Raw genomic sequence first — 114,920 nt, forward strand, 5'->3', positions numbered from 1 at the left:
GGTATAAATCGAAATAATTTCCGGACGGAACAGCCACATAAAACTCATGGTCATAAAGGCCAGCAGGGTTGCGGTAATCAGCCCCAAATACTGCACGCGGCGCATGGCAGCCCAGTTTTTTTCACCATAATAGGTGCCAATGCGGATGGTCAGTGCAATGGCTAGAGACATCGGAATCATAAACAGCTGTGAGGTCACCGACATGGCAATCTGGTGTGCTGCTACCAGCGTTTCTCCTAAGGGGCTAATCACGATGGCTGCGGTACTGAAAATACTGACTTCAAAGAAAATTGCCAAACCAATCGGCAGGCCGAGCATTAAAATCCGTTTCATCCAGTAACGGTCGATGGGTTCCCAGCGGGTGAAAATCTGGGTGCTTTGGTAGGCGCTGCTTTTGGAAATGTACAGCGCCAGGGTAATAAACATCAGCCACTGTAAAATGGCCGTGGCAAAGCCGCAGCCGGCACTGCCCAGTTCAGGCAGCGGCCCTAAACCATACATAAAGATCAGGTTCAACGGCACCAGTACTACCAGCGCCAGCAGACTGATGACCGTTACCGGACGCGGATAACCCAGCGCCTCGGAATAGCCACGTAGCGCAGCATACATGGTCACCGCCGGCATACCAAACCCAATGGCATGCAGAAACAGTCCAGCTTTCGGTTGCAGGCTTTCTGGTACTCCAAGCAGCGGCAATAACAGCGGTGCCAGCTGTAAAATCAGGCAGGCAATCCAGCCCAAAATAAACGCCACCCATAACGATTGCCGGGCAATGGTGGCAATTTTTTCCGGTGTACGCGCACCATTGGCCTCAGCCACCAGCGGTGTAGTGGCAATCATGATGCCACTAAACAGCAGCATCACCGGAAGCCACAGCCCCACACCGACTGCAATTGCGGCTAAATCGGTCGGTGAAAACTGACCGGCCATAATGGTATCAATTAGCCCCAGACCGGCCTGGGCAAATTGCGTCACCAGAATCGGAATCATTAAACGGAACAGTTGTTTTAATTCAAAACGTGTGCTGCCAAGCGTAGCCACAGTTATTACCCATATTCATCATGTGCTTAGAACAGAGCGATTAGCGTTGTAAAGTGAGAAGCACACCTATAAAAATCACCACGCCACCCAGAAGACGTTGCCAGTTGATGGGTGCTTTTTCTGTGCCCAGGACACCAAAATGATCGACCAGCATCGACATGGCAATCTGGCCAAACAGGATTAAACCGGTCAGGGTGAGATAGCCGAGTTTCGGTGCTGCATAAATACTTAAGCTGATGGCATAAACCCCTAACACGCCGCCCAGCCACATATACCAGGGCAAATGGACGATCTCGTGCAGATTGGGTTTGGGAACCTGTTGAAAAAACACCAAAATAGCCAGCACTATTGTACCAACCAAAAACGAGAAAAGGGCAGCCTGCAAAGGAGAATATAAATATTCGCGTAGCTGGGTATTGATGGCGGTTTGCAGGGTCATGGCAATCCCGATCCCCATGGCCAGCGGCATTAAAAGCAGTAATTGCGAAGATATTTTCATCATTCTAACACGCTAATTCTTCTGTAATTTTTTCTAGTGTAGCGGTATTCGCTGTGAGATTTTATCGGTGTCCTGATGCAGTCATGTTAAAATATGCATCTTCCTTTGCTGTTTTTGAGCTTGTTCCTTGGCTGAATTGAATCCTGCGTCTGTTCCCTTGTCCCTCTATATTCACATGCCGTGGTGTGTGCGCAAGTGTCCGTATTGCGACTTTAACTCGCATGCCGTCCCGGATGGCAAACTGTCACTGGATTTAGAACAGCAATATTTACAGGCCTTGGTCGCCGATTTTAATACGCAGCTGGAATTTGCCCAGGGCCGTGAAATTCACAGTGTGTTTATTGGCGGTGGGACGCCATCGTTAATTTCTGCTCAAGGTTATACTTGGTTATTTGATCAGCTCAAAGCCTTGCTGCCATTTGAACACAATTGTGAAATCACTTTAGAAGCTAATCCAGGCACGGTTGAACATGACCCTTTTGCGGGTTACTTAGCGGCAGGTATTAATCGTTTGTCGATTGGCGTACAAAGTTTTAACACTGAGCATTTGCAAAAATTAGGTCGTATTCATAGTAATCACGATGCAATTTCTGCCATTCAACATGCTGCAGAAGCAGGTTTCCAGCGTATTAATGTCGACTTAATGCATGGTCTACCGGAACAAAGCTTAGAGCAGGCTTTGCTTGATTTAAAACTGGCAGTCGAAAGTGGTGCAACGCATGTGTCGTGGTATCAATTGACCATCGAACCCAATACGGTATTTTTCCGAACCCAACCTTTGCTGCCAAATGATGAAGTACTCGAAGCGATTCAAGAACAAGGTGAAGCCTATCTAAAAGCCCAAGGCTTTATCAATTATGAAGTGTCGGCATGGCGTAAAGAACAGCCTTCGGCACATAACTTAAATTATTGGCAGTTTGGTGATTATTTAGCGATTGGGGCAGGAGCGCATGGCAAAGTAACGCGACCTGATGGCGTATATCGTTATCAAAAAACCCGTCAGCCGAAAGACTATTTAGCCAAAGTACCTGCCGAGCATTTGCAGTTTAAACGCATCGAAGCTGAAGACATGCCGTTTGAATTTATGATGAATGCACTACGTTTAAATAAAGGTGTGGATGCTCATCTTTATACAGCACGTACAGGTTTGGCATTAGATACGGTTTTGCCTGTGGTAAATTCCTTACGCCAACGTCATTTGATGGTGGCAGATGAAACTCGCTTGTCGTGTACGCCGCAAGGGCATATGTTCTTGAACTCAATATTAGAAGAGTTTTTATAAGACGATAAAGCCCAATATATATTGGGCTTTATCTGTTTTTAAGTAGTGCTTAAGGCAAATTGACACCTGTTAATGAGCCAATCATGCTATTTGGATCATTGCTAAAAATATAGCCATCGCCTGTGTACAGCCAACCAATTTTACCTTGTTCATTTAAACGACGTAGTAAATTTGGACTGCCATTGTTTAAACGCAAAGCATTTTCTGCAAAGACTTTATATTCTGTAGTAGTCGATTTACTGCTGTCTTTTTCAAATAAAAGCGCTTCTGTTTCGGTTGGTTTGACATAAAAAGTGCTAGAAACTAAACGATAACCCGCTTTCAATTGATTTTGAATGATTGTATTGATTTCTGCAGTATTTGGTTCTGTTACTGAGTTCATTGGCTTTTTGACATATACATAGCTATAGGTACCGTTATGTGTGCTGCTATTGGCACAGGTTGCTATATCAACGCTATTGGTATTCGCTAAGGTGGTTTGTGCACCAACAAAAACATTCGAATCCCATAAAATCAATTTACAGCCTTTTGCCCCGAGTTCATTAAAGCCAGCAATCATATCTTGGACTGTGGCAGCAGGATAAAAGTGTTTGTAATCTAAAGTATAGCTGTCTGATGCAGAGGTTTTTTTCACAAAATAATGGGTGAAATTCAGTGATGAACCTGCACGATGTGATGAAAATGGTAGATAGCCATTGGCCGCTTGCGCTTTCGCTTCATCAAACCAACGTGCATAGCGAATATCAAGGCTATTTAAATTCAAATTTTTACTGGTATAGGCATAGCGCTGCTGTTGCTTGCTATTGGTTAAATATAAGTTTTCAGGGCTGCCTGAAGACGTCGTTTTAATATTACGGTGCAGCAATGCATAACCTTGCTGACCTAAGGTGTTGAGTTGCGCTAAATATTCTGTTGCTTGACTTACGGGATCTAAAGACGCAGCTAATTGATAACTGCCCGTTGCCAATACTGTTTTTGGAGCGAGCGTACTAAAAGCCGGTGAACTTTTAGTTAAACAACTTGCATTTTTAATAGGGTCTGCAATTGCATTGATTTGTTTTTCAATTTCTGTGTGATCTTGAGAGGTAATGATGCAGACTGCATTGCTGTTTTTATAAGTTAATGCCACTTTTAGCGCAGGCGCGTTGGCATTCGAAAGTGCAGACCTATAATCTGCTAAATGATAAATCACAGCACCTACTTGTTGCTTAGGTTGAATATTACTCACCATAGCAAACTGATCTGTTAAGGTTCGATTATCAATTAGAGAGCTAGCACAATTTCCAGCTTCTGTTGCTTTAACACTTTCTGTGGTGATATCTAAAGCTGTTGCTGCTGTTTTAGAAACCACGGCTTTACTGTATGGACAACCTGTCGGCATACCAAATAACCAAGAACCTTGAAATTGATCTGCAACATCTGCGACTGGTGTTGGTGTTGGTGTTGGTGTTGGTGTTGGTGTTGGTGTCGGTGTCGGTGTCGGCGTGTTGGATGAGCTATCAGAACCACCACAGCCAGCCAGTACCAAGCTGCCCATACTGATCGCTAGAATATGCAGTGAAAGCATTTTATATTTCATGATTATTACCTGTTATTTTTAGAGTTTTCACCGCAGAGCTTAGCGATTTTTCAATATAGAGATGAGCTGAGAATGTAAGCGATTTTATAAGTGTAAAGGGGAGTTAAGATAGGTTGTGATTTCAATCACGTTTTTAAATGGTGCTTAAAGATCAAAATGAGCGTGATTTTTAGGCCAAGTCACTTTTGTATTCAAATTTAATAGTTGTTAAAAGAAATATTTTTCTTTAATTCAAGCACATTTTTGGTGCTTGAAATTAGTACACAATGCACATTTTAGAAAAAACAGTAGGATTACAAAATCACAAAATAAAAAAGAGCGCCGAGGCGCTCTTTTTTACTTGCTTTGATCATTAGTAATCGAAGCTAAAATGTTCTGGTGCTAATGCAGTCATGGTTTTAGATGGATTGACCATCGCTTCGGCATGACCTTGGGTACGTGGCAATAAGCGTTCAAAGTAGAAATCTGCCACTTTGATTTTCGCTTTGTAGAATTCTGGGGTTTCTGCGCCATCATTCGATGCCAGTTTGGCCGATGCAACGGCCGCCTGCTGTGCCCAGAAGTAAGCCATCATCACATAACCCGAGAACATCAGGAAGTCGACAGAGGCACTTGAGACGATGTCGCGGTCTTTACGTGCCGCCAGCATGATGCGTACCGTCAGGGCATTCCACTGCGCGCATAGCTTGGTTAAGTCCCAGGCAAAACGGCGCATGTATTTATTACGGGCGTGCTGACCACAGAATTTCAGAATTTCTGCGGTATAGTCACGAATCACTTTACCTTTTGAGGTCAGCAGTACTTTACGGCCAATCAGGTCAAGCGCCTGTACACCGGTGGTGCCTTCATATAGGGTCGAGATACGCGAGTCACGTACAATCTGTTCCATGCCCCATTCTTTGATATAACCATGACCGCCATAAACCTGCATGCCGTGGTTGGCTGCTTCATAGCCCATTTCAGTCAGGAAGCCTTTTAGAATTGGAGTATAGAAACCCAGGTGATCATCATGCTGTTCAAAGGCAGCAGTATCGCCACGCTCCAGTGCATCGGTCATTTTGTCGGCAATTTGTGCGGCATGATAAATCATGGCACGACCACCTTCAGCAATAGCTTTTTGCGTCAGCAGCATACGGCGCACATCGGCATGGTGAATAATGGCATCGGCCACTTTTTCCGGATCTTTTTTACCGGACAGGGCACGCATTGACATCCGTTCTTTGGCATACGGTAAAGCACCCTGGAAGGCCAGTTCCGCATGACAGATCCCCTGAATCGCGGTACCAATACGGGCAGTATTCATAAAGGTGAACATGGCATGCAGGCCTTTGTTTGGTTCGCCAATTAAATAACCCACCGCATTGTCAAAGTTCAGCACCGCGGTTGCCGACGCGCGAATCCCCATTTTGTGTTCAATTGAACCACAGGTCACTGGGTTACGCTCACCCACGCCACCGTCTGCAGATGGCAGGAATTTCGGTACGATAAACAGGGAAATGCCTTTGGTGCCGGCTGGAGCATCCGGTAAACGTGCCAGCACAATATGGACAATATTTTCGGTCAGGTCATGTTCACCGGCAGAAATAAAGATTTTGGTGCCTGAAATGGCATAAGTGCCGTCGGCTTGCGGTTCTGCTTTGGTTTTCACCTGACCTAAGTCAGTACCACATTGTGGCTCGGTCAAACACATGGTTCCTGACCAGGTGCCTGCCACCAGATGCGGCAGATAGGTATCTTTTTGTTCGTCTGTACCGTACTGGATAATGGTGTTGATACAGCCCACACTTAAACCCGGATACATCTGGAATGACCAGTTGGCTGTGCCCATCATTTCAGATTTAATCAGGTTTAACGACATAGGCAGGTTTTGACCGCCGTACTGTTCCGGATAAGACAGACCTTGCCAGCCGCTTTGCACAAACTGGTCATAAGCCTCTTTAAAGCCTTTTGGCGTTTTCACTTCGCCATTTTCAAAATGACAGCCTTCTTGGTCGCCGGTCTGGTTCAAAGGAGAGAGGACATTTTCACAAAAATCAGCCGCCCCTTCGAGAATCATGTCGACTGTTTCTGGATCTGCTGCTTCACCGTTAGACAAAGTTTGATAATGTGCTGGATAGTCAAACACTTCATTCATTAAGAAACGAATGTCGTGTAAAGGCGCTTTATATGCTGGCATAACATTAATCCTGATTTAAAAATAGTTTTGGATTATCTGATCGGATAGTTTGATTATTCACATTGCGCATCAAAATACATTGATGTTGAATTCAGTTAAAAATGTCAGAAAAGCGAATCAATAGAATCTTATAGACGTGGGATCAGTTCTAATTTAGGAGAAAATCCTGCCCTTGTCACCACTGTTTTTTGTATTCTATTTATTTAAATTATAACAAAATAAAACATAAGTGAGCATGATCTAGGACCAAAGCCTAATAGTAGTAAAGGCGTTTAAATCTGGGCAAATCGGTTGCCATATTTGTGTCATTAAATCCAATCATAATACGGGTTAATTGTGCAGCCCAAAGGCTAGGCATAAAAAAAGAACCGTGCAAGATCGGTTCTTTTTCTGGGCAAAATCGCAGATTTTAAAGAAAATCTTTTAAATCGGGTTTGACCCCATTCCAGATTGAAAACGATTCAATTGCCTGTCCGACCAGCATGCCAAAGCCTTCCGAGGTTGGAATCTGACGGGCCTTGGCCTGTTCCAGAAAACTGGAGGGCTTGCCATAGGCCATTTCATAGGCATGTTGAAATTGCAGCGCGTCCGGCAGAATTAAAGCATCGCCACTCAAGCTGGCCGATGTCGCATTAATGACAATGTCAAACTCGCCCGCTAGTGCATCCAGACCAATGGCGGACAGTTCGGCCTGTGGTACGGCTTGCTGCAAATCAGCCACCAGCTGTTCGGCGCGCGCCAGAGTACGGTTGGCAATCACCACTTTTTTGACGCCGGCCTGAACCAGCGGATAAATCACGCCACGGGTGGCGCCGCCGGCACCAATAATCAGAATTTCGGTATTGTCCAAATTCCAGTTCAGCGCACGAATGGCATCGACCAGCCCTTGACCATCGGTATTGTCACCATACAGCTGACCATCTTGCATCCACAAGGTATTTACAGCTTTGGCGGTTTTGGCCCGTTCGCTGAGTACATCACACAAGGCAAAGGCCTGTTCTTTAAACGGCACGGTGACATTCATGCCTACCCCACCTTCGGCAAAGAATTCACGAATATTGGCTTCAAAACCATCCAATGGTGCCAGGCGTTTGCGATAGACCAGATCAACCCCGGTTTTTTCGGCAAAGGCATGATGCAGTTCTGGAGAGCGGGACTGTTCAATCGGGTTGCCCACAACGGCAAATTGTTTGCGCATTTTCACATGATCCATGTGCTGAAATGCCCATCAATATACGCCAAATCGGGCAGGGGCTAAAGCCTGCAAATGATGAACAATTGGAATAAATACAATAAGCAAAACGACACAATCGGGTGTCGGGCAGGGAAGGGAGGACAAGGTAAAAGAAGAGAAAATTGAATAGAGAAAAATAAAAAGATCAATAAAGCAGTCTGATCTGTAAACCTGTGACGGCTTAAGGATTACAGATATCCAAGATGGTATCTAAAACCAGCAAGACCGAAGTAAAAACCAGAGCAATCAGGGCAAAAACACTGGCCACAATCGACAGGCTGTCACTTAAAGGATGTTCGAAAATAAAGGTAATACTGAGAGAGCAGACTAAAATACTGAGAATCAGCCAGAACAGCAGGCCTTTGTGTTGAGCAATGAAATTTTGCAGCATGGGAGCGTTCCTTAAATCGATACTGGCTCAATTCCATCTTTTGCCAGACACATTAAACCAAGACTATAGAGTCTACTCGCTTTAAATGAAAGTCTTATGAAGAGTTGGCGAAAAAGTGTATGCAAATATATTTAAATGTATGCACCTTGCAAGCGTGTGTTGCAAGAAAAAAGCTACCACTATTTGCGGTAGCTTTTTAGACATTTATTGTAGTTCGCGTAGCCAGTCATGCGGCTTTAAATAATAGTCGGTGAGTTTTTTCTCTGCGGAATCGGCATCCCATTCCGGGCGATAACTCCAGCCGGCCAGATTGGGCAAGCTGACCAAAATGGATTCAATCCGGCCGCCAGTTTGCAGGCCGAACAGCGTACCACGGTCATAGACCAGGTTATATTCCACATAGCGACCACGACGATAGAGCTGGAATTCACGCTGCGCTTCGGTATAAGGTTTATCCTGATTGCGTTTAAAAATCGGCAAAATCGCTTCCAGATAGCCATTGCCCACCGCCTGAATATATTCAAAACAGGTGTCAAAATCCCACTGGTTTAAATCATCAAAAAACAGGCCGCCCACTCCACGCTGTTCATCGCGATGTTTCAGATAGAAATAGTCATCACACCACTGTTTGTGTTCGGCATAGACCTGCTCGCCAAAGGGCGCACATAAGTCATGTGCAATCTGGTGCCAGGACAGGACATCTTCATCATTCGGATAAAACGGGGTCAGGTCAAAACCGCCGCCAAACCACCAGATCGGGTCCTGACCTTCCGGTTCGGCCACAAATAAACGCACATTGGCATGTGAGGTTGGAACATTTGGATTTTTCGGGTGAATCACCAGAGATACGCCCATCGCCTGCGCTTTGGCACCGGCAATGCCAGGATGGCGTTCGGTTGCCGAGGCAGGTAGTTTGGAAATATTGATATGCGAGAACATCACCCCGCCTTTTTCAATCACGCTGCCATTTTGTAAGACCCGGGAACGGCCACCGCCCCCTTCAGGGCGCTGCCAGTCATCAATCACAAATTCAGCCGTACCGCCGCCGGCCTGTTCCTGTTGTTCTAACGCGGCACAGATGCGCGCCTGTAAATCGAGAAGAAATTCACGTACGCGTTGAATATCAGCGGAGGTAGGATGCTGCATGATGACACTCATGAATAAAAAACAATAAGCACATCAAAGCACAGATTGGTAAAAAAATTAAGAGGGGAAGGGCTGCTGTGCGCTGCGCATGGCTGATCTAAGTGAAGAGGCAACAGCATGAGCTTCCCGATTCCCGACCAAAAGGCTAGGTTGAATTCCTGTTTTAAGCTCCGCACAATAGTGAATACGGGCCTTGTGCCCACCTCATAGGGGCAATTGCAGTGGAGCAATGTAGATGTTGAAACCGGCCAGTTCTCTCGTACAAAAATACAATGTTCCGGGACCCCGCTATACCAGTTATCCGACCGTACCGTATTGGGAAGAGGCCAGTTTTTCTCGCGAGGCCTGGCAGCAAAGTCTGCAACGCGCGTTTGCTGAATCCAATGCCAGCGAAGGCATCAGCCTGTATATCCATCTGCCCTTCTGCGAAAGTTTATGTACCTTTTGCGGTTGCCATAAGCGCGTGACCAAACGCCATGAAGTGGAGCAACCCTACATTCAGGCGGTGCTGAAAGAGTGGGATTTATATTGCCAGTTGCTGCCAGACCGGCCGATGATTAAAGAAATCCATTTGGGTGGCGGCACGCCGACTTTCTTTTCTGTAGCCCATTTACAGCAGCTGATTCAGGGCATTCTGGGCAAAGCCACAGTGGCGCCCGAGCATGAATTCAGTTTTGAAGGCCATCCGAACAATACCACTCGTGAACATTTGCAAGCGCTGTATGATCTGGGCTTTCGCCGGGTCAGCTATGGCGTGCAGGACTATAATGAAAAGGTCCAGAAAGCCATCCACCGGATTCAGCCTTATGAACATGTGCAGCGTGTGACCGAATGGGCGCGTGATATTGGCTACACGTCAATTTCGCATGATCTGGTTTTTGGTCTGCCTTTTCAGAATCTGGACGATGTTTTACATACCATTCAGCAGACCACCCGGTTAAATCCGGACCGTCTGGCTTTTTATAGCTATGCGCATGTGCCGTGGATTAAAGGCAATGGCCAGCGCGGTTTTAAAGATGATGATGTGCCAAAAGATGAACTGAAACGTACCCTGTATGAAGAGGGCAAGAAAAAACTGCTGGCGCATGGTTATCATGAAATTGGCATGGATCATTTTGCCCTGAAAAGTGATGCCATGTATCAGGCTTTTCAGCAGGGCAGTCTGCACCGTAACTTTATGGGCTATACCGCTTCCAAAACCCAGCTGATGATTGGCCTGGGATTGTCCTCGATCAGTGATAGCTGGTACAGCTTTGCGCAAAATGAAAAGACCCTGGAAGATTATTATGCGCGACTGGAACAGAACGAAATTCCGGTATTTCGCGGGCATGTACTGACCGCCGAAGACCTGATGATTCGCCGGCATATCCTGAATTTGATGTGCAGTTTCCAGACTTCATGGGCTGACCCAGAGATGCAGTTCCCGGAATTGCCTGAGGTGCTCAAGCAGCTGGAAGAAATGCAGGAAGATGGCTTGTTAACGCTGTTTGAGGATCATTTACAGGTTACGGAGCAGGGCAAACCGTTTGTACGTAATATCTGTATGGCGTTTGATTTGCGTTTAAAGCGTAAAGTGCCGAGTACCCGTATTTTCTCAATGACGATTTAATTTTTATCTCATTCAATTCAGCATTCAATCACATGATCCGGCGACAGAGAGGTCGCCATTTCACTGTATGGCAGGGATGCCATATCAGTGAAATAAAGGGGTTTGGTTACTTTGCCCCGTCAAAGTAACAAAGAAAAAGCCTTCATGCAGAGTGAAATGTTATTGATACAGACCGTCTGCCAATTTGAAATAGTTTAAAAACAAGTTATTTAGTCGAGATAAGCAGAAAGGCGACATTCCTGTCGCCGGTCATTTGATTAAAAGGTTTTTTGACTTTAAAAGAGGGAAAGCTGTTTTTGGAAACCTTAAAATGACTTAGAAGTCATCTTTTTGGTACATATGCGCCATACGCTCATGTTTGGTCTTTAAATACTGCTCATTAAATGGGTTTAAACCCACCGTTAACGGCACGCGATCCACCACATTAATCCCTTGTTCACGGAGTGCTTCAATCTTTAGTGGGTTATTGGTAATTAACCGCACCGCTTTGACTTGCAGATGATCCAGCATAATGCTGCACATATCATATTGACGGGCATCAGCAGGCAGATTCAGCATTAAATTGGCATCTACCGTGTCATGTCCCTGATCTTGCAGGGCATAGGCACGAATCTTGTTGGTCAGGCCAATGCCGCGTCCTTCCTGACGTAAATATAAAATCACCCCTTGTCCGGCTTCATTAATCAGGCGTTGGGTGGCCTGTAATTGCGGCCCGCAGTCACATTTTAATGAAGCAAAGGCATCCCCGGTTAAACACTCGGAATGGACACGAACCAGTACCGGTTCGGTCGGGGCCTGTTCCAGACCTTTAGACAGTGCAACATGCTCTTCGCCAGTTTTCGGATCTTGAAATACAGTAATTTTAAATTCACCAAAAGCGGTTGGTAGTCTTGACGTTGCGACAAATTCTATAGGCACAGTTTTACCCGTTAAATTGTTCATGAATGCGTTAAAGTATAGCCTAATGCTCAGACATTAGTAGAATAGGATTGCTGAATTTCTGCAGAAGATTTTCTTTTTTGTAGAAAGCGAACGATAATAGTTGATAAATAGCGAGGTTATTCAGGATAATCTACGCCACCTAAACACTGCCCGACTGAAATCATTGCTCAAAACTACATCGCTAGAAATGTGGCTGATTGAAGATGGTACAATTCGACTATATGATCGAGTAACTCCCCCTTGACCTAGCTTAGGTTTTGCCAGGCTTTAGAAGGCTTTGCCACATATGTTGTATACAGAAATACCGACTCAACGCCCTGTAACACCGTTGCTGGATAGCATAGATCATCCACAACAATTACGTTTACTCGCGCAAAGCCAGTTAGCACAAGTGGCGGATGAGTTACGTCAATTCATTTTGTATGCAGCAGGGCAAAGTGGCGGGCATTTCGGTGCCAATTTAGGGGTCATCGAACTGACTGTGGCTTTGCATTATGCGTTTAATACGCCACATGACCGCCTGATCTGGGATGTCGGTCATCAGGCTTATCCACATAAAGCCTTAACCGGACGCCGTGAACAGCTGACCACCATTCGTGCCAAAGATGGTCTGGCCGCGTTTCCGGCCCGTGAAGAATCTGAATTTGATACCTTTGGTGTGGGCCATTCATCCACCGCGATTTCTGCCGGTTTGGGCATGGCGCTGGCCAGCCGTTATCAGCAGCAACAGCGCGAAGTGGTGGCAATTATTGGTGATGGTGCCATGACTGCCGGCATGGCCTTTGAAGCCATGAATGATGCGGTGGCGCATCAGGCCGATTTAATGGTCATTTTAAATGACAATGATATGTCGATTTCCTGCAGCACCGGCGGTTTTGCCAAACATCTGGCGGCGCTGTGGCAGCGCGGCGAAAGCGTGCATATAGATGCTTCTGGCGAGGCCTATATCCAGCCACATCCCGAGTGGGGCTACACCTCACGTTTGCATTGTGCTGCGACCGATGCCGCCGACAATTTATTTAAAGCGATTGGTTTTGATTATTTTGGTCCTTTTGATGGCCATGATGTTGATCAGCTGGTCAATGTATTCCAGGCACTGAAAAAGCGTAAAGGCCCGCGTTTAATCCACATCTATACCAAAAAAGGTAAAGGCTTTGCCCCGGCAGAAGCGGACCAGATTAAATATCACGCAATTAGTAAAATCAACAGCAGCGCGTCTGCAGCAGCGGCACCTAAATATTCCGATGTTTTTGGCCAATGGCTATCTGATGAAGCTGCACAAGATTCACGCCTGCTGGCGATTACTCCGGCCATGTGCGAAGGTTCGGGCATGGTGCAGTTTGCCAAGCAATATCCGGAGCGTTTCTTTGACGTAGCCATTGCTGAACAGCATGCCGTGACCTTGGCGGCCGGAATGGCCTGTGAAGGTTTAAAACCGGTGGTCGCGATTTATTCGACTTTCCTGCAACGTGGTTATGATCAGCTGATTCATGATGTGGCGCTGCAAAATCTGGATGTCACCTTCGGCATCGACCGGGCTGGTCTGGTCGGTGAAGATGGTCCGACCCATGCTGGTGCCTACGATTACGCCTATATGCGCACCGTACCGAATATGGTGATTATGGCGCCAAAAGATGAAAATGAATGCCGCCAGATGCTGCACACGGCTTATCATTATCCGGGGCCGGCAGCGGTGCGTTATCCACGTGGTAATGGCGTTGGAGTCGAAATTCAGCAGCAATTGAACCTGATGGAGATCGGTCAGGCAGAAATTGTGGCGCGTTTTAATGAACAGTCGGATGAGCAGATTGCCATTTTGGCCTTTGGTAGCCGGGTTTATCCGGCCATTGAAGCAGCACAGGCATTTGCAGCCCGGCATGACATTGCCGTGCAAGTGGTGAACATGCGTTTTGTGAAACCGCTGGATGAAGCCATGATTGAACGCCTGGCTGAAAACACCCAGCTGTTTGTAACCGTAGAAGAACATGCAGTGATGGGCGGCGCGGGCAGTGCCGTCAGTGAATATCTGGCCAAGGCTCAGCTGGTCAAGCCTATTATTCACTTAGGCCTGGATGACAGCTTTATGCAACAGGCCACACATAGCCAGATGTTGCAGCAGGCCGGTCTTGATGCCGCCGGTATCGAGCAGGCCATGACCCAGGCCTGGAACAAGCTGACCGAGAGCGTTTCATCCTGAAGCAATAAATTTTAGAAACATTTATTCCCCAAAAGCCCCAATATTTGCTAAAATGTTGGGGCTTTTATGCATTATTCTTTATCAGTATCTTCAAATTTGTAGTGGGTGTTCAATGGAACCTATGGTGGTGATGGCTGCGCGTGCGGCTCAAACAGTTGGTCAAGAGCTTTTAAAAGCGCATCAGAATCGTCATAAACTCGATCTACAAGTCGAAGAAAAAGGAATTGATGGTCCAGTAACGCGTGTTGACCGTTACCTGGAACAGTTGACCATCGATACCCTACGTAAAAGCTATAAAAATCACAGTTTCTTGGGTGAAGAGTTCGGTCTGCAAGAAGGTAAAGGTCATGATGCCGATTGGTGCTGGGTGATCGATCCTTTAGACGGTACGCTTAACTTCATCAACGGTTTTCCGCATTTCTGTATCTCTATTGCTGTTCAGCACAAAGGCGTGACTCAGCACGGCGTGATCTATGATCCAGTCAAAGACGAATTGTTCTCTGCCAGCCGTGGTCGTGGTGCCATGCTTAATCAGCGCCGTATCCGCGTGAATGTTAAAGACAGCCTGGAGAATACGTTCCTGGCTGTGGGTCATGCTTACCGCGCCAAACGTAATGGTGAAGTGGTGTCGTATGCCAAAAACCATTTCGAATCATTATTGAACGTGACTGAAGCTGGTGCGCAATATCGCCGTGCAGGTTCTGCTGCGCTGGATCTGGCTTATGTGGCAGCTGGCCGTTTAGATGGCTATTTCGAGCTGGGCCTAAAACCGTGGGATATCGCAGCGGGCGAGTTAATCGTCAAAGAAGCTGGTGGTACTGTAGTGGATGCACGTGGTGGCAGCGATTCTATGGACAATGGTCAGGTACTTGCGTGTTCTATGAAAATGCTGAAGCCTTTAATGAAGGCAGTAGTACCTGCCTGGGGCGACGCGGCAAAATAATAGACGCATTGAGTGAAATGACAAGGCTTGCTCCCAAGCCTTAAAAAACAGCCCGCCCAGTCGGGCTGTTTTTTTGCCTGTTATTTGTGCTTGATTTAATTCAAGTTTAACGACTGGTACAGAAATTAACGCAAAAGTTGATTAAATTAGATGACTTTTAAAATAATCCTGCTATAATCCGCCCACGCACTTAATTTCCGTTCATTACCTGAACATTTCTCTTCTAATCATTGTGTATGCGCGTGCGGTCCAAAGAGAGGACGATATCTCGCGCCCCAATCGCTAAAGCGATTCCTTCAGGTTAAGCCGTAATCATGCGTGCGTTATATCAACATCGTCGTTACTCGGATCGCCGCTGAATTCTTAAATTTTCAGCGTTCAATGCTGTGCCGCTTTTTGCCGATGTCCATTTGACTTTATTATTATGGAGCACCCAATTCTCGGGTGAAATACTCTATGAGCAAAACTTTTGCTGATTTTCCTCTACACGAAACTTTACAACAAGCGTTAGACGCTCTTGGCTTTACTGCGCCTACGCCTGTACAGGAACAGTCAATTCCTGCGGCATTAGAAGGTAAAGATCTTCTTGTATCAAGCCAAACCGGTTCGGGTAAAACTGCAGCGTTCCTTCTCCCAACGCTGAACGCACTTGCAAACCAGGACACATTCGTTCCGTTTAAAGAACGTATGAAAGCCATTACTCAGCCATCTATTCTGGTACTTTGCCCAACACGTGAACTTGCTCAACAGGTGAGCCAGGACGCGATTGCATTTGTACGTCACATGAAAGGTGTTCGTATTGCTGCGATCATGGGTGGTATGCCTTTTGGTAAACAAATTCAACAGTTAAAAGGTGCACAAGTGGTTGTAGCGACGCCAGGTCGTCTACTTGACCTTGTGAACCGTCGTCAAATCAAACTCGACAAAGTTAATGCGTTGATCGTTGACGAAGCTGACCGTATGCTGGACCTGGGTTTCTCTGAAGACCTGGAAGCAATCAGTGATTTGGCTGCAAACCGCGAACAGACCTTAATGTTCTCTGCGACATTTGCACCACGTATCATCACGCTTGCTGAACGTATGATGAATGAGCCAGAACGTATTGCGATCGAAACTGGTCACTCTACCAATACGGACATTACTCAGACTTTACACTGGACTGATGGCTTCGAGCACAAGAAAAAACTGTTGACGCACTGGTTGAGCGAACAGGATCTTGATCAGGCCGTTGTATTCGCTTCTACCCAAGAAGATACCGATATGCTGGCTGAAGAACTGGCTGAAGCAGGTCACTCAGTTGTTGCGCTGCATGGTGCAATGCCACAAACCGTTCGTAACCGCCGTTTACGCAGCATTCGTGAAGGTCGTGCCAAGATTTTAGTTGCAACTGACGTTGCAGCGCGTGGTCTGGACGTACCGACTATTTCTCACGTGATTAACTTCGGTCTGCCAATGAAGAACGAAGACTATGTACACCGTATTGGCCGTACTGGTCGTGCCGGTCGTACTGGTAAAGCGATTACTTTGGCGACTTACCGTGAACGCGGTAAAATTCGTGCGCTTGAAGATTACTTAGATGCACGTTTAGAAGTATCTGAAATTGAAGGTTTAGAGCCATCTCCACCTCCAGCACGTCCACGTCGTGACGGCGGTCGTGGTGGTAAACGTGACGGTGGTCGCGGTGGCCGTGGTGGTTTCGGCGGTGGCCGTCGTTTTGAAGGCGAAAGCAACTTCAAACGTCGTGAAGGCGGTGATGACCGTCCACGTCGCAGCTTCGACGACAAACCACGTGGCGAGCGTCCATTTGGTGAAGACCGTCCACGTCGTGAATTCAACAGCGATCGTCCGCGTCGTGAAGGTGGTTTTGGCGACCGTCCACAGCGTTCTTTCGATGACCGTCCACGTCGCGAATTCAACAGCGACCGTCCACGTCGTGAAGGTGGCTTTGGTGACCGTCCACAACGTTCTTTCGATGATCGTCCACGCCGTGAATTCAACAGTGACCGTCCGCGTCGCGAAGGTGGTTTCAACGAGCGTCCACGTTTTGACAGCAATGATGACAACCGTGGCAACCGCGTAGACTACAAACCACGTCGTGAAGGTGCTTTCGGTGACCGTCCTAAGCGTGATTTTGGCGACCGTCCAGCGCGTTCATTCGGTGAAGATCGTCCACGTCGCGAATTCAACAGCGACCGTCCACGCCGTGAAGGTGGTGACCGCCGTCGTAAATTCAACGACTAAGTTGAACTGAGCGAATTCAGAAAACCGGTGCTTGCACCGGTTTTTTTATGCGAGAAAATTTGAATTTTGATGAGGAAAATGTATACTGGTTCAAGTTTATTTAAGAATATATTAAGCGATGTCTCATTATCATTCGCACAAACTGCCCGGTGTGTCATCTATGAAAGAGGTGCTTATGCCATATATTTTTTTGGTTTTGCTGCTCTGTAACCTCATCTTTTTTATTTACAGAACTTTTGCCTAAGCTGCATCTCTTTGTTTCTACGCTCAAATTAGACCATAATAAAATTGTACAACTTGTACACAGTTTAAAAGAATTTCATAGATAACAATTTGTTCTCCAATCCTTTATAGTATGCATGCTGAAAAAATGCAGGAAAATCCTCAGCTATGAATAATCAGACACCTCTACAGGCGCCAGCACTGATTGAAGTCAATCACCTGAGCTTTAAACGAGGGGAGCGGGTCATTTACGACAATGTCAGCTTAAAAATTCGACGTGGGCAGATTACTGCAATTATGGGACCGTCAGGCACGGGTAAAACCACCTTGCTGCGTTTAATTGGCGGGCAGCTCACTCCGGATCAGGGTGAAGTGCTGCTCGATGGTAAGAATATTGGGAAAATGTCACGTCAGGAGCTGTTTGCAGCACGGGCGCGAATGGGCATGCTGTTTCAAAGCGGTGCCTTGTTTACCGATATGACGGTTTATGAAAACGTGGCCTTCCCGATTCGTGCACATACCCGTTTACCCGAACATCTTATTGCCGAACTGGTGGCTTTAAAGCTGGAATCGGTGGGTTTGCGTGGTGCCGAGCAGCTCATGCCGTCTGAACTGTCTGGCGGGATGAACCGTCGTGTGGCTTTGGCGCGTGCCATTGCGCTGGACCCGGAACTGATTATGTACGATGAACCTTTTGCCGGTCAGGACCCGATTGTGATGGGCGTATTGACCCGTTTAATCCGTTCATTGCGTGAAGCACTGGATTTAACCACCATTATTGTGTCGCATGATGTGGCCGAAACCCTGTCGATTGCCGATTATATTTATGTGGTGGCGGAAGGGAAAGTGCAGGGTGAAGGCACCCCAGAACAATTAAAACAGCATGCCTCGCCTTTTGTACGTCAGTTCTTAACCGGTTCAGTTGAAGGCCCGGTCGACTATCAGTTTAGCCATCAACCCTATTTAAGTCATGAGGTGCATTCAGCATGAATGCGATTGCTGCATTAGGACGCCGTGTGATTGAGCGGGTACGTGGTATAGGCGTTGCCACATTAATGCTGCTCCAGATTTTATTTTCCATGCCAACCTGGATTGGCGTGAAACTGTTTATTTACCAGATGTACCGCGTCGGGGTGATGTCACTGCTGATTATTGTGGTGTCGGGCTTATTTATTGGTGCGGTGCTGGGCCTGCAAATGTACAGCATTTTGGTGACCTTTGGCAGTGAAGCCATGCTGGGCACCGCTGTGGCCCTAACCTTGCTGCGTGAACTGGCCCCGGTGGTTGCGGCCCTGTTATTTGCTGGCCGTGCCGGTTCTGCCTTGACTGCTGAAATTGGCCTGATGAAAGCCACCGAACAGTTGTCCAGTATGGAAATGATCGGGGTCGATCCTTTAAAGCGGGTCATCTCGCCGCGTTTATGGGCCGGTATTTTCAGCTTGCCGATGCTATCCGTGATTTTTGCGGCAGTCGGGATTATGGGTGGTAAATTCGTTGGGGTAGATTTTTTAGGCGCCGATGAAGGCTCTTACTGGAGCGGTATGGAAAGCACCGTACAGTTCTATAAAGATATCTTTAACGGCACCATTATTAAAAGTTTTGTTTTTGCATTAATTTGTACCTGGATTGCGGTCTACCAAGGCTATGCCTGCGAGCCTACGTCTGAAGGTATCGCGACATCTACCACGCGTACCGTGGTGTATTCATCGCTTTGTGTTTTAGGTTTTGATTTCGTATTGACTGCGGTCATGTTCGGAGGTGTTTAATGAAATCACGTACTAGTGAGCTGGCCGTCGGTGTTTTTGTCATTCTGTTTGGTATTGCTTTATTCTTCCTGGCGATGCGGGTCAGTGGTCTGGTGGGCACCACCATTCAGGACAGTTATTCCATGACCGCAACGTTTGACAATATTAACGGGATCAAGCCGCGTGCCAAAGTGGCCTTAAGCGGGGTTAAAGTCGGGCAGGTCGAATCCATTACTTTAGACCCGGTGACGCGTCTGGCCACTGTGACCATGATTCTGGATGGTGAGCTGACCACCTTTAATCAGGAACAGTTACAACAGGTGCAACAATATGCCCTGGAAGAGTTGCGTTACAGCAGCGAATACAGCGAAGCCGATCCTGCGCAACAAAAAGCAATGGAAAAGCAACTGTTGGATAACATGACCTCCATCACCAATATCGATGAAGATGCTTACATAATGGTAGCAACCAATGGTCTTTTGGGTGAGAAGTACCTGAAGATTGTACCGGGTGGTGGTCTGAATTATTTAAAACGTGGTGATCAAATCAGTAATACCCAAAGCACCATGGAAATTGAAGACCTTGTGACCAAGTTTGTGACCGGTGGCGCAGGCAACAAGTCATCATCCGATAACCCGGCAGATGAGACATCCGCTGAAACAACAGATGCAGAAGTGTCATTTGTTGAGTAATTGAGAGGAGAAATTTTAGTGAAGACATTGTTCAAACAAACCTTGACCGCAAGTGTTTTGGCCACGCTGGTGGCAGGTAGTGCATTTGCTGCACCAACCGAAACTCCTCCCGCATTTATCAAGAAAGTGGCGGATGGTCTGATTTCGCGTTTAAAAGCCGATCATGCCAAACTGCAAAATAATCCGGCCTTGGTGAAAACCATTGTGCGCCAGAACCTTGATCCGTATATCGATTCACAAGCCTTTACCCGGATTGTGATGGGAACCTATGCGACTAATCAGTACAGTTCGGCTGCACAGCGTGCCCAGTTTGAAAAGAATTTCCGTGAAACCCTGATTGAAAACTATGGTTCAGCCTTTGCGAAATTCAGCAACCAGACTTATACCTTACGTCCGTATAAAGCCAGCAACAGCAAGAACCCGGTAGTGACCATCGACTTTAACAACAAAGGCGAGAAAATTCCGGTATCGTTCCAGCTGGTCGATAAAGGCAATCAGTGGAAAATCCGTAACATCAACGTATCCGGGATTGATTTAGGTCTGCAGTTCCGTAACCAGTTTGCAGCCAACGTCAAACGTAATGGCGGCAATATTGATAAAGCGATTGCGACCTTTAAACCAGATGCAGAAGCTGCGGTTGATAAAAAATAATAGGACGTGCTGTGATTGAATATGTAAATCAGGAACTGCGAGTTTCCGGGAAAATTGACTTTAACAATGCCGAGCAGTATTACCAGCAGGGCTTGCAGCTGATTCAACAGCAGCCCGCCCCGGTGGTGGTGAATCTGGCCGAACTTGAGCAGGGCAGTACCCTGGCTTTGGCTGTGCTGGTGCGCTGGTTAAGACAGACCCCGGATGCGCAAGGGCTGGTCTTTAAAGCCGTCCCGGAAAAAATGATGAAGATTATTCAATCCTGTCATTTGCAGGATGATTTACAGCTCAGCGCTTAAACAAAAAGCACCTCAACCGAGGTGCTTTTTTATGGCGTTAAGTTTCTCTCTTTACCTAAGGGAGGTGAGGAGGGATGAAGGATTAGTGAAACCAGCCCTCTCTCTAACTCTCTCCCTTAGGGAGAGACATGTCGCATTAAATCCATTTCTTCCATCTGAAGTAAATCAGCGGCCCGATAAAGAAGCCAATCAGGATAATACTGACAATAATAAAACTGGTGGTGCCTTTGGCAAAAGGCAGTACATCGGTGTTCATGCCATAGACACTGGCCACCAGCATCGGTGGTGCCAGCATACTTGGTAAAATCGAGAAGCGACGGATGGTGTCATTCTGTTCGGTGTTAATGAAGCCCGAAGTAGTATCGAGCAGGAAGCGCACTTTCTGGAACAGGAAGGCGTCGTGTTCGACCAGCGAGCGTACATCTTCACTCAGTTCACGGATATCGGCATCATAAATATGACTGCCCAAAGCACGTGGACGGGCTAAAAAGGTCAGTACTCGGCGTAAATCAATTAGACAGAGCTGGGCTTTTCCAAGCATATCTTCCAGTTGTGCCAGCCGGGTAATCATGTCATCGAGGTCTAAAATCATTTCCCGGTGGCGGTTATTCAGCACTTCGGTGGAGTATTTTTCCAGGTCCTTGTGGATATCTTCCAAGATATCCGCAAGCTCATCCAGCTTGGCTTCTAACAGACCGAGCAGCACCCAGGTCGGGTCTTTATAATCAATTTCATAATCATTGCGCCGTGCACGAGCACGAAAGGCACGAAAGGCCACCAGTTTTTCACCGCGCAGGGTTAGCAGGCGGTCCCGGTTTAAAATAAAGGCAACGGTTTGTACCGTGGCGAGAATACTGGAATTTTCTTCCGATTCATCATCGACCTGATAGTTTTTATTTTTCGTTAAAAAATAGGTGCTGATGTGTAAAACCCCATCATCATCACGGTAAAATCGGGCAGATGAGGAAATGTCTTCCAGGGACTTTAAGGTGGGTAAATCCTGCCGGTAGGCGTCCATGACCCACTGTTGTTCTTCTTGTGAAGGGGCGATCAGGTCAATCCAGACCAGTTCTGGATGCAGGTCGAAGCCGCCGTTGATGGTGGCATCTTCCAGACTACCGCGCTCTGTGGCGTAAAAGGCTTCAAGCATTAGTCTTTTCTCCCTTGCGCAGTATGGGTTTTATTGATGGGTGTATTTTAGACAAGGATTTGATTAAAAACACTGTTTGAAGTGCTAATTTATTTAAAAAACCAGCTCAAGGGTATATTTGCGGCATCATAGCCGCTGAACATGGTGAAAAAATGACACATTCAATTGCAGTCTTCTGTGGCTCGGCTTTAGGTTCCGATGCGGTTTTTGTGGACACGGCGCAGCTGGTCGGGCAAACGATTGCAAAACAGGGCAAAACCCTGGTCTATGGTGGTGGTCGCTCCGGGTTAATGGGCGTAGTCGCAGACAGTGCCTTGCAGGCCGGTGGTGCCGTAATTGGCGTGATTCCGGAACCGCTAGTCGATCGCGAGCTGGCCCATCCCGGTTTAACCGAGCTGCATGTGGTGAAGAATATGCATGAGCGTAAAACCAAAATGTCAGAACTGTCCGATGCCTTTATTGCCATGCCAGGTGGTGCCGGCACACTGGAAGAAATTTTTGAGCAGTGGACCTGGGCCCAGCTGGGAATTCATTTAAAACCGAATGCCTTTTTAAATGTTGAAGGTTTTTATGATGATCTGCTGCGCTTTATTCGCATGACTACTGACAAGGGCTTTACCCATGCACGTTTTACCGAGGCGTTAATTGTGTCTGATTCTATGGATGAGATTTTAAGCCAGTTTGAACGCTTTCAGGCACCTGAACCGAAATGGGGTATGGCCGACCGTCAGGCCTTGGTGAAATAAATATGAACACCATTACCGTAGCTGCGGCCATTATTCTGAACGAGCAGCAGCAATTGCTGCTGGTACGCAAACAGCACACCCAATGTTTTATGCAGGTTGGCGGCAAGCTGGAAAGCGCTGAGCCACCGGAGCAGACCATCTGCCGGGAAATTGCGGAGGAAATTGGCTGTCAGGCCCGGATTAAACAGTTTGTTGGCCGTTTTGAAACCGCTACAGCCAATGAGCCGGATCATCGTCTGGTCAGTTATGTTTATTATGTGCAGCTCGATCAGGACCCGCAGGTTCAGGCGGAAATTGCGGAAATGAAATGGATTGAACTGGAGGATAAGACGACACGTCTGGCACCGTTAACCACAGAAGTGGTGATTCCCTGGGTGAAACAGCATCTGTTACAGTCGGCTTAAGGCTGGCTGTTTTTCAGATGATTTAACCATCGGCACTGGCAATACACACCGCATAGACCTTGTGACAGCCAAGTTGCTCCAGCTGCTGTTTTAGCGCACGAATTGAGCTGCCGGTGGTGACCACATCATCGACAATTAACACCCGGCGATAGGGCCGGCCGGCATCGGGTCGCAGCTGGAATTGCTGGTCCAGATTTTCCAGTCGTTCCAAGCGGCTTAAGCCTTTTTGACTGTGTTGATGGCGCCGTACAACCGGTTGCCAGATTGGTAGCTGTAAATGGCGTGCCAGCACCTGAGCCAGCAGCAGGGTATGATGATAGCCACGCTCTGCCAGTCGCTCGGTTGCCACCGGCATCGGGACAATGGCCTGTACCCGTGGATAGGCCAATTCACACAGGCTGCCCGCCAGTAAAGGCTGATAATGCAATTGCTGCTCATATTTGAATTGCTGAATCATCCGGTCGACTGGATAACGATAATGACAGGCCACCTGAATCTCGGTTTCCTGCCGGTAGAAGTTTGCTTTTAACCATGGCAGTTGCTGCAAGCAATCTGCACAGACCCGGTACTGCTGCTGGGCCGCACTGCCACAGAGCTGGCAGGGCAGTAATTTTTGTAATAGCGTACGGCTATGCGCCAGCAGCTTAAACATAGGCATAACGTGGTGCTTCCGGCAGCCAGCGTTTGAGCAGGGCCTCGGCCTGCTCGGGATAATCTTTCAGCATCTGCTGGGCCACATAATGCGCCTGATTCAGCAGATGATCATCGCGTTCCAGCTTGGCCACCCGAAAGCCCATATCGCCGGTTTGTTTGGTGCCCAGTAACTCTCCCGGGCCGCGCAGTTCCAGATCTTTTTCGGCAATCACAAAGCCATCATTACTTTCTCTTAAAATCCGCAGCCGTTCCTGGCCGTTTTGCGACAGCGGATGCTTATACAGCAGGGCACAGAAACTAGCTTTGGCACCCCGACCGACTCGGCCACGCAGCTGATGCAATTGTGACAGACCTAAACGCTCGGCATTTTCAATCACCATAATTGAAGCATTCGGGACATCGACGCCGACTTCAATCACGGTAGTGGCAATCAGCAATTGTAGCTGGTTGTCTTTAAACTGCTGCATCACCGCCTGTTTATCATCGGCCTTCATTTTGCCATGCACCAGACCAATATTCAGTTCCGGAAAGCGCTCCTTGATTTCAGCAAAAGTCGCTTCGGCAGCTTGCGCATCCAACGTTTCTGACTGTTCGACCAGGGTGCAGACCCAATAGGCCTGTTTGCCTTCGGCACAGTTACTGGCAATACGCTGTAATACCTGCTCGCGCCGGTCCAGTGGAATGGTCACAGTCTGAATCGGGGTACGGCCCGGCGGCAGCTCATCAATAATGGAAGTATCCAGATCGCCATAGGCGGACATCGCCAGCGTACGTGGAATTGGGGTGGCGGTCATCACCAGCTGATGCGGAGTCATGTGATTCAGGCCTTTGTTTCTTAAGGCCAGCCGCTGATCGACCCCAAAACGGTGCTGTTCATCAATAATCACCAGTCCCAGCTTGGCAAATTCGACATTGTCCTGAAACAGCGCATGGGTGCCGACCACCAGCTGGGCGCTGCCATCCTGAATAATCTGTTCGGCGCTGGCGCGGGCCTTGCCTTTCTGTTTGCCAGAGAGCCAGGATACGGTCAGTCCCAAAGGTTCAAACCAGCGTTTAAAGTTTAAATAATGTTGTTCAGCCAGAATCTCAGTCGGTGCCATCAGCGCCACCTGCCAGCCTTCTTCCAGTGCATGACAGGCCGCCACCGCCGCCACCAACGTTTTACCGGCGCCGACATCACCTTGTACCAGCCGCAGCATCGGCTTGTTTTGTTTTAGGTCCTGGATAATTTCCTTCGACACCCGTTTTTGTGCGCCGGTCATGCTAAACGGTAAGCCGGCCAGTAACTGCTTGGCCAGATATTGGCTGGGTGCAAAAGCTGGCGCTTCAATCTGCTGAATATAAGCGCGGCGGGTCAATAAACTGACCTGATGTGCCACCAGTTCCTCAAAAATCAGCCGCTGCTGGGCCGGATGCGAACCCTGACCGAGCTGCAGCATATTGGCACTGGTTGGCGGCTCATGGATATATTCTAGCGCCTGTTTCAGTGCATAGCCGTTGGTAAATTTTTCCGGCAACAGTTCCGGCAGATCATCACTGTGCTGTTTCAGCGCCTGTTTGACATAGTCGCGCAGTTTGGGCTGGGTCAGGCCTTCGGTGCTCGGATAAATCGCCGTGAGCTGGGTTTTCGGCAGCGGGGTATGCTCGCTGATTAGCTGGATGTCTGGATGATACATTTCCAGACCACGCGCGCCGACCCGGACTTCACCAAACACGCGCAGGCGGTTGCCGACTTTGGCACGGTCGGTTAGGCCTTTATAAATATGATAAAAACGTAAGGTGACTTTGGCGCTGTCATCATCCAGCAGAATTGCCATCGACTTGCGTTTGCCGGGTGGGAAATCGACCCCTTTGACAATGCCTTCCAGTAAATAGCTGCGGCCGACGTTCAATTGGTTCATCGGAATGATCGTGCTACGATCTTCATAATCACGCGGCAGATGAAACAGTAGGTCATCTGTGGTGAAAATATTCAGTTTTTCCAGTAACGCGGCAGCAGCAGCGCCAACGCCTTGTAATTGATGGACTGCGGCCATGTCCCCTCAACAATGGTAATGAGCAAGTGGGTTATGCATATTTTATTTATCGGTTATGGTAAAACATCTGCACGTGTGGCTAAACAACTATTTCAAGCTGGCCACCAAATTACCACAATTAGCCGCAGCCGGAAAAGTGATGACCATGCAACGCATCTGATTCAGGATGTGCAGCAGCTGGATTTAAGCCAGCTGGCGCCCATTGACTGGGTCTATGTGCTGCTCAGTCCGGGCCAGAGCACGCCGGAGGCCTATCAGCAGACCTATCTGGATTCGGTGCAACCAATTGTAACGGCGCTGGCAGCGCATCCGGTGCGTCGTATGGTGGTGGTGTCATCGACCCGGGTGTATGGACAAAATGCCGGGGAATGGATTGAGGATACCACACTGCTTCAGCCGCCAGATGCACAGGCAGACATTCTGCTCAAGATGGAGCAGGCCTATTTAAGCGCTTATCCGGAGCGTTGCACCATTATCCGGCCCAGCGGTATTTATGGCAGCTCAATCGCAAGGATGGTCAAGCTGGCGCACACGCTCACTGAATATCCAAACCGGCACTGGTCTAACCGGATTCATATTGATGATCTGGCGCGTTTTCTGGCACAGATGATTCACGTGGAACATCTGCAGGAGAGTTATATTGTCAGTAATGGTCAGCCGCAACTGCTGCATGAGGTGGTGCAATGGTTTCAGCAGCAGCTGCATCTGCCGTTCTTAACCCTGACCAGTCCGCACGAAACCGGCAAGCGGATTTTACCGAAACGGATGCAGGACAGTGGTTTTAAGTTACAGCATGACGACTGTTTTCAGGATTATCTGGCCCTGTTACAGCAAGCGGATGTGAACTAAGAGTTTTTCATTTTATTGAGGATGGCTGATATTTCCCGCACCTTTGCACGAAGGCAAAGATACGGGTTATGGACGGTTTTTTATTTCTTTTTACGTTTTAAGCGACGTTTGGCTTGCTGCGCAGCTAGGGCATCCAGCGCATCTTTCAGTTCTTCATCGCTAAAGGTGGTGATGTGTTGCAGCATTTGCAGGGTGACATCATCCAGCACCAGATTGGCATACTGCGCCACATTGCTAAAGTTCTCATCAAAGACAATAGCATTGTCGCTGTTGGTGCTGATATAGCCTTGCTGGGTCAGCACTTTAATAAAGCTCTGGAACAGGGCCTTATCGAAGAACTCTGGTGAGTTGAACTCATACAGCACCGATAAACGCTGACCAACCAGATGACTCAGTTCTTCAACCTGACGGGCGGAAATATTGCCAGAACCACGCTGGGTAATCAGCGCCAGGGTCATGTAGTAGCGTTCCAGACTTTGCATTACCGGCGCAGCCAATACTACCAACTGGTTATGATCTTCACTGTTCGGTGCCGGAGAAAGCAGATTCCCTTCAGCATTTTCACTAATCAGCTTGGCCTGAATTAGCCCATCAGCATAGGCACAGATTTGCTGTTTCAGTTCTGCTTCATTCCATTTCAGGAACAGCTCGGCTTTCAGGAACGGATACAGCGTGCGAATTACATTAATTAAATCGCCACGCTTGATTGAACCATTGTGCTCAACCAGTGCCGCTACCAGAGATGGCAGGACAAAGGCATGCAGAATATTGTTGCGGAAATAGGTCAGCAACACCGCCTGATTGTCTTCAATGGCAATAATATCGCCCAGAACGTGCTGCACACGTTTAATCAGTTTCAGCTTCAGACCGTAGGCAATAATTTCCTTGCCTGAAAGTGGGGTGATGTGGGTGCGCTCATCGTAAGGCAGGGCAGTGAGCAGGTCACGATAGGTATCCAGCTGCTTGATACAGATCGCTTCATCCAGGGTGTGTTTTGGCGTGGCCAGCAAAATCAGCGATAACAGTGATACCGGATTAATCACCACAGCGCGGTTAATGTTTTCCAGAATCGCATAGGCCGAGCTGTTTACCGCATCGGAGACTTCTTGCGGAATCGGATCGTCATTTTTTTCGATACTGATCTGTTCGGCGTCATGCTGTTTTAGCATGTCATCTAAAAAGACTGGCTCGCCAAAATTCACATGCACTTTGCCAAAAATACGCTCGATTTTTCTCAAGGTTTTCAGAATACCGACAATGGATTCGGCTTCTTTCGGTTTACCCTGCATTTCACCGACATAGGTCGAACCTTCCATCAGGCGTTCATAGCCAATATAGGTCGGTACAAAAGCAATCGGTTTGGCGCGGCCACGTAAATGTCCATGTACGGTCATGGCCAGCATGCCGGTTTTTGGCGGCAACAAGCGGCCGGTACGCGAACGGCCACCTTCAATAAAGTATTCCAGCGGCGTGTTACGCGACAGAATGCTGTACAGATATTCCTTAAATACGGTGGTGTACAGGCCATTGCCACGGAAAGTCCGGCGAATAAAGAAGGCCCCGCCACCGCGTAATAACTGACCGACAAAGGGCATGTTCAGGTTATCGCCAGCCGCAATATACGGCACCATCATGCCGCGTTTATAAATCACATAAGACAGCAATAAATAGTCGATATGACTGCGATGGCACGGGGTATAAATAATTTCGTAGTCTTTGGCCAGTTCACGCACGGTGCTGAAATTATGCACCTCGACGCCATCATAGAGCTGGGTCCATAAACGGGTTAGCGCCGTTTCAGCAAAGCGGATGGCGGCATAGGAATAGTCCGACACGATTTCATTTAAATAGCCAATGGCACGGCGCTCGGCTTCAATCATGCTGATTTTACTGCGGATGCTTTCGCGGCGAATGGCTTCTTGTACATCCGGCGCTTTAATCAGGCTATGCATGACGTTACGGCGGTCCGATAAATCGGGACCTAATACCACTTCGCGCTGGCTGTCTAAATAATTATTTAAGGTATTAATAATACAGGTCGCTGGCGACAGGTTCGGGGCCTGAATCTTGGCGGTCTGCACCATCGCTCTTAAAGACTGTGCCTCATGAAACTCCAGATAGGACTGGCGACCATGCAGGCCAATATTGACCAGCTGCTTGACGGTACCTGGCGTAGCCCAGGTATCGGTCAGGAGCAGTTTGAGCCAGGAATCTTCTTTATCTGGTGCGCGGCCCCAGAGAACGGTGACCGGAATCAGCTCAATATCCAGTTCAGGGTGCTGTTCCAGCAGTTCAATCAGGCGTAGTAAACGCGGCGGAAAGGCGTGCGGCGGCGGATTCAGCAGATTGTTTTCATCATAGTGCTGTAAAAACAGAATCGAAGCTTTTTCCTTATGCTGGCCAATCTGCATCGGGTCTAATGCGGGCGGCAGCTTTAAGCGGCGTGTTTCACCATCAAGGACCAGGGCATTGCTGCGGGAATGGTTCTGCAACACATAGCAGACAATTTTTTGGGTCGGCTGTTCTGAATGGTCTGTCGCTGCTGCTTCGGCAGGAACCTCGCCCAGTACATGCGGGGTTACCACCAGATCAAGCAGTTTGCTTGAAAGCTGACGATAAATTTGACCAAAACCACTCTTGGACATACCAACTCCTAAATCAATGACCAGTACCGCAGATTATCTGAGGGAAAAAATAATAAATCTAATTGTAGCGAAAAATAGCCTGACATTTTCTGACAAATTCTATCTTTAGTGCTCAATTTTATCGTTAAAAATCGTATTTTTAGTGCGGTGCATTATACGGGAGCCGTGACAGGGCAGTCAGTTAAACTTTAGTGTTTTAGTCGACAAATATGGCAAAATAGGCAAGATTGAGCTGTTTCTATTTTGCTTGTTTTGATTTTTAAATATCCCGACATAGGTTTCCCCGCATGAATGCACTGACTCAGGAACTGGTTGAACTGCTTAGCCTGGAAAAACTTGAAGAAAATATCTACCGAGGCATCAGCCGCAATCTGGTCGGTAAGCGCGTGTTCGGTGGACAGGTGCTGGGCCAGGCGCTGCGTGCGGCCTCGTATACCACCGACCGTCCGGCGCATTCCTTACATGCCTACTTCCTGTTTGGTGGCGATGTCAACGCACCGATTATTTATGAAGTGGACCGGATTCGTGAAGGCAAGAGCTTTGTTAGTCGTCAGGTGCGAGCCATCCAGCATGGCCGGACCATCTTTATGTGTATGGTATCTTTTGCTGCGCCAGAAGAAGGGCTGAATTACCAGATTTCCGAGCCTGAATATCCGGCACCGGAACAGTTAAAAAATGAAGCAGAACTGGTACAGAGCATTGTCGAGTTTATTCCGGAAAACGTTCGCGCCAGCTTTACCCGTGACCGGCATGTAGAAATCCGTCCGGTGAATCCAAGTAATCCGTTTCAGCCGCAGCCGGAAGCGCCGTCTTATGCGCACTATATCCGTACGCATAGTCCGATTGCAGCGGAGCAGGATGAAATTGCCCTGCATCAGGCCATTGCTGCCTTTTACTCAGACTTTACCCTGATGACCACCGCGCTACGTCCGCATGGCTTGAGTTATCTGTCGCCAAGTCTGCAATGTGCCAGTATTGACCATGCCATGTATTTCCATAAGCCATTCCGGGTCGATGACTGGATGCTGTATGACATGGAAGCTACCATCAGCAACAGTTCGCGTGGCCTGAACTTTGGCCGTATGTGGCAAAACGGCGAGCTGGTCTGTAGCACCACGCAGGAAGGTTTAATTCGCTTACGCGAAATTGAAACCCAGTAAGCTCACCTCAATAAAAAAGCCGAATCAACTGATTCGGCTTTTTTTATCCCACCTTCAATGGCAATGCGGCAGATCACTTGGCGCATGTTTATGGCAGCCTTGTGCCTTGCTGTTGCCCGAAGAATGGGCAAAAACCTGCGTAGTGCTACAAATTAGTGCAAGAATAAGGGCGAGTTTTTTCATGAGGTTACTCTTTTAGTCTTAAAAACAAGGTAATGCACTGATAAAGCACATCTTATGCCAGTTTTTCTGGCACCGGGCTTTTTTCCTGAGCTGGATTTGCTTTTGACAAAATAATGCTCGATTCAGCGCAGCTCGCATGGCATAGTGCCAAGCAAGATGACATCACAATATATGCACCCATGAGCTTAAATACACAAATTCTGGTGGCCGCAATTTTAGGGGTTCTATTCGGGTTTTTGTTGAACCTGTTGCCGGGCAGCGCATTTTATGACGGCAGCTTATATGGCCTGAGTATTGCCAGCAGTATTTTTATCGGCCTGCTGAAAATGCTGCTGATTCCCCTGATTTTCAGTTCGATTGTAGTCGGGGTATCCAACCTGCAGGCTTCTGGCCAGCTGAGCCGGGTCTGGAAAATTACCTTGCTGTGCTGTGTGACCACCACCACATTGGCACTCATTTTAGGTCTGGCCTGTGCGCATCTGTTTGAAGTCGGCAAAGGTGTAGATGTGCGTTTATTCCAGGACGCGATGAGCCAGCATCAGACGCCAGATACCTTAACGCCGTCGTCTTTCTTCACCAATTTTATTCAAAACACCCTGATTAATCCGTTTAAGGCCTTTGCCGAGGGCAATGTGCTGGCGGTGGTGGTGTTTGCCTTATTTGTCGGGGTGGCGCTGGTCAAAGGCGGTGAGCAGTTCCGGACTGTGCGCCGGCTTAGTCATCAGTTTTTTGACATCATGATGCTGATGATCGGCTGGGTGATGAAACTGGCACCGCTGGGGATTTTTGCGCTATTGGCCAAGCTGATTGCCACCGAAGATGTGACCGTGCTCAGCCGTCTGGCTGAGTTTGCCGTAGTGGTAACCGGCACCACGATTTTTCATGGTCTGGTGGTACTGCCGCTACTGCTATGGCTATTTGGAAAAATGAATCCGGTGACCTTCTTTAAAGGAACCCGCGCTGCTTTAATTACTGCATTTGCCACCAGTTCCAGTTCGGCCACCATGCCACTTTCGATGAAATGCGCCCAGGAAAATCTGAAGGTGCGTCCGCAAACAGCTGGCTTTGTAATTCCGCTCGGTACACAGCTGAATATGGATGGCACGGCCTTATATGAAGCCGCTGCGGCGCTGTTTATTGCCAATTTAATGGGACTGGATTTGACCTTGGGCCAGCAGTTGGTGGTCTGTGCCACCGCCATGATTGCCTCCTTGGGCGCGCCGGGAATTCCAAGTGCCGGCATGGTCACCATGATTATGGTGCTGCAATCGGTCGGTCTGCCGGCAGAAGCAATTGCCATTTTACTGCCGATTGACCGTTTGCTGGATACCGTACGTACCGTAGTCAATGTCCAGGGTGATATGATGATTAGTGTGGTGGTTGACCGTTATACCCGCGACGATGAGATCGCAACTCAATCCTGAGTATCTTCCCAGCACGGATTCCAGACCACTTCCCAAAGATGGCCATCGGGGTCCTGAAAATAACCGGCATAACCGCCATAAAAGGTGGCTTGTGCCGGTTTGACAATGGTGGCACCGGCACGCTCGGCCTGCTGCATCACCTGATCTACGTCCAGCGGACTATGCACATTATGCCCCAGACTGATTTGGGTCGGGCAAAAACGGCTCAGGGGCAGGCCTGAATCTTGCGCCAAGGCAGCCTGCGGCCACAGTGCCAGTGTCAGGCCTGAATCCAGCGTGATAAACGCCACTGCGCCCTGTTCAAATTCCTGCCCGACGATACCTTCACTCTGCCAGCCCAAACCTTGCTGATAAAAGCGCAAAGCTGCGTCTAAATCCTGCACAGCCAGCGTGATCACACTCAAAGATGCGCGCATTGTTCCTGCCTTTTCATTCAAGTCTGATTTTTATCTTAGCGGAAATCTGGCTCGACACAGTGCTGCCTGTGTCGGGCAATTGTATCTCTGCAATTCTGCACCAGGTGGATGCTTTACGCGACTTTAAGCTGGGCGCGCTGTGCCGCCGGGGAGGCTTGCAGATAGGCCAGCGCATCTTCAGTTTTGGCTTCATGCAGCGGGTCATACCACGGCATTAAATAACCCAGCTGCTGTGATACCAGCCAGAATGGTGAGGGCAATAAGCCGTTATTGGCCTGTGCAGTGCGGTACCATTCCCGCCAGATCCACGGTTTATACAGGGCTGGCCGGATTGATGCATAACGTGGGTCCTGACGCATAATATGCGCCGCGCCATCAACCCAAAGACCAATTACCCCGGCAATCACCAGCAGGCTCAGATAATAACGGGCCAGATAACTGCCACCCAAATGCCGGTACAGGTCAAAGGCTACGGTGCGATGCTCGATTTCTTCTGCGCCGTGCCATTTGACCAGATCCAGCATGGCTGGGTCGGCACCCTGACGCTGCCATTCGCGGTTATACAGCGCATATTTACCCAGCACGCAGGTCATGTGTTCTACCGTGGCAACAATGCCTAAACGGAACAGATCCCAGTGCCGTTCGCTCCATTGCGGTAATTGCAGACCTAAAGGCCGATCGGCCAGTAACTGGTTAAACAGTCCGTTCATCAGGCTGATGTTGCGCTGAATATCAATCTGGCGTTCAGTTAAATAATCCTTGTTGGCCGAGTTATGCGCCTGGGCGTGCATGGCTTCCTGGCGGATAAAGGCCTGCACATCCTGTTTCAGTTTTTCATCCTGAATCTGCGGCAAGACCTTGTTGTACAGCCGGCAAAACCAGAACTCGCCGGCCGGCAGAATCATGTTAATTTCATTAATAAAATAACTGGCGAAAGGCTGCTGCGGAATCCAGTCAATGGGGGTGTCCTGCCATTCAAAGCGGACTTTACGCGGTTGAATAAAGTAGCCAATGGATGAGCCACGGGCAGCACGGCGAAAACGTGCGAGGAGTTTTTTCATGCTGTATTGCACCTCTAAAATGTGATGCGGTTCAAATTATGCTCAGCATGAGTATGAAAAAAATATCCCCCATTGAAACTAGCAATAGGGGACATTCCAATATCAATAGATGTAAATTATTGTCGGACAGGATTAAGCCGATGCAAAGCTTATGGCTCTTTGGCGGCCGTTTCAGTCAGCTGTTCAACAGCTTCTGTATCCGGCAGCTCTTCTGCTTCCAGTTCATCTGCCGTGGCTTCCGGAATGCTGGCCAGATCAAACTGCTGCGATTGTTCCAGGGTAAAGTTCAGACGACCGGCCATTACACTGGCCAGTTCTTCCAGACCCTGACGATTGAGCGAGGAGAACAGTTGAATCGAGAAATCCAGCTTCATCTTTTTCAGCTGCTGTTTCACTTCCAGCAGAACTTTATTGGCCGGGCCACGATTCAGCTTGTCGGATTTGGTCAGCAGAACATGTACAAACAGATGACGGGAATAAGCCCATTCCAGCATCATCACATCAAAATGCTGCAGTGGATGGCGAATATCCATTAGCAAGACCAGACCCTGTAAGCTCTTGCGATGAATCAGGTAGTTTTCTAGTTCTTTTTGCCAGACAATTTTCATCGATTCGGGTACCGCAGCATAACCATAACCCGGTAAATCGACCAGACGCTGCTCCGGATTGCCCAGACTAAAGAAGTTGATCATCTGGGTACGGCCCGGTTTTTTCGAGGCACGTGCCAGCTGTTTCTGGTTGGTCAGGGCGTTAATCGCACTGGATTTGCCGGCATTGGAACGTCCGGCAAAGGCCACCTCATAGCCGCTATCTTCTACACAGAGATTCAGCTTTGGTGCACTCATCAGGAATTCGGCTTTACGTAGCCAGTTCAGGGCACGAACGGCGTATTCGGTAATCGCAGGATCAGCCTTTTTCTCATAGCTAATCTTTTGCTTCGGCGCATTAGCGGCCTTAGTGTTTTTCGATTTTCCTCTGCTATGGTGCATAACTTAACTTCATCACTGCTTTTACAAAGCGGTATTATAGATCAACTCGCGCAGACACGCGAACTTTGCTGTAGCCGTGTGCAAAAGTTATCTAACTCAGAGATTGATCAGCTGAATTGGCGATTGTGTGCTCCACTGTGCCGGTGCAGGAGTATCTAACACGTCGGACAGGGTGTACTGGTCCAGACTCTGATAAAACTGTTCCAGCGCCTGATCTAAAATGCCTTTTAAGCCACAGCGGCTGCGCAGCACGCACGGCGGGGTATTACATTCCACAATCTGGGTTTCACGTTGCAAAATACGCACGATCTGGCCCAGCTTCAGTGCCCGTGCATCCGGATTTAAACACAGGCCGCCCCCTTTACCGCGGGTGGTAATCAGCCATTCCTGTTTGCCCATGAAATGCACAATTTTAACCAGATGGTTTTGGGAAACATGCAAATCCTGCGCAATTTCCGCAATCGTATACGGCAGATCTCGCGGTGGGGAGATATACAGCAGAATACGTAATGCATAGTCGGTGAATTTATTTAATTGCATGATCGCACAAATATTTTTTTCAAAGTTGAAATACAAGAAGGCTAGTCTACCATAAGCAGACTAGCCCTCCTATGTTTTACACGTGTGGGGTTTTAGTGACGTACACCACCCGTACCAAACGCTTCACTGTGAATCTGTTCGGCTTTAATACCACGTGCCAGTAAGGCTTTTTGCTGCTCGGCCATGAATGGCATTGGGCCACACAGGTAGTAATCAGCATTTTCCGGTAATAAGGCAGCATCCATGGTGCTCAGGTCCAGACGACCGGCCACATCATAATCCTGACCTAACACATCTTCGGTATTCGGGAATTCATAGGCTGTAAAGGTATGAATACGTGGATACTTCGCCTTGATGTCCTGAATATGCTGTTTCATGGCATGTACCTGTTTGCTGCGGCAGGCATGAATGAAGGTCACCGGTTGTGGCACATCTAAAGTGACCAGCTGGTTCAGCATCGCAATCATTGGGGTTAAGCCAACACCACCACTAATGAACACATTACGTTTGTTGCTGTCGATCAGGTAGAAGTTTCCGGTTGGCGCTGAAATTTCAAGTTCTGCACCTTCTGGCAGCTGATGCAGCGCATTAGATACCCAGCCTGCAATCTTGTCGGCGCCATTACCTGGTTCGCGTTTCACTGAAATACGTAAGTAGTCTTGCTGCGGGCTGGTTGACAGCGTGTATTGACGTGGTTGTTTCAGGTCCAGTTCAGGGACAAAAACACGTACTGAAATGTATTGGCCGGCTTCATATTTTGGTAAGGCACCACCATCGACCGGTTCAAAGTAGAACGAGGTAATTTCGTCGCTTTCTACCACTTTCTTGGCGATTTTGAAATTACGCCAGCCTAACCAGCTGCCTTGAGTTTGCTGATGCTGCTCGTAAATGGCACGTTCGGTATTAATAAACACTTCTGCAAGCTGGCCATACGCGGCGGCCCAGGCATCAATCAGTGGATCATCCATGGAAATATTCAGCACTTCGCTGATGGAGTGCAGCAGGTTTTCACCGACAATATTATAGTCCGGAGCTTGAATATTCAGACTGACATGCTTGTGTGCGACCAGTTCAATTACTGGCGCCAGTACTGATGGATCTTCAATATTTTCTGCATAGGCCAGTACCGCACCTGCCAGTGCCTGCGCCTGCGCACCACTGCGTTGATGACCCAGGTTAAAGGTTTCTTTAAGGTCCGGATTATTCCCCAACATGCGGTTATAGAAATAGCTGGTCAGGGCCACACCATTTTCACGTAGAACAGGAACAGTTGCTTTTACAAGGTCAATTTGCTGTGGAGTCATGGCTGATCTCTCATGGCTGGTTATTTATAAGATGTATTTAAAATACATTTTATAAAACGCCAGTGCAAGCACTGTTTTTAAAAAACCATAAAAAAATTATGGGATATAAAAATATCCCATAATGAAAGCTGTTCCTATCGGTTTTTTGATTATTTTCGGCCAAACAGGGAGCCTAATAATCCGCGGACAATTTTCTGTCCGGTGCTGCCGCCTAAGGTTCGGGCTGCACTCTTGGCAAAGGTGCCGACAATATCCTGAGTCAGCTTTTCACGCTGTCGTGCAGTGCGTTCAGCTTCTTTTTGCTGTTCGCGGGCCAGACGTTCCTGTTCCCGCGCCTGCTGTTTGGCCAAAGCAGCCTGTTCTTTGGCTTGCTGCTTGGCTAAAGCTTCCTGTTCTTTGGCGCGTTGCTGTTCTAGCGCGGCCTGTTCAGCCTGTTGCTGGCGTTCCGCTACTTTCTGTTGCAGCATTTCATAGGCACTGTCCCGGTCCAGACTCTGCTCATATACATCGGCGACAATACTCTGGCTCATCAGTGCCTTGCGCTGTTCAGGGCTAATCGGGCTAAACGAGGAGTAGGGCGGCATCACCCAGCCGCGCTCTACAATCTGCGGCGTGCCTTGTTCATCCAGACAGCTAATTAGGGCTTCACCGACGGCCAGTTCGGTAATGGCCTGTTCTACCTGAAACTCCGGATTGGCACGGAAGGTCTCGGCAGCGGTTTTGACCGCTTTCTGATCTTTCGGGGTAAAGGCGCGCAAGGCGTGTTGCACCCGGTTGCCGAGCTGTCCCAGTACACTTTCAGGCAAATCCAGCGGATTCTGGGTGACAAAATAAATTCCGACGCCTTTGGAGCGAATCAGGCGGACTACCTGCTCAATTTTCTCCTGCAGGGCCGGGCTGGCATTGTCAAACAGTAAATGCGCTTCATCAAAGAAGAACACCAGCTTGGGTTTGTCCATATCACCAACTTCCGGCAACTGTTCAAACAGCTCTGATAGCATCCACAATAAAAAGGTCGCATACAGTTTCGGGGTGTGCATCAACTTGTCTGCAGCCAGCAGGTTGATGTTGCCGTGTCCCTGGGCATCGGTCTGCATGAAATCCAGAATATTCAGGCTGGGCTCGCCAAAAAACAGATCACCGCCCTGATCGGCCAGTGCCAGTAAATTGCGCTGAATCGCGCCCAGACTGGCTGGAGATAAATTGCCATAGTCGGCCTTTAACTCTGCCGCATGTTCGCTGACATAGCTGAGCATGGCTTTCAGGTCTTTAAAGTCAATCAGCAGGAGGCCCTGATCATCGGCAATCCGAAACACTGCCGACAGTACACCTTCCTGGGTGTCATTTAAATTCAGCATCCGGGCTAGCAGTAGCGGTCCGATTTCGGAGATGGTGGTGCGAATTGGATGGCCCTGTTCACCAAATAAATCCCAGAACACCACCGGCGAGGCAGCAAAGGGAATACTGTCAATACCCAGGCTTTTAATCCGTTCATCAAATTTGGGATTGCTGGAACCAGCCTGCGCCAGACTGGAAACATCGCCTTTGGCATCGGCCAGAAAGACTGGGACACCAATGCGGGAAAAACTTTCTGCCAGTACCTTTAATGTTACGGTCTTGCCGGTACCTGTTGCCCCAGCAATCAGGCCATGACGGTTGGCAAGCTGAGAATGCAGCACGATATCCTGTGTGGTATCGGCGGTTTTTTTAGCAATAACGATTGGTGTATTCATTGACTTGAAAACCTCTATATAAATTTTTGTCTTTTGGAATACTTAAATTTCCCTTATGCATGGATTTGTGATTTAAGTCTCTTTTTTTGGTTTATTGTGTTACACTTTAAGGTATTTTGACTTTATTGTTGAAATTGTATACATTTTTTTGTAATATTCACCATTCATTTTATTTTTAATAACATTATGAAAAATAAAATTTTAATTTAATAGCTTTTATTAAATAGTTTGAAAACGGTTAGAGGGTATAAATGAAACTTAACAAACAATTATTAGCAATGTTAGTGGGAACATCTGTATTTTTAACGGCATGTGGTGGTGATTCAGATAGCTCAATATCTACAAAGCCTACTGATCCAGTTCCACCAGAACAGCCAGACGAAACGCTTACTACTATTCAAGATGTTGCAACTGTAGTAAGTGAAAAGGCAAATATTGCAGTTTTTGGTGCAGTGAATCCTAAATATTTTACAGAGACAGCATTAACATCAGGTCGGACTGTTTTATTGTTAGATGATAATGTGACAAAAGCAGCTGGATTTGCTTCACAGGTTGATTTAACTGCTTCATCGGCACAGAATCAAGCGAAAGAGAGATCCGTTGTATTAAATCAAAATTTAGATGAATTTAGTAAATTCTATTTAGCTGCATTTACTGATGCTCTTATCCAGCAAAATGCAAAAGTCAATATTTTAACTAATCGTGTATCTACGAATGCTCAAGGTGAAGTGGTTAATGTAATCTTGGATATTGATTTTTCTAATGCCAATGAACTGACTAAAGTTCGTGATCTGTTGTTATCTGTATTAAATTCAAATTCATCTGTTACTACTCCTGTAGCCGTACAAGCAAGTGATAAAAAATTACGTCTCAATTTATCTTTTTGGCTTGCAAACCAATCAGGTTATATTTGGGGAAATACTTACGTAGCGAGTAATAGTGATCAAGTTAACCAAGTATATGGTGATTTGAATATTGCTAGTGCTTTAAGTAGCAATGCGGTTATTGAAGTGGCTACAGCAAAAGAAACTTTTACTCAAACAACACAATCTGCAAATGCGGTTGACATTTTATGGAATATTGATTCTTCAGGTTCAATGTCTGAAGAACAGCGTAACTTGGCTAATGGTGCTGCACAGTTCTTTAAATCATTGAATCAAGCAGGTGTAGATTATCGTTTAGCAGTGAATACGCAGGATGCGTATGCATGTAAGTCGCTTAGAACTTTAAAAGATAAAACGACTAATTTTATTGATAGAAATACACCAGATGCAGAGCAAGAGTGGGCTACCTTGGCTCAACCTGGAACTTATGATTCAGCTACTGAAACAGGTTTTTACTGCGTTCGTGAAGCAGATTTGACTGGTTTTGATCGTCCAAATGTGAAAAATTTAGTAGTGTTTGTTTCAGATGAGCCTGAAAATGAAACATATTGGCAGTACAGTCCAGTATATAGTAACTATACACGACGAGATTTTAATGATTATAAAAATTATTTCTTGTCTACAAACACTACCTACTTTTCGATTGTAGGTACATCTGATCATATCCGTCCAACTTTTGCAGATCCTACAACTTCTTGGAATACACTAGGATTTGAATGTAATGGTCAAGGTGGATCTGCTGAAGGAGGAGGGCACTTTAAAGAGATTGCACGTTTGACTGGTGGGGCTTCTGCTTCAATTTGTGCTGATGCTACAAGCTGGAATGTGGTATTTGATGACATTATCCGTGTAGCAACTGGTCTTGCAAGTCAGTTTAGTTTAAAACAGGTACCAGTACCTTCAACTGTTAAGGTGACAGTAAATGGTCAGAATATTGAGCGTGATACAACACATCGACAAGGCTTTGATCTAGTTTATAGTAATTCTGGAGTAAGCTTAGTATTTTATGGAACAGCTTTACCAAAAGCAGGTGAGACAGTTTCTGTAAGCTATGATTACTTTAAGTAAAGCGAAACGATAATGTAAAAAATTGGGCAATTTGCCCAATTTTTTTATGTCTATATTTAAGCTAAGACTTTTAAAGCCTGTTTAATATCCTGAATCAGATCTTCCGGATGTTCTAGGCCAATACAGAACCGCACCAACAGGCCATCTTTCAAATGTAAATGTTCCAGCACACGCATTTCTTTTAAGTTATATAACATGACCAGGCTGACCGGTCCCCCCCAGCTAAAGCCTAGCTTGAACAGGGTTAATGCATCACAGAATGCTCGAATATCGTTTAAATTGTATTGCGCATCAAAAATCACACTAACCAGTCCGGCGCTGTGACCCTCCTTGCAGATGTCTTTCCAGTATGCATGACCGGCACTGTCCGGATCAGCCGGATGCAGGACCTGAACCAGCTCTTTTTGCTGTTTTAGCCAGTTCAGCAAGGTCAGTGCTGATTGTGACTGTTGCTGGTAACGCAGCTGCATGGAGGCCAGACTGCGCTGGATTTGCGCCGTATCATCTCCGCTGACACAAATCCCCTGAATGGCATGCATCCGGAATAATTGATGATGGAGCTTCTGGTCACGCGTCACCACCGAGCCCATTAAAATATCGCCACCCCCGCTTGGATATTTGGTTAGCGCATGCACGGTCAGATCTACGCTTAAGTGGTCCTCGCCAAAATCAAAGGCATTAAAGGCCAGTCCTGCGCCCCAGGTATTGTCCAGCGCAGTCAAAATATTATGGGCTTGGGCTTTTTTTACCAGACCAATTAAGTCCGGAAACTCCAGTGTCACCGAACCAGCCGCTTCGAGCCATAACAGTTTGGCTTTATCGCTTGGGCTAAAGCTTTCTACCTCCAACGGGTTATAGACCTTGACGGCAATGCCATAACGCTGCTGCAGATTACGCAGATGCTCCATATTCGGACCATAAATATTGTCCGGAACCCAGACCTCATCACCCTGGCTTAACAAGCAGGAATTGACCAGATTAATCGCAGAGAGGCCGCTCGGCGCCAGCAGGTGATACAGACCGCCTTCGATCTGCGCGATGTGATCACCTAACGTAAAGGTCGTCGGCGTGCCATGCGTGCCATAACTATAGTCATAGGCATCGGTCCAGTGGCGATTAAACAGTGCATCGGTGTTGTTAAAAATAATCGTCGATGCACGATAGAGGGGAGGTTGAACCGTAGAAATCAGTTGAGGGGCTTTTCGTGGTGCATGAATCAGTTCGGTTTGCGGATTTTTTTTCACGACTTCGCTCAAATCAGGACAATCAATTGAATTTAGCTTAAGAGAAAAGGATCAGTTGTGCCATATCTGGCTGTATTTATTTGACTTTGAACACTCGGCGCTAAAGTTGGCTTCATTTTTGCAAAACCTAAAAGCATAGCTACAACAACAGGTTTCAGCGCATGGCGTCGCATTTAAAAGTACATTATTTTCAGCATATTGCTGGTGAAGGATTTGGAAGTTGTTATACGCATTTAAAACGGTTAAATGCAGAGATCAGTGCCACAGAATTTTTTGCCTTGCCGGTTGATTCAGCACTGGATATTGAAGCGCTGCCGCAGATCGAGGAGGTCGATTTGTTAATTGTCATGGGCGGCACCATGAGCGTTAATGATGAAGCCAATTTCCCCTGGTTAAAAATGGAAAAACGCTGGCTCAGGCGTTATTTGGCCATGGGAAAACCGGCCATTGGTCTGTGTCTGGGTGGGCAACTGATCGCCAATGCGCTGGGCGCGGCCGTCAGTCGCAATCCTGTACAGGAGCTGGGCTGGCACGAGGTACGCAAGGTTAGTCATGTGCCACCAGACTATTTTCAGTTGCCGGAGCAGTTTAATGTCATGCAGTGGCACAGTGAAAGCTTCGAGATTCCCAAAGGGGCTGTGCATCTGGCCGAAAATGATGCCTGTCGCAATCAGATGTATCAGATTGGCAAAAATGTACTGGGCTTTCAGTTTCACCCGGAAACCACGCCAGAAAGCCTGCAATTATTCCTGGAAGATGAAGAAGAGCTGGCCCTGTTTCAGGGACCTTATGTGCAATCGGTAGAGCAGCTGCAGCGCGCCAATAAAAATAAATTTATTCAAGGAAATCAGATATTAAATCAGGCGATAGATTATGTGTTACAGCAAACTGCAGCGCAGCGGCGGGCTGTATAATTATTAAACAATTGATTTGTCGAAATATTTGAAAAATGATGTAAAAAGCCACAAAAGGATTTGCTTATGCATTAAACAATCGTTATAATGGGCGACCCTTTGATATTAAGGGGGTTAACCGCGAAGAAAGTGGTTAACTATCGTTACAGTCGTGGCATCGATCACGACCTTAGTGATATTTCACTGCTCTTGACACTTGCCTTTATTAGTGGGGTGAGATGCGTCAAGAGTGATTCTTTATATATTTTGGCTTGGAGTTAACTGGTATGTCTAACCAGAGAATTCGTATCCGTCTTAAGTCTTTTGATCACCGTTTAATTGATCAATCTGCTCAAGAGATCGTAGAAACCGCTAAGCGTACTGGCGCACAAGTGTGTGGTCCAATCCCGATGCCTACTCGCATCGAACGCTTCAACGTTCTTACATCACCGCACGTTTACAAAGATGCGCGTGACCAATATGAGATCCGCACTTACAAACGTTTGATCGATATCGTTCAACCTACAGACAAAACTGTAGATGCATTGATGAAATTAGATCTTGCAGCTGGTGTTGATGTTCAGATCGCATTGGGTTAAGGCTTTCGGTTAATTAACGCTCTAAGTTAATTAAGCCGCTTTTTTAGAGGTTTATGCACATGGCTATTGGTTTAGTCGGTCGCAAGTGCGGTATGACCCGTATCTTTACAGATGCTGGTGTTTCTGTACCTGTTACAGTGATTGAGGTTGATCCTAACCGCATCACACAAATCAAAACGCTTGAAACTGATGGTTATCAAGCGATTCAAATCACTACTGGTGAACGTCGCGAATCTCGCGTAACTAACGCTCAGAAAGGTCACTTTGCGAAAGCGGGTGTTGCTGCTGGTCGTCTGGTTCAAGAATTCCGCGTTACAGAAGCTGAGCTTGAAGGTCGTGAAGTTGGTGGTACGCTTACTGTAGATTTGTTCACAGTTGGTCAAATCGTTGACGTAACTGGCACATCTAAAGGTAAAGGTTTCCAAGGTGGTGTTAAGCGTTGGAACTTCCGTACTCAAGACGCTACTCACGGTAACTCTGTTTCTCACCGTGTTCTAGGTTCTACAGGTCAAAACCAGACTCCTGGTCGCGTATTCAAAGGCAAAAAAATGGCTGGCCATTTAGGTGCTGAACGCGTAACTACACAGGGTCTTGAAATCGTTGCAATCGACACAGAGCGTTCAGTTCTAGTTGTTAAAGGCGCGGTTCCTGGTGCTACTGGTGGCGACGTAACTGTTCGTCCTACTATCAAGGCCTGAGGGGAAATAACGTGAATTTAAAAACTGTTTCCGGCTCTGCTGTTGAATTGTCTGAAGTAGCTTTCGGCCGTGAATTTAACGAAGCGCTTGTACACCAAGTTGTTACAGCTTACTTAGCTGGTGGTCGTCAAGGTTCTAAAGCTCAGAAGTCACGTGCAGACGTTTCTGGCGGTGGTAAAAAGCCATTCCGTCAAAAAGGTACTGGCCGCGCTCGTGCTGGTTCTATTCGTAGCCCGATCTGGGTTGGCGGTGGTAAAACTTTTGCTGCTCGTCCACAAGACTGGTCTCAAAAAGTGAACCGTAAGATGTACCGCGGTGCAATGCAATGTATCTTAGCTGAACTTGTTCGCCAAGATCGTCTTGTATTAGTTGAAGAGTTTGCTGTTGAAGCGCCTAAAACTAAAGCATTGCTTGCAAAACTGAACGACTTGAATGCAACTCGCGCATTGATCGTTACTGAAGCTGTAGATGAGAATCTATACCTTGCAGCTCGCAACCTTCCACACGTTGATGTGGTTGATGCTACTGCAATCGATCCTGTTAGCTTGATCGCGTTCGATAAAGTTGTAATGTCTGTTGCTGCTGCTAAGAAAATTGAGGTAGAACTCGGATGAACAACGAACGTTTATATCAAGTCCTACAAGGACCTGTATTCTCAGAAAAAGCACAAGTTTTAGGTGAAACTGCTGGTGTTCAAGTGTTCAAGGTTGCATTAAATGCAAACAAGCTTGAAATCAAAAAAGCAGTGGAACAATTATTTGGTGTAGAAGTTGTTAAAGTTAACACGACTATCACTAAAGGTAAGACTAAACGCTTTGGTAAAACTATCGGACGTCGTTCTGATGTTAAAAAAGCATACGTCACCCTGAAAGCTGGCCAAGATGTTGAAATGGCTGACTTGGGCGATACCGCTGAAACCGCAGCGGAATAAGGACGAAAATTATGCCTATTCAAAAATGTAAGCCAACGTCTCCAGGACGTCGCTTTGTAGAGAAAGTGGTTCATGATCACCTTCACAAAGGCGCGCCATATGCTCCGTTGGTAGAAGCTAAAAAACGTACTGGTGGTCGTAACAACAACGGTCACATTACGACTCGTCACGTTGGTGGTGGCCATAAACAGCACTACCGTATCGTTGACTTCAAACGTAACAAAGACGGCGTTCCTGCTGTAGTTGAGCGTATTGAATACGATCCTAACCGTACTGCACACATCGCACTGCTGAAGTATGCTGACGGTGAGCGTCGTTATATTATTGCGCCTAAAGGCTTACGTGCTGGTGATAAAGTACAGTCTGGTAACGATGCTCCAATTCGTCCAGGTAACTGCTTGCCACTTCGCAACATGCCTATCGGTTCTACACTTCATAACATCGAACTTAAAATCGGTAAAGGCGCGCAGTTAGCTCGTTCAGCTGGTACTTCAGTTCAGTTGTTGGGTCGTGACGGTTCTTACGCTATCGTTCGTTTACGTTCTGGTGAAATGCGTAAAGTACACGTTGAATGTCGTGCTGTATTGGGTGAAGTTTCTAACTCAGAAAGCAACTTGCGTTCACTTGGTAAAGCAGGTGCTTCACGCTGGCGTGGCGTTCGTCCTACCGTACGTGGTATGGCGATGAACCCGGTTGACCACCCACACGGTGGTGGTGAAGGGCGTAACAAAGGTATTCAACCTGTAAGCCCATGGGGTCAAAAAGCTAAAGGGTACAAGACACGTACCAACAAGCGTACGACTAAGATGATTATTCGCGACCGTCGCGTTAAGTAACAAGTAAAGGAATCTGACTAATGCCTCGTTCATTGAAAAAAGGCCCATTCGTCGATGCGCACTTGTTCGCTAAGGTTGAAGCGGCTGTTGCGAGCAACTCTCGTAAGCCGATCAAAACTTGGTCGCGTCGTTCGATGATTCTTCCGGATTTTGTTGGTCTAACAATTTCTGTACACAATGGTCGTAACCACGTTCCAGTAATCGTTACTGAACACATGGTTGGCCATAAACTAGGTGAATTCGCGCCAACTCGTACCTATCGTGGTCACGGTGTTGACAAGAAGTCTAAACGTTAATAGGTGCTATGATGGAAGTAACTGCTAAATTACGCGGTGCCGCTATCTCGGCACAAAAGGCACGTTTGGTTGCAGACCTTATTCGCGGCAAATCTGTTGCGCATGCGCTTAACATCCTGAACTTCAGCAACAAAAAAGCTGCTGTACTGGTTAAAAAAGCGTTGGAATCTGCAATTGCAAATGCTGAACACAATAACAGTTTAGATGTAGACGACCTTAAAGTTTCTACGATCTACGTTGATGAAGGCATGAGCCTGAAACGTATTATGCCACGTGCTAAAGGCCGTGCAGATCGTATTACTAAGCGTACTTGTCACATCACCGTTAAGGTAGGGGTTTGATATGGGTCAGAAGGTTCATCCAATCGGTATCCGCCTAGGTGTTGTGAAACGTCATAACGCTAACTGGTATGCGAATCCGAAACAATACGCTGAATACTTGCTTAAAGACCTTCAAGTTCGTGAGTTTTTAACTAAAAAACTTAAGAACGCAATGGTAAGCAATATTCTTATCGAACGTCCGACAGGCGCTGCTAAAGTAACTATTAGCACTGCTCGTCCTGGTATCGTTATCGGTAAAAAAGGCGAAGACATTGAGAAATTACAGCGCGAACTTACCAACATTATGGGTGTTCCAGCGCAAGTAAGCATCAACGAAATCGATCGTCCAGACTTAGACGCACGTCTGGTTGCTGAAGCAATCGCTTCTCAATTAGAAAAGCGTGTAATGTTCCGTCGTGCTATGAAGCGTGCGGTTCAAAACACCATGCGTGCTGGTGCTAAAGGTATCAAAGTTGAAGTTTCTGGCCGTTTAGGCGGTGCTGAGATCGCTCGTACAGAATGGTATCGTGAAGGTCGTGTACCTCTACATACACTTCGTGCGGACATCGACTACGCGACTATGCGTGCTGAAACGACTTACGGTACGATTGGTGTTAAAGTTTGGATCTTCCGTGGTGAGATCTTGGGTGGCATGAAACAAGTCATGAACCCAGCTCCAGCTGAAGAACGTCCAGCTAAACGCGGTCGCGGTCGTGGTGAAGGTCAAGAGCGTCGTGGTCGTCGCAATGATCGTTCTGCTGAAAAAGGAGAATAATCCATGTTGCAACCTAAACGTACTAAGTTCCGTAAGGTTCAAAAAGGCCGTAACACTGGTCTAGCGCACCGTGGTAGCACTGTATCTTTCGGTTCTATCGCACTTAAAGCGACTGAACGTGGTCGTATGACTGCGCGTCAGATCGAAGCTGCGCGTCGTACAATCAGCCGTCGTGTTAAACGTGGTGGTAAGATCTTTATCCGTGTATTCCCGGACAAACCAATTACTGAAAAACCATTAGAAGTTCGTATGGGTAACGGTAAAGGTAACGTGGAATACTGGGTTTGCGAAATCAAACCAGGTAAGATCCTGTACGAAATGGAAGGTGTGAACGATGAATTAGCAACTGAAGCATTCAAGCTTGCTGCTGCTAAACTTCCGTTTAAAACCACTATCGTGACTCGGACGGTAATGTAATGAAAACTAAAGATCTACGTGAAAAGTCGGTAGAAGAGTTGAAAGCTTTGCTTGATGAGCAACAGCTTAACCAATTCCGTCTTCGTATGGCGAAAGCAACTGGTCAATTGGGCAAATCGCACGAAGTGCAAGTCGCTCGTAAAACTATTGCTCGTATTAAGACACTCCTTACCGAAAAACAGGGGAACGGACAATGAGTGATAAAACAGTCCGCACGTTAACCGGCAAAGTCGTAAGCGACAAAATGGACAAGTCTATTGTTGTGCTTATTGAACGTCGTGTTCAACACCCGTTGTATGGCAAATCAATCCGCCGTTCAACAAAATTACATGCTCATGATGAGAACAATACCGCTAAAATCGGTGATGTTGTAACTATCAAAGAAAGCCGCCCAATTTCTAAAACTAAGTCTTGGACTCTAGTTGAAGTTGTTGAAGCAGCTGCTGAGTAATTAACGTTCTTGTTGCATCATCGGTCAATTTCGAGTACTCTTTGAGCCTTTCGAAATTGTGACCGGTGATGCTCGGTTTTGGAGTAGGGCAATGATTCAAACCGAAACGATGCTCGACGTAGCAGACAACAGTGGTGCTCGCCGCGTACAATGTATTAAAGTACTTGGTGGTTCACATCGTCGTTATGCTTCTGTTGGCGACATTATTAAAGTTACTGTAAAAGAAGCAATTCCACGCGCACGTGTTAAAAAAGGTGACGTGATGAATGCTGTAGTTGTACGTACAAAATTCGGTATCCGTCGTCCAGATGGTTCTGTGATTCGTTTCGACGATAACGCAGCCGTTATTTTGAACAACAACAAAGCGCCGATTGCTACTCGTATTTTCGGACCAGTGACTCGTGAACTTCGTACTGAACAGTTCATGAAAATTATTTCATTGGCTCCTGAAGTTCTATAAGAGGCAATCATGGCTAAGATTAAAAAAGGCGATCAAGTAATCGTGATCGCAGGTAAAGAAAAAGGCAAACAGGGTACTGTTTTGTCAGTTTCTAATGACCGCGTTAAGGTTGAAGGCCTTAACCTGGTTAAGAAGCATCAAAAGCCGAACCGTGTTACTGGCGCTGAAGGCGGCATCGTAACTCAGGAAGCTTCGCTTCATATTTCAAACGTGGCAATTTTTAATGCTACAACCCAAAAGGCTGACCGTGTTGGTTACCAAACGATTGACGGCGTGAAAACTCGCGTTTACAAATCAAATGGTGAATCAGTGGCGGTAGCGAAGTAATAGGTTGAAATAGGCAATGGCCAGACTTAAAACACGTTACAACGACGAACTTAAAGCTCAATTACAAGAACAATTGGGCATTAAGAATGTGATGGAGATCCCTCGCATCACTAAAATCACTATCAACATGGGTGTTGGTGCAGCTGCTGCTGACAAGAAACTCCTTGATGGTGCTCTTTCTGATATGCAAGCTATCGCTGGTCAAAAACCAGTTCTTACGTTAGCTCGTAAATCTATCGCAGGTTTTAAAATCCGTGATGGTTGGCCGATTGGTTGTAAAGTTACTTTACGCGGCGAACGCATGTACGAATTCTTAGACCGTTTGATCTCTATCGCGATCCCTCGTATCCGTGACTTCCGTGGTTTCTCTGCGAAATCATTTGATGGTCGTGGTAACTACTCTATGGGTCTTAAAGAACAAATCGTTTTCCCTGAAATCGATTTCGATAAGATTGATCGTATTCGTGGTATGGATATTACCATCACTACGACTGCTCGCACCGATGACGAAGGCCGTGCGCTTATGCGTGCATTCGGCTTCCCGTTCAAATAAGAGGTCGATATGGCTAAGAAAAGTATGATTAATCGCGAATTGAAACGCGAAGCTACTGTTGCTAAATACGCTGCAAAACGTGCTGAATTAAAAGCTGTTATTGCAAACGTAAATGCAAGCGACGAAGAGCGTTTCGAAGCGATGATGAAGTTACAAGCATTACCACGTAATGCGTCTCCAGTGCGTCTTCGTAACCGTTGTGGTTTAACTGGTCGTCCTCATGGTTACTTCCGTAAGTTCGGTTTAAGCCGTAACAAATTACGTGACACAGTAATGCAAGGTGATGTACCTGGCGTTGTTAAGGCAAGCTGGTAAGGAGCGACTAGAATGAGTATGCAAGATACCGTTGCCGACATGTTAACTCGTGTTCGTAACGCACAAATGGCGAAGAAACAAACTGTTTCTATGCCTAACTCTAAGTTGAAAGTTGCGATTGCAAACGTACTTCAACAAGAAGGTTACATTGCCAATGTAGAAGTTGCTGACGTTGAAGGCAAAGCAACTCTTACTTTGACATTAAAGTATTTCGAAGGCAAACCAGTTATCGAAACTGTGAAACGCGTAAGCCGTCCTGGTCTACGTCAGTATCGCGGTAAAGATGCACTTCCAAGCGTTAAGCAAGGTTTAGGTATTGCAATTGTTTCTACAAGCAAAGGCATCATGACTGATCGCGCTGCACGTGCTGCGGGCGTTGGTGGTGAAGTTATTGCTTTTGTTTCTTAATAGGTGATTCCTCATGTCTCGTGTGGCTAAAGCCCCAGTAACTGTACCTAACGGTGTAACAGTTACTCAGAACGGCCGGCAGGTCGAAGTGAAAGGCAGCAAAGGTACATTGTCTTTCAACCTGCATGCGCTGGTCGAGCTAAAACAGGAAGATGGTACTCTTCAAGTTGCTCCAGTAAAAGAGTCGAAAGACGCTTGGATGCAAGCTGGTACTGCTCGCGCTGTATTAAACAACCTTGTAAAAGGTGTGAACGAAGGTTTCGAACGTAAGTTACAACTGATCGGTGTTGGTTATAAAGCTGCGGTTAAAGGTACTGTTGTTAACCTTAACCTTGGTTTCTCTCATCCAATCGATTACAGCCTTCCTGAAGGTGTAACTGCAGAAACTCCTACTGCAACTGAAATCATCCTGAAATCTGCTAACAAGCAATTATTAGGTCAGGTAGCAGCTGAGATCCGTGGTTACCGTCCACCAGAGCCATATAAAGGTAAAGGTGTTCGTTATTCTGACGAAGTTGTACTTCGTAAAGAAGCTAAGAAGAAATAAGGCGCGAGGTTCTTATGAACGAAAAGAAACAATCCCGTTTGCGTCGTGCGAAAAGCACACGCTTGCACATCCGTGCATTGGGTGCGACTCGTTTGTGTGTAAACCGCACTCCGCGTCACATCTATGCTCAAGTTATCTCAGCAGATGGTGGCAAAGTTTTAGCGCAAGCTTCTACTTTAGATGCTACTTTACGTGCTGGTACAACTGGTAACGTTGAAGCTGCCAAGAAAGTTGGTGCTTTAATCGCAGAACGTGCGAAAGCAGCTGGTGTAACTAAAGTTGCATTTGACCGTTCTGGTTTTAAATATCATGGTCGTATCAAAGCCTTGGCTGATGCTGCTCGTGAAAACGGCTTGGAGTTCTAATCATGGCTAAAGTTGAACAAAACGAAGGTCTTGTTGAAAAGCTGGTAGCCGTTGATCGTGTTGCCAAAGTTGTTAAGGGTGGTCGTATCTTCTCTTTCACAGCATTAACTGTTGTGGGTGACGGTAATGGTCGCGTAGGTTTTGGTCGTGGTAAAGCGCGTGAAGTTCCAGCTGCTATTTCTAAAGCACTTGAAGCTGCTCGTCGCAACATGATTACTGTTGACCTTGTTGACGGTACTGTTCAGCATCCTATTCATGCTCGTCACGGTGCAAGCCGCGTTTACATGCAACCTGCTTCTGAAGGTACTGGTGTAATTGCTGGTGGTGCTATGCGTGCAGTTCTAGAGGCTGTTGGCGTGCGTAACGTATTAACAAAATGTTATGGCTCTACAAATGCTGCGAACGTAGTAAACGCGACTTTCAACGGTCTGCGTGATATGACTTCTCCTGAGAAAGTCGCTGCGAAACGTGGTCTGACTGTAGAACAAATTCAAGGGTAATCAATCATGAAAACGATTAAAGTTACCCAGACTAAATCTGCATCGCACCGCTTAAAAAATCACAAGCTTTGCCTGAAAGGTTTAGGTCTGCGTCGTATTGGTCATACTGTAGAAGTGCAAGATACGCCTTCTAACCGTGGTATGATCAACCAAGTCTACTATATGGTTAGTGTAGAGGAATAAGCCATGACTCTGCGTTTAAATGAACTTGCACCTGCAGAAGGTGCTAAACGTGAAAACCGTCGTCTGGGCCGTGGTATCGGTTCTGGCGTAGGTAAGACTGGTGGCCGTGGTGTCAAAGGTCAAAAATCACGTAAGAGCGGTGGCGTACGTCCAGGTTTCGAAGGTGGTCAAACTGCGTTATATCGTCGTTTACCTAAATTCGGTTTCACTAGCCAAATCGCTTTAAAAACTGCTGAAGTACGTTTATCTGAGCTTGCTAAAGTTGAAGGCGACATCGTTAGCCTAGAAACTTTAAAAGCGGCGAACGTTGTGCGTAAAGACATGATCCGTGCGCGTATCGTACTTTCTGGTGAAATTACTCGTGCTTTCACTGTTCAAGGTGTTGCATTGACTAAAGGCGCTAAAGCTGCTGTTGAAGCTGCTGGCGGTAAAGTCGAGGAGTAATCTCCAGTGTCTATGTCTCCTAGTTCTTCAGGTCATGTACATATGATGAAAGGCCAACCATTTCACGTGAAATATCGTGAAATTATTCGCCGAATGATGTTTCTCATTGGTGCGTTATTGGTATTTCGACTAGGAGCGCATATTCCAGTACCAGGCATTAATAATGCCGCACTTGAAAATCTTTTTAATGCAAACTCAGGTACTATCCTGGGTTTGTTTAACATGTTTTCGGGTGGTGCATTAGAGCGAATGTCGATTCTTGCTCTCGGGATCATGCCCTACATCTCTGCGTCGATTATCGTGCAGCTGATGTCAACCGTGGTTCCTTCGCTGGAAGCTTTAAAGAAAGAAGGCGAGCAGGGCAAGCGTAAGATTAATCAATATACGCGCCAAGGTACCTTGTTCCTTGCCTTAGTACAGGCAATCGGGATGTGTGCAGGTCTGATCAGTCAAGGGATTACCTTAACGTCAGGTCTTGCGTTTTACGTTCCGGCAGTCACCTCGCTGGTGGCGGGTACAATGTTCCTGATGTGGTTGGGTGAACAGATTACCGAACGTGGGGTGGGCAATGGTATTTCCATGATCATCTTCGCCGGTATCGTTGCCGGATTGCCAAATCTGATTTTGCAATCGCTATCTTCAGTCGATAATGGTCAAACCAGCCTGATTGGTCTGGTGATTTTTGGTCTGTTGTCACTGGCGGTACTGGCAGCCATTGTGTTTATCGAGAAAGCGCAACGTCGTATTCCGGTAAACTATGCTCAAAAACAGCAAGGTCGTCGTGTATTTACTGCACAGCAAACCCATTTGCCATTAAAAATTAATATGGCAGGTGTGATTCCGGCAATTTTTGCCAGCTCTCTGCTGTTGTTCCCGGCCAGTCTGGGTCAATGGGTAGGAAGTGCGGATCCTGATGCAGGGATTATCAAGCGTAGCTTGCAAGATCTGGCACTCGTATTGTCGCCTGGACAGCCATTGTATTTGGTGCTCTTTGGTGCGTTAATTATCTTTTTCTGTTATTTCTATACCGCGCTAGTTTTTAGTCCGAAAGAAGTGTCAGAGAACTTGAAACGCAGCGGAGCTTATGTGCCTGGTATTCGCCCAGGTGAGCAAACTGCTCGTTACTTAGATCATATTCTCAATCGTTTGACCTTTATTGGTTCGATTTATATCACAGTGGTCTGCTTGATGCCGATGGTATTGCAGAGCTCGTTTGGTATTCCATTCTATTTGGGTGGTACCTCATTATTGATCGTTGTGGTAGTCGTGATGGACTTTATGGCTCAGCTTCAAGCACATCTCACCTCGCACCAGTACGATAATCAAACGTTAATGAGAAAAACGACTGCTCATCCTAAGGGATAAGCGCACTTAGAGGTTTCATCATGAAAGTACAAGCTTCTGTAAAGAAAATTTGTGGTAGCTGTAAAGTTATCCGTCGTAATGGGGTTATCCGCGTAATTTGCAGCGCAGAACCTCGTCATAAGCAGCGTCAAGGTTAATCTGATCAAGACCTGTTGATTTCAGTAGGCTAATTAGGTTATTATCCGCCCCTCAAGATTTTTGTGGGGCGGTTGATTATCTTAACTGCCTTTTTGGAGAAAATTGAATGGCTCGTATTGCCGGTGTAAACATTCCGGATAACAAGCATGCTGTTATCTCTCTAACGTACATCTTTGGTATTGGTCGCCACACTGCTAAGAACATCTTAGCTGCTGCTGGTATCGCTACTACCACTAAGATCCGTGAATTAGATGACGCTCAGCTTGATGCGATTCGTGCAGAAGTTGCTAAGGTTCCGACCGAAGGTGACTTACGTCGCGAAATTTCCATGAACATTAAACGTTTAATGGATTTAGGCTGCTACCGCGGTCTTCGTCATCGTCGCAGCTTGCCTGTCCGTGGTCAACGCACCAAAACTAACGCACGTACCCGTAAAGGTCCGCGCAAACCAATTAAGAAATAAGATTTCTGGAAGCTAAAAGATGGCTAAAGATACTCGCACACGCAAGAAGGTCACCCGTACCGTCTCTGAAGGTGTTGCACACATTCACGCTTCTTTTAATAACACCATTGTGACTATTACCGATCGTCAAGGTAATGCACTGGCTTGGGCCACTTCAGGTGGACAAGGCTTCCGTGGATCACGTAAATCAACTCCGTTTGCTGCTCAGGTAGCTGCTGAAGTTGCTGGTAAAGCTGCTTTAGATTACGGTTTGAAAAACTTGGACGTCCTTGTAAAAGGTCCTGGTCCAGGTCGTGAGTCTGCGGTTCGTGCATTAGGTGCAGTGGGTTATAAAATTAACAGCATTACCGATGTGACTCCAATTCCTCACAACGGTTGCCGTCCACCTAAAAAACGTCGCGTGTAAGGAGAAACATTCATGGCTCGTTATATTGGTCCAAAATGCAAACTCTCTCGCCGCGAAGGGACAGACCTGCAACTAAAATCTGGCGTTAAACCATTTGACGTCAAAACTAAAAAACACGCTAAAGCTCCTGGTCAACATGGCCAAGCGCGCGGCAAACAATCTGAGTATTCACTACAATTACGTGAAAAACAAAAAGTACGTCGTATGTACGGTGTTTTAGAGCGTCAATTTAGTAATTACTATAAAGAAGCAGCTCGTGTTAAAGGCGCAACAGGTGAAAACTTGTTGAAATTGCTTGAAAGCCGTCTTGATAACGTCGTTTATCGCATGGGTTTTGGTTCTACACGTGCAGAAGCTCGTCAGCTTGTATCTCACCGTAGCATTACTTTGAATGGCCGTCGTGTTAACATCGCGTCTATCCAAGTTAAAGCTGGTGACGTGATCGCAGTTCACGAAGGTGCTAAACAACAATTACGTATCAAAAACGCAATTGAATTAGCTGCTCAACGTGGTATCCCTTCTTGGATGGAAGTTGATCATGCTAAATTAGAAGGTACGTTCAAAGCTGCACCAGATCGTTCTGATTTACCTGCTGAAATCAACGAAAGCTTGATTGTAGAATTGTATTCTAAATAATCCTTGAGGTAGCAATAATGACGCGTACTGCAAATGAGTTTCTAACTCCGCAAGCGATCAAGGTCGAAGCGGTTAGCGGGACCTCGGCAAAAGTTATTCTGGAACCATTAGAGCGTGGCTTTGGTCATACTCTTGGTAATGCTTTACGTCGCATCCTTCTTTCTTCTTTACCTGGCGCAGCTGTGGTTGAAGTTGAAATTGAGGGTGTTGAGCACGAGTACAGTACCTTAGAAGGCTTGCAGCAGGACATCGTCGAGCTCTTGCTGAACCTGAAAGGATTGTCTATTAAGCTATTCGATCAAAATGAAGCTTATTTGACATTGGAAAAACAAGGTCCAGGTGACGTTACTGCAGCTGACCTTCGTTTACCGCATAATGTTGAAGTGGTTAACCCTGAACACTTGATCGGCACTCTAAGTGCATCAGGCGCGTTAAAAATGCGTTTGAAAGTGGCTCAAGGCCGTGGTTATGAAACATCTGACTCACGTTTCCCAGAAGGTGAAACTCGCCCAGTGGGTCGTTTACAGTTAGATGCTTCTTATAGCCCGATCAAACGTGTGTCATACATCGTAGAAAATGCGCGTGTAGAACAACGTACTGACCTTGACAAGCTGATCATTGATCTTGAAACCAACGGTACTGTTGATCCTGAAGAAGCAATCCGCAAAGCGGCAACAATCTTGCAACAACAAATTGCAATCTTTGTTGACCTTCAGAAAGATCAGGCACCTGTGGCTCAAGAACCTCGTGAAGAAGTTGACCCAATTTTGCTTCGTCCAGTAGATGATCTAGAGCTTACTGTTCGTTCTGCTAACTGTTTGAAAGCAGAAAATATTTACTACATTGGTGATCTTGTACAGCGCACCGAGGTTGAGTTACTTAAAACACCTAACCTGGGTAAAAAATCGCTTACTGAGATCAAAGATGTTCTGGCATCGAAAGGCTTGCAGCTCGGCATGCGTTTAGAGAACTGGCCACCAGCTAGTCTCCGCATGGACGACCGCTTCGCTTATCGTAGCCGTTAATTAAGTAGGACTATTCACCATGCGTCATCGTAATAGTGGTGTGAAATTAGGCCGTACCAGCAGCCACCGTAAGGCGTTGTTCCAAAACTTAACCAATGCTTTAGTTGAGCACGAGTTAATTAAAACAACTTTGCCTAAAGCGAAAGAACTTCGCCGCGTTGCTGAGCCTTTAATCACTTTAGCTAAAAACGATACAGTTGCAAACCGTCGTTTGGCGTTTGCTCGTACTCGTAATGCAGCAACTGTTGGTAAATTATTTACCGTTCTTGGCCCTCGTTACAAAGAACGTAACGGCGGTTATCTACGTGTTCTTAAAGCGGGCTTCCGTGCAGGTGATGCTGCACCGATGGCTTACGTTGAACTTGTAGATCGCGAAGTTAAATAATTTCGCAAGAGCAGTTCAGTTGTTCTAAAAAAGGTCGGTTTTTTAAACCGGCCTTTTTTTTATGGCCAGTTGTCAGACAATTTTTCTGTTGTGTCCCGAATTGATATAAATTTTATCGCTTTTTATCAAACTTGACATTGAGTATTGTCAAATTTGTGCTTTAATAAAAACAGAACGTTGAACAGGTATAAAAACAAAATGGACAAGCATGTTGATATTCTGATTGTGGGTGCGGGCATCTCTGGTATTGGTCTGGCCGCGCATCTTTCCAAACACTGCCCGCAGCGCACCTTTGAAATTATCGAGCGTCGTGAGAGCTTTGGGGGCACTTGGGATTTATTTAAATATCCGGGTATTCGTTCCGATTCGGATATGTCGACCTTTGGCTTTAATTTTAAGCCCTGGACGCAAGACAGCATTCTGGCTGATGGCGCTTCAATTAAGAACTATCTGTCAGAAGTGATTGCAGAGTATCAACTGAAATCCAAAATTCATTTCCAGCATCGGGTGCTGTCTGCCAATTATGATAGCCAGACCCAGAAATGGTCTGTCGTGATTGAAAATGCACAGGGCAAAAAACAGACCTGGATCGCCAATTTTGTTCTGGGGTGTACCGGTTATTACAATTATGATCAGGGCTTCCAGCCGGATTTCCCGAATCAGTCGGCATTTAAAGGTACTTTTATTCATCCACAGCATTGGCCGGAAAACTTCGATTATTCTGGTAAAAAAGTGGTGATTATTGGCAGTGGTGCCACTGCCATTACCTTGGTGCCTGCAATGGTCAAAGGCGGTGCAGCGCATGTCACCATGCTGCAGCGCTCACCGACCTATATTGCTTCCATTCCATCGGTAGATTTTATCTATAACAACATGCGCAAGGTGTTGCCGGAGGAGCTGGCTTATAAGCTGACGCGGGCACGAAATATTGGTATGCAACGCGGTGTGTATGCGCTGGCACAGAAACAGCCGAAGCTGCTGCGTAAATTTTTATTAAAGTCAATTGAGATGCAGCTGAAAGGCAAAGTGGATATGAAACACTTTAGCCCGAGCTATAATCCATGGGATCAGCGTCTGTGTGTGGTGCCAGATGGAGATTTGTTTAAAGTGCTGCGTGAAGGGCAGGCCAGTGTTGAAACCGACCAGATTGAAGCCTTTACCGAACAGGGCATCCAGTTAAAATCTGGCAAACATCTCGACGCAGATGTGATTGTGTCGGCTACCGGTCTGCAAATTCAGATTTTAGGCGGGGTTAAAGCCACCATTGATCATCAGCCTTTGGATACCTCGAAACATATGCTGTATCAGGGTGTGATGGTCAGCGATGTGCCGAATATGGCCATGATTATTGGCTATATCAATGCCTCCTGGACTTTAAAAGTTGATATTGCTGCAGATTATATCTGCCGTCTGATTAATCATATGGATCAGCAAGGCTATACCGAAGTGATTGCGGAAGGTGATCCTTCAGAGTTGATGGAAGACACTGTGATGGGTAGTTTAACTTCGGGTTATATTGCCCGTGCCGCGAATGTGATGCCAAAGCAGGGTAAACATGCGCCTTGGCGGGTGAGCAATAATTACCTGAAAGACCGTAAGGATTTAAAACAGGCTTCATTTGCTGATCCGGTGCTGAAGTTCCGTAAAGCAGTCAGTGAGTCTGCACGTAAACCTAAACTGGTGTCTTAAGCACACATCATCATGATCGTGCAATGAACAAAGGAAGCTCAATTGAGCTTCCTTGTTGTTTATATCGGGTTCTACGCTTGTAATGCGTTATAGGGAGCGGGAAATCAGCTCTTTCATAATTTCATTGGTACCGGCATAAATCCGGTTGGCGCGATTGTCTAAATACGCACGGGCAATCGGATATTCCAGCATATAGCCATAGCCGCCATGCAATTGCAGACATTCATCCACCACTTTGGAAAATAGCTCCGAGATTTTGTATTTGGCCGCCGCTGCTGCATCAACACTTAGCTGATCTTCGAGCTGCAGTTCCATACACCGGTCCAGATAGGCACGGCAAAAATCAATTTCAGTGCGCATTTCCGCCAGTTTAAAGCGGGTATTCTGAAAGGCGCCAATCGGTTTACCAAAGACTTTACGTTCTTTGGTGTATTGTAGGGTATGCGCAAAGGCTGCTTCGGCACCGGCCTGACAGATAATCGCCACAATCATGCGTTCCCAGGCCAGCTCTTTCATCAGCATGATAAAGCCCATACCTTCCATCCCGAGCAGGTTTTCTTTGGGCACTCGCACATTGTCAAAAAACAGCTCGCAGGTGTCCTGACCTTTCATGCCAATTTTATTCAGCGGTTTGCCTTTGCTAAAACCGGCACGATCTGCCTCGACCATAATCAGTGACAGGTTGGCCGAACCTTTGTCGCTATTGCCGGTTTTACACACCACAATCGCCATATCGCATAAATAGCCATTGGTAATAAAGATTTTTGAGCCGTTAATGACGTATTCATCGCCCTCTAAAACTGCCGTGGTGCGTACTGCCTGTAAATCTGAGCCTGTGCCCGGTTCGGTCATGGCAATGGCGGTGACCACTTCACCTGTCGCCATTTTCGGCAACCAGTGCTGTTTTTGCTGTTCGTTGCCAAAATTATGAATATAGTTGGCGACAATATCGGAATGCAGCGAGAAGCCGGTGGCCGAGTCGCCGGCATAGGCCTGTTCTTCAATCAGGATCATGCTGTAGAGGCGATCTACCCCGGAGCCACCATACTGCTCTGGCATGGTGGTACACAGCAGCCCCAGTTCACCGGCCTTGTTCCATAAATCGCGGTCTACATGCTGTTGCTGTTCATATTTTTCCGTATTCGGCAAAACTTCCTTTTCATAAAACTTGCGCACTGTATCACGGAATGCCTCATGCTCACTCTGAAATAATTTTCGTGGCAACATGTTGTTGAGTGGGCGAATTGCAGCAGATTGCATGGTTAGAGTTCCTTCACTTATTTTTATGCCTTGAAACTAAAGCAAACAGAGCCGGCAGTACAATGTGCAGAAACATCATTTCTGGCTTTTTGCTGGCGGTTTTGGTCAGTCCGATAAATTCATCGAAACTTTTTCTGGGCTGGGTTAAACTAATTGCGATATCAATATGATGTGGACCAAACCATGAGTGAAGACATTAGCTTAGAAGAGCGTAAAGTGATTTATCGTGCCCGTCGCGGTTTAAAGGAAATTGATGTCTACTTTGATCCTTATGTGAAAAACTATTATTTAACCGCTGATCCGGAAGAAAAAGCCACGTTTGCGGCGCTGGTTGAACAGGAAGATCCGGATTTACTGGACTGGTTTATGGAAGTGTCTGAACCGCCACGCCCGGAAATGCGCGAGCTGATCCGTAAATTAAAACACTATGTCCACGGCTAAGCGCGACTTTCAGCTGAAACCGAGCCGTCTGGCGCTGCTGTTTCAGCTGAGCCTGCTGATTCTATTTTCTGTTTTAAGTTTTCAATTATTACATCCGCTGCTTTGGCTGCTAGGTCTGCTCCTGGCGGCTGTCAGTTATTACGGGTTTCAGCGACGCTCCCAATTAACCGCCTTGGCGCATTTAGATGGGGCAGAGTGGAGTCTGCAGTTTAATTCTGGCTCCAAGATTCAACGCGGTCTGCTCGAGCATATTCTGGATCATCAGCTGTATCTGGTGCTGTATTTTCATCATGCACCGGTCAAATCTGCAGTCATCTGGCGTGACCAAGTTTCGTTTGCAGAGTGGAAAGCCTTAAAAACATTGGCAAAAACCATCTAATTGTCAGACAGTTGTATATTTTAATATAAAAATAAGATATTGATTTTAAATAAATTTATAAAGTCTACCATTTTATTTGTCCTACACAGTCACGGTAAATTGGCAAAAAATACCGATTGTTGGACAAAAGTCTCTTGTGTTTGAAAATTATCCAGATATATTAAAGACACCAACAGCAAACAGGGAAATCGCCAGGGTGATCGCCACGTGAATGTTTCTGGTCATCGCAATTGTGTTCAATTGTGGTTGGATAATGAGGAAGCTTGTTGAAGGAACGAATTGCACCAATAAAATGCCCGTAATCGGGTTCCAGTTAATAAGTAGCATGTGCTGAACCGTCGCAATGCTACTTTTTTTTGCCTAAAATTTGGCTTTCCTGCAAATTCAGTCAATTTTCTTGCCTGCTTTTCATGTCAAAGTACAGCTCTCAGATTAGAGTAAATGCTCTTTTATTCAGATAATGCATCTGATATGTTTGTTGCCATGGACATAAACACAATTATAGAGGACAGGAAAATGTCGCAAGTCCAAAAAATCTGCCAGGGTGTGGCGGTTATTGCATTCACAACAACACTTCTTTCCGGCTGTTCACAAGTGGTGAAAACCGGTGCCAATGTGGCTTTAGGTTTTACAGAAAAACATATTGTTCCTCCCATTCTGGCTATGGATGATGCCGAAATGGTCTGTAGCAGCGGCAATTCCTTGACCCCTGCAATTATGGCCACCAAAGATATGGGGGCAGACCCGACCCGGGTTGCGGTGCTGATGTATTCAGCCGCCGGTATCTGTGCGGAAAACCGTGCCCTAGATGCCGAGCTGCGTTATTTGCGTGCGTCAAAAGCCGGACAGGTCAGTGAAGCGCAAGATGCCCGGATTGAACAGAAACGCTGGGCGGCTATTGCGGCACAGCGCCAATATACCGGTTATCAGTTATTCCAGAATCGCTGGGAAAAGAAATACAGAAAACCACTGGGTGAAGGCTGCCCGAAAATGAACAGCGATATTGATCAGACCGTGTATTTGCTTGGCATGATCAGTGGTTTACAGGCCATGACCAATGATATTAACTCTGGCGGTGCGGTGCATGTGCCTAAAGATATTGCTGCCGTGGTCGAGCGTGGCATGACCTGTCTGAACAATGAAAAATTCTGGGGTGCACCACAAGCCACCCGTGCCGTGATCTGGACCTTGTTGCCAGGTGCGGGAGATGGCAAACCGGAGCCGTATCAGACCCTGAAACAGTCGATGCAAATTGGTGAGCAGAAAGGTGTGCGCCTGTCGCATGCCCTGTATGCAGTGGCCGCGCAGGCCAGCGGCGATGATGCCAAGATTCGTGATGCGCTAAAATCATTTGCGGCTGCACGCACCGAAGAAAAACCAATTAACCCGCAATTCAAGCTAATTGACAGCATGGCTGCCACCATGGTGCAGGGGATTTCAGACCGTTACTGGACTGAAAATACCGGGGTACGTACTGCCGATGATGGCATGAGCCGTTTCTGGGATGAGCAGGACAATGCGTCTGAACTGGATGATTTATTTGGTGAAGATACAAGCGCTGATCCAGATACGGAACTCAACAATCTGTAAATAGTCGCTACGAGGAGGACGCTTTATACTTAAAAGATTCAACAGGGACAACGACATGACACTTCATTTTTTCAGTAAGAAAATTATTTTTATTGCCGTGTTTATGTCGCTGGCGGCCTGTTTGCAGGTGTTTGCGGATCATTTTATTTATTGGCGTCCTGCTCTGTTACAAGAATTCTGGCGCTTGTGGACAGCGCATTGGGTGCATGTGGGCTGGGTGCATTATCTGCTGAATATTCTGGCCTTTGCCTGTTTGCCTTTTATTTTTCCGCGGGTCAAAACCTGGCATTTTGTCAGCCTGTTATTACTATTACCTCCGGCCATCAGTTTCAGTTTCTATGTCCTGTTTCCACATATTGAAGCCTATGCCGGCCTGTCTGGGGTGCTGCATGGAGCCTATATGGCGGTGGCGGTGGTGCATCTGCTTGATGCTCAAGAACGCCGGTTTGCTGCGCTGGTATTGCTGCTGATTCTGGCCAAACTGCTGTGGGAAAATACCTTTGGCAGTAAGGAAACGGCCGAGCTGATTGGCAGCCCGGTACTGGTCGAGGCACATTTGCTGGGCGTGATCTGGGGTGCGGGATTGGCGATGGTCTACCTGATCTATACCTACAGCTTGAAAAAGTGATCCGGTTGACCATTTCTACCAAAAAGAAAACGAATATTGTCATTTTAAATGAATTTACTTTGATGCACATTCGAAAAGAATGAAAACAAGATTTGAATAGCAGCAGGATGGCTGCTTGCTACAGGATGCGCGAAATACGGCCCTGTTGCCGTTTCCGAAAATAAAAAAACAGGAAGAAATATGTCAAATCAAGGACAACGCAGATCCGGACTGGATCTGCTCAGATATATATGGACAGAATGGATTTCTGCCTTTGTGATTCTGGTGCTGCTGCTGCTGACGCTTATCATTGGAACCGGTGAGATGATTCACGGCCAGCTGTTGCGTATGGGCGAACGTCTATACGGTGATCCTGCCACCGGTATGCAGTATTCATTCTTGCGCGCTGAACCAAGTGCCCCTGACTGTGACCGCAACCCGGATATTGACGGCCAGGTGCAGGCACAAATGAAAGCCAATGCGGCCGATGAATTTGCTGATATTTTTGGAACCCCGTCTGAATCGGATGTGCGTGCCTCAATTATGGCCGCGCAGCAGGTCTGTGAAGAAAAATATGTGTTTTATGATCAGGCTGTGCAGCATATGCAGGCGCATCCAAGTTTACGCACCTATCGCAGTGTAGAAACCACCTTCTTTGGCATCTTTAAATTTGGTACTGAAAACCGTGCCTTGCTGCTGGTGTTGATGGTGGTGTTTGCCGCGATTAGTGCCACTTTAAAAACCCATCATATTGGTTTACGTGGGCCTGCCACACGAATTGATTATCGGATATATACCACCTGCATGACCGTGGCCAATGCCTTTCTGGCGTTCTCGGCCTATAGCCAGTATCGTTCGGTGCTAAATTCCGGGGTGCCGATGACCGGTGAAATGCAGATCATTTACTGGTTGTGGATGATCCTGTTCAGTGCGCTGACCCTCATCAGTTTATGGCAGTTTATTCGCCCGCCTGCACCAACGCGAGAAGGGGGCAGTCTAGGTCTGGCTTTCCTGAGTGTACCACTGTATGCCTATATGGCCATTATTACCGGTATTGCCTTTACCTTCTTCATGGATTATCCAATGGGGCAGGGGATTTACCTGGGCCAGCTGGTGGAATTCTCCAGCATCTTCCTGAATCTGGCGCTGTTTATCTGGGCCGGTATGCTGCTGAAACAGACCCGTGTGGTGGATAAATTCCTGAACATCATGCGGCCATGGAATCTGGCACCCGAAACCCTGACCTGGTTAATCTTGATTGGTGCGGCATTACCGACAGCCTATACCGGTGCCTCGGGGATTTTTGTGATCGCGGCCGGTGCCATCATTTATAAAGAAGTCTGGAATGCTGGCGGGCGCCGTCAGTTTGCCCTGGCAGCAACGGCTTTATCTGGTTCGATGGGGGTAGTCTTACGTCCATGTCTGCTGATTGTGGTTGTTGCCTCTTTAAACAAGGAAGTCACCACCGATGTGCTGTACCACTATGGCGTGTATGTATTCCTGCTGACTACAACAATTTTCCTGGTGGTATCGCTGTTCTTTGCTGAAAGTAAGTTCCGGATTGCTTCACCAGCTGTGGCTGCACCACGATCTTTACGTGCCATGGGTGCGGTGGTGCCGTATGTGATTATTTTCGTGCTGATCTGGATGTTCTACAAATATGCGCTGGACACCAACCTGAACGAATTTACCGCACCGGTGATGATGCCCGTGATTCTGCTGTTAATTGTCCTGTTTGATAAATTGCGGCATGAACCGGCGCCAATTCCACCAGTAGGTCATTGGGATGAAAGCCTGACAGCAAAATATACCGATTCATCGCAACCGGCGCTGGCGACCGCCAGTGCAGTCAGTGGTGTGGAATACCGCGATGGCGTACATACTGCAACTGAGGATACTGGCATGTCGGCGGATCATAGCGTGGCGGTGTCCGAGCCGGAGCGTGAGGTTGGCTTCTGGAAGTCGATGCACATTTCCATTAGTGAAACCGTGGGGCATATTGGTGCACTGGTGATTTTGATGGCCTTATCGGTCAGTGTCGGCGGCTTCCTGGAACGGATTGAAATCATGGAAGCTTTCCCGACCGATATCAGTAGTACCTTTATTGTGATTAGCCTGATTGTGCTGGTGATGGTACTGGTCGGCATGATTATGGACCCGTTTGGTGCGGTCATCCTGATTTCTGCCACGGTGGCACCGGTAGCCTACCAGTATGGGATTGAACCGGTACATTTCTGGATGATTACCCTGATTGGCTTTGAAATGGGCTATATCACCCCGCCGGTCGCGCTGAACCACTTGCTGGCGAGGCAGTCGATTGGCGATGAAGAAGTGGCGGCGGCAGATGCCGAAGTGCGCCACAAATCCTTCTACTATCGTTTTGAGCGCTGGATTCTGCCGATTCTGGTGATTCTGCCAGCGATGCTGATCATTGCCTATGTACCATACTTCTTTAAACTGTTTGGCTGGTATCAGTAAGCCAGCCGTTCAACCGTGATGATGACCATACCCTGATCTTTTGCGAAAGGTCAGGGTATTTTTATGGCGCCTGTGTAGGACTGGCTTTTTTAAACAGCGGGCTGCACAGTAAAATCGCAATTAAAATCAGGCCAAAGCCGAGCAGGCTAGACAGATCTGGCAATTCCTGCCAGAACAAAAAGCCCCAGATGCCGGCAAAAATAATCGCAATATAATTTACCGGCCCAATCTGACCGGCAGGTGCCAGACTATAGGCCCGCGACATAAAAATCTGGCTGATATTGGCCAGCACCCCGGCACTGATCAGCAGGCCCAGTTCACTCGATTGATAGCTTCGCCATAGCCAGAACATTGGAATGACTGAAATCAGGGTGCCAATCAGGCAGAAATAAAACACAATCCGTTCTGGTGGTTCGGTTTGCGTCAGGGCGCGCACAGTGACAAAGGCCATTGCGGCCAGAAAACTGGCGCCAAGACCAATGATCGACAGATGATTGAACAGGCCGGCATCTGGTTTGGCCACACAGAGTACGCCCATTAGACCAAACAGGGCGGCGATCAGCATGGCTGCACTGACTTTTTCTTTCAGGAATAACCAGGCAATGAGCGGAATAAAGATCGGGGAAGAATAGGTAAACACCATCGCATTGGACAGTTTAAGCTGGGCAATGGCATAGAAAAAGCCATACATCGCCAGCAGACCGACCACACTACGCCAGGTATGCATCCACAGACGCCGGGTTTTAAAAAAGCCGAGGCCTTTATTGAACAGCAGCGGCAGAAAAATAAACAGGCCAATAAAATTACGGAAGAACACAATAGTGGCATTGTCGACCGTATGCGAGGCGTAGCGGATACACACGCCCATGAGCGAAAACAGAAAAGCAGAGAGGGTGAGTAAGCCAATGGCTTTGATCAGATCATGCTGAGGCGTGGAGGCAGTCATCATCAACCCGGGCGAGGAATAAGGATGTATTCTAGCCGATTTAACGCAGACTGCCGGTCATAATTATTGCTGTTTGAGCTGGGCTTCGAGCAGCTGAATCTGTTCTTCTTTCAGGCGAATCAGTTCATCAGCATCGGTGTGCTGGGCATTGAGCAGTGCGGCCTGATCATCCAGCTGTGCCTGCAGGTCTTCTAGTTTGGCCATTTCTTCTTTGGCCAGGGTCGCGTTGGTAGCAACCGGCTGTTTCAGAATATCTTCACTCACCAGTTGCTGTGGTACTTCTTCCAGCTGCACCGCTGGTTCTGCTTTGGCTTTAGCCGCAGGTGCGGCCGGCTGACTTAGCAGCTCGGCTTCAGGTGTTACCTCTGCACTCTGGTTTTGGCTCATCCATTGATAAGACAGCACCACAAGTACGATTACGATCAGGCCCCCAATAATGGCCCATAATAGTTTTGAGCTATTTCTCTGATCAAGCGTCATGAATAAATGAACCTTAATTTTTTTACTTAGGATGACGTGGTTTAAATTGAATCACACCCACTTCATCAGGCGCTGCCGGTGGCTGAGGTTCATCGACATGGGTTGGGCGATTTTCGCTATAGCCACAGTCGATACATTCAATCCATTCATCATCACCTGAGGTCAGCATGACCACCCGATCCATAGCCTGGCATTTTGGACATTTTGCGCCTGCAATGAAACGACGTTTGATGGTCATCATACTGATCCTGTGTTCAAATTAAGGCCCTAGTTTAAGCGTTTTTAATTGGCTTCGTCCAACCTTGATGACGCAATAATGCATCTATTTTTGGCTCGCGTCCGCGGAAATTGATAAACGCGTCAAGTGCTGAATCTTTTCCGCCAACTGCTAGAATAAACTGCCTGAACTGCTTTCCGGTGTCGGTGTTAAATACCCCTTCATTTTCGAAGCGATCGAAGGCATCGCTGGCCAAAACTTCGGCCCATTTATAGGAATAATAACCGGCCGCATAGCCCCCCGCGAAGATGTGACTGAAGCTATGCTGGAAGCGGTTGTAATCGGTGGTTGGCACCACCGCATATTTATACCGGATTTCATTCAGCACATCCTGAATCTGGCTGGCGGTCAAGGCCGGAGTCATGCAGTGAATATTCAGGTCAAACAGGGCAAATTCCAGCTGGCGTAAGGTCTGCATGCCGGACTGGAAGAAGCGCGCATTCAGCAGCGCCTGCAGTAAATCATCCGGCAGGGTGGCCTGTGTGTCGATATGCTGACTGAGTACATCCAGGCTTTCTTTGTCCCAAGCCCAGAATTCCATAAACTGGCTTGGCAGTTCCACCGCATCCCAGGCTACGCCGTGAGTGCCGGCCACCGCAATGTTGTCGACTTCCGTCAGCATATGATGCAGGCCATGCCCAAATTCATGGAATAAGGTCAGTACTTCATCATGGGTCAGTAAGGCCGGCTGATCCCCCACGGGCGGGGTGAAGTTACAGACCATATAGCAAATTGGCTGTTGCAGGCCCTGGCTTTGCTGCATGCGCGAACGGAAACCGCTCATCCAGGCGCCGCCGCGTTTGCCCTGACGGGCATACAGGTCAAAATAGAAACCGCCAATTACCTGACCCTGATCTTGCAGTTCAAAATAACGGGCGTCTGGATGCCAGACTGGTGCTTCACGCTCGATAATATCCACATCGTATAGACGTTTAACGATGCTAAATAAGCCATCAACCACTTTTGGCGCCGGGAAATACGGTTTCAGTGCTTCCTGAGACAGATTGAACTGGGCCAGTTTCAGCTTTTCTGAATAGAAACTGGTATCCCACGGTTGCAGCTGCTGAATGCCATCTGCTGCGGCAATGGCTTTCAGTTCGGCAATTTCCTGTTCAGCCGGCTGACGGGCATGTTCGGCCAGCTCAACCAGGAACTGCTCAACTGCTTCGACACTTGGTGCCATTTTGCTGGCTAATGACAGTTCGGCATAGTTGTTAAAGCCGAGCAGCTGGGCCATTTCCTGACGCAGGCTTAAAATTTCTTCCATCACCGCGGTATTGTCAAAGGCCTGATCGGCCGACTGGTCAGAAGCACGGGTGGTATAAGCCTTATATAACTCTTCACGCAGGCTGCGATCTTCAGCATAGGTCATAATGGCCAGATAGGACGGGAAATCCAGCGTCGCAACCGGCTGCTCCAGCTCACGTTGCTGGCCATACTGCTTGAGTAATTCCACACTGCTGGCAGGCAGGCCGGCTAGTTGTGCTTCTGTGAGCGGTTTAAAGTAAGCCTGTGTTGCATCCAGTACATGGTTGGAAAAGTCAGAGGACAGCTGCGACAGGCGCGCTGAAATTTCCGCATAGCGTTTTTTCGCTTCACCTTCTAAGGCCACACCTGACAATTTAAAGTCACGCAGTGCCAGTTTAATTGCGCTTTGTTGCGCTGCGGGTAAGTCATTAAACGTCACTGCATCATGAACCTGCTGATAGGTCTGATACAGCACCGTGTGCTGACCGAGCTGGGTATAGTATTCGCTCAGGCCAGGTAACAGTGCCTGATAGACTTCACGGGTTTCGGCATTGTTCATCACCGCATTCAGGTGCGAGAGTACGCCCCAGCTTTCGCTCATCTGGTTTTCCAGATGATCGACCTGCGCCAGAACCTGCAACTGTGCATCGCTACTGGCCGGAATGTCTTGGAGTTGCTGTAAAAAGGTCTGCCCTTGGGTGATGGTCTGTTCAACCTGTTGTTTTAATTGGGGCAGCGTAATCTGGTCAAACTGGGGTACTGGCAGGGTTGCCTGTTCTAATGTCATGTCGGTCTGCCGATTTATTTCCTGTGTTATTTGTAGAAGTAAGGCTTCTAGAAGGATAAATCAAGCCTTGGGTGCTATTTATTCTGTGTTGCTTTGACAATTTGGATGGATTCGATCTTTTTGATGTAAGTCCCAAATTGCCCTTGGATGACGGACAGCTTTATCTGTAAAACCTGATTTTTATAGTGTTCATATTCATTTGAACTGAGTCGAAAAATACCAGATCCATCATACGCTGTATCCAAAAAATAGCTGACGCCATGTTTATATGTCTGCTCTTTCACTGCACTTGTCTCAACGGTCACGACACTAGGTGTACCAAAAACAAGGGTATGCAGTAGAGGGGGATAAAACACCAGATTCAAATAACAAATCAAAATTGCAAAAAGAGGCAGTAGCAGTAAGAAATAGAATTTCGGTTTTTTCTTTGCATTTTTCCATGTGCGGGGAATGACCCATTCACCCTGTCGATGGAGCATATAAAAGTAGATCAAAATCACCAAATACATAACGATTGCTAAAATGAAAGCACATATTTTGACGTGATCCGTTGGGGTGAAATCTAAGCTAAAGATGGCAAAAAGCGCTGAGATCGTCAGCAAGAAAAATGCGAACAAGACATAGTTGTGATAATAATATTTCGAGATCTTTTGCGGATTCATTGTTTTTAAGTAGCTTATTTTTATATGGATATATTAAAACAAAAAGAGCGCCGTAGCGCTCTTTTTATTTAGCAAAAATCATTCACCCTTTGCTTTGGCATTGGACTTTTTCTTTTTCACTTTGGCTTTTTTCTTGACCTTGTCTTTGCTTTCGGCCTTGGCGGTGACTTTTTTCGCCGGCTTTTTGCCATAAGAACTCGGTTTGGATTTGGTCTTTTTCTTCTTCAATGGCTGTTCGCCATCTTCACTCACGGCAAGTTTGACTGGACGATCATGAAAGATTTCTTCGGTGGCTTCAGCACGCGGCGCAGCTTTGGCCACGCGTGGGGCACGGCTGCGGATAGCACGACCGGCATGGGTCAATTGCTTGACCAGCTCGAAATCAATCTTGCGTTCTTCCAGGTTGACTCCGGCCACTTTAACTTTCACTTCATCGCCCAGGCTAAAGGTCTGACCGCGTGACTGACCGACCAGTGACTGGCTGGCCTGATCAAACATAAAGAAGTCATCGCCCAGCTGGCTGACGTGAATCATGCCATCGACATACAGGTCTTTCAGCGTGACAAACAGACCAAATTCGGTCACGGCAGAAATTACCCCGACAAATTCTTCGCCTAAATGCTGCTGCATATAATGACATTTCAGCCACATGGTCACAGAGCGGGAGGCTTCATCGGCACGGCGTTCGGTTTGCGAGAAATGCTCACCGGCATCATCCAGCTCGGCACCCGAAATCGGATATGGTTTCTGGGCCAGATGCGCTTTAATGGCACGGTGCAAGAGCAGATCCGGATAACGGCGAATTGGCGAGGTGAAGTGAGTATAGGCTTCATAGGCCAGACCATAGTGGCCGGCATTGGCCGCGCCGTAATAGGCCTGCATCATCGAGCGTAACAGCACCGCATGAATACTTGGCGCATCAATGCGGTCTTTGGTGGCATCAATCACGGCCTGATAATCGGCCTGGGTTGGCTGTTCCGGGAAATTCAGTCCCAGCAGTTTTACAAATTCACGAACTTTCTGAATCCGTGAAAACTCCGGTGGTTCATGCACACGGTACAGCATCGGAATATCATTTTTGAGCGCAAATTCTGCCGCCGCCACGTTGGCCAGCAACATGCACTCTTCAATCAGTTTATGCGCATCATTACGGGTTCGTGGCAGGATTTCCTGAATTCCGCCGAGTTCGTCGAAGGTCATATAGGTTTCGACGGTTTCAAATTCCATAGCATGACGCTGGGCACGTAAACCTTTGAGTACCTGATACAGCTGAAACAGGGTATTCAGCGATTTGCGTACATCCCGGTCTTCCGGAATGGCAGCGCTGTCGCCGTCAAAATATTGCGCCACCTGGGTATAGGTCAGACGGGCTTTGGAATGCATTACCGCAGGATAGAATTCGAATTTGGTCACCCGGCCGGCACGGGACAGGTTCAGGTCACAGACCATACACAGACGATCTACCTGCGGATTCAGCGAACATAAGCCATTCGATAAGGCTTCTGGCAACATCGGCAAGACAAAATGCGGGAAATAGACCGAAGTGCCGCGTTCCTGGGCTTCATCATCCAGCGGTTTGCCCTTGCGGACATAGTGGCTAACATCGGCAATCGCGACCACTACGCGGTAGCCGCCCCCTGGACGTTTTTCTGCATACACTGCATCATCAAAGTCGCGGGCATCTTCACCATCAATGGTGACCAGAGCTAAATCACGTAAATCGACCCGGCCCTCACGGTCTTTGGCTGACGGTTCTTTAAAACTGTCGGCATCTTTTAAGACATTGTCCGGAAATTCATACGGCAAACCAAACTCTAAAATGGTTTGGGGAATGATGATTTCGGTGTCGGCTTTATCGGCCATCGACTGCACCACATGGCCGGTGGCAAATTCTTCACGGCTTGGATAGTCATCAATGGCAACGCGAACTGAATCGCCCAGGTTCAGTTTGGCATGTTCAACCAGCTCTTTTTCTAAAGTCACCGGCTGATGGCTGTTCGGATTGCCCGGCTGAATAAAATATTCACCGTCATACATCGACAGTTTGCCAATGATCTGTTTCACACGGCGCTGCTGGACTTCGGTAATAAAGCCCCAGGCTTTGCCTTTGCGATCGACCGAGGTCTGGCGCACTTTAACGCGGTCGCCATTAAACACCAGACGCAATTCACGCTCGGGTAGCAGGATGTCATTTTGTCCGTCAATATGGGCAGAACCGAGACCCTTGCTATTAATGTAGACCGTGGCTTCATGGGTAGGCTGCTCGGCGGCAAGCTGGAACTTGAATCCGTCTTTCATGAGCTGGCCATCACGCACCATGGCAATTAAGCGGTGGCTCAGGGCATCAATACTTTTCTGATCGGCAATTTCAAAATATTCAACCAAGTCGGCATGCGACTGGGCCTGTTGCAGTTTTTCAATACTTTCAAGAATCAGTGTGCGACTTGGAATCGGATTATCGTAACGTTCGGCTTCAGCTTTTGCTTCAGGATCGACCCAGTTTTTCATCATGTCTTTGGCTTCAAGTCAGAAGATAGGTTTAGCATAAGTCATGCAGCGTCAGACTGCACGTAAATGATTGCAATAATGTGTTTTAAGTCTTTATTTTAAGATGATTGCGAGTAGATAAAATCACATTCCCCATAAATTTTGCAGAAAATGCCAGGCTAGAAGCAATAAATTGTTTAAAAAATATTTAATTGAGCAAAAAACTGCAAAAAATAGAGTGACTGCGCTTGCAGTGCTACAGTTAAATTTGTATTATGGCGGCACGTTACGGTGAGATGGGTGAGTGGCTGAAACCACGTCCCTGCTAAGGACGCATACGGGCAACTGTATCGAGGGTTCGAATCCCTCTCTCACCGCCACTTTACTTATGTCGCGCTCATAGCTCAGCTGGATAGAGCACTTGGCTACGAACTAAGGGGTCGGGAGTTCGAATCTCTCTGAGCGCACCAATAAGTAAACCGGGAAATAACGCAGTCTGATATAGACGACACAAGTGACGCGCTCATAGCTCAGCTGGATAGAGCACTTGGCTACGAACTAAGGGGTCGGGAGTTCGAATCTCTCTGAGCGCACCAACTTGAACAATTAACCGCACATGTTGCGGTTTTTTTGTGCCTGCAATTTGGCTACTCAGCTGCATCCGCCGGCTTCCTTATTTGTTACACTTTCAACTGCAATTTAAAACCTGTATAAAATCAGCGCACAAATACATGATTTGTCCAATATCTATCCATTTGGTTGCATTTTTATGAAATAAGACTTAACAAATACCGAAAAGCCCGTATAATGCACCCCATCAAGACGTCGCGCTCATAGCTCAGCTGGATAGAGCACTTGGCTACGAACTAAGGGGTCGGGAGTTCGAATCTCTCTGAGCGCACCAATCTTGATAAAGAATTCTGAAAAAACCGCACATGTTGCGGTTTTTTTGTGTCTATAATTTACTAAAACATTCCCGCATTATTTGATCTTCTGTTGAATCTTTAAGGTCAGCACGGTATTGCCACCCAATGCCGGCAGCAGCTCGTGATACGGCATACTGCGCATGGCGCGTAATAAAAACGGTGCCTGCGCATCAATGTTCATGGCGCTGGTCACATTCAGTAAACTGCCCTCGGCTTGCGGCAAAATCTGCATGCCGCCTTGCACATAGCGTAAATCTCCCCCCACCGCCTGAAACTGCTGCTCCAGAGCGCCTTGTGCCTGAAAACGCAGTTTAAAATCAAACGGAATCTGAATCACGCCCAGTCCGACCGAAATTTTATAGTCGGCATCCAGCTGCCGGGCAGAGGGCTGCTGAATATGAACTTTTTTAATTTGCCGTGGAAACAGGTGCTGGTAGGCCTGCGGTTCAAGCCAGGGTTTTAGCTTGCTGGCCGGCTGGGCATAGTACTGATAGCTGCTGCTAAAACGCATGACTTCCTGCTTTGCGCCATAGGACACCTGATAGGCCGGTAAAATAAAGGATACGGGTTGTTGTGATTTCTGGCTGATCTGCCGGATTTTGTTCATCTGGCTGACACTTAATTCAGGGGCTGGTACGTCGCCGGCGGGTAAGGCTCGGGGTGTGGTGCTTTTAAATTTACGTTGCAGTGCTTCCAGAATAAAGGCATTGGTGCCGGCCGGCAGGCCCAGTTTGGCATCGGGCAGGGCATTCAGGATGGTACGAAATAAAAAGCCTTTGGGCTGCGCCAAATCTCCCCAGTGGGTGACTGTGACCAGCGTCTGATGGGCCGACAAGGCAAACCACTCTATTTTTCCGGCGCCATACGGAATGGGCGCGTCAATCACCAGGGTTTCAATACTGTTGTCGGTGCGCTGATGTTGCAGGATCACATCGTCTTTAAAGTTCAGCACCGGAATGGGCGTGGGAATATGAATCCGGTATTTGACCTGACTGATGTGCTGGCGCTGCTCCAGCATCTTGGCGCTTTTTAAGGTCGGAAACAGCTGGGCATAGCCTGAATAATCACTGAGCAGCGCCGCAACTTTGTGACTGGGCACTGGCAGCACCACCGCAGCACTATAAAATTTACCCCGTTTTGTGGATGCGAAAGTTGGCAGCTGAATCGGTTGCGCGGCATGTGCATAAATCAGAATTCCATCTCCGGTCAGCGCGGCCAGCTGCTCGGCACTGCTGCCATAGCCTTGTAAACTGCCTGGCATTTTTCCTGTCCAGCGAACTAAACTGGCCCAGGCAGAAACCGGCAGCAGCAGACTGCAAAGCAGGGCGATCAATCGGGTGTGCGTCTGTGGCATAAAACATCCTGTTTTTGCTGTGGAGGTGAGTGAATCATCCCGTTTTGAATCGGGTTATTTTTTGAATGGTGTGTGCAGCATCATCATGACAGCACTGGCAAGAAAAAGAATAAGGAAATCACCTATTCTGGTGTAATATTTAGCGTAATTTAACTGATTTGATGATGAGCCGATGTCGGAACTCAAGCCTGCCTTGTCGCTACGTTATTTTTTAAATCTGGAAGAATCTCAGGATGGCTTTGCTCTGGCCACCTTTGGTAAAAAACAGTTTACCCGTTTTATTACTCCATTAATTAGTGTCGGGATTATTGCCTGGGGCATTTATTTGGGCCTCGATGGTGTGGGTCGTTACTATCTGGCGCTGGGGGTATTTTTTCTGGTGCTACAGATGCTGATGCGCTACTGGTTCCTGCCGATGATGTTTAAGCGTCAGTTTGTCAAATACCAGTTTGGAAAAAGTGAGCAGGGCATTGCGCTGTATCAGGATTATGCCGAGATTTCTGCCAATGGCCGTGACAAAGTGGTGCATTATAACGAAGTGCAGAATTTTGCTTCAGGCAAGTTGACCTATATGATTGAGCTGAAAAACCGCATGGTGATTATTGTGCCAAAACGCGTGTTTGAAAGCACAGCCGATCAGACCCTGTTTGAAAATACCTTTAAAAAATAAGCCTGTTAAAACCATCACATCATAAGAGGGAAGATCATGAATACACGTCCATCGAAAATTGTCTGTGTGGGTCGCAGTTATGCGGATCATGCCAAAGAACTGGGCAATGCGGTTCCTGATCGTCCGGTGCTGTTTATTAAACCGCCGAGCAGCCTGCGTCCGTTATCTGCCGGGATTGCCTGGAATCCGGCCTGGGGCAGCTGCCATTATGAATGTGAACTCAGCCTGCGTATTGACCAGCCCTTAAAAGCAGAAACCGATCCGCAAAAAGCCTTGCAGGCTGTGGGGGCGGTGACTTTGGGGCTGGACCTCACCTTGCGTGACTTGCAGGATGAACTGAAACAGAAAGGCCATCCATGGGAACGGGCCAAAGCCTTTGATGGCGCCTGTGTACTGGCAGACTGGGTCGATGTTGCGGAAATTAATGACTGGAAAGATGTACACTATACGCTGCATATTAATGACGAACTGCGTCAGCAGGGGCATACCGCGCTGCTGATTTTTGAAATTGGTGCGCTACTGGCTGAAATTAGCCACAGTTTTAGTTTGGAGCCGGGCGATGTGGTAATGACCGGTACTCCGGCCGGGGTGGGTGCCTTAAAGGCCAATGACCAGTTAAGCATGCGTTTGCAGGGTAAAACCCGGGAATTTGTCTGGAGCACTTTTGTTCAGGCTTAACTGCTTCTCCAGACGACAAGGACTGCAATTGCAGTCCTTTTTTATTGAGCTTTTCGAGCCTTCCTTGTTTCAGTCTTTGAGTAAATCCTGAAACTTGCTATGCAGCTTCATCAGTTTGGGTGGAATTACAAAGTTGCAATAGCCTTGCGTCGGGTTATTGGCAAAGAAGTTCTGATGATAGGCCTCTGCCGGATAAAAACGCGGTGCAGCGGTCACTTCGGTGACCACAGCAATGCCCTCGGCTTTGAGCTGCTGGATCATCTGTTCGGCCTGTTGCTGCTGCTTCGGATTTAAATAATAAATCACCGAACGATACTGGCTGCCGACATCATTGCCCTGACGGTTAAGCGTGGTCGGGTCATGGGTGGCAAAGAACACATTTAACAGCTGGGTATAGCTGATTTGACTGTCATCGAAATCAATCAGAATGACTTCAGCATGGCCGGTATCACCATTGCACACCGCTTCATAATTTGGATTGTCCATCTGGCCGCCGGCATAGCCACTCACCACTTTGGCCACACCGCGCAGTTGGAGAAATACCGCTTCGGTACACCAGAAACATCCACCACCAAAAATTGCCTGTTGCATAGGGTCAGCCTTCTGTTTTCAATCGTTCATAAAAAAGGTCTGCAAAGGTGCAGGCCGGTGCAGTATTAACGCGGTTGTACGGCACTTTCCAGCTGAATCAGCAAATTGCCATAACGATCCAGCAGTTTCAGGGTTTTACCAAAGACCTGATAATGGGTCACTTTGGCCAGTGCTTCATTGAATTTCTGATCAATGCCATTGCTGTTGAGGCAGGCCATACGGGTGCCAGCCATTTGGCTTAGCGTTAGCGTGTCACGGCCGGCGCTGTAGCTGCCCATAATCCGGTTACAGCCATCGGCACCGCTAACGCGTTGGGTGGCGCTATCAAATTGCAGGCTTGGAATATTGTGGGCAGTCGGTTCGGTGCGAACCGCGGTATTGCCAATCTGGGTCACAATCCAAGTGCGGTTTTGCAGCTGGACAAGATTGGCAGTTTCAACGGTAGCACCCGGGGTTGGTAAAGTTTCACAGCCGCTAAAAACTAGGGCTGAACCTAAAAGGGCAACGGCAGCAAGATGTTTAAGCATATGGATTTCTCTTTATTTTAAAGCTGATGGATGTATCTAAACCAATTTTAAATTTGATCGCCAGTTAAAATTGTATCATTGATTTGACGGAGCGCCAGGAGCGGATGGCGCGGGCAAACCCTGCCGGATTAGTGCTGAAAATTGTGCACTATCCAGCTGGCCCGGCTGTTCCACACGCGGATTGATATAAGCGCGCTGATACCAGCTTTCAATGCTCAAGCTCTGATCAAGCGCCTGTAAATCATACAAATAATTGGGTAAATAACCCGAAGCTAGCAGGCGATAATCGGTGGGCAAGGTCTGGTTGGATACTGCCTGCACCATGTCAAAGACCAGGGTAGTGCAGTTACTGGTCAGGGTGTTATACCATTTGGGCTGTTGTGCCAGTTCATCGGCTTTGGCCAGATATTCTAGAAACAGGGCTTTTTGCATGTCCCGTGGCATCTTCAGCGGGAAAAAATAGACCTGTTCGCCGCGAATATTACTGCGGGTATAGATAATATCTTTTTCATCCGCTGCCACCAGACTCAGTTCATATTTGCGGAAGAATCCGCCCAGCGAAGAAAATTCTTCATGGCGTTCTTTGCGGATTTCAATCGAAAAAGTCAGCGGTGCGGCATTGGCAAAATCGAAACTGACCAGGGTGTGGGCAATTTGTGGTCCCATCCAGTAGGAAGTGATGATGTTGACGCCCCGAATCTGGTTCAGGTCATAATGGCGACTTTCCCAGCGCTGCTCGTAGGAACCATCGCTGTGCCAGTTAAAGTTACGCACATTGTGCAGAATGACCTGATCGCCGTGACGCTCGGAATGTAACAGCTGCGCCACTTCGGGATTCCAGTCGCGGTCCTGGCGAGGTGGCAGGCCAAAATACCAGAGCTGGCTGCACAGAAACACCAGCAGATAAATCAGCACATCCAGTTTACGGCTAATCAGATGCCGGCTGATATAGATGCCCAGAATGCTCATGGCAAAGGCAATCCACAGGCCAATCAGGATCCGGCTAAACAGCAGTCCAAACGGCTGCTGAAACCACAGGATCAGCACCAGCCAGATCGAGCTGCCAATTACAAACAGGCTAAACAGGCCATGCAAACTGCCTTGAATCAAACGCTGTGCCAGTTCGGGCTGTTGGGGTGTCTGCATGCTGATGAATTCATTCAGAAAAATAAGCTTTATTTTCGGTAGCTGGCAAACTCAAATGCAATGCCAGTTTTGTCATCCAAATGTTGCTCGGCACTGACTTTCTGGAACGCTGCCGGAATTTCCGGATAATGCGCATCGCCCTGCACATCCAGCTCGACATGGGTCAGTTCCAGACGGTCGGCAATATCCATGGTCTGTTTAAAGATTTCACCACCGCCAATAATAAAAATACTGTCCTGCTTTTCTGAAGCCTGCACATCAGCCACGGCCTGAGTTAAAGCTTCTTCAATTGAATAGGCGACTTTGGTGCCCTCAAAGGCCCAATTTGGATCTCGGGTAATCACCCAATTGACACGTTTCGGTAAGGCACGACCCATTGATTCCAGGGTTTTACGGCCCATCACTACCACGCCGCCCTGGGTAATTTCCTTAAAATGTTTTAAGTCGGCAGAAATATGCCATGGCAAATCATTGGCTTTTCCAATACAGCGCTGCTGATCCATGGCCACCACGTGTACAACTTCTAAACCTTGAAATGCCATGCTGTTTCATCCATATCTCATGCGAAAAATTAACCCTATTAAAATGTAAAATCCCCCTCGATGAAAGGGGGATGGGGCATTTGTCCGGAATTAATTGGCTTTAAACCGCTACCGGGGCCTTAATTGCCGGATGTGACTCATAACCGACAATTTCAATATCTTCAAATTTAAACGCGAACAGATCTTTGACGTCCGGGTTCAGTTTCAGCTGGCACAGCCCCAGCGGTTCACGACTGAGTTGCAGTTGTGCCTGTTCAAAATGGTTGGCATATAAATGGGTATCGCCGCCGGTCCAGACAAAATCACCAACCTCTAGATCACATACCTGGGCAATCATATGGGTCAGCAGCGCATAGCTAGCAATATTGAATGGTACACCCAGGAAGACATCGGCACTACGCTGATACAGCTGGCAAGAGAGTTTGCCGTTATGAACAAAAAACTGGAACAGGGTATGACAAGGTGGTAATGCCACCTGACCGGCTTCCTGCGGATTCCAGCCCGATACAATTAAACGGCGTGAATTCGGGTTGGTTTTAATCTCATTGATTAGCCAGGAAATCTGGTCAAAACCATCCTGATTATAGCTGTTATCGGCATTTTTGCTGGCGCCAAAGTTACGCCACTGATGGCCATATACCGGACCAAGCTCGCCTTCAGGACGGCCGAAACGCGCCGTCTGTTCTGCCGTTGACCATTCATCCCAAATCGTAACTTTGTTGTCCTGCAGATACTGAACGTTGGTATCACCTTTCAGGAACCATAACAGTTCAATCACAATTGAACGGAAATGCACTTTTTTGGTGGTTAATAGCGGAAAACCCTGAGACAGATCAAAGCGCATCTGATGACCGAATACAGAACGGGTTCCCGTGCCGGTACGGTCGCCTTTGTCGCCGCCGTGGTCAAGGATATGTTGTAACAGGTCAAGATATTGGCGCATGAAATTCTCTCAATCAAATAGTGATGTGGCTCCTGTGTCGACCTTCATTGCAGCGCAAAAGGCTGGCTGTGTTGAAGATCTTGGCTTTAAATGAGCACATAAAAGTGCAGCCATCATAACATTGATGCCGGGCCGAGATGAATATTCATCATCATTAAAAAAGGCATCTTAAAAAAGATGCCTCAGCAAAATAGCGGCAGCTTATGCGGTTGGCCGACCGGTGTGCGGGGTGTAAATCAGATCACTCAGGTCATAACCCAGACTTTTGGCCTGCGCCAGATATTCATTTTGTGTGGCTTCATCCAGCTGTGGATGACGATGCAGCAACCATAAGTATTTGCGGCTCGGGTCACCGACCAGTGCGGTCTGATACTCCGGATCAAGTTTTAAAATCCAGTAATCACCTTTGGTAAACGGAATCCAGCGCAGGCCTTCTGGCAAGAAGCTGACTTCCAGCTTGCCATGTTCAGCATCGACCGGGGTGGCTTCACCAATCGATTCATCTAGTTGACCCTGACCATCCAGACGGCGGTTTTGCACACGCACTTTGCTATCTTCATTCAGGCTGTAGGTGGCGGAAATATCGGTACTGTCTTCGGGTTCATGGCGCATTGGCAAACGGGCAATTTCGTACCAGGTGCCCAAATAACGTTGCAGGTTAAAACCGGAAATGGTGTTGAGTTCTGAATTCATAAACAACTTCCTGAATTATTTTCATAAAGACTGCAGTTATTCTAAGCAGGCTGAACGGGATTCGGGTTATTGTTGTTAGCGCTCCTGTTTCGGCATGTATGCAGTGTAAATTCAGCCCGGTTTTCTGTGCAGCAACTGCTACACAGGTTATTAAAATGCAAAAAATTGGACAGGAAAATAAAGCTTAGGAGTCAAACCGTTTGGCACGTTGCTGGTAGATCGACACCATAAACAGTCCTACCAAGATAAAGCCGAGTGCTTGCAAGGCCATGGCCCAAAGTTGCATTTTCGGTAGAAACAGCAGCAATACGGCCAGCAGGAGCAGCGGTGCCAGATTCAATCCCCCGTACATCAGTCTGCGCTGATGTTCTGGCCAGGAACGACGATTGCTCCATTGATACAGCAGATGTAAGCCCATGCCCAGAATCAGACTGAGGATGACCCAAAACGGTGGCAGCTGTGCCTGCGTCGAAGCCAGATAAATCAGCAGACAGGTGCCAATACAGATCATCAGTTTAAGCTGGCGATGACAACGCGCGGAATACCAGAAACTGAGCATTTAAGCCTGATCCTGATGTTGATGCAGCAATGACAGTGGCGAGAACAGACAAATTGCCAGAGCCATAAAGCCTAAACCTTGCGCGCCCGGCAATAAAATTTCACCCTGTTGCATGTTCATAAAAATCAGTGCCAACAGCAGGGCAATCGGAATCCAGGTCAGCAGGCGATACAGTAAACCGGTGGGACGTTGTGCCGCAAAATGAATTTTGCAGTAACGGCAAATCAGAAAAATAATACCGGTGCCCATAAACATCAGGATGGCATCATAGGCCAGCGGTTGCATCCAGTATAAAACGCCGGTGACCACTGCAATCAGAATAAACAGCATGAGTTTTTGCAGTACGGATACGTTGGGATTAAACCAGAATTCGAGCATAGCCCACCAGATGAATTGTGCAAGGGTGCATGCACTTTAGCAAAAATGGTATAAAAAAAGCGAGGCCAATGCCTCGCTCCGGTTTAACTATTTTTCTGTGGGCCCCAGTCATAGATTTTTTTCTGGTAGGCGTACCACATCATCCAGAGACCGACCAGAATCATTGGCAGACTCAGGAATTGGCCTTTACTCATCCAGGCAATAAATAGCTGACCATTGTCCGGTTCGCGGAAGAATTCCACCACAAAACGCGCCAGACCATAACCAATCAGGAACAGTGCCGAAACCGCCATACGTGGACGCGGTTTGGAACTGAACCACCACAGCAGAATAAATAACAGCAGCCCTTCAAACAGCGCCTGATACAACTGTGATGGATGACGTACCAGCTGTAGTGGATCGGTCGGGAAAATCATGCCCAGTGCAAAGTTTGGATCAGTGACCGGACGGCCATATAACTCGCCACCAATAAAGTTGCCGATGCGTCCAAACATCAGCCCGGTCGGGACACAAGGTGCAATAAAGTCCAGGGTTTGGAACCAGGTCATCTGGTATTTTTTGCACCAGAACAGCATGGCCAGCATGACCCCCAGGAAACCACCGTGGAAACTCATGCCCCCGGTCCAGACTTGAAACAGCCACACCGGATTGGCCAGAAACTGCTCAAAGCCATAAAAGAACACATAACCGACACGGCCGCCAATGACCACACCCAGCGCGCCGTAAAAGATCAGGTCCGAAACCATGTCCGGCGTCCAGCCACGCTGCTTGGCGCGATAGGTGGCCAGACCCCAGGCAAATAAAAAGGCCAGTAAATACATCAGTCCATACCAGTGGACTTGTAAGGGACCCAGCGATATCGCCACCGGATCAATATTTGGATAGGTCAGCATTCCTGTTCCTTGTCATTCTGTTTTGCACAGATTTTAGCTGAATAAGATGAAAAATGTTGTACATTCAATGTGTAAAGATAGCGAGCAGGAAATTATGTGTATTGTGGCCTTTGCCTGGCAGGTTCTGGATGAGCTGCCTTTATGTTTAATTTCAAACCGTGATGAGTTTTATCAGCGTCCGACTGCGGCGTTGCATGCCTGGGAAAATAGCCCGATTTATGCCGGACAGGACTTGCAGTCGGGTGGCACCTGGATGGGCGTGACCGCCAGCGGCCGCTGGGCCATTGTTACCAATTTTCGTAATGGACAGGATCAGCACAATTATCCGACCTCACGCGGCCATCTGATTCAGGATTTTCTGGAATCTGAATTAAGTCCAATTCGCTTTGCACAAGCATTGGAGCCGCGCCAGTGCGATTATGCCGGCTTTAATTTATTTGTCGGCGACCGGGAACAGGCGGTGTATATGAGCAACCGAGGGGAGGCGCCGCAAGTGCTGGCCAAAGGGGTATATGTAGTGTCCAATGGCTTAATGGGCGAGCACTGGGAAAAAACTGGCCATTTGCGTAAACGCTTTACCCAGGAATTTTTACCGATGTTACAGCAAGCCCAGATGCCAGAAGCAGATCTGCAGCATGCTGCCTGGGATATTCTGGAAGATGAACGCAAGGTGATTGCAGATTTATTGCCAGAAACCGGCATTTCTGTCGAGCTGGAAGAGTTATTGTCGTCGACCTTTATTCAGAGTCCGGCGTATGGTACACGCTGTTCCAATATTTTAAGATTAAATGCTCAGCAATGGCACTGGTTAGAGAAAAGCCAGCAGGGTGAAACCGCCGGACAGATCGTGGAGCTGAATATTCCATTACATAAATAAAAAATACCGGCATCAAGCCGGTATTTTTAAGTTTAAGGATGCTTAAGAGAAAGCGTTTTATGCTTGCTCTAGTGCCTCACCTGCAATCGGACCACCGTCTTTACGGGTGATGACCACAGTAGCTGAACGAGGAACTTTACCTAACGCGCTGTAGCGGGTACTTTGGTTCGCTGGCCAAGCACCACCTGGGTGCTGTACGTTGACAAAGATCGCTTTATAGTCAGGTGTAATGGTTACCCCGGTAATTTCACAGCCAGATGGACCAACCAGGAAGCGGCGGACACGGTCATTAGAAAGCTGTGCACCCACAATTGTTTCTTGACCACCTGCTTTGGTACTTGCTGCAATCGCGGTACCGCCATCACCGACTGAACCTGGAAGTGCTGCAAGCATCATACAGTTGGTTTCATCTGTATATTGACCATCATCGGTTTGAATCCAAAGGATACCACGTGGGTCAAACCACATACCATCCGGGCTAGAGAAGTCGTTCATATCGTCTAGACCAGACAGGTTGATGTTTGACTCAGCGCGTGCTTCAGCACCAAATAAGAAGATATCCCATTTAAATGCTGTAGCGGCTACCGTGTCGCCTTCTTCACGGAAGCGAATAATATGGCCATTCATGTTTCCGGAACTACTTGCGCTTGTGCCCTTGAAGTCAATATAGCTACGTGGGTTAGCGGCATCAGTTGGATACGAACGACCACGGCTGCTGTTATTGGTTAAGGTGACATAAACTTCGCCATTTTCAGGGTTCACTGCAACCCATTCTGGGCGGTCCATTTTGGTTGCACCAACGTGGTCTGCAGCAAGACGGGCATGAACAACGACATCATCCTGACCGGAGAAAGGATAGATTGCATTCGCAGAGGTGAGGCCATTCTGGTTATGCGACAGTTCTAACCATTCACCGGTACCATCATCATTGAACTTGGCAACATATAATGTACCGTTATTCATATATTTGTCGCCTGCAGCATAGCCGCCGTTGACATCTTTAGGGTCCCACACTGCATCTGATACGAACTTATAGATATATTCACCTGTCGCATCATCACCCATATAGAACGCTAATGGCTGACCAGGGATCGGGTTACTACAACGACAATCTTCATGTGCAAAACGGCCGAGTGCAGTACGTTTTACTGGACGTTCAGTTGCGCTAAACGGGTCAATTTCAACAATAAAGCCACAAGTGTTCATGACATTACGGTAGTCTGCTAGCGCGTTTTCACCTTTAACTGAAATATCCCAACGATCATACAGATCTTTGTCACCAGTTAACTCGGCAACTGGAGTATTCCATAAATATTGCGAAGAACGGGCATTAGCACCACCACGACCATAACGTGATAAGGCAATTTCTTCTTTTGCAATGGCACGTGTGTCATTGGCTTGACGAGCGAAATAACCGCTCCAGTTTTCTTCTGCAGTCAGATATGTCCCCCAAGGTGTATAACCGTTACCGCAGTTTGCAAATGTACCACGTGTTAAAGTACCGTCTTGAGAGAATCGGGTTTTAACCAGATCAGAACCGCGCGCTGGACCACGGATTTCCATTTCAGTTGCGGCAGTAATACGACGGTTAAATTCAGAATTTAAATTAATTTTAACGTCTTGGGTATTTTCATCTTTGCTAATTTCAACAACAGATACACCGTGAGCATTTACTTCACGTAAAACCTGATCTTCAGGGCGGATGCCATCTACTGAAATCGTGCCCACAGGGGTATGTAACTGAGATTGCTGCAGATACTCATGGTTTAATACCAGCAAGCCTTGTTTTGATTCTTTGGCAGCATAGTTTTTGTTGGTTGGATGCATACCGAAGAAGCTCATACCATCATGGTTATCGCCGGCACGGAATTGATAAGATGCACCTGATGGTAGTTCAGCATCGGTTTTTTCTGGATAAGTAGGGTTAATTGGATCGCCTACTGCATATAACACTTTCAGCTGGTAGCCTGCAGGAACACTGAAGAAGTTCGCTGTATTTTTTCTCACAGGTTCAAAGGTTAATTTATTCGGGCGGGCGTTCAGATCGCTCCACTCATGCTGATCAGGAGAGGTTGTGTCTGGAGGAGAGGTTGGATTTTCACCTGAATTACCAGAATCATTATCATCATCTGAACAGCCGCTCACGCTTGCTGCAAATGCTAATGCCATTGCCCCACTTGTAGTTTTTGCAATAAAACCACGACGATTCATATGTTGATCAAGAATCGTTTGAAAATGCGTATTATTTGAAGTGTTACTATCTTCGGTCAGATCCTGACACGGAATCATTTCATCGTTGTTCATTTAAAAGTCCTAGCTTTTCTTTAATGGCTTGGTTGCTGCTTAAAAGCTAGAAATAAACTACCCGCTGAATATGACAGTACCTTGAAGAAAATATTTCAAAAAAGTTAAATAAGAACAATGGTTTACTAAAATAAAAAAGAGCAGCCGGAGCTGCTCTTTTTTAATCGGGTTTGTAAAAACTTATTCTGCAGTCAGCCGACGCTTCTCAATCAGCTTGCCAGCAAATAAGCCCAATTCGAATAACATCCACATTGGAATGGCCAGCATAATCATCGACAGCGCATCCGGTGGGGTCACAAACATCGAAACAAAGAAACAGCCGACAATAATAAAGCGACGTTTTTCGACCAGCTGCTGGGTACTAACCACACCAATTAAAATCAGCAATAGGGTAATAATCGGAATTTCAAAGGTAAATCCGAACACCAAAAATAGCTTCAAACAAAAAGTCAGATAACTATTAATATCGGTCATCGGGGCAACTGTTTCCGGTGACACACTGATGAAAAAGTGCAGAATTGACGGCAGTGCAATAAAGTAAGCAAATGAAATCCCAATATAGAACAGGGCAATACTGCTTATGAGCAATGGCAGCGCCAGACTTTTCTCTTTTTCATATAATGCCGGTTTTACGAAAGCCCACAGCTGATAAATAATAAATGGCATCGCAATCATCAACGCCACAAAAAAGTTCAGCTTAAACGGTGCCATAAAGGTGGCCGTGACATCGGTAGCAATCATGGTCGATGAGGTCGGCAACTGCGCACGCAGCGGCTCAGATAAAATCTGATAGGTGCGATTGGCAAAAGGCAATAAGCAGAAAAACAGTGCAATAACCAAACCCACAATTTTAAATAGATGCTTGCGTAGAATCACCAGATGTTTGGTGATCGGCATTTCTTCTAAAGCAGCCTGCTCGCCCACTGTCGCCGCTGGCAATTGAGAAGGAGAACTTTGACTCATACAGCCACCTTATAATCGGTAAATTGTGACGTGGTCGGAGGAATAGCTTCAGCCGAATTTAGCGGTTGATGCTGAGGACGCAGCAACAGCGAAGGTTGCGGGGCAATAAAGGTATAGCGCATCGGCAAATTTTTATTATCCGTTGCAGCGGTCTGGTTCGGTTGTTCTTCCGCGAATATTTTTTGTTGTTTTAGCTCATGCATCTGAGATTGCATTTTTTGCTCAAGTTCCTGAATACGTGCCATTTCCTGTTGCATCTGTTCACGCAGTTCAGAAAGTCGAAGTTCCCGATCAATATCATTTTGCACATTGCTGATGGTACGTTTAATTTTGCCGTACCACTTTCCAACAAAACGTGCAGCTTCAGGCAGCTTTTCTGGACCCAGCACCAATAATGCAATGATGCCGAAAAACAGCAGTTCCGTCATTCCAATATTGAGCATAACAAAATTACCTGAAAAATTATTGTTTTACAGTCGTGTTAACATCAGATGATGTCGCTTGATGTTCAATGGTCCGTGGCTCGTTCAGGGCCGCAGTGGTCGTTTCATCATCTTTAATTGATTTTTTAAAGTCTTTAACCGCACCGCCCACATCTTTGCCTAAGTTTTTCAGTTTAGATGTACCAAACAGAAGAATCACCACAATTGCAAAAATCAGAACGTGCCAGATCGATAAACCAGCCATAATATTTACCTCTTTTTAATTCAAGACATATCTCAACAGGTCTAGATGACAGCGAGGTGACAGGAATATTGCGATTCAAAGACAGCAGATGGGCTAAAAGCATGTTTCGCCATCAATTATGTTAGGATAATCACCACTTTTCTGCCTTCCTGTGTACCCGCATGGCGCTGCTGCTTCCGCTAATTTCATTTCTGATTGGATACTTCGGGGTCGCGTATTTAAAGCCGTTGCGTCCGGTGCTAGCGATGTTGCTGGCCCGGCTGTTTATTCCGTTACTGATTATCTACAACATGGTGTTTTATCAGGACGGCAGCTTGTGGCTGATTGGTTTTAGTCTGGTCAGTTCCATCATTTTCTTTGCGGTCTTTTATATCTTGCAAAAAGATAAACTGATCGCACTGTGCTTCAGTTATTTAAATGGGGCCTGGCTGGGTTTTCCCTTTGCCTTGGCTCTGTTTGGACCTGCGGCCAGCAGTATTATTGTAGCGCTGTATATTGGCGGATCCTTATTTGGCAATGTTTGTGCGGTGATGGCGGTGAGCCAAACCCGGCAAGAATTAAAGTTTATTGTTAAAAATGTGCTGCTTTCACCGCCGGTGATTGCCCTGAGTCTGGCGGGTATTCTATCTTTTTGGGATGTGAGCCAGTTTGAACATCAGACCTGGCTACAAGTCATTTATCAAAGCAATAAAGTACTGGTGACCTTTGCCGGTATGTGTGTGCTGGGGATGTGGCTGAGTAAAGTCCGGATTGGCTGGGCTGACTTAAAACGCAGCCTGGGTTTACTGGTCGCACGTATTCCACTGGCCTTATTGCTATGTGCTGTGGCGTATTGGTGTTTACCCATTCCGCAGCAGACCTTGATTTATGCCGTCATGCTGATGTTTTTTCTACTGCCACCGGCTGCTAATATTGTGGCACTAGAAACCCATTATCAGGGCACCGGTTATTCGGCTAAATATATTGCCTCAGGAACGATTGCCAGTGCGATTTTGATTGGCGTATATGGCGTGGTGATGCATGCGGTGGTGCCGGGTTTATAAATCAAAAAGTTCTCTCTCCCTTTGGGAGAGAGTTAGAGAGAGGGTATAAAAGTTTTTGAAAGTCCTTCTTTATTAAAGAGGGGGATTTACGGAAACCCTTTGTAGAAATGAGCAATATTTTAGCGTCAGAAGAAAGATGTATAGAAGAATCTCTCCCAGCCTCCCTTTTTCAAAGGGAGGAGTTTTAAAAGGATGTTACTTCTCCAAACTCGCTTTAAACAGCTGCATCGCCTGACCTCGATGGCTGATCTTATTTTTTTCTTCCTTGCTCATCTCTGCGCTGGAAATCCCCAGTTCCGGTAACCAGAACAGTGGATCATAACCAAAACCATTTTCACCACGTGGAGCATCCAGAATTTCACCTTGCCAGATGCCCTGGAAAATTTGTGGTAAAGGATCTTCGGCATGCTGCACCAGGGCCAGCACACAAACGAACATACCTTCAATCGCTGTTCCATCTTTGCGTAAAGGCAGTAAGTCTGCCAGCAGTTTTTCATTATTGGCGGAATCATTGCCATGTGCGCCGGCATAACGGGCAGAGTAAATTCCCGGTGCGCCGTCCAGTGCCGGTACGCAAATCCCGGAATCATCAGCAATCGCGGGTTTGCCAGAAATTTTAGAGGCATGACGCGCTTTAATAATCGCATTTTCAACAAAGCTCAGGCCATCTTCAATGGCATCTTCAATATTAAGCTGGCCTTGCGGGATGACATCAACCGGTAAATTCAGTTCTGCAAACAGTTTTTCAAATTCCGCAATTTTGCCTTTGTTATTGCTGGCCAGAACCAGGGTGCCTTGAGAGAGCCAAGCAGGTGCAGTCATCTCGAATTACTCATGATTGAAAACATGCCGGCTAGTTTAACCGAAAACCGCCAGATGGCATGAAAAAAGCACCCGAAGGTGCTAGTGTTTTTGAACCTGGCTTATTGCGCCTGAATCCATTTGTCGGCACGGTCACGCGCCTGACGAATCTGTTCCTGGGTCAGGTTGGCAGCTAAAGCCGTTTTTTTGCCTTCAGATAAAGAAATCACTTTATTGTCGAGCATGCCATCACGGGTAGACAGTTCATACCACTGATAAGCACCCATATAGTTTTTCTTTTTCTCTTCCATCATCGCCAAGTTAAAGCTGGCGCGATTATCACCGCGGCTGGCCGCTTTTTCAAAATACTGACGGGCCAGGACTTCATCTTTTTTGGTGCCAATGCCATCGGCCAGCATACGGCCTACGTTCAGTTGGGCTGAAGACAGTCCCTGATCGGCAGCGGCTTTATACCAGGCAAAGGCCTGACGTTCATCTTTGGCGACATCCTGACCATGTAGATATTTGGTTGCCAGATAGAACTGCGCACCGGCCCGACCGGCTTTGGCGGCTTTAATCAGACCTTGAATGTCCATCACCGAATACTGGGCGGCCTGGCTCGACACCGAGCTGCCTGGTGCCACGTAATCTGCATGCGCCTGCAGGCTAAAAAGTCCAACCAGTAGCGTCGTGCTTAATAATAATTTTTTCATAGAGCGCTCACTCGATAAATTGCGACTTCACCAAACAGATTCGGGATATGTTTACTGAGTAAACTAACTTGTTGATCCCCATTCACAGCGAGTCGATTAATAATACGGATATTGTTTTCAGCACAGAGTGCTTCGAAATCACGGAAAGTACAGAGGTGGATGTTCGGGGTGTTGTACCACATATACGGCAAAGCTTCTGAAACCGGCATTTTCCCTTTCAGTGCCAGGAAAGAACGGGTCTTCCAGTGGGCAAAGTTCGGAAAGGTAATAATCGCCTGTTTTCCGACACGCACCATATCACGCAATAATACGTCAGGTGCATCTACAGCTTGCAAGGCTTGTGCCATGACCACATAGTCAAAAGACTGGTCGGCAAAGCGGCTTAAACCGAGGTTTAAGTCTTGTTGGATGATATTTAACCCCCGACTGACGGCAATTGCAATCTTTTCTTGGTCAATTTCCAGGCCGTAAGCACGAATATTGTGCTTTTTACTCATGTGGGCCAGCAGTTCACCATCACCACAACCGAGGTCTAAAACGCGGGAACCGGGCTTAATCCACTTTTCGGCAAGTTGCTGATCAATACGCATTACACAGCCTCCTGCGGGGTTGTCTTGAGGTGTTCTGCACCTCCCAAAAATGCTCTTAAAGATTTGACATATAAAGGAATCGGGAACAGGAAGGAGTCATGGCCCTGTTCGGCATCAATATCTAAATAGCTGACCGGTTTATGGTTGCTAATCAGCGCATCGACAATTTCCTGCGAACGCGAAGGCGAGAAACGCCAGTCGGTGGTAAACGAAATCACCAGGAACTGGCATTGGGTATGGGCCATGGCCTGTACCAGCGACTGTTCGTATTCACGCGACGGATCAAAATAATCCAGCGCCTTGGTCATAATTAAATAGGTGTTGGCATCAAAGTTACGGCTGAACTGTTCACCTTGATAGCGCAAATAGCTTTCCACCTGAAACTCGACATCGAAACCGTACATGAATTTGCCCAGTTTCAGGTCACGGCCAAATTTCTGCTTCATGGCTTCTTCAGACAGATAGGTGATGTGTCCGACCATCCGCGCCAGAATCAGGCCACGTTTTGGATAGCTGTCATGTTCCAGATAACGGCCATGATGAAAATCAGGATCAGAAAGAATCGACTGACGCGCGACTTCATTAAAGGCAATATTCTGTGCCGACAGTTTTGGCGCACTGGCAATAATCACACATTTTTCTAGACGGTCCGGATAATCAACCGACCATTGCAAGGCCTGCATGCCCCCCAAAGAACCGCCAATCACTGCATACCATTTTTGAATGCCTAAGCGGTCTGATAGCATGGCCTGGGTTTTGACCCAGTCACGCACCGTCACCAGCGGGAAATCCGGACCATAAGGGCGGTTTTCATTTTCCGGGTTGGGTGAGGTTGGACCGGTCGAACCATGACAGCCACCAATATTGTTCAGTGCCACCACAAAGAATTTAGAGGTATCAATGGCTTTGCCCGGACCAATACAGCTGTCCCACCAGCCAGACTTTTTATCATCTTCATGATGATAGCCCGCCGCATGATGATGCCCGGACAGGGCATGGCAGATTAAAATGGCATTGGATTTGTCGGCATTCAAGCTTCCGTAAGTTTCAACCATCAGTTCAAAACGTGGCAGAATGCGTCCACATTCCAGCTCTAACGGCTCTTCAAATTGAAACTGTTGTGGCGTTACGACACCCACAGAGTTAGCAGGGAAAGACACAGGAATAATTCGCCTTAGAATCTTTAGAATGAATAAATAAAAAGGATACCACTTGGGGTATCCTTTCTAAAGTACTTTATGTGCTTAAACGGCAGCAGCAACCAATTGTTCTTTGCTTAATACGCCCTGATCAATCAGACGGTTAGTGCTGGCAATAATGGCTTCAATGGATGAAGTCACAATGTTGTCATGCACCCCGGCACCAAAGGCAGATTTACCGGTACCTTTCACCTGCAACTCAACCAAGGCCAAGGCTTTGGCATTGGCACCCGAGCTGATGCCGCGTTCTTCATAGTTCAAGACATCAATTGGTAACTGCAAGGCATCCAAAATGGCCGAGATCGGACCGTTACCTTCACCGCGCAACTGCTGTGTCGAGCCATTCACCACCACTTCAAGTTCAATTACCTGTTTGCCATTGTCATCAGACAATTTATAGCTCTTGGCAGAATAATGTGAATCTTTGGCATCGACATAGGTTTGCTGGAACAATGACCAGATTTGCTGTGCTGAAATTTCAGTGCCTTCTTCATCGGTCACTTGCTGCACCACTTGCGAGAACTCGATTTGTACACGACGCGGCAACACCACGTTGTAGTTCGATTCTAACAAGTAAGCAATCCCGCCTTTACCTGACTGCGAGTTCACCCGAATCACGGCATCATAGTCACGGCCCAAGTCTTTCGGATCGATTGGCAAGTAAGGCATATCCCAGATTTCTTCGTTTTTCTGGTATTCAAAGCCTTTTTTAATCGCATCCTGGTGTGAACCCGAGAACGCCGTGAACACCAAATCACCGGCATATGGATGACGTGGATGCACAGGTAAACCGGTACATTCTTCTACGGTCGCAATAATTTCGTTGATGTTAGAGAAATCCAATTCTGGTGCCACGCCCTGGGTGTACATGTTCAAGGCAATTGCTGCCACGTCAACGTTACCGGTACGCTCGCCGTTACCAAACACACAACCTTCAACACGGTCAGCACCGGCCATAATCGCCAATTCAGAGGCAGCAATACCACAGCCACGGTCGTTATGACAGTGAACAGAGATGATCACCCCGTCACGACGTTTGATGTTGCGGTGCATCCACTCGACCTGGTCGGCATATACGTTTGGAGTCGAAACTTCTACAGTCGCAGGCAAGTTTAAGATGACTTTGTTTTCAGGAGAAGCTTCCCAGATTTCAGTCACGGCGTCACAGACATCTTTAGCCACTTCCAATTCGGTTGCGGTGAAACATTCCGGGCTGTACTGGAAAATCCAGTCCGTTTCTGGATATTGCGCTGCGTATTCTTTCACTTTTTCAGCAGCGTTAATGGCCAACTGTTTGGCACCCGCGACATCAACATTCAAGACTTTTTGACGGAAGGTTGGCGAGTTGGAGTTATAGATATGTACAATCGCGCGTTTTGCACCTTCCAATGCTTCAAAGGTACGCTGAATCAAATGGTCACGTGCCTGAACCAAAACCTCGATATACACATCATCTGGAATGTGGTTTTCTTCAATCAATTTACGGGTGAAATCGAAGTCAATTTGTGAAGCAGACGGGAAGCCAATTTCAATATGCTTAAAGCCAATTTTCACCAACATCTGGAACATTTTGAACTTCTGTTCAATGCTCATTGGTTCGAAAATTGCCTGGTTACCATCACGCAGGTCGGTGCTCATCCAGATAGGCGCTTTTGTAATTTCGTTGTTCGGCCATTGACGGTCTGGCAAGTCAACACGTTGATACATGCGACGATATTTTTTACTTGGATCAGCCAACATCATGAGGTAACTCCTTGTGAAGCATGGGTTGCTTAAGCTTATAGAAAAGCAACGTACTACTTATATAGATGGTATCTATGGTATCAATTTACAAGCGTATTTCCGGAAAATATTAGGATCAGTCCACATTTTCAGAAAGAGTTGCTACCTGGCTGGTACCGTTCGCGGTCTTGCAAATTCCTAAGATAAATATAAGCCAACTGAAGTGGAAATTATTCTCTTAATTTGCATCATTAAAGGTTGTGGAGATAAAAAATTTCACTGGATCTGGTTTTTGTGAAAAATATAGCGACTATTGATCTCTTGCAGGCGCGCCGTTCCCATTAAAGCCATGGTCACTTCCAGTTCTTCCCGCAAAATTTTAATCACATGCGCCACACCTAACGCACCGGCTACTGCCAGACCATAAATATACGGCCGGCCAATCAGCACGGCGGATGCGCCCAAGGCCAGCGCCTTAAAAATATCGGAGCCGCGGCGGATGCCACCATCCAGCACTAAGGGAGAATTTGCCGGCAGTTGTGCGCGTATCATCTGTAGAGCTGTCAGTGGGCTAATGCAGTCATCTAGCACCCGGCCACCATGATTGGAAATGACCAGTCCCTGTACACCGTATTGCAATGCCAGTTGAGCATCTTCAGGATGCACAATGCCTTTGAGCAGCACCGGTAAAGACGTTTGCTGTACCAGCCAGGCGATATCTTCCCAGGTCGGTGCCTGTTGCATCAGACCATCAAACAGGGGATGTTGCTCTGGCCTGAGGATGGGGGATGTAAAGGAAGATAGATGCGGATGAGGCAGATGCGCCGGCACTTGAAAACCGGCCCGACGTTCACGGTCACGAACGCCGCTATGCGGTGAATCGACGGTCACCACAATGGCTTTAAACTGTTGTTGCTCTGCCAGTTGCACCAGTGCCAGCGATTGTTCGCGATTGCCTTGCCAATACAGCTGAAACCATTTAAGAGGGGTTGTTGGCGCAACTTCACGCAGATCGGTAGTACTTAAATGACTTAGCACCAGATTACTGCCCATTGCTTCTGCCGCGAGGGCAGTGGCCAGTTCACCCTGTGGATGAAACAGTTGTTGATGGCCAACCGGAGCTAGAAAAATTGGATGGGGAAATTCCTGCCCGAACAGTTCGCAGCGGGTATGGCCTTGGCTCAGGTCACGCAGCATTCTGGGCAGCAGTTGCAGCTGCTGAAACTGGTCCAGATTCTGTTGCAGGCTGCGCTCATCCATGGCGCCGCCTTGTAAATAGTGCCAGGTGGCCGGCGTTAAATGTTTGCTGGCTTGGGCTTCATAGTCGGCAATGGTTTGCAGATAGGCTGGAATCTGGGTAAGCGGTGGCAGTGGCTGGGCAGATGTCATAGTTCGCCCCATTGACGCAGCAGATTATGATAATGCGCGGTCAGTTGCAGCACTTGTTCATTATCGCCAAGTTGCTGGCGTAGTTGGCCAATGGTCATATCTAAATTAAACAGCATGCTGCGCTGCCAGTCATCGCGAATCATGCTTTGTGCCCAGGTAAAGGCGGCAATGCGCCGGCCGGCAGTGACCGGTTCCACCCGGTGCAGGCTGGTGGCGGGATAGAGAATCACATCACCGGCATCCAGTTTAACTTCATGTGCGCCATAGGTGTCTTCAATCACCAGTTCGCCGCCCTGATATTCTTCCGGTTCAGACAAAAATAAGGTCATGGAAACATCGGTACGAATCAGCTGCTGATGTGCAGCCGAATAATGCACCGCGCTGTCGACATGATTGCCATACGTCCCTTGCTGCTGATAGCAGTTAAACATTGGCCGCAGAATATGTTTGGCTAAGGTCGCAGATTGTACCAGCGGATGCTGTCTCAGTGCCTGTTCAATCTGTTCAGCCAGCGCTGGATACACCAGATGCTGTGGGTCAAATTGCAGATTGTGTTTGCTTTTTTTTGCCTGTGGCCCGGCACTGTGCTGGCCATCAATCCAGGCGGTATGCTGGTTAAGCTGCTGACGGATGTCAGCCACGGCCGCTTTACTGAGAACTTGAGGAACATGCAGCATCATGAGACTTGAATCATCCTTCAGACAGAGCGCTGTCTGTCATCATAAAGCCAAATAAAAAATGAAGCAGCATTTCAGATAAATGCTGCTTCAACAGAACAAAATAAAACTTAGAACTTATAGTTAAAGGTCAGGCTGGCACTGCGCTCCTGACCAAGCGTCATACGCGAACCGCCGTTGTTCAAGGTGCTGATGTACTCTTCATCTGCCAGGTTATAGACATTCAGGTTCAGTGAGGCATTTTCATTGAACTGATAACCGGCCATGGCATCAAATACCACATAGCTTGGAATGCTTGGCATATTGGCTGGAGCAGTGCTGTCGGTGACGACACGTTTTTGCTCATCGACATAACGTGCACCCAGACCCAGTTTAAAGCCGGCAATGTCATAGGTGGTCCATAATGAGGCGGTCCATTCCGGTGACCAGCGCACGCTATCGGTACGGGTCATGACATTGTCACGGAAACTTTGCTGATCTTCCTGTTTGGTTTTCATATGCGCCACACCGGCAGAAATATTCCAGGCATCGGTAATCTGGCCGACTGCACTCAGCTCAACCCCATCGACAATAGTTTTACCTTCCTGGATGGATTCCTGGGTAATCGCATCCTGGGTAAACTGGTTTTCATTTTCCGTGCGATAGACTGCGGCATTGAGGGCTAGACGACCATCAAGCAGATCCCATTTGCTACCCAGTTCATAATGATGGGTTTCTTGCGGTTCTGCCGCTGCACTGTTAATGCCCGACTCAGACATCACAAAGTTGGCGCTGCCCGGTGGGGTTAAGGATTTGCCATAAGAGGCATAAACGCTGCTGTAAGCAGTTGGTTTGTACAGACCACCAAGTTTCCAGCTCAGCAGGGTGTCATGTGCACTGATATCTGAAGCCACGAGAGCATTTGCACCGCGAGGTAAGGACAGGCCTTGATAGTCGGTTTCGTAATAATCTACCCGTACTCCACCATTTAACTGGAAGCGTTCGCCAAATTTTAAGGTATCAAACAGATAAGCCGCAGCCGTCTGGGTTTCACCATCGCTATAAGCACCGTTATAGATCAGGTCGGCCATCGGATCATTGGGATTTGGGTTATACAGGTTGGCTTCAGTGGTGGATACTGCAGGCTCATCCGGCATTTGGGTGGCCAGATTGCGGGTGTATTGCTGCTCTTTTAAAAATTCCAGACCAGCCACCACCTCATGTTCAATGGCACCGGTTTTCAGGTTCAGGTTTAAAGTGGTCTGGTTGGCCAGAATTTTATTTTCCTGATCAACCCCCTGACGTGAACGGCTGATGGTCCAGTCGGCCGGATTGGTCGAATCATGTGCAGAAATGGTGTTGATCCCGGTCAGGACTCGGTTCATCTGGGTTTGACCCAAACGGGTGATATTAGTCAGTTTTAGATTATCTGCCAGATCACTTTCAATTTTCGCGGTGAACATGTCGGCATCGACATCTTCGTAATCATCTACATGGCCATAATAGTTTTCACGATTAACCTTGCCAGCTTGGGCAATATCCGGATTGGCATTCCAGAAGCCTTCCATACCAATGGTTGGAATACCGCCATCAGGGATATTACGTTGACGGACGTGCTGTGAATATAAATACAGGCGGGTCGGAGTATTCAGGCCAAAGGCAACAGATGGGGCAATGGCATAGCTATTGTTTTCGAGCACATCACGGCCTTGCACGCCCCCTTCTTGTCCCATGACATTGAGACGAAAAGCGGTATTGTCATTGATGGCTTGGTTGATATCGGCTGAGAGGCGGGCATTTTCTGCGGTGTTGTAACTGGCAGAGACTTCGCTGCTGTTTTGCAGATGCGGCAGTTTGCTGACCAGGTTGATATAACCGGATGCTGAACCACGACCGGCTTCTGCACCGGCCGGGCCTTTCACGACTTCGACCTGTTCCAGGTTAAATACATCGCGGCTGACTGCGCCCAAATCACGGATACCATCGACATAGGTAGAGGTTTGGGTAGAGAAACCACGCATCTGGAAGGTATCGCCGGCGCTGGTATTACCATTTTCACCCATTTGTAAGGTAATGCCCGGGGTATTGCGTAGCGCTTCAACCAGTGACGTCGCGCCTTGTTCTTTTAATAAGGTTTGATTAATAACAGAAACTGTTTGTGGGGTATCGACCAGTGGCTGGGTCTGTTTCGCGGAGCTGAGCTGATTGGTTTTATATTTATTTTCAGCCTGAGATTTCACCGTGATTTCAGGAAGCTGGGTGACTTCTTCGGTTGCTGTGGTTGCATGTGCCATGAGCGGCAGGGTGGCTGCAAGGGCAACGAATGGTGCAGTGCGTTGATGTTTACGGCTCTTAATCTGTGCCATGGTGGTGTATTTCCTGATATGAATGACAAAATTCCCTTACCACAATGATTTGAGTGCGCAGTTCAAATGCAGAGTAATGATGGACTTATTGTATACGTTCAATAAGTAATGCAAATTTTAGTGATAATAATTCTCAGTAACAATATGAAAATTGGTTAAAAAAAGCTAAACAATTAAGAAAATATTTATGGATTGGAGCCATTTAATGAAATAAATCAATAAGAATATTTGAATAATCGTATTTTTGATTTAATTTGATTGGTTTTAAGAATTAAAAAACCCTGCCGGGGCAGGGTTTTGGGTTCTTATGTGAAATCCAGATTAGAAGTCATAAGAGATGGATAACCAGTAGTTGCGGCCTGGGAGATAAGTTCCCTCTAAACCAGATAAATATCTGTAACTTTGAGTCGTTTCATTATTAGTGCCATCTAAATACTCCACAGTTGTGTATTCTGTAAAGTCTTTATCTAGAAGGTTATTTACCGCCATATTGAAGCGCAGTTGGTCATTTACTGTGTAACTCGCCCCTAAATTAAACAAATTATAACCAGCTAATTTGTTGCCTGAAGCTTGGTAAATGGCTTGGCCTTCCGCATCTAATGATTCAAAAGAATCAGTTGAGCGAACGCGACTTGATTTATATTCGTGTTGTAACCATAAATCAAAGTTCGGGTTAATATGCCATGTCGAAGTTAGGTTAAATGCATTACGTGGATTATTGTTGTAGTAATTGCCTTCAGTTTCAGGGTTATTACTATCAGTAATCTTACTCTTTGTATAAGTATAAGCAGCTTTAAGGTCCCATTCAGGAATAATGCTATATTGTAGAGTGGTTTCTACACCATAGACTTCAGCTTCATTAGCATTAATATTCTTTGAACAGGTTTTGCCAGTTGTACAAAGAGGATGGTCCTGAGCACCTACACTTACAATAGCATTTTCGATTTCATTATAGAAAGCGGTTGTTGTAAATGTAATTTGGTCATTTGGTTGAAGGTTAAAACCAAGTTCATAGTTAGTCGATTCTTCAGGTTTTAAATCTGGATTACCAAAAGTAAAGCTCTTTCCTTGTCGACTAAGGTTGATTAGATTATCTTCCAAAGCTTTAGCTGATGGCACTTTATAACCTGTGCTGACACCACCTTTAACTGTCAGAATATCATTAGTATTCCAAACTAAGTAAGCGCGTGGGCTGAAGTGTCCGCCAAAACCAGAGTGATCTTCATAGCGACCACCTAAAGTAAAACCGAGGTTGTCAAGAATACGCCATTCATCCTCGGCATAAAGTGCCCAAGATTTGCTATCAAACTCATTTTTACCGGTAATATGCTGAGCAATATTATCTTCAATGATTTGTTCTTTATATTGTGTTCCAACAGTTACTTTGTGATTACCAATAGTTGAAACTAGATGGCTATCGGCAATGATATCGGTATTTTTTAATTTTCTTGGGCTTGCAATTAATGGATCATTGTTAAGAATTTCAGATTCTGTGAATGCACCAGTTGGTAGTGAACGTCCTTTAGTCTCAGTCGATGAGTGACTGATATATGTTTTCCATGTACCAAAATCGTAATCACCATCATGACCAATTGCGAGTTGAGTACGATTGAACTCTAATTCATCTTTATAACCATCCGCTGAAGAAACTACAGAGCCATCAGAAAGTTTCGTTGTGGTCGTCCAATCTTCATTACCTAAGCGATTGCCTTCATTACTATAAGTTTGGCTAGAATGGAAAGTATCAAGCCAGAATGAATTCTGATCATTCATGACAAATGAAAGTTTTCCACCTAGATCGTAATTATCCGCTTTATTTGGACGAGGATCACGACTTGTTGAGCCTTCAACTACACGTTCAGAACGTTGTCGATCTAAATAAGAGCCACGTAACTGTAATCCGAGTTTGTCAGTGATTAATGGACCATTGAGTAAAAAACTTGTTTTCCATGAGTCAGCTTCTTTACCATGCTCCATGACATTACCGCTGACAGTCACGTTGCCATTCCATTCATCTGATACTTTTTTAGTAATAATATTAATCACACCACCCATGGCATCTGAACCATACAGGGTAGACATTGGGCCACGGATGACCTCAATACGTTCAATTGCTGAAAGTGGTGGCATAAATCCTGTTGATGTTTCACCAAAACCGTTAGGAGTTACATCAGTAGATGTTGTTTGACGACGACCATCAATTAAAATAAGAGTGTCATCAGCTCCCATACCACGCATGCTGACATTTAATCCACTTGTTTTACCAACGCCATTACGCACGTCGATACCCGGAACATCTGCTAACAAATCAGCAATACTGATGGCATTTTTCTTTTCAATATCTTCTTTTGTGACCACGCTAATAGAAGCAGGTGCATTTTTAATATCTTGTTCAAAACCCGCCGCAGAAACCACAATTGTGGATAATTGATGTGTCGGGTCAGCTGTTGTTTCAGTGGTTGTATTTGCAAATGTGGAACTAGCAGAAATTCCAAGAATCGCGAGCGAAAGCGGGCGAAGGTTAAAGGTGCGCATAACCGAATTCCAGTATTGGGATATAAGAAGAATAGTTAAAAATATGAGTTAAAAACCATTGAATATTAATGATAGTACTTATCATTTGCAACAAATATTAGACAATAGATAAAAATAGCGAAGGGAATATGAAGAATTTAAGCCGAAAAATTGTTCTGATCGCTTGTTATTTTGTATATCTTTAAATGTTGTCATATAATATGGCACTTTTTTAAAAACTGTTATTACTAAATATCGAGGAAGCCATGCAAGTAACTTCTGAAGCGGTTTCGGGCGTTGCCCGTCGTTTAAATGTATCTGTACCGACGAGCCGTATTAACGAGCAGTTCGAAGCTCGCTTAAAACGCACAGCTAAAACTGCGAAGATTAACGGCTTCCGTCCAGGTAAAGTGCCTGTAAACGTTGTACGTCGTGAATATGGCGCGGGTATCTATCAAGAAGTTGTAAACGACATCATTCGTGACACCGTATTTGAAGCAATCCAACAAGAAAAAATCAATGCTGTTGGTATGCCAAACATTGAAAAAACTGAAATGAAAGACGACGCTTTAGTATATGAAGCGACTGTTGAAGTTTATCCAGAAGTTGAAGTGAAATTCGAAGGTCTGGAAGTTGAGCGTAAAGCATCTGAAGTTAGCGACAAAGATGTAGATCAAATGATCGAAAATCTGCAAAAACAGCGTGCAACTTGGGCTGAAACCAAAGGCATGGCGAAAAAAGACATGCAAGTGACTTTTGATTTCGAAGGCACAGTAGATGGCGAGAAATTTGAAGGCGGTTCTGCTGAAGACTTCAAACTGGTATTAGGTTCTGGCCGTATGATCCCGGGCTTTGAAGACGGCATCGTGGGCATGAAAAAAGGCGAAGAGAAAGTTATTGATGTAACTTTCCCGGAAGACTACCAAGCTGAACAGCTGGCAGGTAAAGCAGCTCAGTTCAAAATCAATGTAAAACTGGTGGAAAAACAAAAACTTCCAGAAGTTGACGCTGAATTCTTAAAAATCTTCGGTTTAACTGAAGAAGAAGGCGTTGAAAAGTTAAAAGCTGACGTTCGTAAAAACATGGAACGTGAAGTGAAAAACGGTCTTCGTAACCAGGTGAAAGGTGCAACGTTTGATGCGCTGGTTGCTGCGAACGAAATCGAAGTTCCAGAATCTATGGTTAAGCAAGAAATTGACCGTCAACGTCAACAAATGATCCAACAGTTCACGCAGCAGTTTGGTGCGCAAGGTGCGAAAGCATTTGACTCAAGCATGCTTCCAGACGAACTGTTCAAAGAACAAGCTGAAAAATCTGTAAAACTTGGCGTATTGGTGAGCAAAGTTTTAGCAGACGCGAAACTTGAAGTGGATGCTGCACGTGTTGATGCTTACATCGAAGACATGGCATCTTCTTATGAAGATCCAAACGAAGTAATTGAATACTTCAAAAATGACAAACAGCAACGTGCTCAAATTGAAGCAGTTGTGTTAGAAGACCAGGTGGTTGATCACATTCTTGCAGCTGCAAAAGTGACTGACAAACAAGTCAGCTACGAAGACTTATTGAAAGAGCAACAAGCTCGTCAACAAGGCTAATTTCAGCTGAAGTAAAAAAGGCGCCTAAGGCGCCTTTTTTATATAATATAAAAACTTGGATGGTTTTAAAGTTTACAAAGCTTATGCAAAAAATATCCATGAATTGTGGGTGAATATTTTGCAATTTAGATGATTATCCCTCATATTGTGATCATGGGTGAACTCACAAGAATTTAGGAATAAATAAACGTATGTATGTTCCATCAATTGATAACGCATTGGTTCCAGTAGTCGTTGAGCAATCATCTCGTGGTGAGCGTTCTTTTGATATTTATTCACGTCTTTTGCGTGAACGGGTGATTTTTTTAACGGGTGAGGTTGAAGACAACATGGCCAACTTGATTGTGGCGCAAATGTTGTTTTTAGAGGCAGAGAACCCAGATAAGGATATTCATTTATACATTAACTCGCCAGGCGGCTCAGTTACTGCCGGTATGGCGATTTATGACACCATGCAGTTTATCAAGCCAGATGTGGTGACTTACTGTATGGGTCAGGCAGCGTCAATGGGTGCATTCCTGCTGAATGCTGGTGCCAAAGGTAAACGTTACTGCCTGGAAAATGCCCGGGTCATGATTCATCAGCCTTTAGGCGGTTTCCGTGGTCAGGCCTCTGATATTGAAATTCATGCGCGTGAAATCCTGTTCATTAAAGAGCGCTTGAACCGTTTAATGGCAGAGCACAGTGGCCAGGACTATGAAAAAGTGGCCAAAGATACCGACCGTGATAACTTTATGACTGCACAGCAGGCCAAAGAATACGGTTTAGTGGACGAAGTGTTATCTAAGCGTCCATAAGTTTTAAAGATTTAAATTGGAGAGAATATGTCCGAACATCCTCAAGGACAAAAACATTGTTCATTTTGCGGTAAAACGCAGTCTGAAGTCGGGAAGCTGATTGCAGGCGAGGACGCATATATCTGTAATGAATGTGTGGACGTATGCCTGGATCTGGTTCAGACCAGTCAACAAGTTGAGTCGAGTGACTGGGCCGCCCGTCCGTTGCCAAAACCGCATGAAATTCGCGCTGCACTGGATCAATATGTGATTGGTCAGGACCTGGCGAAAAAGACCTTATCAGTGGCAGTTTACAACCACTATAAACGTCTGAAAGTGACGCATAACGGTCAAAAAACCAATGATGCAGTCGAAATTGCCAAAAGTAATATCCTGCTGGTGGGTCCAACCGGTTCGGGTAAAACCTTATTGGCACAGACTTTAGCGCGTTTGCTGGATGTTCCGTTTGCCATGGCCGATGCCACCACCTTAACCGAAGCCGGTTATGTGGGGGAAGATGTAGAAAACATCGTGCAGAAGCTGCTGCAAAAAGCCGATTACGATGTCGAAAAGGCGCAAAAAGGCATTATCTATATCGATGAAATCGACAAGATTACCCGTAAGTCTGAAAACCCGTCGATTACCCGTGATGTATCGGGTGAAGGTGTGCAGCAAGCCTTGCTGAAAATGATTGAAGGCACAGTGGCCTCTATTCCACCGCAGGGTGGCCGTAAGCATCCGCAGCAGGAATTTATCCAGATTGATACTTCCAACATCCTGTTTATCTGTGGTGGTGCATTCTCGGGTCTAGAGAAAATTGTGCAGCAACGTCAGGAAAAAGGTGGTATTGGCTTTACCGCTGAAGTACGTAACAAGGATGAAAGTAAAAAGCTGTCTGAACTGTTCCGTCAGGTTGAAGCAACAGATTTGGTGAAATTCGGTTTAATTCCAGAATTTATTGGCCGTTTGCCAGTCATTGCAACGCTGGATGAGCTGGATGAAGAAGCATTAATGCAGATTCTGACCGAGCCGAAGAATGCCTTGACGCGTCAATACGAATATCTGTTCGAGATGGAAAATGTCGACCTGATCTTTGATGATGCTGCATTACGTGCAGTGGCGAAAAAAGCCTTGGAACGTAATACAGGTGCGCGTGGTCTGCGTTCAATTCTGGAAAACGCCTTGCTTGAAATCATGTATGACTTGCCAAGTCGTAGTGATGTAGGTACGGTCATCATCACTGAAGCGGTGATTAATGGTCAGGCCAAGCCGGAATTAAAAGCGGAACGTCAAAGCAAAGAAGTTGCGGTAGAACAGCCGAAAGCCGATTTAAAAGTCGTGAATTCAAAAACGGCTTAAGACGCTATTCGTCAGAAACGTGCGGAAATCAACGGTTTTCGCACGTTTTTTTATTTGAAAAAATAAGACAGAGTGCTAATCTCTGCATCAGGGCCTGGATGCCCAACCCAATAAAAATATTGAAAAAGTGTTAAGTGTAAAAATAAAAACGAAGGAATGAGGGATGTTCATGCGTGCTATATCAATCGTATTTCTGGCTGTCGCATTGGCTGGCTGTCATGGGAAGTCGTCAACCGAGGCGCAGCTGCCGCCCACCTCTACGTTAAAAGCTATTGACCAGAATGAAAAGCCAAGTTTGCTGGAACAGTACCGCTTTGGCATGTTTACCATTGGCGGTTGGGTCAATCAGAAACTGGGTCAGCGCTTTAAAGCCATTCAGCCGCAGCATGATCAGGCCGCCGTGGTGTATTTATATCGTCCGGATTCACGCTGGAACCGTCAGGAAATTGTAGCCTCCAGCCTATTTATCAATAGCGAACGCATTCCAAGCCTGCTGCATAATCATTATTACTGGATTGAATTGCCAGCCGGGGATTATCGTTTATCTACCAGCCGTCCTTTAGGTGTGCAGCATTTCCAAAAGCCGAAGTATCTGGATTTTTCCGTTGAAGCAGGCAAGTCCTATTTTATTAAATATGATGAAGAAAATAGCAGTACCCGCCGCACGATTTCTGGTCCCTTAATCATGATGCCGGAAACGGTAGGCCTCAATGAAATTGCTTTTACTCAATTGAAATCGCACAGTTATAATTTTGTGGCTGAAGACCAGAGCACCGGTAAAATTCGCTCTAAGGCACAAAAAATCAAACATGCCGATTATGACCCGGCCAGCGATGTGCAGTTGACTAAGCCATTTAAATTGTGGGACCCACGCACCTGGTAAAAATGCTTGAATCGAGAAATAAAAAAAGCACCCAGATTTGGGTGCTTTTTTAATCGCTTCAACAGCATTCATTAGCCAGCAGCGGCATCAACCACTGGAATCTTGCCAATTTTAGCTTGCCAGATTTTTGGTGCAGTCGCGTGTACAGAAGTACCGTTTACGTCAACTGCGACAGATACAGGCATGTCTTTTACTACAAACTTGTAGATCGCTTCCATACCCAAGTCTTCAAAAGCAACTACTTCAGCTTCGCGGATTGCTTTAGATACCAGGTAAGCAGCACCGCCTACAGCCATCAGGTACGTTGCTTTGTTGTCTTTAATCGCTTCAATAGCCGCAGGACCACGGTCTGCTTTACCAATCATGCCATAAAGACCAGTCGCTTCTAACACCTGACGAGTGAACTTGTCCATACGAGTCGCTGTTGTCGGACCTGCAGGGCCAACCACTTCATCACCCACTGGATCAACAGGACCTACGTAGTAGATGAACTTGCCTTTTAAATCAACCGGTAATTCTTCACCGTTGTTGAGCATGTCAACCATACGTTTGTGTGCAGCATCACGGCCGGTATAGATGGTCCCGTTTAGCAGCAGCGTATCGCCTGGTTGCCAAGAGTTCATTTCTTCTTGGGTGATATTGTCGAGGTCAACACGTTTAGACGAAGATGAATCCCAAGTGACTTCAGGATAATCTTCAAGACGTGGTGCCTGAATATGCGCAACGCCTGAACCATCTAAAGTGAAGTGTGCGTGACGTGTTGCAGCACAGTTCGGAATCATACCGACTGGTTTGCCCGCAGCGTGGCAAGGGTAATCTTTAATCTTGATGTCAAGTACAGTGGTTAAACCGCCCAGACCTTGTGCACCAATACCGAGTGCGTTTACTTTTTCGAAGATTTCAATACGAAGTTCTTCAAGTTTATTTTGTGGACCACGACGAAGCAGTTCGTCCATGTTGATCTCTTCCATGAGTGCTTCTTTGGCAAGCATCATGGCTTTTTCAGCAGTACCACCGATCCCGATACCGAGCATACCTGGTGGACACCAGCCTGCACCCATGGTTGGAACAGTTTTCAGTACCCAATCTACGATAGAGTCGGATGGGTTAAGCATTGCTAGTTTAGATTTGTTTTCTGAACCGCCACCTTTGGCTGCAACAGTAATGTCGACTTTATTGCCTGGAACCAGTTTGTGGTAAATCACCGCAGGGGTGTTGTCTTTGGTGTTCTTACGACCAAATGCAGGGTCAGCAAGTACAGATGCACGCAGGACGTTCGAATTTTCTAAGTAACCTTGGCGTACACCTTCGTTAATTGCGTCGTCTAAGCTCATTGTTAAATCAAATTTAACATCCATGCCCACTTCAACGAATACGTTGACGATACCGGTATCTTGACAGATTGGGCGGTGACCCTCTGCACACATACGAGAGTTAATTAAGATTTGTGCAATCGCATCTTTTGCAGCTTTGTTTTCTTCACGGTCATACGCACGGCTCATCGCTTGGATGAAATCTTGTGGGTGATAGTAAGAAATGAACTGAAGCGCATCTTTAACCGATGTGATCAAGTCATCTTGCTTGATAATAGTTGTCATATCAAAATTCTCTTGAGCGGGCTGATAGCTAGCGGGCTAAATTATAAGACAAAATGACGGCATTGTGGGCGTTTTAGAAGCGGATTGGCCGAAAGTTTATAGTGATGCTTTTACGCGGGATTTTGGGTGATTTTTACTGTATTTGGCGGGTGGTTTTGTCATATTTGAGCTGAAATTAATGTCATATTACAGCTTAAATTTAGATGAAATTTTATTAAGTTATTGAATTTTAATTATTTAATAAAATTTAAATATTTCAGCTTTGTCATATAACTGTCATAAAACTTTCGCATAATTGTCACATCCAAAAACGAGACCTTAAAGATGACAACAGGTATTTTGATGGTTGCGGGCTTTTGTGTATATATCGCTGCAACTTGGATGTATGGCCAAAAAGAAGATCAAGCTTAAGCTTTATCTTCTTTTTTCATTTTAGGCTGATAAAAATAATATTTTTCTCAATTCTCAATTCTCAATTCTCAATTCTCAAAATTTGTTTATAGCTTTGCTTTATCCTCCTTTAAAGAAGGCAAGTTCTAAAGCTCGATATGCTGAAATCTGATACCCCACTTTGTCTTGCATTAAACGATAAAAACTTTCAAAAACCTCCTCATTTTTTAATTCGTCCAGAAGCGTTAGATATTCCAGATAAGTTTCAGGACGTTTAAATGCGAAGTTATGGGGTTCGTTGCCGCTTAAGAATCTAAATACACGGCTATCCCAAATCGCATAGTGTTCAGGATGAATAAAGTGCAACAATTTAGATACACCGACAAGAGAGTTATTGAATGCACTTTTGAGTGTTTGAAGTTCTGGTACTGTTAATCGATGACCTTGTTTTGCTTTGTTAAATATTTTGATCAGATCATCTGCTGCAGTTAAATCAATTTTTTTCAAAATGGTCGGCATCCACGAATAGGTAAAGCTGATGCCGATAACAATGTCATCCAGGGTGAGTACATCTGTTTTTTTGAAATAATTTAAAAAATGGGAATACGCAATGAGATAATTTTCTTGCTCTTTGTCAAATTGATTGGCGATTTCAAAGATCTGTTTAAAAACTTCGTTGTTATTTTTTAATGTTAAAGGCATGTGATTACCACTTCACCTATATAGAAAATGAGATGTATTTGATACGTCTGGTCTAAATTAAAAAACCACCCTATCTTTCGACAGGGTGGGTGAAGCGGAGCTTGTTAAAAACAGTTGTTTAAGCAGACTGCTGTTCAGCCTGAATTGCAGTTAGAGCAATGGTAAACACAATATCATCGACCAATGCACCGCGTGACAGGTCATTTACCGGCTTGTTCAAACCTTGCAACATTGGGCCAACACTCACCACATTGGCAGAGCGTTGTACTGCTTTATAAGTGGTATTACCCGTGTTCAGATCAGGGAAAATAAACACATTGGCACGACCAGCCACCTGAGAGTTTGGCGCTTTAGAACGACCAACGCTTTCAACCGATGCAGCATCGTATTGCAGCGGGCCATCAATCAGCAGGTCTGGACGGCGCTGTCTGGCAATTTCAGTCGCTTGCGCTACTTTTTCTACATCGGCACCGGCACCTGAAGTTCCGGTTGAGTAAGAGATCATGGCAATACGCGGGTCAATACCAAAGGCTTTGGCCGAGTCAGCAGATTGAATGGCAATTTCAGCCAGTTGTTCTGCATCCGGGTCCGGGTTAATCGCACAGTCACCATACACATAAACTTCATCTGGCAGCAGCATAAAGAACACTGAAGATACCAGTGAATATTCAGGTGCAGTTTTAATCAGCTGGAAGGCCGGACGTACGGTATTGGCCGTGGTATGTACTGCACCTGAAACTAAGCCATCAACCTGATCCAGTGCCAGCATCATGGTACCTAAAACCACCGTATCCTGAAGCTGTTCGCGTGCCTGTAATTCGTTAAGTTTGCCTTTACGCAGCTCAACCATTTTCTCGACATAGTTTTCGCGAATCAGATCCGGATCAATAATTTCCAAGTCATGCGGCAATTCAATACCACGGGCTTTGGCCACTTCAACTACGGCTTCAGGTTTGGCCAGCAAGATACAGTGCGCAATACCACGCGATTGGCAGATGGCCGCAGCCTGAACTGTACGTGGCTCATCACCTTCAGGTAAAACAATGCGTTTTTTCGCTGCAATTGATTTTTGTACCAGCTCATGACGGAAGGCAGAAGGCGATAAACGTGGGCTATGCGCACCGCTAATCAGCGAGTTTAACCATTGCGGATCAATATGGCTGGACACAAAACGGGTTACCTGTTCAGCGCGTTCAATATCATCGACCGGAATTTCGTTACCGAAAGTCGAGAGCTGTTGCGCCGTTTCAAAGGTGGTTAAAGGGGTATGTAATACTGGCAAACCTTGCTTGATGGCAGTTTGACAGAAATTTAAGGCCTGTTCATTCGGTTGATGCTGCTCGGTTAAGACTAAGCCTGCTAAAGGAATACCGTTGCTGTTGGCCAGACTGCTGGCCAGTAGTACATCGGTACGGTCAGCTGCGGTAATAATCAGTTCACCGGCCACGAATTTGTGCAGTTCATGCTCGATATTCGAAGTAATCAGGCTGCTATGTAACACACGACGTGTATTGGCTTCGCCCTCATGAATCCACTGGGCAGAAATATGCGCCGCCAGATCAGACAGGCGCGGCACGCTCAGGGTATTACTAAATGGTACCAAACCAATCACTGGCAGTTTTTCTGTGCCAATGTAGCTATAAGTTTGCTGAATGCTGGCCACAAACTTGCTGGTATCTGACAGTAAACGCAGGTTTGGATCAATCGTCACAGGAATTTGCGCAGAATCTTCTGGCAAACCTTTGGTCCGCATAAACAGCACACCACGTAAACGGTTCGATTCTGCACCACCGAAGTTACGAATCTGGTGTTCAATTCGTTCAGCAGAGCGAAGCGGATTGTTGATGTCGGCACCGCTGACAATCACTACCTGTGCATCTAGGGCTTGAGCCAGCAGGGCATTCAGGTCATCTGCGAAGCTGTCACGGAAATTCGGTAACAGGCCTTCGACAATAATCAGGTCATGCTGTTTGGCCACTTGGCGGTGTAAGCGAACCGCTTCTTCCAGCAATTCATCTTGCTGGTCATGGCTTAGTTGATGCACCACCTGTGCATAAGGAATGGGTTGAACCGTTTTGGTTTTAGAGACATGCTCAAACAGCGCTGTCGTCCGTTCGTTTTCAGGCTGTAATTCTTGAGAGAAAGGTTTGACGAAACCGGGTTTAATGCCCTGGCATTCCAAAGCATACACCAGACCTAAACATGCAGATGTTAGACCAACACCTTCTCCAGTCGGGACAAGTAGAATTGTTTTCATAAGGTATTATTCAAATCAGCCAAAAGTAAACAGGGTAAAACTGCGATTGCTTAAGCAATCGCAGTTTCTAATTCAGACTTTTTTGCCGGAGTTGCTCCCAACTCAGACTCCACCACCGCACTGGTTTCTTTGGCAATACGGCCTTCTTCATCGGTTGGAACCACCCAGATTTGTGGACCGGTACCGTTATCGATACGACCTTCGGTGCCACGTTTCAGGCTGTCATTCTTCTCTTTGCTAAAGTTAAAGCCGAAGTGTGGTAAGTAAGACAGAGTTTTTTCACGGATATAAGCCGAGTTTTCACCAATACCACCTGTGAAGAACAGGCCATCTAGACGCGGTAAGCCACAGCTTAATGCTGCTAAAGATTTCGCTAAACGGTAGCAGAACACTTCAATGGCCAGAGCTGCATCTTCATTGCCTTGTTCAGAGGCTTCAATCAGGGTGCGCATATCGTTAGAGAGGCCAGATAAACCGAGTAGACCGCTTTGGCTGTTCAGCATCTTGTCAATTTTGTAGATATCCCAACCCAAGTTGCTGGCCAGGAAAGTGTGTAAAGATGGATCTACATCACCACTACGGGTACCCATCACCAGACCTTCAAGTGGGGTAAGGCCCATAGAGGTATCTACACTTTCACCGTTCCAGATGGCACAGGTCGAGCTACCATTGCCCAGGTGCGCTGTTAACCAGCCGCCTTGTTTCAGGCTGCCGGCCAGTTCTGAACCGCGTTCAGAAACATAGGCATGGCTGGTGCCGTGGAAGCCGTAACGACGTACGTTATGATCGGTGTACAGGAATTTTGGCACGGCATAACGATAAGCGTGCGCAGGCATAGTTTGGTGGAATGCCGTATCAAATACAGCAACTTGAGGTAATTCAGGGAATAAACGCATGGTCGCTTCAATGCCTACCAGGTGCGCCGGGTTATGTAACGGTGCCAGTGGGGTTGCTTCACGAATGCGTTGAATAATTTCTGGGGTTAAGCGCTCGGCTTTGGTCAAGCTGCCGCCATGTACCACACGGTGGCCAATCGCTTGAGGATTGTATTGTGACAAGCGCGATAAAATGGTTTCTAAGGCTTTTTCATGATCTGCGTGCGGAATAGAAAGTTCGAGCGGTTCACCTCCGACAGTGATCCCTTTAATACGTGCCTCGGCAGATCCTAAATTTTCAGCCAAACCAAAAATACGGTCTTCGCGACGTTCAGAAACAAGCGCGTATTTAATTGAAGAAGATCCGCAGTTAATTACTAATACAGTTGTAGACACGTTGTTTTACCCGAATTCTAATTGAAATATTTGTATCCCGTATTGATCTGCACCTGTTCCAACACGGTGCAATCTTGATCAATAACTAATTTTTATCATGGGATGGGTATCGCTTCTAGATAGACTTTAGGAGATTAGACTTAAGCACTATCGACCCTTTCGGGAATAATAACTAAAATTTATCGGCTGATAGATTTCATTTATTAATAAAATAGTAGTCATGTCCAGTCGCGTTGTTCTTCTGTTTACCATAACACGCCTTGAATCAAAGCATGTGACAGAACTGTTTGAAAATATTTCTTATTCCTTCATATTTAAGGTTTCTGATACTTCATTTCCGACCAGCGCACAATCACATAGGCAAATAGCGCCACCATAAAAAATACCAGCATCATCCAGGCCAAGCCTTGCAGGGTTTCAATTAAGGTGCGGTAAATTTCCAGAAACCAGTGTTCCTGCGTCAGTTCAATAATAATTTTCTGGTCGTTTTCGCTATAGGTGAGCGGGGTAATGTATTTTTCCATGTCATAAATCCGGATTCCGGAGGATGTTCCAACCACCATACCGGCAAATTTGGTATATCTGGCCCAGGCTTCATGAATCGGATCATGAATAATACGCGCCAGAATACGGTTAATGGAACTGGAAAAAATACGCATCACCACAAACGACACCAGCAGCGCCAGAACAAATGTGGTCACAATTAAATAATAGAACATTGTCCACCTCTTATTCTCATTCTTAAGACAGTGTACGGTGGAATAGACGGGGAAAACAGCAGAAAAATGTTCAGCCTCCACAAAGGCTGAACATTCATATATTTAGAGAAGTGAGTTATTGGCGAATCTGGCCATCTCCAAACACTACCCATTTTTGCGAGGTCAGACCTTCCAGACCGACTGGGCCGCGGGTGTGGATTTTATCGGTAGAAATACCAATTTCCGCCCCTAAACCGTATTCAAAGCCATCGGCAAAGCGGGTAGAGGCGTTAATCATCACTGAACTGGAATCAACACGGGCCAGGAACTGACGCGCCAGACTGAAGTTTTCAGTAATAATGGCATCGGTATGGTGTGAGCCATATTTATTGATATGGGTAATCGCTTCATCCAGACCCGACACCACTTTAATGGCCAGAACCGGACCAAGATATTCAGTATACCAGTCGTCTTCGGTAGCCGTTTGAACGCTGTCGCCTAAAATACGCTGGGTTTCGGCGCAGCCACGGAGCTCGACCTGTTTTTCTGCATACAGCTCGGCAATACGCGGTAAAAACTCATCTGCAATGGCTTCATCCACCAACAAGGTTTCCATGGCATTACAGACGCCATAACGATGAGTTTTGGCATTCAGGGCAATCGGTAGGGCTTTTTGCAAGTCAGCCTGTGCTTCGACAAAGACATGACAGTTACCATCCAGATGTTTAATTACCGGAATACGGGCTTCATTGGTGATGCGCTCGATTAAGCCTTTACCGCCACGTGGCACAATCACATCGACATATTCCGACATGGTAATTAACTGGCCTACAGCAGCACGATCTGGGGTATTGATGACCTGTACCGCCGTTTCTGGCAAGCCTGCAGTTTTCAGACCGTGCTGAATGGCTTCGGCAATGGCTTTATTCGATTCCAGCGCTTCTGAACCGCCACGTAAAATAATGGCATTGCCTGATTTTAGCGCCAGCGAAGCTGCTTCTAAGGTCACGTTCGGACGTGATTCATAAATCATGCCGACCACGCCCAAAGGTACTCGCATTTTGCCAATCTGGATGCCCGACGGACGATAGGCCATATCGGTAATTTCACCAATTGGGTCAAGCAGGCCAATCACATCTTTCAGGCCCTGTAACATGCCTTTAAAGCGCGGGGGAGTCAGTTCTAAGCGATCAAGCAGGGCGCTATCCAGATTGTTGTTGCGACCTTTGGTCATATCAATCTGGTTGGCAGCTAAAATTGCTGTTTCACTGTTTTCAAGCGCAGTGTAAATAGCAGATAAAGCATGGTTTTTTGTTTGGGTAGAAGCACTTGCCAGAACTGCGGAAGCTTGGCGCGCTTGTTGTCCTACCGTTTGCATATATTGTTCAATAGACTCGTGCATAGCGGTTTGATCACTTAGAAATTTCTCCTCGATATTAACAGTCTAGGTCGGGACAATGAAGCAGTTTGATGGAATTTTCCGCAGGAAAGCCGGAAAAGCGCTAAACATTTTGAAATTGTTTCCTGTTTAAAAGCAGACAAGTGGTTGCAGAAGAGGTTGCGTGTCAAAACGACACCTGTATAGAATGAAACACGATGGACATTGAAGTCATACAAATAACAATGAAAGAGCAGGATGCGATTTTTGCTCAATTTTAGAAATCATCTCTTGCACAATAAAAATAAGCGCGAGAATGGAGGAAAGGAATATGAATTCCATTATCCAAATGGACTCGGAAGTCGGGCAGTCAAGTGCTCACTTTGGTTTTTTTGATCTTTACGATAAGCACAGTTTCAAACAGCCAGCGCGTACAACCTGGATTGACGGTTGGAAGATTGAATACATGGCGATTGCTCGCCCAGACACCTTGCACATGACGCCGATGGTGATTATCGGGGGCGCTTTTCAGAATTTTAACTCCTATAAATACTGTGTTGAACAACTGTTTGATGCCGGCCCGATTATCCTGATTGATTTACCTTCCATGGGCGCCAACCAGCAAATCAGCAATGTCGATACTGGCATATCTGCCGGTACGCTGGAGCTGGAAGATCTGGCAGCCATGCTCGGTCGCTGGCTGGATATTGTTGGCTTGAGTCAGGTCGCGGTATTGGGCATGTCCCTTGGTTCGGTGGTGGCATCTTGCCTGGCGCATCAGCGTCCGGAACTGATAGACCGCATGATTCTGATGGGTGTCATGCAAAAGACCCGGAAAAGCTGGCGTATGCTGCTGGAAGAATCGCTGCATTTAATGAAAGAGCAGCGTATGGATGAGTTTGGTCAGGCGGTGATTTTATATCTGGTCAATCATGCCAAGCTGGAAGCGACCCGCATGTCGCCAACCGCCAAGCGGCTGTTCTTCCGGCAGATGGCCGAGTTCACCGCCACCGAGCAGGAACGCTATGATATTAATTGTAATCGTCTGCTGCGCCTGACTCACGTTCCTATTCCGCAGTGCAAGGTGCTGGTGGCCTGTGGCCAGTATGACAGTTTTACCTTGCCACATGAAAATGCCAATTTTGCCCTGCAATGTCCGGACATGGAGTTTGCCATGATTGCCAATGCTGATCATGTGCCGCAGTTGCAGCGCCGTAAAGAAACCATGCGCCTGTTTGCCACCTTTTTAAGAGATGAGCCGATTCAGTCGTTAGAAGGTATTATCCCCATGACCCGTGCCCAGCTCTTGACCATGGAGCGCCGTGGAGAAGAACGCATTGCTGTACAACAGCCATTTAGTCAGTTAACGCACCGTCATTCCGATTTAAGCTTTGCCACGGAAATTGTCGATCTGAACTTTTTTGGCGTATTGCTACGTTTTGAAGACGGACAGGCAGAACGGGCTGCGCAGTATGAGCGTGATTTGGCCCTGACACTCCAAGATGAAGAGGGTAGTTTCCAGATTGAGTGCCTGATTTTTGAAGTGCAGGATCAGCAGATTCGCGCTTTATTAAAACATGGCAGCTTTGATATTGCCGAGCGTTTGCTGCGTTATATCCAGCGTCAAAAAGGTTGTCTGGCAGCAATTGCCTAAATTGAGGTGTCTAAAAATAAAACAGCGCAAAGGCGCTGTTTTTTTTATGGGCTGATGAGGCTCAGAACTCTCTTTTAGGCACTGGGCTGTTTATGGCAGGCGTGCAGCACCCAGACAATGTCACCCAAATGTTCTTCAGGGGCGGGCAGGTCCGGAGTGTGGAAATAGTGCTGCGGCTGCAGAATATCGACCCGCTCAAAACCGCTGGCTTTAACAAAGTCACGGACTTCACCCGGACTTTGAAAATGAAAACTAAAGGCGCTGCGAGACATGACTTTCAGTAATTTACTGCTGGTCCACATAAAGCTGGCCAGTTTGTTTTTCACCGGTTCAGGATAAATATCACTCAAGTAATGCAGTTCCTGAAAATGTTGTCCATATTGATACATCCCATGCAGCAGTTTGCTGAGCATCGGCTTGTCGAAATAATTGATTAAGCCTTCACTAATAATTACCAGCGGTTGCTGCGGGTCAAAATGCTGAAAAATCTGGGCAAATTCTTCACTGAAAATATCGGCACTCAAGACTTCCGGTGCCTGCTGGTCCAGTTGTTGCAAGGCGGCGGTTTTCACCTTGGCCATATCCGGTAAATCCAGCTCGCGGTAATTCAGTTCCGGATATTTCTGGCGGAAATTCCAGCTCCGTGGGGACAGGCCGCAGGCAATTTCCAGCACCTGGGTACGAGGATTGCGGGCAATCAGCTCGGTCAGTTGCTGGTCAATAATGGTGTGGCGTTCTTTCAGGGTGGTGCGCATACTGCCACCGACATATTTTTCGGCCCAGCTTTCCAGCGGATGGACCAATTTGGCCAGAAACTTGCCTTTTGAAGTAGCAAATACCGGATGCGAGATGCCCATTTGAAACCAGATATAGCCGGTATAGTGGGCAGTAAAGGATATATGGCGATGTTCGGAAAGCGGTTGGCTCATGCAAGGTCCTCTATTCTTTTTATTTATTCGGGGTGGATTTATGTATTTGCATCATAAAGAAAAAGGAACAGCTTGTCCTGTTCCTTTGTCGGTATTACTGGCCGCTGTCTTTAAAGCGGACAATACGGTCGCGTACTGCTTGCCATTCCGGGCCGAGCTCGAGTACATCACCGATCTGAATTTCTGGAATCTGGCCACGCATACGGGCTAAACGGGCCTGATTTGGTAACGGTAAATCCTGAATGCCGTCCAGTGCC

119 protein-coding genes and 4 tRNA genes (2 of these 123 cut by a window edge) are annotated in these 114,920 nt (G+C 46.7%); 64 read left to right on the plus strand and 59 right to left on the minus strand.

Translation table 11 applies throughout. The features are described from left to right. Positions 1-990 carry the 5' portion of an MATE family efflux transporter gene (locus FTT64_RS03850; RefSeq protein WP_075168245.1) on the minus strand. Its footprint begins 309 nt before the window's first position, so 990 of the gene's 1,299 nt are visible here — the first part of the coding sequence; it begins with the start codon at positions 988-990; its stop codon lies off the left edge, out of view. Positions 991-1,081: 91 nt separating this feature from the next. Then, entirely contained in the window at positions 1,082-1,540 is a 459-nt protein-coding gene (locus FTT64_RS03855; protein WP_016658510.1) for a DMT family transporter, read from the minus strand. Positions 1,541-1,667: 127 nt separating this feature from the next. On the opposite strand from FTT64_RS03855, the gene hemW reads away from it, so the two are divergent. Beyond that, positions 1,668-2,822 (plus strand): radical SAM family heme chaperone HemW, encoded by a 1,155-nt coding sequence (gene hemW, locus FTT64_RS03860; RefSeq protein ID WP_180182056.1) that lies wholly within the window; start codon positions 1,668-1,670, stop codon positions 2,820-2,822. Between the two features lie 49 nt (positions 2,823-2,871). Here the strand turns inward: hemW and FTT64_RS03865 are convergent, their stop codons facing one another. From FTT64_RS03865 to hemF, 5 genes are all read right to left on the minus strand, one after another. Next, positions 2,872-4,401 carry a PT dipeptide repeat lipoprotein gene (locus FTT64_RS03865; RefSeq protein WP_180182021.1) on the minus strand — a complete coding sequence of 510 codons (1,530 nt, stop codon included), beginning with the start codon at positions 4,399-4,401 and terminating at the stop codon, positions 2,872-2,874. Positions 4,402-4,753: 352 nt separating this feature from the next. Further along, positions 4,754-6,577: an acyl-CoA dehydrogenase C-terminal domain-containing protein gene (locus FTT64_RS03870; protein ID WP_016658512.1), complete on the minus strand. Its 1,824-nt coding sequence runs from the start codon at positions 6,575-6,577 to the stop codon at positions 4,754-4,756. 409 nt (positions 6,578-6,986) lie between these two features. After that, positions 6,987-7,775 carry a shikimate dehydrogenase gene (gene aroE / locus FTT64_RS03875; protein ID WP_104500701.1) on the minus strand — a complete coding sequence of 263 codons (789 nt, stop codon included), beginning with the start codon at positions 7,773-7,775 and terminating at the stop codon, positions 6,987-6,989. 217 nt (positions 7,776-7,992) lie between these two features. Continuing rightward, entirely contained in the window at positions 7,993-8,202 is a 210-nt protein-coding gene (locus tag FTT64_RS03880) for a hypothetical protein (protein ID WP_104473167.1), read from the minus strand. A 204-nt stretch (positions 8,203-8,406) separates the two neighbouring features. After that, a complete protein-coding gene (gene hemF, locus FTT64_RS03885; RefSeq protein ID WP_180182055.1) occupies positions 8,407-9,348 on the minus strand; it encodes an oxygen-dependent coproporphyrinogen oxidase in 942 nt (313 codons plus the stop codon). 235 nt (positions 9,349-9,583) lie between these two features. Here hemF and hemN point away from each other — a divergent pair, with 235 nt between their 5' ends. Further along, the gene (gene hemN, locus FTT64_RS03890; protein ID WP_180182054.1) at positions 9,584-10,957 is read left to right on the plus strand and encodes an oxygen-independent coproporphyrinogen III oxidase; all 1,374 of its coding nucleotides are present in this window, start codon (positions 9,584-9,586) and stop codon (positions 10,955-10,957) included. Between the two features lie 315 nt (positions 10,958-11,272). Here hemN and ribA read toward each other — a convergent pair whose 3' ends face one another. Further along, a complete protein-coding gene (gene ribA / locus FTT64_RS03895) occupies positions 11,273-11,875 on the minus strand; it encodes a GTP cyclohydrolase II (RefSeq protein WP_034598236.1) in 603 nt (200 codons plus the stop codon). A gap of 310 nt (positions 11,876-12,185) precedes the next feature. Here ribA and dxs point away from each other — a divergent pair, with 310 nt between their 5' ends. The 8 genes from dxs (at position 12,186) to FTT64_RS03935 (ending at position 20,889) form a co-directional block, all read left to right on the plus strand. After that, positions 12,186-14,096, plus strand: coding sequence for a 1-deoxy-D-xylulose-5-phosphate synthase (gene dxs / locus FTT64_RS03900; protein WP_180182053.1), 1,911 nt, complete (start codon positions 12,186-12,188; stop codon positions 14,094-14,096). A 112-nt stretch (positions 14,097-14,208) separates the two neighbouring features. Further along, positions 14,209-15,039, plus strand: a complete 831-nt coding sequence (locus FTT64_RS03905; RefSeq protein ID WP_034597976.1) for an inositol monophosphatase family protein — start codon at positions 14,209-14,211, stop codon at positions 15,037-15,039. A gap of 456 nt (positions 15,040-15,495) precedes the next feature. Further along, positions 15,496-17,280, plus strand: coding sequence for a DEAD/DEAH box helicase (locus FTT64_RS03910; RefSeq protein ID WP_005180331.1), 1,785 nt, complete (start codon positions 15,496-15,498; stop codon positions 17,278-17,280). A 390-nt stretch (positions 17,281-17,670) separates the two neighbouring features. Beyond that, entirely contained in the window at positions 17,671-18,492 is an 822-nt protein-coding gene (locus FTT64_RS03915) for an ABC transporter ATP-binding protein (protein ID WP_005180329.1), read from the plus strand. Further along, entirely contained in the window at positions 18,489-19,268 is a 780-nt protein-coding gene (gene mlaE, locus FTT64_RS03920; protein WP_005180328.1) for a lipid asymmetry maintenance ABC transporter permease subunit MlaE, read from the plus strand. The genes FTT64_RS03915 and mlaE overlap by 4 nt, the downstream gene beginning before the upstream one ends. Then, a complete protein-coding gene (locus FTT64_RS03925; protein ID WP_075168244.1) occupies positions 19,268-19,939 on the plus strand; it encodes an outer membrane lipid asymmetry maintenance protein MlaD in 672 nt (223 codons plus the stop codon). The genes mlaE and FTT64_RS03925 overlap by 1 nt, the downstream gene beginning before the upstream one ends. A gap of 18 nt (positions 19,940-19,957) precedes the next feature. Further along, positions 19,958-20,590, plus strand: coding sequence for a phospholipid-binding protein MlaC (locus FTT64_RS03930; protein WP_005180322.1), 633 nt, complete (start codon positions 19,958-19,960; stop codon positions 20,588-20,590). 11 nt (positions 20,591-20,601) lie between these two features. Then, positions 20,602-20,889 carry an STAS domain-containing protein gene (locus FTT64_RS03935; RefSeq protein WP_045795311.1) on the plus strand — a complete coding sequence of 96 codons (288 nt, stop codon included), beginning with the start codon at positions 20,602-20,604 and terminating at the stop codon, positions 20,887-20,889. Between the two features lie 136 nt (positions 20,890-21,025). Here FTT64_RS03935 and FTT64_RS03940 read toward each other — a convergent pair whose 3' ends face one another. Next, positions 21,026-22,039 carry a CorA family divalent cation transporter gene (locus tag FTT64_RS03940; protein WP_005180320.1) on the minus strand — a complete coding sequence of 338 codons (1,014 nt, stop codon included), beginning with the start codon at positions 22,037-22,039 and terminating at the stop codon, positions 21,026-21,028. Positions 22,040-22,191: 152 nt separating this feature from the next. Here FTT64_RS03940 and FTT64_RS03945 point away from each other — a divergent pair, with 152 nt between their 5' ends. Further along, positions 22,192-22,785: a TIGR00730 family Rossman fold protein gene (locus tag FTT64_RS03945; protein WP_168398951.1), complete on the plus strand. Its 594-nt coding sequence runs from the start codon at positions 22,192-22,194 to the stop codon at positions 22,783-22,785. Between the two features lie 2 nt (positions 22,786-22,787). Beyond that, entirely contained in the window at positions 22,788-23,189 is a 402-nt protein-coding gene (locus tag FTT64_RS03950) for an NUDIX domain-containing protein (RefSeq protein ID WP_034597959.1), read from the plus strand. 22 nt (positions 23,190-23,211) lie between these two features. On the opposite strand, the gene FTT64_RS03955 is transcribed toward FTT64_RS03950, so the two are convergent. Beyond that, positions 23,212-23,847: a ComF family protein gene (locus tag FTT64_RS03955; RefSeq protein ID WP_180182052.1), complete on the minus strand. Its 636-nt coding sequence runs from the start codon at positions 23,845-23,847 to the stop codon at positions 23,212-23,214. Next, positions 23,834-25,879, minus strand: a complete 2,046-nt coding sequence (recG, locus tag FTT64_RS03960; RefSeq protein WP_180182051.1) for an ATP-dependent DNA helicase RecG — start codon at positions 25,877-25,879, stop codon at positions 23,834-23,836. The genes FTT64_RS03955 and recG overlap by 14 nt, the downstream gene beginning before the upstream one ends. Positions 25,880-25,912: 33 nt before the next feature. On the opposite strand from recG, the gene FTT64_RS03965 reads away from it, so the two are divergent. After that, entirely contained in the window at positions 25,913-26,728 is an 816-nt protein-coding gene (locus FTT64_RS03965) for an NAD(P)H-binding protein (protein WP_180182050.1), read from the plus strand. Positions 26,729-26,808: 80 nt separating this feature from the next. Here FTT64_RS03965 and plsB read toward each other — a convergent pair whose 3' ends face one another. Continuing rightward, positions 26,809-29,373, minus strand: coding sequence for a glycerol-3-phosphate 1-O-acyltransferase PlsB (gene plsB / locus FTT64_RS03970; RefSeq protein ID WP_180182049.1), 2,565 nt, complete (start codon positions 29,371-29,373; stop codon positions 26,809-26,811). A 287-nt stretch (positions 29,374-29,660) separates the two neighbouring features. Here plsB and FTT64_RS03975 point away from each other — a divergent pair, with 287 nt between their 5' ends. Continuing rightward, a complete protein-coding gene (locus FTT64_RS03975; RefSeq protein WP_075167392.1) occupies positions 29,661-30,533 on the plus strand; it encodes an acyl-CoA thioesterase II in 873 nt (290 codons plus the stop codon). 54 nt (positions 30,534-30,587) lie between these two features. On the opposite strand, the gene FTT64_RS14405 is transcribed toward FTT64_RS03975, so the two are convergent. Beyond that, a complete protein-coding gene (locus FTT64_RS14405) occupies positions 30,588-30,716 on the minus strand; it encodes a YHYH domain-containing protein (RefSeq protein WP_194087061.1) in 129 nt (42 codons plus the stop codon). Positions 30,717-30,895: 179 nt separating this feature from the next. On the opposite strand from FTT64_RS14405, the gene FTT64_RS03980 reads away from it, so the two are divergent. After that, positions 30,896-32,140 carry a dicarboxylate/amino acid:cation symporter gene (locus FTT64_RS03980; RefSeq protein WP_034597932.1) on the plus strand — a complete coding sequence of 415 codons (1,245 nt, stop codon included), beginning with the start codon at positions 30,896-30,898 and terminating at the stop codon, positions 32,138-32,140. Here the strand turns inward: FTT64_RS03980 and FTT64_RS03985 are convergent. The 6 genes from FTT64_RS03985 to FTT64_RS04010 all read right to left on the minus strand — a co-directional run bounded on the left by FTT64_RS03985 (position 32,131) and on the right by FTT64_RS04010 (position 38,183). Further along, the gene (locus FTT64_RS03985) at positions 32,131-32,556 is read right to left on the minus strand and encodes a VOC family protein (protein ID WP_127799321.1); all 426 of its coding nucleotides are present in this window, start codon (positions 32,554-32,556) and stop codon (positions 32,131-32,133) included. The two genes, FTT64_RS03980 and FTT64_RS03985, sit on opposite strands and share 10 nt — an antisense overlap. Positions 32,557-32,669: 113 nt before the next feature. Further along, positions 32,670-33,617, minus strand: a complete 948-nt coding sequence (locus tag FTT64_RS03990) for a metal-dependent hydrolase (RefSeq protein WP_168406090.1) — start codon at positions 33,615-33,617, stop codon at positions 32,670-32,672. A 149-nt stretch (positions 33,618-33,766) separates the two neighbouring features. Beyond that, positions 33,767-34,606, minus strand: a complete 840-nt coding sequence (yihA, locus tag FTT64_RS03995) for a ribosome biogenesis GTP-binding protein YihA/YsxC (RefSeq protein WP_005180304.1) — start codon at positions 34,604-34,606, stop codon at positions 33,767-33,769. A 96-nt stretch (positions 34,607-34,702) separates the two neighbouring features. Further along, entirely contained in the window at positions 34,703-35,146 is a 444-nt protein-coding gene (locus tag FTT64_RS04000; RefSeq protein WP_180182048.1) for an Rrf2 family transcriptional regulator, read from the minus strand. Positions 35,147-35,238: 92 nt separating this feature from the next. Continuing rightward, positions 35,239-36,450, minus strand: a complete 1,212-nt coding sequence (gene hmpA / locus FTT64_RS04005) for an NO-inducible flavohemoprotein (protein WP_005180299.1) — start codon at positions 36,448-36,450, stop codon at positions 35,239-35,241. 149 nt (positions 36,451-36,599) lie between these two features. Next, on the minus strand, positions 36,600-38,183 hold the full coding sequence (locus FTT64_RS04010; RefSeq protein WP_104483955.1) for a helicase HerA-like domain-containing protein: 1,584 nt from the start codon (positions 38,181-38,183) through the stop codon (positions 36,600-36,602). A gap of 251 nt (positions 38,184-38,434) precedes the next feature. Here FTT64_RS04010 and FTT64_RS14410 point away from each other — a divergent pair, with 251 nt between their 5' ends. After that, positions 38,435-40,135: a hypothetical protein gene (locus FTT64_RS14410; protein ID WP_227554605.1), complete on the plus strand. Its 1,701-nt coding sequence runs from the start codon at positions 38,435-38,437 to the stop codon at positions 40,133-40,135. Between the two features lie 56 nt (positions 40,136-40,191). Here FTT64_RS14410 and FTT64_RS04020 read toward each other — a convergent pair whose 3' ends face one another. Then, entirely contained in the window at positions 40,192-41,379 is a 1,188-nt protein-coding gene (locus tag FTT64_RS04020) for a PLP-dependent transferase (protein ID WP_180182047.1), read from the minus strand. A 161-nt stretch (positions 41,380-41,540) separates the two neighbouring features. Between FTT64_RS04020 and FTT64_RS04025 the strand changes: the two genes are divergently transcribed. The 30 genes from FTT64_RS04025 (at position 41,541) to FTT64_RS04170 (ending at position 57,804) form a co-directional block, all read left to right on the plus strand. Continuing rightward, positions 41,541-42,293 (plus strand): type 1 glutamine amidotransferase, encoded by a 753-nt coding sequence (locus FTT64_RS04025; RefSeq protein ID WP_127799329.1) that lies wholly within the window; start codon positions 41,541-41,543, stop codon positions 42,291-42,293. 266 nt (positions 42,294-42,559) lie between these two features. Further along, the gene (gene rpsJ, locus FTT64_RS04030) at positions 42,560-42,871 is read left to right on the plus strand and encodes a 30S ribosomal protein S10 (RefSeq protein ID WP_005180291.1); all 312 of its coding nucleotides are present in this window, start codon (positions 42,560-42,562) and stop codon (positions 42,869-42,871) included. A 59-nt stretch (positions 42,872-42,930) separates the two neighbouring features. Further along, positions 42,931-43,569 carry a 50S ribosomal protein L3 gene (rplC, locus tag FTT64_RS04035; RefSeq protein WP_005180289.1) on the plus strand — a complete coding sequence of 213 codons (639 nt, stop codon included), beginning with the start codon at positions 42,931-42,933 and terminating at the stop codon, positions 43,567-43,569. A gap of 11 nt (positions 43,570-43,580) precedes the next feature. After that, positions 43,581-44,183, plus strand: a complete 603-nt coding sequence (gene rplD, locus FTT64_RS04040; protein ID WP_005180287.1) for a 50S ribosomal protein L4 — start codon at positions 43,581-43,583, stop codon at positions 44,181-44,183. Next, positions 44,180-44,500: a 50S ribosomal protein L23 gene (gene rplW / locus FTT64_RS04045; protein WP_005180285.1), complete on the plus strand. Its 321-nt coding sequence runs from the start codon at positions 44,180-44,182 to the stop codon at positions 44,498-44,500. The genes rplD and rplW overlap by 4 nt, the downstream gene beginning before the upstream one ends. An 11-nt stretch (positions 44,501-44,511) precedes the next feature. Further along, positions 44,512-45,336 (plus strand): 50S ribosomal protein L2, encoded by an 825-nt coding sequence (gene rplB / locus FTT64_RS04050; RefSeq protein ID WP_127801047.1) that lies wholly within the window; start codon positions 44,512-44,514, stop codon positions 45,334-45,336. Positions 45,337-45,356: 20 nt separating this feature from the next. Continuing rightward, positions 45,357-45,632 carry a 30S ribosomal protein S19 gene (rpsS, locus tag FTT64_RS04055; RefSeq protein ID WP_001138119.1) on the plus strand — a complete coding sequence of 92 codons (276 nt, stop codon included), beginning with the start codon at positions 45,357-45,359 and terminating at the stop codon, positions 45,630-45,632. Between the two features lie 11 nt (positions 45,633-45,643). Continuing rightward, positions 45,644-45,973: a 50S ribosomal protein L22 gene (rplV, locus tag FTT64_RS04060; protein ID WP_001982638.1), complete on the plus strand. Its 330-nt coding sequence runs from the start codon at positions 45,644-45,646 to the stop codon at positions 45,971-45,973. Between the two features lies 1 nt (position 45,974). Continuing rightward, complete coding sequence (gene rpsC / locus FTT64_RS04065; RefSeq protein WP_005180281.1) at positions 45,975-46,727, plus strand: 30S ribosomal protein S3; 753 nt, start codon at positions 45,975-45,977, stop codon at positions 46,725-46,727. 3 nt (positions 46,728-46,730) lie between these two features. Further along, positions 46,731-47,144, plus strand: coding sequence for a 50S ribosomal protein L16 (gene rplP, locus FTT64_RS04070; protein ID WP_005180280.1), 414 nt, complete (start codon positions 46,731-46,733; stop codon positions 47,142-47,144). Further along, positions 47,144-47,341, plus strand: a complete 198-nt coding sequence (rpmC, locus tag FTT64_RS04075; protein WP_000849928.1) for a 50S ribosomal protein L29 — start codon at positions 47,144-47,146, stop codon at positions 47,339-47,341. Before rplP ends, rpmC begins: the two co-directional genes overlap by 1 nt. Beyond that, complete coding sequence (gene rpsQ / locus FTT64_RS04080; RefSeq protein WP_005180277.1) at positions 47,338-47,595, plus strand: 30S ribosomal protein S17; 258 nt, start codon at positions 47,338-47,340, stop codon at positions 47,593-47,595. Before rpmC ends, rpsQ begins: the two co-directional genes overlap by 4 nt. 91 nt (positions 47,596-47,686) lie before the next feature. Continuing rightward, a complete protein-coding gene (rplN, locus tag FTT64_RS04085; protein WP_001982634.1) occupies positions 47,687-48,055 on the plus strand; it encodes a 50S ribosomal protein L14 in 369 nt (122 codons plus the stop codon). Between the two features lie 9 nt (positions 48,056-48,064). After that, positions 48,065-48,382 (plus strand): 50S ribosomal protein L24, encoded by a 318-nt coding sequence (gene rplX / locus FTT64_RS04090; RefSeq protein ID WP_005180274.1) that lies wholly within the window; start codon positions 48,065-48,067, stop codon positions 48,380-48,382. A gap of 16 nt (positions 48,383-48,398) precedes the next feature. Next, complete coding sequence (gene rplE, locus FTT64_RS04095) at positions 48,399-48,935, plus strand: 50S ribosomal protein L5 (RefSeq protein WP_005180272.1); 537 nt, start codon at positions 48,399-48,401, stop codon at positions 48,933-48,935. Positions 48,936-48,944: 9 nt separating this feature from the next. Beyond that, positions 48,945-49,250, plus strand: a complete 306-nt coding sequence (gene rpsN, locus FTT64_RS04100) for a 30S ribosomal protein S14 (protein WP_005180266.1) — start codon at positions 48,945-48,947, stop codon at positions 49,248-49,250. Between the two features lie 12 nt (positions 49,251-49,262). Next, positions 49,263-49,658 carry a 30S ribosomal protein S8 gene (gene rpsH, locus FTT64_RS04105; RefSeq protein ID WP_005180264.1) on the plus strand — a complete coding sequence of 132 codons (396 nt, stop codon included), beginning with the start codon at positions 49,263-49,265 and terminating at the stop codon, positions 49,656-49,658. A 13-nt stretch (positions 49,659-49,671) separates the two neighbouring features. Further along, a complete protein-coding gene (rplF, locus tag FTT64_RS04110; RefSeq protein WP_005180261.1) occupies positions 49,672-50,205 on the plus strand; it encodes a 50S ribosomal protein L6 in 534 nt (177 codons plus the stop codon). Between the two features lie 14 nt (positions 50,206-50,219). Next, entirely contained in the window at positions 50,220-50,570 is a 351-nt protein-coding gene (gene rplR / locus FTT64_RS04115; RefSeq protein ID WP_005180260.1) for a 50S ribosomal protein L18, read from the plus strand. Positions 50,571-50,572: 2 nt separating this feature from the next. Further along, entirely contained in the window at positions 50,573-51,070 is a 498-nt protein-coding gene (rpsE, locus tag FTT64_RS04120; protein ID WP_005180258.1) for a 30S ribosomal protein S5, read from the plus strand. 6 nt (positions 51,071-51,076) lie between these two features. Beyond that, positions 51,077-51,253, plus strand: a complete 177-nt coding sequence (gene rpmD / locus FTT64_RS04125; protein WP_005180256.1) for a 50S ribosomal protein L30 — start codon at positions 51,077-51,079, stop codon at positions 51,251-51,253. Positions 51,254-51,256: 3 nt separating this feature from the next. Further along, entirely contained in the window at positions 51,257-51,697 is a 441-nt protein-coding gene (gene rplO, locus FTT64_RS04130) for a 50S ribosomal protein L15 (RefSeq protein ID WP_005180254.1), read from the plus strand. A gap of 45 nt (positions 51,698-51,742) precedes the next feature. After that, positions 51,743-53,062 carry a preprotein translocase subunit SecY gene (gene secY / locus FTT64_RS04135; RefSeq protein WP_171065119.1) on the plus strand — a complete coding sequence of 440 codons (1,320 nt, stop codon included), beginning with the start codon at positions 51,743-51,745 and terminating at the stop codon, positions 53,060-53,062. A 20-nt stretch (positions 53,063-53,082) separates the two neighbouring features. Beyond that, a complete protein-coding gene (gene rpmJ / locus FTT64_RS04140) occupies positions 53,083-53,199 on the plus strand; it encodes a 50S ribosomal protein L36 (protein WP_000867907.1) in 117 nt (38 codons plus the stop codon). A 107-nt stretch (positions 53,200-53,306) separates the two neighbouring features. Continuing rightward, entirely contained in the window at positions 53,307-53,663 is a 357-nt protein-coding gene (gene rpsM, locus FTT64_RS04145) for a 30S ribosomal protein S13 (RefSeq protein WP_005012957.1), read from the plus strand. Between the two features lie 19 nt (positions 53,664-53,682). Continuing rightward, positions 53,683-54,069 (plus strand): 30S ribosomal protein S11, encoded by a 387-nt coding sequence (gene rpsK / locus FTT64_RS04150; protein WP_001040166.1) that lies wholly within the window; start codon positions 53,683-53,685, stop codon positions 54,067-54,069. 12 nt (positions 54,070-54,081) lie between these two features. Further along, positions 54,082-54,705, plus strand: a complete 624-nt coding sequence (rpsD, locus tag FTT64_RS04155; RefSeq protein ID WP_016658534.1) for a 30S ribosomal protein S4 — start codon at positions 54,082-54,084, stop codon at positions 54,703-54,705. 17 nt (positions 54,706-54,722) lie between these two features. Continuing rightward, positions 54,723-55,730 carry a DNA-directed RNA polymerase subunit alpha gene (locus tag FTT64_RS04160; RefSeq protein ID WP_005180245.1) on the plus strand — a complete coding sequence of 336 codons (1,008 nt, stop codon included), beginning with the start codon at positions 54,723-54,725 and terminating at the stop codon, positions 55,728-55,730. Positions 55,731-55,749: 19 nt separating this feature from the next. Beyond that, the gene (gene rplQ / locus FTT64_RS04165) at positions 55,750-56,115 is read left to right on the plus strand and encodes a 50S ribosomal protein L17 (protein WP_004754212.1); all 366 of its coding nucleotides are present in this window, start codon (positions 55,750-55,752) and stop codon (positions 56,113-56,115) included. Positions 56,116-56,313: 198 nt separating this feature from the next. Next, positions 56,314-57,804 carry an NAD(P)/FAD-dependent oxidoreductase gene (locus FTT64_RS04170; RefSeq protein ID WP_005180241.1) on the plus strand — a complete coding sequence of 497 codons (1,491 nt, stop codon included), beginning with the start codon at positions 56,314-56,316 and terminating at the stop codon, positions 57,802-57,804. 87 nt (positions 57,805-57,891) lie between these two features. Here FTT64_RS04170 and FTT64_RS04175 read toward each other — a convergent pair whose 3' ends face one another. Further along, a complete protein-coding gene (locus FTT64_RS04175) occupies positions 57,892-59,064 on the minus strand; it encodes an acyl-CoA dehydrogenase family protein (RefSeq protein WP_180182046.1) in 1,173 nt (390 codons plus the stop codon). A gap of 183 nt (positions 59,065-59,247) precedes the next feature. Here FTT64_RS04175 and FTT64_RS04180 point away from each other — a divergent pair, with 183 nt between their 5' ends. Both FTT64_RS04180 and FTT64_RS04185 read left to right on the plus strand, forming a co-directional pair. Further along, positions 59,248-59,505 carry a succinate dehydrogenase assembly factor 2 gene (locus FTT64_RS04180; protein ID WP_005180238.1) on the plus strand — a complete coding sequence of 86 codons (258 nt, stop codon included), beginning with the start codon at positions 59,248-59,250 and terminating at the stop codon, positions 59,503-59,505. Then, positions 59,492-59,884 carry a hypothetical protein gene (locus tag FTT64_RS04185; protein WP_005180237.1) on the plus strand — a complete coding sequence of 131 codons (393 nt, stop codon included), beginning with the start codon at positions 59,492-59,494 and terminating at the stop codon, positions 59,882-59,884. The genes FTT64_RS04180 and FTT64_RS04185 overlap by 14 nt, the downstream gene beginning before the upstream one ends. Positions 59,885-60,031: 147 nt before the next feature. On the opposite strand, the gene FTT64_RS04190 is transcribed toward FTT64_RS04185, so the two are convergent. Continuing rightward, positions 60,032-60,211, minus strand: a complete 180-nt coding sequence (locus FTT64_RS04190) for a hypothetical protein (protein WP_180182045.1) — start codon at positions 60,209-60,211, stop codon at positions 60,032-60,034. A 189-nt stretch (positions 60,212-60,400) separates the two neighbouring features. Between FTT64_RS04190 and FTT64_RS04195 the strand changes: the two genes are divergently transcribed. The 3 genes from FTT64_RS04195 to FTT64_RS14575 all read left to right on the plus strand — a co-directional run bounded on the left by FTT64_RS04195 (position 60,401) and on the right by FTT64_RS14575 (position 64,559). Then, entirely contained in the window at positions 60,401-61,474 is a 1,074-nt protein-coding gene (locus tag FTT64_RS04195) for a hypothetical protein (protein WP_005180236.1), read from the plus strand. A gap of 55 nt (positions 61,475-61,529) precedes the next feature. After that, positions 61,530-62,102 (plus strand): rhombosortase, encoded by a 573-nt coding sequence (gene rrtA, locus FTT64_RS04200; protein WP_168393915.1) that lies wholly within the window; start codon positions 61,530-61,532, stop codon positions 62,100-62,102. 1,014 nt (positions 62,103-63,116) lie between these two features. Next, positions 63,117-64,559: a TRAP transporter large permease subunit gene (locus FTT64_RS14575; RefSeq protein ID WP_373686611.1), complete on the plus strand. Its 1,443-nt coding sequence runs from the start codon at positions 63,117-63,119 to the stop codon at positions 64,557-64,559. A 61-nt stretch (positions 64,560-64,620) separates the two neighbouring features. On the opposite strand, the gene FTT64_RS04210 is transcribed toward FTT64_RS14575, so the two are convergent. The 6 genes from FTT64_RS04210 to rnr all read right to left on the minus strand — a co-directional run bounded on the left by FTT64_RS04210 (position 64,621) and on the right by rnr (position 71,470). After that, positions 64,621-65,508, minus strand: coding sequence for a DMT family transporter (locus FTT64_RS04210; RefSeq protein WP_373685923.1), 888 nt, complete (start codon positions 65,506-65,508; stop codon positions 64,621-64,623). 60 nt (positions 65,509-65,568) lie between these two features. Next, the gene (locus FTT64_RS04215) at positions 65,569-65,985 is read right to left on the minus strand and encodes a hypothetical protein (RefSeq protein WP_180182042.1); all 417 of its coding nucleotides are present in this window, start codon (positions 65,983-65,985) and stop codon (positions 65,569-65,571) included. Positions 65,986-66,007: 22 nt separating this feature from the next. Continuing rightward, positions 66,008-66,217, minus strand: a complete 210-nt coding sequence (locus tag FTT64_RS04220) for a YheV family putative zinc ribbon protein (RefSeq protein WP_171065117.1) — start codon at positions 66,215-66,217, stop codon at positions 66,008-66,010. Positions 66,218-66,257: 40 nt separating this feature from the next. Further along, entirely contained in the window at positions 66,258-68,297 is a 2,040-nt protein-coding gene (locus tag FTT64_RS04225; protein ID WP_180182041.1) for a M3 family metallopeptidase, read from the minus strand. Positions 68,298-68,371: 74 nt separating this feature from the next. Beyond that, positions 68,372-68,959: a hypothetical protein gene (locus tag FTT64_RS04230; protein ID WP_005180225.1), complete on the minus strand. Its 588-nt coding sequence runs from the start codon at positions 68,957-68,959 to the stop codon at positions 68,372-68,374. 78 nt (positions 68,960-69,037) lie between these two features. Continuing rightward, on the minus strand, positions 69,038-71,470 hold the full coding sequence (gene rnr / locus FTT64_RS04235; RefSeq protein WP_180182040.1) for a ribonuclease R: 2,433 nt from the start codon (positions 71,468-71,470) through the stop codon (positions 69,038-69,040). Between the two features lie 266 nt (positions 71,471-71,736). Here rnr and FTT64_RS04240 point away from each other — a divergent pair. The 4 genes from FTT64_RS04240 to FTT64_RS04255 all read left to right on the plus strand — a co-directional run bounded on the left by FTT64_RS04240 (position 71,737) and on the right by FTT64_RS04255 (position 72,350). After that, positions 71,737-71,826 (plus strand) — tRNA-Ser (locus tag FTT64_RS04240). Positions 71,827-71,839: 13 nt separating this feature from the next. Next, a tRNA-Arg gene (locus FTT64_RS04245) sits at positions 71,840-71,916 on the plus strand. Between the two features lie 49 nt (positions 71,917-71,965). Beyond that, a tRNA-Arg gene (locus tag FTT64_RS04250) sits at positions 71,966-72,042 on the plus strand. Between the two features lie 231 nt (positions 72,043-72,273). Beyond that, positions 72,274-72,350 (plus strand) — tRNA-Arg (locus FTT64_RS04255). A gap of 77 nt (positions 72,351-72,427) precedes the next feature. Here the strand turns inward: FTT64_RS04255 and FTT64_RS04260 are convergent. Next, entirely contained in the window at positions 72,428-73,726 is a 1,299-nt protein-coding gene (locus FTT64_RS04260) for an SRPBCC family protein (protein ID WP_180182039.1), read from the minus strand. Between the two features lie 172 nt (positions 73,727-73,898). Between FTT64_RS04260 and FTT64_RS04265 the strand changes: the two genes are divergently transcribed. Further along, positions 73,899-74,396 carry a YcxB family protein gene (locus tag FTT64_RS04265; protein WP_005180217.1) on the plus strand — a complete coding sequence of 166 codons (498 nt, stop codon included), beginning with the start codon at positions 73,899-73,901 and terminating at the stop codon, positions 74,394-74,396. 36 nt (positions 74,397-74,432) lie between these two features. Then, positions 74,433-75,074 (plus strand): fumarylacetoacetate hydrolase family protein, encoded by a 642-nt coding sequence (locus tag FTT64_RS04270; protein ID WP_016658545.1) that lies wholly within the window; start codon positions 74,433-74,435, stop codon positions 75,072-75,074. A 69-nt stretch (positions 75,075-75,143) separates the two neighbouring features. Here FTT64_RS04270 and msrA read toward each other — a convergent pair whose 3' ends face one another. From msrA to lgt, 9 genes are all read right to left on the minus strand, one after another. Further along, complete coding sequence (msrA, locus tag FTT64_RS04275; protein ID WP_168395454.1) at positions 75,144-75,665, minus strand: peptide-methionine (S)-S-oxide reductase MsrA; 522 nt, start codon at positions 75,663-75,665, stop codon at positions 75,144-75,146. A gap of 65 nt (positions 75,666-75,730) precedes the next feature. After that, the gene (locus FTT64_RS04280; RefSeq protein ID WP_005180208.1) at positions 75,731-76,192 is read right to left on the minus strand and encodes an META domain-containing protein; all 462 of its coding nucleotides are present in this window, start codon (positions 76,190-76,192) and stop codon (positions 75,731-75,733) included. Between the two features lie 75 nt (positions 76,193-76,267). Continuing rightward, complete coding sequence (locus FTT64_RS04285; protein ID WP_016658547.1) at positions 76,268-77,338, minus strand: DUF4105 domain-containing protein; 1,071 nt, start codon at positions 77,336-77,338, stop codon at positions 76,268-76,270. 29 nt (positions 77,339-77,367) lie between these two features. Then, a complete protein-coding gene (locus tag FTT64_RS04290; RefSeq protein ID WP_180182038.1) occupies positions 77,368-77,880 on the minus strand; it encodes a dihydrofolate reductase in 513 nt (170 codons plus the stop codon). Between the two features lie 100 nt (positions 77,881-77,980). After that, a complete protein-coding gene (gene thyA / locus FTT64_RS04295; protein ID WP_005180203.1) occupies positions 77,981-78,823 on the minus strand; it encodes a thymidylate synthase in 843 nt (280 codons plus the stop codon). 201 nt (positions 78,824-79,024) lie between these two features. Beyond that, positions 79,025-79,516 carry a lipocalin family protein gene (locus FTT64_RS04300; RefSeq protein WP_005180198.1) on the minus strand — a complete coding sequence of 164 codons (492 nt, stop codon included), beginning with the start codon at positions 79,514-79,516 and terminating at the stop codon, positions 79,025-79,027. Positions 79,517-79,700: 184 nt separating this feature from the next. Next, the gene (locus FTT64_RS04305) at positions 79,701-80,075 is read right to left on the minus strand and encodes a hypothetical protein (protein WP_005180197.1); all 375 of its coding nucleotides are present in this window, start codon (positions 80,073-80,075) and stop codon (positions 79,701-79,703) included. Beyond that, positions 80,076-80,453 (minus strand): hypothetical protein, encoded by a 378-nt coding sequence (locus FTT64_RS04310; RefSeq protein WP_016658550.1) that lies wholly within the window; start codon positions 80,451-80,453, stop codon positions 80,076-80,078. Between the two features lie 83 nt (positions 80,454-80,536). Continuing rightward, a complete protein-coding gene (lgt, locus tag FTT64_RS04315; RefSeq protein ID WP_016658551.1) occupies positions 80,537-81,346 on the minus strand; it encodes a prolipoprotein diacylglyceryl transferase in 810 nt (269 codons plus the stop codon). 94 nt (positions 81,347-81,440) lie between these two features. Here lgt and FTT64_RS04320 point away from each other — a divergent pair, with 94 nt between their 5' ends. Further along, positions 81,441-82,223: an NRDE family protein gene (locus FTT64_RS04320; protein ID WP_180182084.1), complete on the plus strand. Its 783-nt coding sequence runs from the start codon at positions 81,441-81,443 to the stop codon at positions 82,221-82,223. A 57-nt stretch (positions 82,224-82,280) separates the two neighbouring features. Here the strand turns inward: FTT64_RS04320 and FTT64_RS04325 are convergent, their stop codons facing one another. From FTT64_RS04325 to tatA, 4 genes are all read right to left on the minus strand, one after another. Next, positions 82,281-84,527 (minus strand): PhoX family phosphatase, encoded by a 2,247-nt coding sequence (locus FTT64_RS04325; RefSeq protein WP_168384202.1) that lies wholly within the window; start codon positions 84,525-84,527, stop codon positions 82,281-82,283. A gap of 180 nt (positions 84,528-84,707) precedes the next feature. After that, positions 84,708-85,490: a twin-arginine translocase subunit TatC gene (tatC, locus tag FTT64_RS04330; RefSeq protein WP_005180188.1), complete on the minus strand. Its 783-nt coding sequence runs from the start codon at positions 85,488-85,490 to the stop codon at positions 84,708-84,710. Next, positions 85,487-85,933: a Sec-independent protein translocase protein TatB gene (tatB, locus tag FTT64_RS04335; RefSeq protein ID WP_075167421.1), complete on the minus strand. Its 447-nt coding sequence runs from the start codon at positions 85,931-85,933 to the stop codon at positions 85,487-85,489. The genes tatC and tatB overlap by 4 nt, the downstream gene beginning before the upstream one ends. Before the next feature lie 19 nt (positions 85,934-85,952). Beyond that, positions 85,953-86,177, minus strand: coding sequence for a Sec-independent protein translocase subunit TatA (gene tatA / locus FTT64_RS04340; protein WP_005180185.1), 225 nt, complete (start codon positions 86,175-86,177; stop codon positions 85,953-85,955). 161 nt (positions 86,178-86,338) lie between these two features. Between tatA and FTT64_RS04345 the strand changes: the two genes are divergently transcribed. Further along, on the plus strand, positions 86,339-87,220 hold the full coding sequence (locus FTT64_RS04345) for a permease (protein WP_180182037.1): 882 nt from the start codon (positions 86,339-86,341) through the stop codon (positions 87,218-87,220). A gap of 195 nt (positions 87,221-87,415) precedes the next feature. Here FTT64_RS04345 and rdgB read toward each other — a convergent pair whose 3' ends face one another. The 9 genes from rdgB to FTT64_RS04390 form a co-directional block, all read right to left on the minus strand. After that, positions 87,416-88,042: an RdgB/HAM1 family non-canonical purine NTP pyrophosphatase gene (rdgB, locus tag FTT64_RS04350; RefSeq protein WP_168383341.1), complete on the minus strand. Its 627-nt coding sequence runs from the start codon at positions 88,040-88,042 to the stop codon at positions 87,416-87,418. 101 nt (positions 88,043-88,143) lie between these two features. Beyond that, positions 88,144-88,734 (minus strand): tetratricopeptide repeat protein, encoded by a 591-nt coding sequence (locus FTT64_RS04355; RefSeq protein ID WP_160232313.1) that lies wholly within the window; start codon positions 88,732-88,734, stop codon positions 88,144-88,146. After that, positions 88,731-89,324 (minus strand): methionine biosynthesis protein MetW, encoded by a 594-nt coding sequence (gene metW, locus FTT64_RS04360; RefSeq protein WP_045796675.1) that lies wholly within the window; start codon positions 89,322-89,324, stop codon positions 88,731-88,733. Before metW ends, FTT64_RS04355 begins: the two co-directional genes overlap by 4 nt. After that, positions 89,324-90,484, minus strand: a complete 1,161-nt coding sequence (locus tag FTT64_RS04365; RefSeq protein ID WP_075167426.1) for a homoserine O-acetyltransferase — start codon at positions 90,482-90,484, stop codon at positions 89,324-89,326. Before FTT64_RS04365 ends, metW begins: the two co-directional genes overlap by 1 nt. 84 nt (positions 90,485-90,568) lie before the next feature. After that, positions 90,569-92,266: a 2-isopropylmalate synthase gene (leuA, locus tag FTT64_RS04370; RefSeq protein ID WP_005180175.1), complete on the minus strand. Its 1,698-nt coding sequence runs from the start codon at positions 92,264-92,266 to the stop codon at positions 90,569-90,571. 255 nt (positions 92,267-92,521) lie between these two features. Next, positions 92,522-93,634 carry an alpha-hydroxy acid oxidase gene (locus FTT64_RS04375; RefSeq protein WP_180182036.1) on the minus strand — a complete coding sequence of 371 codons (1,113 nt, stop codon included), beginning with the start codon at positions 93,632-93,634 and terminating at the stop codon, positions 92,522-92,524. After that, positions 93,631-94,314 carry a Fe2+-dependent dioxygenase gene (locus tag FTT64_RS04380; RefSeq protein WP_005180172.1) on the minus strand — a complete coding sequence of 228 codons (684 nt, stop codon included), beginning with the start codon at positions 94,312-94,314 and terminating at the stop codon, positions 93,631-93,633. The genes FTT64_RS04375 and FTT64_RS04380 overlap by 4 nt, the downstream gene beginning before the upstream one ends. Positions 94,315-94,421: 107 nt before the next feature. After that, positions 94,422-96,656 carry a catecholate siderophore receptor Fiu gene (locus FTT64_RS04385; RefSeq protein WP_180182035.1) on the minus strand — a complete coding sequence of 745 codons (2,235 nt, stop codon included), beginning with the start codon at positions 96,654-96,656 and terminating at the stop codon, positions 94,422-94,424. 321 nt (positions 96,657-96,977) lie between these two features. Beyond that, on the minus strand, positions 96,978-99,191 hold the full coding sequence (locus FTT64_RS04390) for a TonB-dependent receptor domain-containing protein (RefSeq protein ID WP_180182034.1): 2,214 nt from the start codon (positions 99,189-99,191) through the stop codon (positions 96,978-96,980). A gap of 245 nt (positions 99,192-99,436) precedes the next feature. Between FTT64_RS04390 and tig the strand changes: the two genes are divergently transcribed. From tig to FTT64_RS04410, 4 genes are all read left to right on the plus strand, one after another. Continuing rightward, positions 99,437-100,768, plus strand: coding sequence for a trigger factor (gene tig, locus FTT64_RS04395; RefSeq protein WP_075167430.1), 1,332 nt, complete (start codon positions 99,437-99,439; stop codon positions 100,766-100,768). A gap of 191 nt (positions 100,769-100,959) precedes the next feature. Further along, positions 100,960-101,565: an ATP-dependent Clp endopeptidase proteolytic subunit ClpP gene (gene clpP / locus FTT64_RS04400; RefSeq protein ID WP_005180162.1), complete on the plus strand. Its 606-nt coding sequence runs from the start codon at positions 100,960-100,962 to the stop codon at positions 101,563-101,565. 27 nt (positions 101,566-101,592) lie between these two features. After that, entirely contained in the window at positions 101,593-102,903 is a 1,311-nt protein-coding gene (clpX, locus tag FTT64_RS04405) for an ATP-dependent protease ATP-binding subunit ClpX (protein ID WP_180182033.1), read from the plus strand. A 169-nt stretch (positions 102,904-103,072) separates the two neighbouring features. Beyond that, complete coding sequence (locus FTT64_RS04410; protein WP_180182032.1) at positions 103,073-103,786, plus strand: DUF2846 domain-containing protein; 714 nt, start codon at positions 103,073-103,075, stop codon at positions 103,784-103,786. A gap of 71 nt (positions 103,787-103,857) precedes the next feature. Here the strand turns inward: FTT64_RS04410 and FTT64_RS04415 are convergent, their stop codons facing one another. The 6 genes from FTT64_RS04415 to FTT64_RS04440 all read right to left on the minus strand — a co-directional run bounded on the left by FTT64_RS04415 (position 103,858) and on the right by FTT64_RS04440 (position 112,104). Then, positions 103,858-105,384: a fumarate hydratase gene (locus FTT64_RS04415; protein WP_005180157.1), complete on the minus strand. Its 1,527-nt coding sequence runs from the start codon at positions 105,382-105,384 to the stop codon at positions 103,858-103,860. 510 nt (positions 105,385-105,894) lie between these two features. Next, positions 105,895-106,476, minus strand: coding sequence for a hypothetical protein (locus tag FTT64_RS04420; RefSeq protein ID WP_180182031.1), 582 nt, complete (start codon positions 106,474-106,476; stop codon positions 105,895-105,897). 118 nt (positions 106,477-106,594) lie between these two features. Next, positions 106,595-108,733, minus strand: coding sequence for a phosphate acetyltransferase (gene pta, locus FTT64_RS04425; RefSeq protein ID WP_168397478.1), 2,139 nt, complete (start codon positions 108,731-108,733; stop codon positions 106,595-106,597). A 50-nt stretch (positions 108,734-108,783) separates the two neighbouring features. Then, positions 108,784-110,004, minus strand: a complete 1,221-nt coding sequence (locus FTT64_RS04430) for an acetate/propionate family kinase (RefSeq protein WP_005180151.1) — start codon at positions 110,002-110,004, stop codon at positions 108,784-108,786. Positions 110,005-110,318: 314 nt separating this feature from the next. After that, positions 110,319-110,723 (minus strand): hypothetical protein, encoded by a 405-nt coding sequence (locus FTT64_RS04435; protein ID WP_180182030.1) that lies wholly within the window; start codon positions 110,721-110,723, stop codon positions 110,319-110,321. 115 nt (positions 110,724-110,838) lie between these two features. Continuing rightward, complete coding sequence (locus FTT64_RS04440) at positions 110,839-112,104, minus strand: glutamate-5-semialdehyde dehydrogenase (protein ID WP_075167437.1); 1,266 nt, start codon at positions 112,102-112,104, stop codon at positions 110,839-110,841. Positions 112,105-112,411: 307 nt separating this feature from the next. Between FTT64_RS04440 and FTT64_RS04445 the strand changes: the two genes are divergently transcribed. Continuing rightward, on the plus strand, positions 112,412-113,734 hold the full coding sequence (locus FTT64_RS04445; RefSeq protein WP_160240959.1) for an alpha/beta fold hydrolase: 1,323 nt from the start codon (positions 112,412-112,414) through the stop codon (positions 113,732-113,734). Positions 113,735-113,808: 74 nt separating this feature from the next. Here the strand turns inward: FTT64_RS04445 and FTT64_RS04450 are convergent, their stop codons facing one another. Continuing rightward, positions 113,809-114,663 (minus strand): class I SAM-dependent methyltransferase, encoded by an 855-nt coding sequence (locus FTT64_RS04450; RefSeq protein WP_180182029.1) that lies wholly within the window; start codon positions 114,661-114,663, stop codon positions 113,809-113,811. Between the two features lie 94 nt (positions 114,664-114,757). Further along, positions 114,758-114,920, minus strand: the end of a protein-coding gene (gene nagZ / locus FTT64_RS04455; RefSeq protein ID WP_016658574.1) for a beta-N-acetylhexosaminidase. It continues 860 nt past the right edge of the window; 163 of the gene's 1,023 nt are visible here — the last part of the coding sequence; its start codon lies off the right edge, out of view; it ends in the stop codon at positions 114,758-114,760.

It is taken from the genome of Acinetobacter sp. Q186-3 (assembly GCF_013420655.1).
GTDB classification, from domain to species: Bacteria; Pseudomonadota; Gammaproteobacteria; order Pseudomonadales; family Moraxellaceae; genus Acinetobacter; species Acinetobacter indicus.

Coding starts and splice junctions, on each gene's coding strand:
- FTT64_RS03855 (WP_016658510.1), bottom strand. CDS start 1,540: ATGAAAATATCTTCGCAATTACTGCTTTTAATGCCGCTGGCCATGGGG.
- FTT64_RS03865 (WP_180182021.1), bottom strand. CDS start 4,401: ATGAAATATAAAATGCTTTCACTGCATATTCTAGCGATCAGTATGGGC.
- FTT64_RS03870 (WP_016658512.1), bottom strand. CDS start 6,577: ATGCCAGCATATAAAGCGCCTTTACACGACATTCGTTTCTTAATGAAT.
- aroE (WP_104500701.1), bottom strand. CDS start 7,775: ATGCGCAAACAATTTGCCGTTGTGGGCAACCCGATTGAACAGTCCCGC.
- FTT64_RS03880 (WP_104473167.1), bottom strand. CDS start 8,202: ATGCTGCAAAATTTCATTGCTCAACACAAAGGCCTGCTGTTCTGGCTG.
- hemF (WP_180182055.1), bottom strand. CDS start 9,348: ATGCAGCATCCTACCTCCGCTGATATTCAACGCGTACGTGAATTTCTT.
- hemN (WP_180182054.1), top strand. CDS start 9,584: ATGTTGAAACCGGCCAGTTCTCTCGTACAAAAATACAATGTTCCGGGA.
- dxs (WP_180182053.1), top strand. CDS start 12,186: ATGTTGTATACAGAAATACCGACTCAACGCCCTGTAACACCGTTGCTG.
- FTT64_RS03905 (WP_034597976.1), top strand. CDS start 14,209: ATGGAACCTATGGTGGTGATGGCTGCGCGTGCGGCTCAAACAGTTGGT.
- FTT64_RS03910 (WP_005180331.1), top strand. CDS start 15,496: ATGAGCAAAACTTTTGCTGATTTTCCTCTACACGAAACTTTACAACAA.
- FTT64_RS03915 (WP_005180329.1), top strand. CDS start 17,671: ATGAATAATCAGACACCTCTACAGGCGCCAGCACTGATTGAAGTCAAT.
- mlaE (WP_005180328.1), top strand. CDS start 18,489: ATGAATGCGATTGCTGCATTAGGACGCCGTGTGATTGAGCGGGTACGT.
- FTT64_RS03925 (WP_075168244.1), top strand. CDS start 19,268: ATGAAATCACGTACTAGTGAGCTGGCCGTCGGTGTTTTTGTCATTCTG.
- FTT64_RS03940 (WP_005180320.1), bottom strand. CDS start 22,039: ATGCTTGAAGCCTTTTACGCCACAGAGCGCGGTAGTCTGGAAGATGCC.
- FTT64_RS03945 (WP_168398951.1), top strand. CDS start 22,192: ATGACACATTCAATTGCAGTCTTCTGTGGCTCGGCTTTAGGTTCCGAT.
- FTT64_RS03950 (WP_034597959.1), top strand. CDS start 22,788: ATGAACACCATTACCGTAGCTGCGGCCATTATTCTGAACGAGCAGCAG.
- FTT64_RS03955 (WP_180182052.1), bottom strand. CDS start 23,847: ATGCCTATGTTTAAGCTGCTGGCGCATAGCCGTACGCTATTACAAAAA.
- recG (WP_180182051.1), bottom strand. CDS start 25,879: ATGGCCGCAGTCCATCAATTACAAGGCGTTGGCGCTGCTGCTGCCGCG.
- FTT64_RS03965 (WP_180182050.1), top strand. CDS start 25,913: ATGCATATTTTATTTATCGGTTATGGTAAAACATCTGCACGTGTGGCT.
- plsB (WP_180182049.1), bottom strand. CDS start 29,373: ATGTCCAAGAGTGGTTTTGGTCAAATTTATCGTCAGCTTTCAAGCAAA.
- FTT64_RS03975 (WP_075167392.1), top strand. CDS start 29,661: ATGAATGCACTGACTCAGGAACTGGTTGAACTGCTTAGCCTGGAAAAA.
- FTT64_RS14405 (WP_194087061.1), bottom strand. CDS start 30,716: ATGAAAAAACTCGCCCTTATTCTTGCACTAATTTGTAGCACTACGCAG.
- FTT64_RS03980 (WP_034597932.1), top strand. CDS start 30,896: ATGAGCTTAAATACACAAATTCTGGTGGCCGCAATTTTAGGGGTTCTA.
- FTT64_RS03985 (WP_127799321.1), bottom strand. CDS start 32,556: ATGCGCGCATCTTTGAGTGTGATCACGCTGGCTGTGCAGGATTTAGAC.
- FTT64_RS03990 (WP_168406090.1), bottom strand. CDS start 33,617: ATGAAAAAACTCCTCGCACGTTTTCGCCGTGCTGCCCGTGGCTCATCC.
- yihA (WP_005180304.1), bottom strand. CDS start 34,606: ATGCACCATAGCAGAGGAAAATCGAAAAACACTAAGGCCGCTAATGCG.
- FTT64_RS04000 (WP_180182048.1), bottom strand. CDS start 35,146: ATGCAATTAAATAAATTCACCGACTATGCATTACGTATTCTGCTGTAT.
- hmpA (WP_005180299.1), bottom strand. CDS start 36,450: ATGACTCCACAGCAAATTGACCTTGTAAAAGCAACTGTTCCTGTTCTA.
- FTT64_RS04010 (WP_104483955.1), bottom strand. CDS start 38,183: ATGAATACACCAATCGTTATTGCTAAAAAAACCGCCGATACCACACAG.
- FTT64_RS14410 (WP_227554605.1), top strand. CDS start 38,435: ATGAAACTTAACAAACAATTATTAGCAATGTTAGTGGGAACATCTGTA.
- FTT64_RS04025 (WP_127799329.1), top strand. CDS start 41,541: ATGGCGTCGCATTTAAAAGTACATTATTTTCAGCATATTGCTGGTGAA.
- rpsJ (WP_005180291.1), top strand. CDS start 42,560: ATGTCTAACCAGAGAATTCGTATCCGTCTTAAGTCTTTTGATCACCGT.
- rplC (WP_005180289.1), top strand. CDS start 42,931: ATGGCTATTGGTTTAGTCGGTCGCAAGTGCGGTATGACCCGTATCTTT.
- rplW (WP_005180285.1), top strand. CDS start 44,180: ATGAACAACGAACGTTTATATCAAGTCCTACAAGGACCTGTATTCTCA.
- rplB (WP_127801047.1), top strand. CDS start 44,512: ATGCCTATTCAAAAATGTAAGCCAACGTCTCCAGGACGTCGCTTTGTA.
- rpsS (WP_001138119.1), top strand. CDS start 45,357: ATGCCTCGTTCATTGAAAAAAGGCCCATTCGTCGATGCGCACTTGTTC.
- rplV (WP_001982638.1), top strand. CDS start 45,644: ATGGAAGTAACTGCTAAATTACGCGGTGCCGCTATCTCGGCACAAAAG.
- rpsC (WP_005180281.1), top strand. CDS start 45,975: ATGGGTCAGAAGGTTCATCCAATCGGTATCCGCCTAGGTGTTGTGAAA.
- rplP (WP_005180280.1), top strand. CDS start 46,731: ATGTTGCAACCTAAACGTACTAAGTTCCGTAAGGTTCAAAAAGGCCGT.
- rpmC (WP_000849928.1), top strand. CDS start 47,144: ATGAAAACTAAAGATCTACGTGAAAAGTCGGTAGAAGAGTTGAAAGCT.
- rpsQ (WP_005180277.1), top strand. CDS start 47,338: ATGAGTGATAAAACAGTCCGCACGTTAACCGGCAAAGTCGTAAGCGAC.
- rplN (WP_001982634.1), top strand. CDS start 47,687: ATGATTCAAACCGAAACGATGCTCGACGTAGCAGACAACAGTGGTGCT.
- rplX (WP_005180274.1), top strand. CDS start 48,065: ATGGCTAAGATTAAAAAAGGCGATCAAGTAATCGTGATCGCAGGTAAA.
- rplE (WP_005180272.1), top strand. CDS start 48,399: ATGGCCAGACTTAAAACACGTTACAACGACGAACTTAAAGCTCAATTA.
- rpsN (WP_005180266.1), top strand. CDS start 48,945: ATGGCTAAGAAAAGTATGATTAATCGCGAATTGAAACGCGAAGCTACT.
- rpsH (WP_005180264.1), top strand. CDS start 49,263: ATGAGTATGCAAGATACCGTTGCCGACATGTTAACTCGTGTTCGTAAC.
- rplF (WP_005180261.1), top strand. CDS start 49,672: ATGTCTCGTGTGGCTAAAGCCCCAGTAACTGTACCTAACGGTGTAACA.
- rplR (WP_005180260.1), top strand. CDS start 50,220: ATGAACGAAAAGAAACAATCCCGTTTGCGTCGTGCGAAAAGCACACGC.
- rpsE (WP_005180258.1), top strand. CDS start 50,573: ATGGCTAAAGTTGAACAAAACGAAGGTCTTGTTGAAAAGCTGGTAGCC.
- rpmD (WP_005180256.1), top strand. CDS start 51,077: ATGAAAACGATTAAAGTTACCCAGACTAAATCTGCATCGCACCGCTTA.
- rplO (WP_005180254.1), top strand. CDS start 51,257: ATGACTCTGCGTTTAAATGAACTTGCACCTGCAGAAGGTGCTAAACGT.
- secY (WP_171065119.1), top strand. CDS start 51,743: ATGAAAGGCCAACCATTTCACGTGAAATATCGTGAAATTATTCGCCGA.
- rpmJ (WP_000867907.1), top strand. CDS start 53,083: ATGAAAGTACAAGCTTCTGTAAAGAAAATTTGTGGTAGCTGTAAAGTT.
- rpsM (WP_005012957.1), top strand. CDS start 53,307: ATGGCTCGTATTGCCGGTGTAAACATTCCGGATAACAAGCATGCTGTT.
- rpsK (WP_001040166.1), top strand. CDS start 53,683: ATGGCTAAAGATACTCGCACACGCAAGAAGGTCACCCGTACCGTCTCT.
- rpsD (WP_016658534.1), top strand. CDS start 54,082: ATGGCTCGTTATATTGGTCCAAAATGCAAACTCTCTCGCCGCGAAGGG.
- FTT64_RS04160 (WP_005180245.1), top strand. CDS start 54,723: ATGACGCGTACTGCAAATGAGTTTCTAACTCCGCAAGCGATCAAGGTC.
- rplQ (WP_004754212.1), top strand. CDS start 55,750: ATGCGTCATCGTAATAGTGGTGTGAAATTAGGCCGTACCAGCAGCCAC.
- FTT64_RS04170 (WP_005180241.1), top strand. CDS start 56,314: ATGGACAAGCATGTTGATATTCTGATTGTGGGTGCGGGCATCTCTGGT.
- FTT64_RS04175 (WP_180182046.1), bottom strand. CDS start 59,064: ATGCAATCTGCTGCAATTCGCCCACTCAACAACATGTTGCCACGAAAA.
- FTT64_RS04180 (WP_005180238.1), top strand. CDS start 59,248: ATGAGTGAAGACATTAGCTTAGAAGAGCGTAAAGTGATTTATCGTGCC.
- FTT64_RS04185 (WP_005180237.1), top strand. CDS start 59,492: ATGTCCACGGCTAAGCGCGACTTTCAGCTGAAACCGAGCCGTCTGGCG.
- FTT64_RS04190 (WP_180182045.1), bottom strand. CDS start 60,211: ATGCTACTTATTAACTGGAACCCGATTACGGGCATTTTATTGGTGCAA.
- FTT64_RS04195 (WP_005180236.1), top strand. CDS start 60,401: ATGTCGCAAGTCCAAAAAATCTGCCAGGGTGTGGCGGTTATTGCATTC.
- rrtA (WP_168393915.1), top strand. CDS start 61,530: ATGACACTTCATTTTTTCAGTAAGAAAATTATTTTTATTGCCGTGTTT.
- FTT64_RS14575 (WP_373686611.1), top strand. CDS start 63,117: ATGGCCATTATTACCGGTATTGCCTTTACCTTCTTCATGGATTATCCA.
- FTT64_RS04210 (WP_373685923.1), bottom strand. CDS start 65,508: ATGATGACTGCCTCCACGCCTCAGCATGATCTGATCAAAGCCATTGGC.
- FTT64_RS04215 (WP_180182042.1), bottom strand. CDS start 65,985: ATGACGCTTGATCAGAGAAATAGCTCAAAACTATTATGGGCCATTATT.
- FTT64_RS04225 (WP_180182041.1), bottom strand. CDS start 68,297: ATGACATTAGAACAGGCAACCCTGCCAGTACCCCAGTTTGACCAGATT.
- FTT64_RS04230 (WP_005180225.1), bottom strand. CDS start 68,959: ATGAATCCGCAAAAGATCTCGAAATATTATTATCACAACTATGTCTTG.
- rnr (WP_180182040.1), bottom strand. CDS start 71,470: ATGATGAAAAACTGGGTCGATCCTGAAGCAAAAGCTGAAGCCGAACGT.
- FTT64_RS04260 (WP_180182039.1), bottom strand. CDS start 73,726: ATGCCACAGACGCACACCCGATTGATCGCCCTGCTTTGCAGTCTGCTG.
- FTT64_RS04265 (WP_005180217.1), top strand. CDS start 73,899: ATGTCGGAACTCAAGCCTGCCTTGTCGCTACGTTATTTTTTAAATCTG.
- FTT64_RS04270 (WP_016658545.1), top strand. CDS start 74,433: ATGAATACACGTCCATCGAAAATTGTCTGTGTGGGTCGCAGTTATGCG.
- msrA (WP_168395454.1), bottom strand. CDS start 75,665: ATGCAACAGGCAATTTTTGGTGGTGGATGTTTCTGGTGTACCGAAGCG.
- FTT64_RS04280 (WP_005180208.1), bottom strand. CDS start 76,192: ATGCTTAAACATCTTGCTGCCGTTGCCCTTTTAGGTTCAGCCCTAGTT.
- FTT64_RS04285 (WP_016658547.1), bottom strand. CDS start 77,338: ATGCAGACACCCCAACAGCCCGAACTGGCACAGCGTTTGATTCAAGGC.
- FTT64_RS04290 (WP_180182038.1), bottom strand. CDS start 77,880: ATGGCATTTCAAGGTTTAGAAGTTGTACACGTGGTGGCCATGGATCAG.
- thyA (WP_005180203.1), bottom strand. CDS start 78,823: ATGCGCCAATATCTTGACCTGTTACAACATATCCTTGACCACGGCGGC.
- FTT64_RS04300 (WP_005180198.1), bottom strand. CDS start 79,516: ATGAATTCAGAACTCAACACCATTTCCGGTTTTAACCTGCAACGTTAT.
- FTT64_RS04305 (WP_005180197.1), bottom strand. CDS start 80,075: ATGCTCAGTTTCTGGTATTCCGCGCGTTGTCATCGCCAGCTTAAACTG.
- FTT64_RS04310 (WP_016658550.1), bottom strand. CDS start 80,453: ATGCTCGAATTCTGGTTTAATCCCAACGTATCCGTACTGCAAAAACTC.
- lgt (WP_016658551.1), bottom strand. CDS start 81,346: ATGCTGACCTATCCAAATATTGATCCGGTGGCGATATCGCTGGGTCCC.
- FTT64_RS04320 (WP_180182084.1), top strand. CDS start 81,441: ATGTGTATTGTGGCCTTTGCCTGGCAGGTTCTGGATGAGCTGCCTTTA.
- FTT64_RS04325 (WP_168384202.1), bottom strand. CDS start 84,527: ATGAACAACGATGAAATGATTCCGTGTCAGGATCTGACCGAAGATAGT.
- tatC (WP_005180188.1), bottom strand. CDS start 85,490: ATGAGTCAAAGTTCTCCTTCTCAATTGCCAGCGGCGACAGTGGGCGAG.
- tatB (WP_075167421.1), bottom strand. CDS start 85,933: ATGCTCAATATTGGAATGACGGAACTGCTGTTTTTCGGCATCATTGCA.
- tatA (WP_005180185.1), bottom strand. CDS start 86,177: ATGGCTGGTTTATCGATCTGGCACGTTCTGATTTTTGCAATTGTGGTG.
- FTT64_RS04345 (WP_180182037.1), top strand. CDS start 86,339: ATGGCGCTGCTGCTTCCGCTAATTTCATTTCTGATTGGATACTTCGGG.
- rdgB (WP_168383341.1), bottom strand. CDS start 88,042: ATGACTGCACCTGCTTGGCTCTCTCAAGGCACCCTGGTTCTGGCCAGC.
- FTT64_RS04355 (WP_160232313.1), bottom strand. CDS start 88,734: ATGAAAAAATTATTATTAAGCACGACGCTACTGGTTGGACTTTTTAGC.
- metW (WP_045796675.1), bottom strand. CDS start 89,324: ATGCGTATTGATCAGCAACTTGCCGAAAAGTGGATTAAGCCCGGTTCC.
- leuA (WP_005180175.1), bottom strand. CDS start 92,266: ATGATGTTGGCTGATCCAAGTAAAAAATATCGTCGCATGTATCAACGT.
- FTT64_RS04375 (WP_180182036.1), bottom strand. CDS start 93,634: ATGACATCTGCCCAGCCACTGCCACCGCTTACCCAGATTCCAGCCTAT.
- FTT64_RS04380 (WP_005180172.1), bottom strand. CDS start 94,314: ATGATGCTGCATGTTCCTCAAGTTCTCAGTAAAGCGGCCGTGGCTGAC.
- FTT64_RS04385 (WP_180182035.1), bottom strand. CDS start 96,656: ATGGCACAGATTAAGAGCCGTAAACATCAACGCACTGCACCATTCGTT.
- FTT64_RS04390 (WP_180182034.1), bottom strand. CDS start 99,191: ATGCGCACCTTTAACCTTCGCCCGCTTTCGCTCGCGATTCTTGGAATT.
- tig (WP_075167430.1), top strand. CDS start 99,437: ATGCAAGTAACTTCTGAAGCGGTTTCGGGCGTTGCCCGTCGTTTAAAT.
- clpP (WP_005180162.1), top strand. CDS start 100,960: ATGTATGTTCCATCAATTGATAACGCATTGGTTCCAGTAGTCGTTGAG.
- clpX (WP_180182033.1), top strand. CDS start 101,593: ATGTCCGAACATCCTCAAGGACAAAAACATTGTTCATTTTGCGGTAAA.
- FTT64_RS04410 (WP_180182032.1), top strand. CDS start 103,073: ATGCGTGCTATATCAATCGTATTTCTGGCTGTCGCATTGGCTGGCTGT.
- FTT64_RS04415 (WP_005180157.1), bottom strand. CDS start 105,384: ATGACAACTATTATCAAGCAAGATGACTTGATCACATCGGTTAAAGAT.
- FTT64_RS04420 (WP_180182031.1), bottom strand. CDS start 106,476: ATGCCTTTAACATTAAAAAATAACAACGAAGTTTTTAAACAGATCTTT.
- pta (WP_168397478.1), bottom strand. CDS start 108,733: ATGAAAACAATTCTACTTGTCCCGACTGGAGAAGGTGTTGGTCTAACA.
- FTT64_RS04435 (WP_180182030.1), bottom strand. CDS start 110,723: ATGTTCTATTATTTAATTGTGACCACATTTGTTCTGGCGCTGCTGGTG.
- FTT64_RS04440 (WP_075167437.1), bottom strand. CDS start 112,104: ATGCACGAGTCTATTGAACAATATATGCAAACGGTAGGACAACAAGCG.
- FTT64_RS04445 (WP_160240959.1), top strand. CDS start 112,412: ATGAATTCCATTATCCAAATGGACTCGGAAGTCGGGCAGTCAAGTGCT.
- FTT64_RS04450 (WP_180182029.1), bottom strand. CDS start 114,663: ATGAGCCAACCGCTTTCCGAACATCGCCATATATCCTTTACTGCCCAC.